We start from the raw sequence: 114,170 nt of genomic DNA on the forward strand, positions 1-114,170 counted from the left end.
GGCACTACTCCTTCGCTTCGGCGCCCCGCTCCGACGGCCTGCTGACGTTCCACGTGAAGGCCGTCCCCGCGGGCTGGGTCTCCAACGCCCTGGTGCACCGCGCCCGCCCCGGTGACATCATCCGGCTCGGCCCGCCCGCCGGTTCGATGACCGTGGACCACACCACCGACAGCGGTCTGCTGTGCGTGGGCGGCGGCACGGGCATCGCACCGATCAAGGCGATGGTCGAGGACGTCGCCGAGCACGGGGAGCGCCGGTCGGTCGAGGTCTTCTACGGTGCCCGCACCGACCACGACCTGTATGACATCGACACCATGCTCCGTCTCCAGCAGGCCCACCCGTGGCTCTCGGTGCGGGCCATCATCGACCAGCAGGCGCACCAGCAGCTCCCGGACGCCGTACGCGCCTTCGGCCCGTGGAGCGAATACGACGCCTACCTATCGGGCCCGCCAGGGATGATCCGCAGCGGGGTGGACGCGCTGCGGAGCGTCGGCATCCCGTCCGAGCGGATACGGCACGACTCGGTGGATGAACTGGTCGCGGCCTGGTCCTGATCCGTCGCCGGTGTCAACCCAGGTCCGGGGCGTGCATGGCGCGTACGCCCTCGATGTTGCCGTCCAGATAGTGCCGCAGTGACAGCGGAACGAGATGGACCGAGGCGATGCCCACCCGGGTGAAGGGTACGCGCACGATCTCGTACTCGCCGACGGGCTCGTCCACCTCGGGGCCATGGCGCAGAGAGGGGTCCATGGACTCCAGGCGGCAGACGAAGAAGTGCTGCACCTTCACACCGGTCGCGCCGCCGTCCTCGCCGATGTGCTCCATGGTGTCCACGAAGCAGGGCACCACATCGGTGATCTTCGCGCCGAGTTCCTCGTACACCTCCCGGTGCAGGGCGTCGACGACGGTCGAGTCGGTGGGCTCGACCCCACCGCCGGGGGTGAGCCAGTAGGGGTCGACGCCGGGCTTGGTGCGCTTGATCAGGATCAGGTCGTCACCGTCCAGCAGAACGGCGCGGGCGGTGCGCTTGACCACGGGTCGGACGGTCATGAGTGAAATGTGGCCCGGCTGGTTCCACGTGAAACATCGCGAAATGTCACCGGAGGAGCTCTCAGAGTGAGGTGCTGTCCTGCGGTGCAACCGGTACGGTCCGGCACCCGTGCCCGGGTACCTCAGCACCAGTCGGCCGATGCGAGCTGCAGCCACTCGTGAGCCCGTGCGATGTGAGGCATCGCGAGGGTCCCGGTCCGGACCACCAGGAAGTACGTCCGCAGCGGAGGCACCGCCGGATCGTGCAGGGCGACGACCTCTCCCCGCTCCAGAGCGGCAGCACACAGATAGCGCGGCAGCACCGCCATACCCGCACCCGCGACCGTACACGCAAGCACCGCGCGCAGGTCGGGGACGATGACCGTGCCCGGGGCGGCCGGACGCGAGTCGAAGACGGACGCCCAGTAGCGGGAGACGAAGGGCAGCGACTCGTGCACCTCCACCACGGGTACCTGCTCCAGGGCCGGCTCCGGCTTGAGGTCCGGCTGTCCGGCGTCGATCTGCTCGGCCCATCGAGGGGCGGCGACCAGGACGTGCTCCTCGTCGCAGAGCGCAGTCGCTGTGAGCAGCGGGCCACGCGGCCGGGCCGTGCAAATGGCCAGATCGTGATGCCCGGCGGAAAGCCCTTCCAGCGTTTCCTCGGCGGTGCCGAAAGAGGCGCGGAGGGCGAACCCCTGGCCGTCCTCACCGATCAGCTCGGTGAGCGCGGGCAGGGCCCGTTCAGCGGTGAACTCCGGAGGGCCGGCGAGGTGCAGCGTCCGTAAGGAGGAGTCGTCGTCGAGACCGGTCTCGGTGATCTCCACCAGGGCATCGAGATGTGGTGCGGCCTTGTGGGCGAGCTCGTCGCCGATGCTCGTCGGGGTCACGCCGCGGGCCTGCCGAAGGAACAGAGGGCGGCCCAGTTGCCGTTCCAGCGTCCTGATCTGCGAGGTGACGGCCGGCTGCGAGAGACCCAGCAGGGCGGCGGCACGCGTGAAGGAACCGGCCCGGTGCACGGTCACAAAGGTCCGTAGCAAGGCCAGATCCACCGCAGCACTCTCCCCTCTCAGCCCCGCTCCCCACCCCCCGACCGCGCCAACTATAAATAAGTCGATAGGTCTCTGTCGCTACTGTGATTGGACACTGACAGAGAGTCAACTAGCCTTGGTCGCGCGGTTCTTGCGCGCGGAACCGGAGGACGGTCCGAGCCACGAGGGGGGAGGCTCGGACCGTCCGGCAGGGGAACGGTCAAGCCGCCGACGTGTCCAGCGCACACAGCACGTCCGCCACCAGGTCCTCCGGGTCCTCGGCGCCGACCGACAGGCGGATGAAACCCTCCGGCACCGCGTCTCCACCCCAGCGCCCGCGCCGTTCTGCCGTGGACCGCACTCCGCCGAAGCTCGTCGCGTCGTCCACGATCCGCAGCGCGTCGAGGAATCGGTCGGCACGCGCACGCGTGGGCAGCGTGAACGACACCACGCACCCGAAGCGCCGCATCTGCTGCGAGGCGATCTTGTGGGAGGGGTCGTCGGGGAGTCCCGGATAGCGCAGCCCGGTCACCTCGGGCCGCTCGCGCAGCGCCTCGGCGACCGTCAGGGCGGTCGCGCACTGCCGGTCGACCCGCATCTGGAGCGTCGCGATCGAGCGGTGGGCGAGCCAGGCCTCCATGGGCCCGGGAATCGCACCGACGATCTTGCGCCAGCGGTGCACGGCGGCCATGGCCTCGGCGTCCCGTCCGACGACGTAGCCCAGCAGGATGTCGCCGTGACCGGTGAGCTGCTTGGTTCCACTGGCCACCGCGAAGTCGGCCCCGAGTTCCAGGGGACGCTGGCCGAGCGGTGTCGCGAGGGTGTTGTCGACGGCCACCAGGGCACCACGCGCGTGCGCCGCCTCGGCGAGCCGCCTGATGTCGCACACGTCGAGCCCCGGGTTCGACGGGGTCTCGAGCCACAGCAGCTTCGCGCCGTCGAGGACGTCGAGCTGGGCATCGCCGCCGGTCGGCGCGGTACGCACCTCGATGCCGTACGCCTCCAGCTGGGCGCGGACCAGAGGCAGTGCCTGGTACCCGTCGTCGGGCAGGACGCACACGTCCCCGGTGCGCAGCCGGGAGAAGAGCACGGCAGAGATCGCGGCCATGCCCGAGGCGAACACGAGCGTCTCGGCGGTGTCCTGGCCGGGTGCCTCCAGCTCCCCGACGGCGCGCTCCAGGAGCGTCCAGGTCGGGTTCTCGTCACGGCCGTAGGTGTAGGGGCCGGTGGGGTCTCCGGGCAGGTGGTAGTGGGCGGCGAACACGGGCCCGGGCAGGATGGGCTCGTGCCTGACCGGCTCGGGCAGCCCGGCCCGCACCGCGCGCGTGCCGTCACCGCCACCGACGCCGGAACCCGAGACCATCCCGTCCGCGACACGTGCCATCCGGCCCGTGTCGCTCGTCGCCGGGGCGGCACCGCCCGTCACCTGAGGCCCGTCGCCCGTCGCGGATCCGCTCATACCACGTTTCCCTCCACGTCCTCACGCACAGCGGCGAGCAGACCGCTGCTCGCCGCCTCCACCATCTCAAGACACTCCTCGAAGCCGTCCACATCCCCGTAGTAGGGGTCCGGTACGTCGAGGTCGTCGTCGGCAGAGGGGTCGTACGAACGAAGAAGCCGCACCTTCCGCGCGTCCTGTTCCGTGGGCGCGAGGCGGCGCAGCGCCCCGAGGTGACCGGCGTCGAGGGCCACGACCAGGTCCAGGCGGGAGAACCACGACGGCTGGAACTGCCGGGCCGTGTGGCTGACGGCGTAGCCGTTCTCCTCCAGGACGGCGACCGTGCGCGGGTCGGCGCCGTCGCCTTCGTGCCAGCCGCCCGTGCCGGCGCTGTCGACCTCGACCAGGCCCTCGAGTCCGGCCTCCGCCACCCGCGCGCGGAAGACGACCTCGGCCATCGGGGAGCGGCAGATGTTGCCCGTGCAGACGAAGCAGACGCGGTACGTCACGACCGGTCAGTCCCCGTCGGGCAGAACGACGTGCAGCGCCCAGGAGACGACCGAGATGATCAAGCCGCCCAGGACGGCCGTCCAGAAGCCGTCCACGTGGAAGCTCAGGTCGATCTGGTCGGCCAGCCACGAGGTGAGCAGCAGCATCAGCGCGTTGACGACCAGAGTGAACAGGCCGAGCGTCACTATCAGCAGCGGCAGGCTGAACAGCTTGACGACCGGCTTGACCAGGAAATTCACCAGACCGAAGATCAGCGCGACGACGACCAGGGTGCCGATCTTCTTGCCCGTGCTGTCACCGGTCAGGGTGATCTTGTCGAGCAGCCAAACGGCGACCGCCAGGGCACCCGCGTTGGCGATCGTCTTGACTACGAAATTCATCATGTGTCTGATCGTGGCAGACCTGATCGGGCACGGGCACAAGAGGCAGGGGGCGGACCAGGCCATGAAGGCATTCCGGCTGGACGAACTGGAGGCCGAACGCGCCGCCAACGAGGGCGCCTACCTGCAGTTTCTGCGCGAGCAGAACATGTCGGTCGGCCTGTACGCCCTCGACGCGGGCGACCAGGATCCACAGAAGCCGCACAATCAGGACGAGGTCTACTTCGTTGTGAGCGGCCGTGCCGCGATCACCGTCGGCCTGGAGACGACGCAGGTGGCGCGCGGCAGCGTGATCTACGTACCGGCGGGCGTGGCCCACAAGTTCCACCACATCACCGAGGACCTCAGGGTGCTGGTGGTCTTCTCTCCGCCCGAGAGCTGACGAACGGCCACCGGGTTCCCTAGGGGATCGGTCAGGGGAGGACAAGGGGTGCGAGGCCCCCGCCCGGCCCCCTCTCGGACCTAGCATCGAGTGCAGGACATCAGAACCGACAGGACCCGGCACCCGAACGGGCGGAGAGGTAAGGACGAGGGCGATGCGAGAGATCTTCGCGGGACTGCCGTGGTGGGTGAAGTGGGTCGCGGTGCCGGTCATCGCCCTGGTCGTGTTCGGCGGGCTGATAGCCAGCGTGGTCGGTTTCGTCATCGGACTGCTCTTCAAGGTGCTGGTCTTCGTGGCGCTGGTCAGTGGACTGATCTACGTCGTACGGAAGTTCACGTCGAGCTCCTCGTCGCGCAGCGACTGGTGAGACCGGTGCGAAACCGGTGGGGGTAGCGGACAACACCTGGAATCTCCGGTTCCCTCGGCCGGGGGAAGTTTCCCGGCGGCGCCGTCTCTGCGCGGTGACAGACGAATAGAGTCCGGAACTCGACGCGGGGACAGACCCCCGCGAGCGGCGTACCCCCACCCGTGTCTCGGCACGGGCCGCCCCCTCGCGCTTCGGAAGTGACCCTTGGCCCCGGCTGACACCGCACCAGTCCACCTGCACACAGTCCCCGCGCAACCCCGCTCGGCGGAACGGCCCGAGCAGCCTTCTTCCCCCGCATCACCGCCCCCGGCGACCCTGATCGGCTCCGTCCAGCGCGCGATGCGCCTGCTGGAGACCGTCGCCGGACACGAGTACGGCGCCCCTGCCAAGCAGTTGGCCCGGGAGACCGGGATCGCGCTGCCCACGACGTACCACCTGCTGCGCACCCTCGTGCACGAGGGCTATCTGCGCCGGGACAAGGGCCTGTTCTTCCTCGGGGAGGCTGCCGAGCGGCTGAGCAGCAGCGGGGCACGGCAGAAACGTCGCAGCACGATCGTCGACGCGCTCGCGCACTGGCGGGACGTGCTCGGCGTACCCGTGTACTACGCCCTGTACCGCGAGGGCGAGATCGAGCTCGTGTGCGTCTCGGACAGCCCGGCCAGTCCCGCGGTCGAGGAATGGGCCGACTTCCGGGAGACCGGGCACGCGCATGCCATCGGGCAGTGCCTGTTGTCCCAGCTGGACGAGGACGCCCGCCGGGATCACCTCGACCGCTACCCGGTGCAGCCGCTCACGCCGTACACGGTGCGGGACAACCACAGTCTGCTCCGGCGTCTGGAACGCGCGCGACGGATGGAACCGGTGACCGAACGTCAGGAGTACGCCCTGGGCACGGTCTGCGCGGCGATTCCGCTCACCCTGGGCACCACGGCCGCGACGATGGCCATCTCCCTGCCCGCCCACCAGACAGACCGGCTGCTCCCCGCGGCCCGGCGGTTGCAGGATGAGATCGGGCGGCGACTCGGCTCGCTGGCGCTCTCTATCAGTATGTGAAAACTCACTCCTTGTGATCTGCTGTGTACGTTCAGCAAGATTCCACCGAGTGTCAGAGGTTAGTTCCCGGCCAGTCCACGGCAAATGACGGGGTTAGCGATGCGCGAGTCCGTACAGGCAGAGGTCATGATGAGCTTTCTCGTGTCCGAGGAGCTCTCCTTCCGCATTCCGGTGGAGCTGCGCTATGAGACCAGTGATCCCTATGCCGTCCGGCTGACGTTCCACTTGCCCGGTGATGCCCCGGTGACCTGGGCTTTCGGGCGGGAGTTGCTGATCGACGGCGTCGGCCGGCCGTGCGGCGAGGGCGATGTGCGGGTCACCCCCGTCGACCCCGACTCGCTCGGCGAAGTGCTGATCCGGCTTCAGGTGGGCAGCGACCAGGCGCTCTTCCGGTCGTCGACGGCACCGCTCGTCGCCTTTCTGGACCGTACCGACAAGCTGGTGCCGCTGGGCCAGGAAGGCTCGCTCGCCGACTTCGACGCCCACCTCGACGAGGCCCTGGACCGCATCCTGGCGGAACAGGGCGCTGGGTGAGAGATCCGTCGGGCGGCCTGGTGGAGGAACGCTTCACCGGATGCCGCCGACCGCGCAGGAACGCTTCTCCGCACGAGGGGCGGATGACTCCCGCGTCAGCGAGGCCGGTGGGCTCAGACGACTCCGAGGCGCTTCGGCACAGCGGCGTCACCGGCCCTGAGGCGTCAGCGCTTACGCCGCCGCCCCCTCCCCCCGCGTGCCGGGACCGTGGCGGCCTCCGCGGCAGGCTCCGCTCCCGGACGGTCGGCCGAGACCACCAGCGCCGCCAGCAGCGTGGTGACCGGAACCGAAGCGACCAGACCGATCGAACCGATCAGCGTGCGCACGATCTCCTCCGCGACGATCTCACTGTTGGCGACCGTCCCCACCCCGCTCTGCGCGATGGAGAAGAGCAGCAGCAACGGCAGCGCGGCACCCGCGTAGGCGAGGACGAGCGTGTTGACGACCGAGGCGATGTGGTCGCGCCCGATCCGGATACCCGCGCGGTACAGCCCACGCCAGCCCGTCGACGGGTTGGCATCGTGCAGCTCCCAGACCGCCGACGTCTGCGTGACCGTCACGTCGTCGAGAACACCGAGCGAACCGATGATGACGCCGGCGAGCAGCAGACCGCTCATGTCGATCGTCGGGTAGAGGCCGTGGATCAAGCCGGTGTTGTCGTCGGTGTTGCCGGTGAGCGCCGCCCAGTCGATGAACACCGAGCCGAGAAGGCCGATCAGCAACAGCGAGACAAGGGTGCCCAGCACCGCCACGGACGTACGGGCGGACAGGCCGTGGCACAGGTACAGCGCGATGAGCATGATGGCGCTCGCACCCACCACCGCCACGAGCAGCGGGTTCGAGCCCTGCAGGATCGCGGGCAGGATGAAGAAGTTGAGCACCAGGAAGCTGATGGCCAGCGAGACGAGGGCCATGACACCCCGCAGCCGCCCGACGACCACGACGGCGAGTGCGAAGATGCCGGCGAGCAGCGCCAGCGGCAGACGACGGTTGACGTCGGTGACCGAGTACTGCAGGTCCCGCGGCGCGGAGGGCTCGTAGGCGACCACGACTTCCTGGCCCTCGCTCAACTGCCGGGACTGGTCCGGCTGGACGATCTCGGTGAACGTACGGCCCTTGTCCTTGCCGCTGTCGACCCGGATCGTCGCACGCTTGCAGGTGCCCTTCTCCTGCTGCACGGCGGAGGAACCCTCGGCGGTGGAGGTGTCGCCGGTCGGCGGGACTCCCTGGGTGCCCGCCTCCTTGCAGCTCACCTCGACCACCTTGGTGACGGTGGCCTGCTGGGTCTGCCGGTCGAAGCCGACGCCGGTGCGCTCGTGCGGCGGAGCACCACCCGGCCACAGCACGGCGAGACCGACCAGCACCGCCGCGGCGAACGGGATCAGCACCGCCGCGATGACCTTGCGCAGATGCATGGACACGGGCGTGGCCGGGCCGTGGTTGTGACTGTGCGAGTGGCCGTGTCCACCACCCGGCGCGGAGCCGGGCCCGTGACCATGCCCGTGTCCCCCACCGTCACCGTCGCCCCCGGCGTGCCCATGACCTCGGCCAGGACCGGTGCCCCCGTCGTGCCCATGGCCTCCGCCAGGACCGCTGCCCCCGCTGGATCCGTCGCGGCCGCGAGGAACGCGGGCACCGCCGGGACCGGAACCGTGCCGGTCCTCGGAGCCGGAACCAGTGTCGCCGGCGGCCCCGGTACCAGAACCCGCACCGCCCCAGGCTCCGAAGCCCGCACCTGGCCCGCTCCTGCCGCCGGGACCGTGCCCCTGCTGCTGTCCCCGGGCAGACTCCTGCCCGGCACCGGCGGTGAAATCGTGATCGCCTGCACGGCCGTCGCCGAATCCGGCGCCGGATCCGCGGGGCGGCTCGGGCGGTGGGTACGCGGGGCGCTGTGTCGAGGTCACCGACCGATCATCGCAAGAACGAAGGGGGCCCTCTGTTCACCGCGCCACAATTCCCGCTAGCGTGGAGGCGCCTTTTGTACACGCGGGAGCTCGGAGCACCGGGCTGAGAGGGCGCTGACCTCCGTCCCAGCGATGTTTCACATGAAACGTCACCGAAGTGTGAGTGATGTTTCACACGAAACGTCGGCGGACGGAAACCGCTGCGTCGACCGCCGAACCTGTTACCGGGTAATGCCGGCGTAGGGAGTAGGTCTCATGACCCACAAGGACGCGCGCACGCCTGCCTCCGTTCAGGACGAGAAGTCCCAGGAGGCCGGGAAGTCCATCGGCTGGCACAAGGCGTACGTCGAGGGCACCCGCCCCGACCTGCGGGTGCCGGTTCGCCAGGTGCATCTCACCAACGGTCAGTCGGTCACGCTGTACGACACGTCGGGCCCGTACACCGATCCACTCGTCGACACCGACGTCCGCAGGGGCCTTTCGCCGCTGCGCGAGAACTGGATCATCGCCCGCGGCGACACCGAGGAGTACGCGGGCCGCCCCGTCCGCCCAGAGGACGACGGCATCAAGCACACCTCGCCGCGCGGCGGCCTCCGCAACCTCGACGCTGTCTTCCCCGGTCGGCCGCGCCTGCCGCGTCGCAGCAGGGACGGCAAGGCGGTCACGCAGCTCGCGTACGCCCGGCGCGGCGAGATCACGCCGGAGATGGAGTACGTGGCCATCAGGGAGAACGTTTCGCCCGAAGTGGTCCGGGACGAGATCGCCGCGGGCCGTGCGGTGCTGCCGGCCAACGTCAACCACCCGGAGATCGAGCCGATGATCATCGGCAAGCGGTTCCTGGTGAAGGTCAACGCCAACATCGGCAACTCGGCGGTGACGTCCTCCATCGAGGAAGAGGTCGAGAAGATGACCTGGGCGACCCGCTGGGGCGCCGACACGGTCATGGACCTGTCCACCGGCCGCAACATCCACACCACACGCGAGTGGGTGCTGCGCAACTCCCCCGTGCCCATCGGCACCGTGCCGCTCTACCAGGCCCTGGAGAAGGTCGACGGCCGCGCCGAGGAACTGACCTGGGAGATCTACAAGGACACGGTCATCGAGCAGGCCGAGCAGGGCGTGGACTACATGACCGTCCACGCGGGCGTGCGCCTGGCGTACGTGCCGCTGACAGCGAACCGCAAGACCGGCATCGTCTCGCGCGGCGGCTCGATCATGGCTGCCTGGTGCCTCGCGCACCACAAGGAGTCGTTCCTCTACGAGAACTTCGAGGAACTCTGCGAGATCCTCGCCGCGTACGACGTCACGTACTCCCTCGGCGACGGCCTGCGGCCCGGCTCGATCGCGGACGCCAACGACGAGGCGCAGTTCGCGGAGCTGCGCACGCTCGGGGAACTCAACCGGATCGCGAAGCGTTTCCACGTACAGACCATGATCGAGGGCCCGGGCCACGTCCCGATGCACAAGATCAAGGAGAACATCGACCTGCAGCAGGAGATCTGCGACGAGGCTCCGTTCTATACGCTCGGCCCGCTGACCACGGACGTCGCGCCGGCGTACGACCACATCACCTCAGGCATCGGTGCGGCGATGATCGCCTGGTGGGGCACGGCCATGCTGTGTTACGTCACACCCAAGGAGCACTTGGGCCTGCCGAACCGCGACGACGTCAAGACCGGCGTCATCACCTACAAGATCGCCGCCCACGCGGCCGACCTCGCCAAGGGGCACCCAGGCGCCCAGGAGTGGGACGACGCGCTGTCCGACGCCCGCTTCGAGTTCCGGTGGGAGGACCAGTTCAACCTCGCCCTCGACCCGGACACCGCACGCGAGTTCCACGACGAGACCCTCCCGGCGGAGCCCGCCAAGACGGCTCACTTCTGCTCGATGTGCGGTCCGAAATTTTGCAGCATGAAGATTAGCCAAAGCATCACAGAGCGGTTCGGTGGTGCTGCAGCTGAGGGGGCCTCGCCCGAGGAGATCGCCGAGGGGATGCTCCAGAAGTCGAAGGAGTTCGCGGCGAGCGGGAACCGGGTTTATCTGCCGCTGGCTGATTAGTCGGAGCAGTGTGGGACGGCCCGCGGCTCGTGGAGTCGTGGGCCGTTCTGTCCGGCCTGTAGGGCACGGATCTGCCTGCGTGCTCAACGGCAGAGCGTCTGTTGAGGGGCTGGACGACGACGTCAGTTCGCTGGGCGTGGACCGGGTGCGATTCCCGTGAGACGGCTCCTGGTTCTCGACTCCATCTAGTCGCCGGCTCCCAGATAGAGCCTCGCCAGACGGGGCAGTCGCCGATACATCTCATTCGCGTCGTCGAAGTCGAAGTCTTCCCCCATGTCTGTTGCATCGGCGTCCTGATGAGCAACTGACCGGTACCCGGCCCAAGCCTCGTAGAAGGCATCCGGGTTTCCCGTAAGGCGTTCGAAGGCGGCGCCAGCGGCGTAGTTCATTTCCTCGTAGAACAGTGCCTCGTTGCGGTGGGCGCTCGCGGCTGCGATGACAGTGGGGTGCTCGGCGAGGTTGTCCGGATCAAGAGCCGTGCGCTCGTACCAGCCTCGTCCCAGCGCGATCACTCCTGCTCGGAAGTCCATGAAGCTGTCGTCGGAGCAGCCGCCGCCGATGAGGTACGCCGCAGCCCAGACGTCCCAGCGGTACAGAGCGTCGTGTACCTCATCGAACCGTTCGGCGTACTCAAGGATCTCCTGCGGAGCGCTACCGGCGAGCAGTTCCACCAGGGCCTCGTCGAGGGGCACGCCAGAGATGGCGGCCGACGAACGCGCGGACTCGATGATGTTCCAGAACCGGTCAGTGTTCATGGTGGTGCACTGTGCCATCCGCGTACGACAACGAGGCGGCGCGACTCCGGTCTGGACTTGTCCAGCATGAAGATCTCTCAGGACATCCGTCGTGAACACGGCGGCACCAAGACCGAGATCGAGGAGGGCATGGCCCAGAAGTCGAAGGAGTTCGCCGCGAGCGGCAACCGCGTGTACCTGCCGATCGCGGACTGACCCGGCCCGCGGCATTGATCGCGTAACGGAAACAGCACGGCGGCGCCTGCCCGGCCCAAGATCCCTACTGTCGTGGACATGGATGGGATCGATGTGCTCAACGGTGTCGTGGGCGCCGTATTCGGCATGGTGTTCGCCGTGCTGTTCCAGCAGCCGTTGCAGGACGCGTGGTACCGCCTGCGCAGACGTTCCACCAGTGCGGTCCGGGGCCTGAGGCGGCGTGAGGAGTCGACGCCCGCCTGGCGGGCGTTCTCCCTCGGACCGCTCCAGACGCCCGCCCTGATCGTCGAAGGCGACGGCGAGCTGCCCATATCACCCGAATCCGTCCATGTGCACGTACTCGACGAGGAGGTGACGCTGCCCCCGGACATGGCCGGCTGGCGGGACGAGATCGCCGAGGAGAGCGAGCGCCTGCAAGCCGAGGGACGCGCTTCGCTGTGGAACGGCCCGCGGTACGCGGTCGAATCCGTCGAGATCTCGCGTACGGCACTCGAGGAACGACCCGAAGTCCACCTGCGGCTGCGCCCGACCGACTACTACACCTTCCTCGCCGCCCAGCAGCTCGACCGTCGGCTCCCGGACGGCACCACGCCCAGGTCCCGCTACCTGGACCCGGACGAGCCGTTGAGGGCTCCGGCCTTCCTTCAGTGCAGCCTCGGGATCAACATCGCGGTGGTCACCGCGGACGACATGCTCGTGGTGACCCGGCGCAGCGACCGGGTCCGTATGGCCCCTGGCGTCTGGAACTCCTCGGTCAACGAGGGACTGTCACGCCACATCGACTCATCGGGAAGGAACGCACCCGACCTGCACGCGGTGGCCCGCCGCGGCATGCGGGAGGAACTGTCCCTGGAGGCCCACGAGTCCACACTCGAGCTCCTGGCCTTCGTACTGGACGTGGAGAGGAGGGGCTGGAGTGCGCACTTCTACGCCAGGCTGCACGAGCTGAAGAGCGCGGATCTGGAAGCACGGATGAGCAGGGGCGTCGCCGACCGCTGGGAGCACCAGACCATCGACTTCGTCCCCTTCCGGCCGACGACGGTGGTCAGGTACCTGCTGCGGGACGACCGCGTCCACCGCTGGGCGGCGACGGCACCGGCGCTGTACCACCTGGCCCTGGTACATGCCTTCAGCCGCCGCACAGTCGAACGGGTCGAGGCGCAGATCCTCCGTCGGCTGTGAGCAAGTCGGCTGCGCGGCGGGCACCGCACGGCGGCTCCTGGACAACACACCTAGACGTTACTCCGGCTGGTGTTCCGGTCCTCCGAAGTCCGGGCTGCTGTAGTCCGGGCTGCTGTAACTGGGCCGCGAGCCGCGCCGGCCGTCTTCGGGGCTGGTGAAGCCCGGGCGGTCGTAGCCGAGGTGCGGCATGCGGCTGACCGGTGCGGACGAGGAAGGGTGGCGCAGCGCGGCGGCCGCGCCCGGGTCGACGAGGGCCTCCCGCAGGAAGGGCAGGATGCCGCGCTCCAGCAGCGCCTCACGCCAGGCCGCCCTGGCCTTGTCCACTTCCCCCTGCAGCTCGGCGTACGGACCGACCTCCGCCGTCGGCTTGTTGCGCAGGGCGGTGAGCAGCAGACCCACGGCGGCGACGAGGATCGCGATGGCGGTCACGGCGCCGAACACCCAGCCCGTGGTGAGCATGGTCCGGGCGAAGGTCTGCTCCGGGTTGAGCATCTGCAGGATGTAGCCGACGAGCAGGAAGATCGCGGCGGCCGTGCCGGCCAGGAGGGGGGCGAGGACGGCGACAACGGCGATGGCGCCCGCGCCGGCGGTCTCGGCCACCTCTCCCATCGTGGCGGCGAGCCCCGCCGCGCCGGTGTCCGGCTCCGAGGAGCCGGAGTCGCCCACGGCCGGCCGGCCGGACTGCACCGGCTGGCGGAGCTCGTCGCGGATTTTGACGTAGTGCTGGTACTCGGTCGACGCGGCCGCCGTGATGATCGCGGTGGCGTTCAGCGCCATGGTGCGCAGCTGTTCGGGGTTGAGCCGCTGTCCGACAGCGGCGAGTTCCGGACGGTGTGGTGCGGAGCGCAGCGCCTCATCGAGGATCCGCTCGTATTCCTGGCGGTCCTCGCTCAGCAGGTGCTGCGGAACGCTGTTCATGTGCATCCCCCGATGCTCCGTAGGGCTTGTGGCTCGGCATGCTGACGAGCCGTCGGGCAGAAACGGAGGGGAGCCTGCTACGGATAAGCAGATGGTAGAGCCGTGGAGGTGGGCGGTGACAGGGGGTTTACCGAAATTGGCCCCTCGCCGGTCCGGTCATGTGAGGGGAAACGCCTGCCCGGTGAACGTTCACGTGCCCAGCGGCAGTTGCTGGACCAGCAGCTTTCCGGCCATGGTCACGCCGCCGTCCATCGCGATGGCGAGTCCGTCGGCGTAGACGTGCGGTCCCTCGATGACGGGGTCGCCGCTGTCCTCGTCGTCCTCGGAGCCGACCTCGCCCAGCAGGTACGGAATCGGGCTGTGGCCGTGAACGATGCGGGTGCCCCCGTACGTATCGAGCAGGGAGCGCACGGCGTCCGCGCCGCCCTCGTCGCGGAAGGAGAACCGCTTGGTGAACTTGCGGAACAGGTCCCAGACCTCGTCCGCGTCGTTGCGCGTGAGCGTCTCGCGGACGGTGTCGTTGACCTCTTCGATGGAGCGGCCGTAGTCGAGGTAGGCGGTGGTGTCGGAGTGTACGAGCAGGTGGCCGTCGACCTCCTCGACGGCGTCCAGGCGGGACATCCACTGCAGGTGGTGGTCCTGGAGGCGGTCCATGTCGGTCTTCTGGCCGCCGTTGAGCAGCCAGGCCGCCTGGAAGGTGGCGGTACCCGCGCCGGAGTTGACGGGGGTGTCGCCGAACCGCTTGGCGCCGAGCAGCAGCAGCTCGTGGTTGCCCATGAGCGCCTTGCAGTAGCCGCCGGCCGCGGCGGCCTCGGCGGACAGCCGCATCACCAGGTCGATGACGCCGATGCCGTCCGGCCCGCGGTCGGTGAAGTCGCCGAGGAACCACAGGCGGGCGGTGCCCGCGCACCAGTTGCCGGCGGCGTCGAGCAGGCCCTTCTCCTGCAGGGCGGCCACCAGCTCGTCGAGGTAGCCGTGCACGTCGCCCACGACGTACAGCGGGCCCTGTCCGGTGTTCGCCTGCGGGGCCGAGGCGGCTTCGGGATCGATGGTCACCTGGACAGTGTCCCCCCGGTTGACGACGGGAAGGTCACGCTGGGTCGGCGTGTATCCCTCGGGGTACGTCTCCTCGGGTGGTGGGGCGACCTCGGCGGGGTGGGCGCTGTGGACGTACGGACCGGCCTCGTGGACGTACGCGGGCACCCGGAAGTCGCGCAACGTCGCCGTCCGCTCCACCTCGGGTCCCTGACCGGCCCCCTGAGTCATCGACCCCTCCACCATCGCGCCGCATCTGCACCGCATCGGACTGCCTGGTCGTAGCGGCCCGTGGGTGTCGTGGGCCCATCATAGGAATGCGGATCGCGCCATGTGATGACCCAGGGGTGGTGAATCAGAGCAAGAGTCCAGTTCACCGTGGCTTTCGCCCCGATTGCGCCGGGCTTTGACCACCGTGTGACCGTCCTCGGACTTCTTCTCTTCGCGAGAACGATCCCTTCTCTCCTGGGGACCGGCCCGGTTTCTCCCCAGGAGTGTGTGACCTTCCCCCCTGCCCGGGGACCGGGCCTACGCCTGCTCGGGTGACCTCGGTGGGCTGACCGTGGTGCGCGGCGAGCGCCGCTGGGACGACGTCCGCACGATCAGTTCCGTCGGTATCACCTGCTCGACCGGCTGGTCCGCTTCCACTCCTTCGATGGCGTCGATCAGAAGCTGGACCACCGCCGTGCCGATGCGGCGGGGCTTCAGGGAGAGCGTGGTGATCGGCGGCTCGGTGTTGGCGTACACGGTGGACTCGCTGCAGCAGACGAGCAGCAGGTCGTCGGGGACGCGCAGGCCGTAGCGGCGGGCTGCGGCGAGCAGGTCGGTGCCGTTGGGGTCGAACAGTCCGTAGACCGCGTCGGGCCGGTCGGGGCGGGCGAGGAGCCGGTCGGCGGCGACGGCGCCCGCGCAGGGGTCGTGCGCCGGGTAGGCCTCGTACACCGGGTCCTGGCCCACGCGCTCGCACCAGCGCAGGTAGGCGGTGGTGGACAGGTGGGTGTACGTGTCCGTCGTGGTGCCGGTCAGCAGGCCGATGCGGCGGGCTCCGGCGGCGGCCAGGTGGTCGAGGATGCCGAGGACGGCGGCCTCGTGGTCGTTGTCGACCCAGGCCGTGACCGGCAGCGAGCCGGCCGGGCGGCCGTCGGAGACGACCGGCAGGCCCTGGCGGACGAGTTCGCTGACGACCGGGTCCTGGTCGGAGGGGTCGATGACGACCGTGCCGTCCAGGGCGACGTTCGACCACACGTCGTGGCGGGAGGTCGCGGGCAGGATGACCAGGGCGTAGCCGCGGGCCAGTGCGGCGGAGGTGGCGGCTCGCGCCATCTCGGCGAAGTACGCGAACTCGGTGAAGGTGAAAGGTTCATCCCCGTACGTGGTCACGGTCAGGCCGATGAGTCCCGACTTGCCGGTACGCAGTGTCCGGGCGGCGGCCGAGGGGCGATAGCCCAGCCGGTCGGCGACCTCGCGGACATGGCGCCGGGTGGCGTCCGGGAGCCGGCCCTTGCCGTTGAGGGCGTCGGAGACGGTCGTGATGGAGACTCCGGCGGCGGCGGCCACGTCCCTGATACCCGCTCGACCCGGCCGAGTGCCTCGCCGTGAGGTTTCCGCGCGGCTCACCTGGTGCTTCCCTGCTGCTGTCATGGCGAGCCGATAGTAGGGCTCATGGGGTGGGGTAGGGCGGACGCATATGCACACGTTGACAGGCACGTTTCTGCATGATCATTTAACTCCAATTGCTTTGGAAACCAAGGGGGTTGAACGCTCCCATGGCAGTACGTGACGTGGCGGCGCATGCAGGCCTGGCAGGTGGTCGAGGTTGCGAAGAGGTCTCAACTCACCTGCACGGGGGACGCGCGCCACGGAGTGCACCACCGGCGCGTAGATATATGTGCGGCGCGCCCCCGCATTCGTACGCCTTCGTACAGCGATGCCCTTGATGCCTGCGGGAGGCGGGAGGCCGGCGTTCGCCGCCCCGTCCCGGCTATACGCAGCGGCGCCGAATCCTCATAAGGTGAGGAGTATTGGATGTCGGCGGCGGTCATGGGCCGCCGGTCTTCGCGAGGAGGACTGCGGTGAGCGAGACGAGCCCGAAGCTGCGCGCCGAGCTGGAGGGTATCCCCACCTACAAGCCCGGCAGGCCCGCCGCGGCCGGTGGGCCGGTGGCCTACAAGCTGTCCTCCAACGAGAACCCCTATCCGCCGCTGCCGGGTGTGATGGAGACCGTGACGGCGGCGGCCTGCAACTTCAACCGCTACCCGGACATGGCGTGCACGGCGCTGATGAACGAGCTGTCCGAGCGGTTCGGCGTGCCCCTCACCCACCTGGCCACCGGCACCGGCTCGGTCGGTGTCGCCCAGCAGCTGATCCAGGCCACGTCCGGCCCCGGCGACGAGGTGATCTACGCCTGGCGGTCCTTCGAGGCGTACCCGATCATCACGCAGATCAGCGGCGCGACGTCGGTGCAAGTGCCGCTGACGTCAGGCGATGTGCACGACCTCGACGCGATGGCCGACGCGATCACCGACCGGACCCGGCTGATCTTCGTCTGCAACCCCAACAACCCGACCGGGACGGTCGTGCGGCGGGCGGAGCTGGAGCGTTTCCTCGACCGGGTGCCGAAGGACGTGCTGGTGGTGCTGGACGAGGCCTACCGCGAGTTCATCCGGGACGCCGAGGTGCCGGACGGTGTGGAGCTCTACCGTGACCGGCCCAACGTCTGCGTCCTGCGGACCTTCTCCAAGGCGTACGGCCTCGCCGGTCTGCGCGTGGGGTTCGCCATCGCCCACGAGCCGGTGGCCGCGGCGCTGCGCAAGACGGCCGTGCCGTTCGGGGTGAGCCAGCTCGCGCAGGAAGCGGCGATCGCCTCACTGCGCGCCGAGGACGAACTGCTCGGCCGGGTCGGCTCGCTGGTGTGTGAGCGCACGCGCGTGGTCGACGGGCTGCGCGCCCAGGGCTGGACGGTGCCCGAGACCCAGGCCAACTTCGTGTGGCTGCGACTGGGGGAGCGCACGGTCGCGTTCGCGGAGGCGTGCGAGCAGGCGGGCGTGGTGATCCGGCCCTTCCCGGGTGAGGGTGTGCGGGTGACGGTCGGGGAGACCGAGGCGAACGACATCCTGCTGAAGGTGGCGGAAGGGTTCCGCAAGGACCTGTAGGGGACCTGGGTCCGAAGTCCTGGGTCGCCGTCGAGGCTCCGTCGAGGCGGCCCAGGACGTGGTGCACGGGTCCGCGCGCAAGGGTGCTCTGACTCACAGGGCCCCCCTCGGTGGACTCGAAAGTGCGTGCTGCATAATGGCTTGTGAATGTGAACGCTTTCACAAGCGTATGTAAGGAGCGGCGACGTGGACCTGGCTTTGGCGCCGGAGACCCTGGCGCGATGGCAGTTCGGCATCACCACCGTCTATCACTTTCTGTTCGTCCCCCTGACGATCTCGCTGGCCGCGCTCACGGCCGGTCTGCAGACCGCCTGGGTGCGGACGGAGAAGGAGAAGTACCTCCGGGCCACCAAGTTCTGGGGCAAGCTCTTCCTGATCAACATCGCGATGGGCGTGGTCACCGGCATCGTGCAGGAGTTCCAGTTCGGCATGAACTGGTCCGACTACTCGCGCTTCGTCGGTGACGTCTTCGGTGCACCGCTCGCCTTCGAGGCCCTGATCGCCTTCTTCTTCGAGTCCACCTTCATCGGTCTGTGGATCTTCGGCTGGGACAAGCTGCCGAAGAAGATCCACCTGGCCTGCATATGGATGGTCTCGACCGGCACGATCCTGTCGGCCTACTTCATCCTCGCGGCCAACTCCTGGATGCAGCACCCGGTCGGCTACCGGATCAACGAGGCCAAGGGACGGGCCGAGCTCACCGACTTCTGGCTGGTGCTCACCCAGAACACCGCGCTCGCCCAGGTCTTCCACACGCTCACCGCTGCCTTCCTGACCGGCGGCGCCTTCATGGTCGGCATCGCCGCCTTCCACCTGGTCCGCAAGAAGCACGTCCCCGTGATGAAGACCTCGCTGCGGCTGGGCCTCGTCACGGTCGTGATCGGCGGTCTGCTCACCGCGATCAGCGGTGACGTCCTCGGCAAGATCATGTACGAGCAGCAGCCGATGAAGATGGCCGCGGCCGAGGCGCTGTGGGACGGCGAGAAGCCGGCGCCCTTCTCGGTCTTCGCGGTCGGCGACGTCGACAAGGGCCACAACAAGGTCGCCATCGAGATCCCGGGCCTGCTGTCCTTCCTCGCCAAGGACGACTTCACCTCGTACGTCCCCGGCATCAACGACGTCAACAAGGCCGAGCAGGAGAAGTACGGACCCGGCGACTACCGGCCCAACATCCCGGTCGCCTACTGGGGCTTCCGCTGGATGATCGGCTTCGGCATGACCTCGTTCGCCATCGGCCTGGCCGGACTGTGGCTCACCCGCAAGAAGTTCATGCTGCCCCAGCATCTGCGGGTGGGCGACGACGAGGTGCCGCACCTCGTGCTGCTGCCGAAGAAGGCACTCGGCCCGACCCTGACCAAGTGGTACTGGCGGATGGCGATCCTGACCCTGGGCTTCCCGCTGATTGCCAGCTCCTGGGGATGGATCTTCACCGAGATGGGCCGCCAGCCGTGGGTCGTCTACGGCCTGTTCCAGACGCGTGACGCGGTCTCCCCCGGTGTCTCCCAGGCCGAGGTGCTCACCTCGATGATCGTCTTCACCACGCTGTACGCGATCCTCGCGGTCGTCGAGGTCAAGTTGCTGGTCAAGTACGTCAAGGCGGGGCCGCCCGAACTCACCGAGGCCGACCTCAACCCGCCCACGAAGATCGGCGGCGACTCCCGTGACGCCGACAAGCCGATGGCCTTCTCGTACTAGGCCGAGGGAGCTGCAAGTCATGGAACTGCACGACGTCTGGTTCGTCCTGATCGCCGTCCTGTGGACCGGCTACTTCTTCCTGGAGGGCTTCGACTTCGGGGTCGGTGTGCTCACCAAGCTGCTGGCCCGCGACCGGCCCGAGAAGCGGGTGCTGATCAACACCATCGGTCCCGTCTGGGACGGCAACGAGGTGTGGCTGCTGTCGGCGGGCGGTGCCACCTTCGCCGCCTTCCCCGAGTGGTACGCCACGCTCTTCTCCGGCTTCTACCTGCCGCTCCTGCTCATCCTGGTCTGTCTGATCGTCCGCGGTGTGGCCTTCGAGTACCGCGCGAAGCGGCCCGAGGAGAACTGGCAGCGCAACTGGGAGACGGCGATCTTCTGGACCTCGCTGCTCCCCGCGTTCCTGTGGGGGGTGGCCTTCGGCAACATCGTGCGGGGCGTGAAGATCGACCAGGACTTCAACTACGCCGGTGGCGTCCTGGACCTGCTCAACCCGTACGCGCTGCTGGGCGGCCTGGTCACGCTGGCGCTGTTCACCTTCCACGGGACGGTGTTCGTCGGGCTCAAGACCGTCGGGGAGATCCGGGAGCGGGCGCGGAAGCTGGCGCTGCGCGTCGGAGCGGTGACCGCCCTGCTGGCCCTCGCCTTCCTGCTGTGGACGCAGTCCGACCGGGGCGACGGCGCGACCCTCGTCGCGCTGGTCGCGGCCGTGGCGTCGCTCGTCGTGGCCCTGTTCGCGGCCCGGGCGGGGCGTGAGGGCTGGGCGTTCGCCCTGTCGGGGCTCACCATCGTGGCCACGGTCGCGATGCTCTTCCTGACGCTGTTCCCGAATGTCATGCCGTCGACGCTCAACCCGGACTGGAGCCTGACGGTCACCAACGCCGCGTCCAGCCCGTACACGCTGAAGATCATGACGTGGTGTGCGGCGATCGCCGCTCCGATCGTGATGCTCTACCAGGGCTGGACCTACTGGGTGTTCCGCAAGCGGATCGGCACGCAGCACATCGCCGATCCCGTGCACTGAGGTGTGTTTCACGTGAAACCGATCGATCCGCGTCTGCTCCGGTACGCCCGTGCCACCCGGGGCTTCCTGGTGGCGGTCGTCGCCCTGGGTGCCGTCGGGGCGGGGTTGGTCGTCGCGCAGGCGATGCTCATCGCCGACGTGGTGGTCGGCGCGTTCCAGCACCGCATGCCGGTGGCCGGCCTCGGCACTCCCCTGCTGCTGCTGGCCGCCGTCGCGGTCGGCCGGGCGCTGGTCGGCTGGCTGACCGAGCTGGCGGCGCACCGGGCGAGCGCGGCGGTGAAGTCCGAGCTGCGGGGGCGGCTGCTGGAGCGCTCCGCTTCGCTGGGCCCGGGCTGGCTGAGCGGGCAGCACACCGGTTCGCTGGTCGCCCTGGCCACCCGGGGCGTCGACGCCCTCGACGACTACTTCTCGCGGTACCTGCCGCAGCTCGGTCTCGCGGTGGTCGTGCCGGTGGCGGTGCTGGCGCGGATCGTCACCGAGGACTGGGTCTCCGCCGCCATCATCGTCGGCACCCTGCCGCTCATCCCGGTCTTCATGGTGCTGATCGGCTGGGCCACCCAGTCCCGGATGGACCGGCAGTGGCGGCTGCTCTCCCGGCTCTCCGGTCATTTCCTGGATGTCGTCGCCGGGCTTCCGACACTCAAGGTCTTCGGGCGGGCCAAGGCGCAGGCCGAGTCGATCCGGCGGATCACCGGCGAGTACCGGCGAGCGACCATGCGGACGCTGCGGATCGCCTTCATCTCCTCCTTCGCGCTGGAGCTGCTCGCGACGATCTCGGTGGCGCTGGTCGCCGTGACGATCGGCATGCGGCTGGTGCACGGCGAGATGGACCTGTACACCGGCCTGGTCATTCTGATCCTGGCGCCGGAGGCGTACCTGCCGCTGCGGCAGGTCGGCGCGCAGTACCACGCGGCGGCGGAAGGCCTCGCCGCGGCCGAGGAGATCTTCGGTGTCCTGGAGACGCCCGTGCCGGCCTCCGGCACCGTGGCCGTGCCTGAGGGCGCGCTGGCTGTCGAGGGGGTGACCGTGCGGTACCCGGGGCGGTCGGCGGACGCCGTGGCGGACGTGTCCTTCACCGTCGAGCCAGGGGAGACGGTCGCGCTGGTCGGGCCCAGCGGCGCCGGCAAATCGACGTTGCTGCACGTCCTGCTCGGATTCGTGCGGCCGGCCGAGGGACGGGTACGGGTCGGGGGAGTCGACCTCGATGACGCCGACCTCGAGCAGTGGCGCTCCCGGGTCGCGTGGGTGCCGCAGCGGCCGCACCTGTACGCCGGGACGATCGCCGAGAACGTACGACTGGCACACCCCGGGGCCACCGATGACGCCGTACGGCGGGCGCTGCGGGACGCCGGGGCGCTGGAGTTCGTGGACGCGCTGCCCGAGGGCCCGGACACCGTGCTCGGCGAGAACGGGGCGGGGCTGTCCGCCGGGCAGCGACAGCGGCTGGCGCTGGCCCGGGCGTTCCTCGCGGACCGGCCGGTGCTGCTGCTCGACGAGCCGACGGCCGCGCTGGACGGAGCCACCGAGGCCGAGGTCGTGGCGGCGGTGCGGCGGCTGGCGGCCGGGCGGACGGTGCTGCTGGTCGTGCACCGGCCGGCGCTGCTGGGGGTGGCCGACCGGGTGGTGCGGCTGGCGGAGCCCGAGACCGCGGCCCTGGCTGCCGCGTCTGTCGAAACCCAGGTGTCCGGCACGCCTTCCGTCGGAGCCCCGGGGTCCGGAACGCGTTCCGTCGAGGCCGAGCTGCCCGGGCAGACCGGGCCGGAAGCAGTCGCGGCGTCCGCTTCGGGCGGTGTGCTCGCGCGGGTCCGCGCCATGTCCGGTGCCCGGCGCGGGCGGCTCGGGCTCGCGCTGCTCCTCGGGAGCCTCGCGCTCGGGAGCGCCGTCGGCCTCATGGCCACCTCAGGGTGGCTGATCTCACGGGCCTCGCAGCAGCCGCCCGTGCTGTATCTGATGATGGCCGTGACGGCGACGCGGGCGTTCGGGATCGGGCGGGCCGTGTTCCGGTACGCCGAGCGGCTTGTCTCGCACGACGCCGTGCTGCGGATGCTGGCGGACACCAGGGTCGCCGTGTTCCGCAGGCTGGAGCGGCTGGCCCCCGCCGGGCTGCGCCGCACCCGCCGGGGTGATCTGCTCTCCCGGCTGGTCGCCGACGTGGACGCGCTGCAGGACTACTGGCTGCGATGGCTCCTGCCGGCCGGTGCGGCGGTCCTCGTGTCCGCCGCTTCCGTCGGCTTCACGGCGTGGCTGCTGCCCGAGGCCGGGGCGGTGCTCGCGGCCGGGCTGCTGGCCGCGGGGGCGGGCGTGCCGATGGTCACGGGCGCCGTCGCCCGGCGTGCCGAGCACCGGCTGGCGCCCGCCCGTGGGGTGCTCGCGACGCGCGTGGCCGACCTGCTCACCGGCACCGCCGAGCTGACCGTCGCCGGTGCCCTGCCCGCGCGGACCGCCCAGGCCCGCGAGGCCGACGGGGTGCTCACCCGGATCGCCTCGCGCACCGCCACCGCGACGGCCCTCGGCGACGGGCTCACCGCGCTGATCTCCGGGCTGACCGTCACGGCCGCCGCCCTGGTCGGCGCGCAGGCGGTCGCCGCCGGGCGGCTGGACGGCGTGGCCATGGCCGTCGTGGTCCTCACCCCGCTGGCCGCCTTCGAGGCCGTGCTCGGGCTGCCGCTGGCCGTGCAGTACCGGCAGCGGGTGCGCCGGAGCGCCGAGCGGGTGTACGAGGTGCTGGACGCCCCGGAGCCCGTGCGGGAGCCGGAGCGGCCCCGGCAGGCGCCCGCGTCGCCGTTCCCGGTCGTCCTGAAGGGGGTGGCCGCACGGTACGCCGGCCAGGACCGGGACGCGCTCGCCGGGCTGGACCTGACCCTCGAGGAGGGTCGCCGGGTCGCCGTGGTCGGGCCCTCCGGTTCCGGCAAGACGACGCTGGCGCAGGTGCTGCTGCGCTTCCTCGACGCGGACAGGGGCTCGTACACGCTGGCCGGCGTGGACACGTACGCGCTGCAGGGCGACGACGTGCGGAGGCTCGTCGGGCTGTGCGCGCAGGACGCGCACCTCTTCGACAGCTCGTTGCGTGAGAACCTGCTGCTCGCCAGGAAGGACGCCACGGAGGACCGACTGCGCGCCGCGCTCGGCCGGGCCCGGCTGCTGGACTGGGCCGACAGCCTGCCCGACGGGCTCGACACGCTCGTCGGCGAGCACGGGGCGCGGCTGTCCGGAGGGCAGCGGCAGCGGCTGGCGCTGGCCCGGGCGCTGCTCGCCGACTTCCCCGTCCTGGTGCTCGACGAGCCCGCCGAGCACCTGGACCTGCCGACCGCCGACGCACTCACCGCCGACCTGCTGGCCGCGACCGAGGGCCGTACGACACTGCTCATCACGCACCGGCTGGCGGGCCTGGAGGCGGTGGACGAGGTGATCGTGCTGGAGCAGGGGCGTGTGGTGCAGCGCGGGACGTACGCTCAACTGGTGGCGATGGAAGGTCCGTTGCGGGAGATGGCGGCGCGGGAGGCGGCGGAGGAACCGGTGGGAGCTCGGTAGCGGCCCGAAGTCCCCGGGCCGGGTGGTGCCGCGCTGATCCATTCGGAGCAGCCTGTCCCCCAGCCGTACGACCTGAACAGGACCGGGCCGCCGTGGCCGGGCGACGATCACTGACATGCGCTCATATCGCCGCCATCGGCTGCTCGTTCCGGTCCTGCTGTGCGCACTGGCGGTTCTCGCGGCCCGGCCCACCGCGGCGGACAGGCGGCCCGGCAGCGGCACCGCCGGGGACTCGGGCCTCAGCTCCGAGGTGGTGCGGCTGTACGAGGAGGCAGCCGTCGCGACCCAGCAGTACGAGGCGGGGCGCAGGGAGGCCGAGGAGCAACGGGCCCGGGCCCGGCGAGCTGAGGAACTGGTGGATCGCCAGCGGCGGCACATCGCCGCCCTGCACGAGGACCTGGGCCGGATCGCCCGTGCCCAGTACCGCGGCAGCGGCGGCCTGCCGGTGGCGGCGCAGATGATCCTCGCCGACAGCCCCGACGACCTGATGCGGGGCCACCACGCCTTCTCCCAGGCTGACCTCGCCGTGAACAACGCGATCGCCGAGAGCCGCCGCGCCGAGGAACGGCTCGCCGCCGACGAGGCCGAGGCCGCGGCCCAGTGGCAGGCGCTGGAGCAGCGGAACACGCGGCTCGCCACGCTGAAGGCGAGCATCGAGCGGAAACTCGAAACGGCACGCTCGCGGCTTCAGGGGCAGGCGGACGCCTCGGCGGCCGCCGGGGCGTGCCGGGGCGCCGTCCGGCTCGACCAGCCGGAGACGGAGTTCACGAACGCCTGGGTCGCGCCGGTGGAGACGTACGAGCTGTCCGCGTCGTACGGCAGGGGCGGTTCGCGCTGGGCGAGCCGGCACACGGGGCAGGACTTCGCGGTGCCGATCGGCACGCCGGTGCGGGCCGTGGGGACGGGCCGGGTGGTGAGGGTGTCCTGCGGCGGTGCCTTCGGCATCGAGATCGTGCTCAAGCACGCGGGCGGCCACTACACGCAGTACGCCCATCTGGCGTCCGTCGCGGTCGACCAGGGGGAGCACGTCACCCCCGGCCAGTGGATCGGCCAGTCGGGCAACACCGGCAACTCCACCGGCCCTCACCTGCACTTCGAGGCCCGGATCACGCCGGAGACGGGCTCGGCGGTGGACCCGGTGGCGTGGCTGGAGGAACGAGGGGTGTCGCTCTGAGGCGGCGCGGGGGCTACGGCAGCTCGCCCAGCAGGTGCTCGATCACGACGGCCACGCCGTCCTCGTTGTTCGCGACCGTCCGTCCCGAGGCCGCGGCGATCACGTCCGGGTGGGCGTTGCCCATCGCGTACGACCGGCCCGCCCAGGTCAGCATCTCGACGTCGTTCGGCATGTCCCCGAAGGCGACGACCTCCTCGTGCGAGATGCCGCGCTCGGCACAGCACAGGGCGAGCGTGCTCGCCTTGGACACGCCTGGGCCGCTGATCTCCAGCAGGGCGCTGGGGCTGGAGCGGGTCACGCCGGCGCGGTCGCCGATGGCGAGCCGGGCCAGGGTCAGGAAGGCGTCGGGGTCCAGTTCGGGGTGGTAGGCCAGGATCTTCAGTACCGGCTCGGCGGCCGCCCGGTGGTCCGGCGACAGCAGTTCCTCGGCCGGAGCGAGGCTGTCGGGGATCTCCATGTGCAGCTTCGGATACGCCGGCTCCTGATAGAAGCCGTATGTCTGCTCCACCGCGTACACCGTGCCCGGCGCCGCCTCGCGCAGCAGTCGTACGGCGTCCAGCGCGTTCTCCCGCGCCAGCTCGCGCACCTTCACGAACTGGTGGGCGCCGGGGCCGCCGTGCAGGTCGACCACGGCGGCCCCGTTGCCGCAGATCGCCAGGCCGTGGCCGTGGACATGGTCGCTGACGACGTCCATCCAGCGGGCCGGGCGGCCGGTGACGAAGAAGACCTCGACGCCCGCCTCCTCGGCTGCGGCCAGCGCGGCGACCGTGCGTGGGGACACCGACTTGTCGTCCCGCAGCAGGGTGCCGTCGAGGTCGGTGGCGATCAGCCGTGGCGGGACGGTCTCGGCCGCGGTCTCGGGTTCTCGGGTCGCTGAGGTCACCGGGCCATTGTCCCGCATATGCCTGCACGGGCGTGCGGGAGTCCGCACAGGTGAGTGGATACCGCCCTCACCAGGGTGTACCGAGGGAGTGGTGAGGGCTTACCGAGGGAGTCGTGCGCAGAGGCCGCTTCAAAGGCCGCCCCTTCAAGAGCGGCCCACGACGCCTCAGCCCAGCTGTCCCGGCGCCTCCATGGCGATCCGCTCGAAGACCTTCTCGTCCGCCGCGAAGTTCGATTCGGGGATGGGCCAGTGGATCACGAGCTCCGTGAAGCCCAGTTCCAGGTGCCGGCCGGCGAAGTCCACGAAGGCGTCCAGGGACTGGAGCGGGCCGTTGCGGTCCGGAGTGAATCCGGTGAGCAGCACCTTGTCGAGGCCGGTCATGTCCCGGCCGATCTCGGCGCAGGTGTCGGCGAGCTTCTCCGCCTGTCCGCGAATGGCCTGAACCGACTGTTCAGGGGTGCCGTGCTCGAACAGCTTGGGGTCGCCGGTGGTCACCCACGCCTGCCCGTACCGGGCGGCCAGTCGCAGTCCGCGCGGCCCGGTCGCGGCCACCGCGAAGGGCAGCCTGGGGCGCTGCACACAGCCAGGGATGTTCCGCGCCTCGTGGGCCGAGTAGAAGTCGCCGTCGTACGACACGGTGTCCTCGCTGAGCAGCCGGTCGAGCAGCGGGACGAACTCGGCGAAGCGGTCGGCGCGCTCGCGCGGGGTCCACGGCTCCTGGCCGAGAGCGGTGGCGTCGAAGCCGGTGCCGCCCGCGCCGATGCCCAGGGTGACCCGCCCCCCGGAGATGTCGTCGAGGGAGATCAGCTCCTTGGCGAGGGTCACCGGGTGCCGGAAGTTCGGCGAGGTCACCAGCGTGCCCAGCCGCAGCCGGTCGGTGACGGTCGCGGCGGCGGTGAGTGTCGGTACGGCGCCGAACCACGGGCCGTCCCGGAAGGTGCGCCAGGAGAGATGGTCGTACGTGTACGCGGTGTGGAAACCGAGCTCCTCGGCACGCGTCCAGGCCGCGCGGCCGCCTTCGTGCCAGCGGCGGTAGGGGAGGATCACGGTGCTCAGGCGCAGACTCATGGCGTCGAGCCTAAAGGAGCCCCTCAGGGTGCCCGTGTTTCACGTGAAACGGTCACCGGAAGCAGCCGACCGCGCACAGCAGGTCAGCGCGGCCTCGACGCTGTGACACTGGTCGGCACGGATCCAAGAGCTCTCGACAGCGATGCATCCCACCACGGTGCGGCAGAGACGTGAATCACGCGATCGAGTCTTGTGCCGGAGGTTTGATCCACAGCGAAGTGCGGTTATCCACAGGGGAATTGGCGATCCTGTGGACAACTGGCCTTCCTCGCGGGCGTCTTGGGCACCCTCCAGCATCACCGCAACCACCGCCTCGTCGCGCACCACCGCCCGCAGGATCGCCGCACCGCCGCACCGCCGCACCGCCGCGCAGCGGCCGCAGCGCCGTCGACCGGCCGTGACCGCGGACGAAACTCGGCCACGCGCAGTTCGACTTCACCGGTCCGCCCCCGGCGCTCCCGGGCGCCCGTGAGCAACGTCATCCGGCGAATCCGGCAGTTGTTGGAGATGTCGTCGACAGGGCGTCCCCTCGCCGCCCCCGACCCTGATAATCCTCAAGCACCGGGGCCCCTAAGGGCCCGTAATACCTCAGGCTGACCCGAAGACAGCCCTGCGGAGTGACGACCGCCACGTGCACGGCCCCTACCGTCGAAGGGTGACTGTGATCGCGACCGAAAGCCTGAGCAAGCGGTTCCCCAGGGTGACCGCGCTTGACCGGCTCTCCGTGGACGTCGGGCCCGGTGTGACCGGACTCGTCGGAGCCAACGGAGCCGGCAAGTCCACACTGATCAAGATCCTGCTGGGTCTGTCCCCCGCCACCGAGGGCCGCGCCGAAGTGCTCGGTCTCGACGTCGCCACCAAGGGCGCCGCCATCCGCGAGCGGGTCGGCTACATGCCCGAGCACGACTGCCTGCCGCCGGACGTCTCGGCCACCGAGTTCGTCGTCCACATGGCGCGCATGTCCGGTCTGCCGCCCACCGCCGCCCGTGAGCGTACCGCCGACACCCTGCGCCACGTCGGCCTGTACGAGGAGCGCTACCGCCCCATCGGCGGCTACTCCACCGGCATGAAGCAGCGCGTGAAACTCGCGCAGGCCCTCGTCCACGACCCGCAGCTGGTCTTCCTCGACGAGCCGACCAACGGACTCGACCCCGTCGGCCGCGACGAGATGCTCGGCCTGATCCGCCGCATCCACACCGACTTCGGCATCTCGGTCCTGGTCACCTCCCACCTGCTGGGCGAACTCGAGCGCACCTGCGACCACGTCGTCGTCATCGACGGCGGCAAGCTCCTGCGCTCCAGCTCCACCACCGACTTCACCCAGACCACCACCACCCTCGCCATCGAGGTCACCGACACCGACGAGCACCCGGACGGCACCCGCGCGGTGCGCGACGCGCTGCACGCACGCGGGGTGAGCGCCGAGGACGGCAGCGGACTGCCCGGCGCCGGCCACATCCTGCTGCTCACCGCACAGGGCGAGGAGACCTACGACCTGATCCGGGACGTGATCGCCGACCTCGGACTCGGCCTGGTGCGCATGGAGCAGCGCCGGCACCACATCTCCGAGGTCTTCACGGCAGGCGACGAGCACGAGCAGCGGAAGGAGACGGTCGGCCATGGCGGTTGAGCACTCCACAGGGACACCCACCCCGGCCCAGGGCGACCAGACCCGCATCCACAACATCGGCTACCGCGGCTACGACGGCCCCCGCCTGGGCCGCGCCTACGCCCGCCGGTCCCTGTACTCGCAGTCCCTGCGCGGCTCCTACGGACTCGGCCGCTCGGTCAAGTCCAAGGTGCTGCCGATGCTGCTGTTCGTGGTGATGTGCGTGCCCGCGGCCATCATGGTCGCCGTCGCGGTCGCCACCAAGGCCAACGCCCTGCCCCTGGACTACACGCGCTACGCGATCGTCATGCAGGCGGTCATCAGCCTGTACGTCGCCTCGCAGGCACCCCAGTCCGTCTCGCGCGACCTGCGCTTCAAGACCGTACCGCTGTACTTCTCGCGGCCCATCGAGACCGCCGACTACGTCCGGGCCAAGTTCGCGGCCCTGGCCTCGGCGCTGTTCATCCTCACCGCCGCCCCCCTGCTCGTGCTCTACGTGGGCGCGCTGCTGGCCAAGCTCGACTTCACCGACCAGACCAAGGGATTCGCACAGGGACTCGTCTCCGTGGCACTGCTCTCACTGCTGTTCGCCGGCATCGGCCTGGTCATCGCGTCCTTCACCCCGCGCCGCGGCTTCGGCATCGCGGCCGTGATCGCCGTGCTGACCATCACCTACGGCGCCGTCTCCACCCTCCAGGCCATCGCCGACGCGCAGGGCAGCAGCGACGCCGTGCCGTGGATCGGGCTGTTCTCGCCGATCACCATCGTGGACGGTGTGCAGTCCGCGTTCCTGGGCGCGACCTCCGCCTTCCCCGGCGGGGTGGGCCCGAGCAGCGCCGAGGGCGTCGTCTTCGTCCTCCTCGCACTGGGCCTGATCGCCGCCAGCTACGGCCTCCTGATGCGCCGCTACAAGAAGGTGGGACTGTGACCACGCTCTCCATCGACCACGTCTCCCGCTGGTTCGGCAACGTGGTCGCCGTCAACGACATCACCATGACCATCGGCCCCGGCGTCACCGGCCTGCTCGGTCCCAACGGCGCCGGAAAGTCCACCCTCATCAACATGATGGGCGGCTTCCTGGCCCCCTCCACCGGCACGATCACCCTCGACGGCCGGCCGGTGTGGCGCAACGAGCAGATCTACAAGCACATCGGCGTCGTCCCCGAGCGTGAGGCGATGTACGACTTCCTCACCGGCAAGGAGTTCGTCCTCGCCAACGCCGAGCTGCACGGCCTCGGCGCCAAGGCGGCCCAGAAGGCGCTCGCCACGGTCGAGATGGAGTACGCGCAGGACCGCAAGATCCAGACGTACTCCAAGGGCATGCGCCAGCGCGTGAAGATGGCGAGCGCCCTCGTCCACGACCCCTCGCTGCTGCTGCTCGACGAGCCCTTCAACGGCATGGACCCGCGCCAGCGCATGCAGCTGATGGACCTGCTGCGGCGCATGGGCGACGAGGGCCGCACGGTGCTGTTCTCGTCCCACATCCTCGAAGAGGTCGAGCAACTCGCCTGGCACATCGAGGTCGTCGTCGCGGGACGGCACGCCGCCAGCGGCGACTTCCGCAAGATCCGCCGCCTGATGACCGACCGGCCGCACCGCTACCTGGTGCGCTCCAGCGACGACCGCGCCCTCGCGGCCGCACTGATCGCCGACCCGTCGACATCCGGCATCGAAGTCGACCTCGCCGAGGGCGCGCTGCGCGTCCAGGCCGTCGACTTCGGCCGCTTCACGGCCCTGCTGCCGCGCGTGGCCAGGGACCACGGCATCCGCCTGCTCACGGTCTCGCCGTCCGACGAGTCCCTCGAGTCCGTCTTCTCGTACCTGGTCGCGGCGTAGGAGGCCCTGATGTACGACCCCACAGTCGCCCGGCTCACCTACCGGGCCCTGCTCGGCCGCCGCCGGGCCCTCATCCTCGGAGCCCTGCCGCTCCTGCTCATCGTGATCGCCGTGGCGGTGCGGGGCCTCGCCGGGGCGGACGACCAGACGGCGTCGGACCTGCTGGGCGGCCTCGCCCTCGCCACCATGGTGCCGATCATCGGCGTCATCGCCGGCACCGGCGCCATCGGCCCGGAGATCGACGACGGCTCGGTGGTGTACCTGCTGTCCAAGCCGATCAAACGGCCGACGATCATCTTCACCAAACTGATCGTGGCCATCGCGGTGACCATGGTGTTCTCCGCGGTGCCCACGCTCATCGCCGGGTTCATCCTGAACGGCAACGGACAGCAGATAGCCGTCGCCTACACGGTGGCCGCGCTGGTCGCCTCCATCGCCTACGCGGCACTGTTCCTGCTGCTCGGCACGGTCTCCCGGCACGCGGTGGTGTTCGGGCTCGTCTACGCCCTGGTCTGGGAGGCCCTGTTCGGCTCCCTGGTGCCGGGTGCCCGCACCCTGAGCGTCCAGCAGTGGTCGCTGGCCGTGGCCCAGAAGGTGTCCGGCGGGGACCTGGTGACCTCCGACGTGGGGCTGACCACGGCGACGGTGCTGCTGGTCGCCGTCACCGTGCTGGCCACCTGGTACGCCGGCCAGAAGCTGCGCTCGCTGACGCTGGCCGGCGAGGAGTGACGTGCCCCGGCCTTGACGGCGGCTTCACCTCTGTCCGGGCACACTGGGCAAACCGCATGTAAGGGAATCGCACGGGAGTTGGACGGCTGGGAGGTACGGGGATGGCGGGCGAGAGGGCTCAGCACGACGGGCGGTCCGAAAGCGGGTCCGGCGACGACGCCTGGGACGACCTCGTCCTGGACGAGGACTTCATACGCTCCGCCGGCACCTCCGAGCCGTCCGCCCGCGCCCGGATGCTCGCCGCCCGCTGGCGCCGGGAGGAGCCGGAGCCGCAGCCCTGGCGCTCCGACGAGCCGCCGGCGGGCTGGTTCTTCAGCAAGGCCCGCCGACGCAGGTGGCGCAGGCGATAGCCGACCCGGTCCGGTCGCCGGTTTATTCAGTGGCGTCCCATTCGCCCACCCGGCAGAGTAGTGGTGTTCACCCCGCCGGGCACGACACGTCCGGTGCCACGTTCCGGGAGAGGAGCGGGACGATGTCCATGCACGGCAGTACGTCCAGCTCCCTTCAGGGCAGCCCGCGGCGGGTTCCGGAGTAGTCGCTACCTCTCCGTTGAGCCCGCCCCGCACGGGGAGCTGCCCGGGGCGGCCGCTTCGAGCACGCGAATCGCACATCGCGTGGGCCGCCCACCCGGAGGATTGGCCGAGTGGTAAGGCACTGGCTCGCGTCGCGTTCGATCACAAGCGAGTCATGGTCGGGCTGAAAGGCCCGCGCACGTTCGACCCGTGCATCCTCCGCCGAGTACCGCTGAGTACCACCGCGTACCACCGCACACCGAGCGGAAAACCCGACGTTCAGCCCAGCAACCGCTCCAGCACCACCGCGATCCCGTCCTCCTCGTTCGAGGACGTCACCTCGTCGGCCACCGCCTTCAGCTCCTCGTGGGCGTCGGCCATGGCGACACCGTACGAGGACCAGGCGAACATCGGGACGTCGTTGGGCATGTCGCCGAAGGCGATCGTGTCCGCCGCCTTCATCTTGAGCCGACGGGCCGCCAGGGACAGGCCCGTGGCCTTGGACAGGCCCAGGGGGAGGAGTTCGACGATGCCCTCGCCCGCCATGACGACGGTGACGAAACCGCCGGCGGTCCGGGTGGCCACCTCGCACAGCTCGTCGTCCGACAGCGTCGGGTGCTGGATGTAGAGCTTGTTCAGCGGCGCGCTCCACAGGTCCGACGCGTCCGTGAACGGGGTCGCGGGAAGCGCCCCGTGGACCGCGTAACCGGGCCCCACCAGCACCTCGCCGTCCAGGCCGTCGCGGCTCGCCGCCAGGTGCAGCGGGCCGACCTCCGCCTCGATCTTCGCCAGCGCCACCCCGGCCAGCTGCCGGTCCAGCGTCACCGACGTCAGCAGGCGGTGGCTGCCGGCGTCGTACACCTGCGCGCCCTGGCCGCAGACGGCCAGGCCCTGGTAGCCGAGCTCGTCGAGGATGTGCCGGGTCCAGGGGACCGCCCGGCCGGTGACGACGATGTGCGCGGCACCCGCCGCGGTGGCCGCGGCGAGTGCCTCACGGGTGCGGGGCGACACCGACTCGTCGGAACGCAGCAGCGTCCCGTCGAGGTCGGTCGCGATCAGCTTGTACGGGAAGCCCGAGGGAGCCGTGTCGCTCACTTGGCCACCGGCTCCAGGACCTCCCGGCCGCCCAGGTACGGGCGCAGCACCTCGGGCACGCGCACCGAGCCGTCGGCCTGCTGGTGGTTCTCAAGGATCGCCACGATCGTGCGCGGTACGGCGCACAGCGTGCCGTTGAGCGTGGCCAGCGGGCGGACCTGCTTGCCCTCACGGACACGGATCGACAGGCGGCGGGACTGGAACTCGGTGCAGTCCGAGGTCGAGGTCAGCTCGCGGTATTTGCCCTGGGTCGGGATCCAGGCCTCGCAGTCGAACTTGCGCGCGGCCGAGGAGCCGAGGTCGGCGGAGGCCACGTCGATGACCCGGAACGGCAGCTCCAGCGAGGTCAGCCACTGCTTCTCCCACTCCAGCAGCCGCTCGTGCTCGGCCTGCGAGTCCTCCGGCCTCACGTAGGAGAACATCTCGACCTTGTCGAACTGGTGCACGCGGAAGATGCCCCGGGTGTCCTTGCCGTGCGAGCCGGCCTCGCGGCGGAAGCAGGGCGAGAAGCCCGCGTAGCGCAGCGGGAGGCGGTCCGCGTCGAGGATCTCGTCCATGTGGTACGCCGCGAGCGCGACCTCGGAGGTGCCGACCAGGTAGAGGTCGTCATCGGCGAGGTGGTAGACGTCCTGGGCGGCCTGGCCGAGGAAGCCCGTGCCCGCCATGGACTGGGGGCGGACCAGGGCCGGGGTCAGCATCGGCGTGAAGCCGGCCGCCGTGGCCTGGGCCATCGCCGCGTTCACCAGGGCGAGCTCCAGCAGGGCGCCGACACCCGTGAGGAAGTAGAAGCGCGAGCCGGAGACCTTGGCGCCACGCTCGACGTCGATCGCGCCGAGGAGCTGGCCGAGTTCCAGATGGTCCTTGGGCTCGAAGCCCTCGACGCCGAAGTCGCGGATCGTGCCGTGCGTCTCCAGGGTGACGAAGTCCTCCTCGCCGCCCACGGGCACGTCCGGGTGGACGAGGTTGCCGAGCTTCTGGAGCAGCTCCTGGGTCTCGGCGGCGGCCGTGTCGCGTTCCGCGTCGGCGGCCTTGACGTCGGCGGCGAGCTGGCTCGCCTTCTTCAGCAGCTCGGCCTTCTCGTCCCCGGACGCCTTGGGGATCAGCTTGCCGAGAGCCTTCTGCTCGGCGCGCAGCTCGTCGAAGCGGACGCCGGACGACCTGCGCCGCTCGTCGGCGGAGAGGAGGGAGTCGACGAGCGCGACGTCCTCTCCACGGGCGCGCTGAGACGCGCGCACACGGTCGGGGTCCTCACGGAGCAGGCGAAGGTCAATCACGCGGTCAAGGCTACCGGTGTGGGATGACCGCCCACGACTCACTATTCGGGCCGCGCCTTACGTACCGTTATGGGGGAATTGCCCGCAGTGTCAATAACGGCAGCCCTCTCCCCCGGAATGAGGCATTCACGGGACGCGGCGTTGACTCGACTTCCTTGCGGGGAGCGGAACTTGAGGTCCAGTTGTCCACAGGGGTGCACACCCGCCGAAGAGTTATCCACAGGCTGTGTGGAAGATCTGTGGACTCTGGAATTGATCACTCCGGAAGGTCGGGCCACCCTTAAGAATTCCCAGCACAAACCCGTTCCATCCTCACTTTCGAGTGGAATTGGGTCCCCCTGAAGAGTTACGCAAGGGAAAACGGTGGACGAAGGGTGACCTGCCCGCCGATGGACGCATCAGGGCCCTACAGGGCGATTTGTCGACTGAATCATGCTGTGTTGTCGACTTGTCCCCAGGTCGAGAAGCTGACCTGTGGAAAACTTCTGTGGATAACTAAAATCAGCAGGTACGACCGCCCAGGAACCCCCGCCCCGCGCCCAGGAACCCCCGCCCCGCGCCCGGGAACCGCCTGTCCCGCGCTTAGAACCGCCCGTCCTGGCACCGCGCCACCCAGTCCGCCGCCGCCACGAACTCCTCGTCCGAGGTACCCGGCCGCGGCGGCAGGACATCCCCCGGCCGCATGTCCGCGCGCGGATAGGAGCCGAGGTAGCGCACCTGGAGGCAGATCCGCTTCAGACCCATCAGCGCCTCGGCCACCCGGCGGTCGGAGATGTGGCCCTCGGCGTCGATGCAGAAGCAGTAGTTGCCGATGCCCGCGCCGGTGGGGCGGGACTGGAGCAGCATCAGGTTGATACCGCGGGTGGCGAACTCGCCCAGCAGGTCGCGCAGGCCGCCGGGGTGGTCGTCGCGCTGCCACAGGACGATCGAGGTCTTGTCCGCGCCGGTCGGCGCCGCAGGCCGGGCGGGCCGGCCGACCAGCACGAACCGGGTCTGGGCGTTCTCCGCGTCGTGGATCCCGGTCTCCAGGGCCTCGAGGCCGTAGCGGGCAGCGGCGAACTCGCCGGCGAAGGCGGCGTCGTACTGGCCCTCCTGGACCAGGCGGGCGGCGTCCGCGTTCGAGGCGGCCGACTCCCAGTGCGCGTCGGGGAGGTGCTTCTTCAGCCAGTTGCGCACCTGTGGCTGGGCGGCCGGGTGGGCGGAGACCGTCTTGATGTCCGACAGCTGGGTGCCCGGGCGGACCAGCAGTGCGAAGGTGATCGACAGCAGCACTTCGCGGTAGATCATCAGCGGCGCGCCGGCGACCAGTTCGTCGAGGGTGGTGGTGATGCCGCCTTCGACGGAGTTCTCGATCGGCACGAACGCGGCCTCGGCCTCGCCGGCTCGTACCGCGTCGAGTGCGGACTGGACGGACACGTACGGGACGAGTTCCCGGGTGGCGGCCTCGGGGAGAGTGCGCAGGGCGACTTCGGTGAAGGTGCCCTCGGGGCCGAGATACGCATAGCTCGCTGGCATGACCTCACCCTAATGGGCCCGGGGAACCGGCATCCCCCACAAGCTCACAGGGGTGAACTTTCACCCCTCCAGCAACTTCTGGCCCACGTATTCACCCTCCGCTGCCCCGCCCGGTACCGCGAACAGTCCGCTCGATTCGTGTCGGATGAACTTCGACAGGGCGTCACCCCGGTCGAGCTTGCGCTGCACCGGAACGAAGCCGCGCAGCGGATCGGCCTGCCAGCAGATGAAGAGCAGGCCCGCGTCGGGCGTTCCGTCCGCGTCGATGCCGTCGTGGAAGGAGAACGGTCGGCGGAGCATCGCCGCGCCGCCGTTCTGGTCGGGCCGGGTGATCCGGGCGTGGGCATTGATCGGGACGAGCAGGTTGCCCTTGGCGTCCGTCTTGTCCAGGTCCATGGCGGTGGTCTCGGTTCCCCCGGACAGCGCGGCCCCGTCGGACTTCCGGCGCCCGATCACGTCCTCCTGCGCCTTGACGGAGAGCTTCTCCCAGTCGTCGAGGAGCATGCGGATCCGGCGTACGACGGCGTAGGAGCCGTTGGCCATCCAGGCCGGTTCGCCCTTCTCCGGCACGAAGATCCGCTGGTCGAAGTCGGCTTCGCTCGGTTTGGGGTTGCGGGTGCCGTCGATCTGGCCCATGAGGTTGCGGGCCGTCATGGGATGGGCGGTGGCACCGGGTGAGCGATTGAAGCCGTTCATCTGCCAGCGGACCCGGGCGGCGGATCCGGTGTCCTTCTGGATGGCGCGCAGGGCGTGGAAGGCGACGAGGGCGTCGTTGGCGCCTATCTGCACCCACAGGTCGCCGTTGCTGCGGTTCTTGTCGAGGTGGTCGGAGGAGAACTCGGGCAGCGGGTCGAGGGCGGCCGGGCGCTGTTTCTCCAGGCCTGTCCTGCTGAAGAAGCTGTGGCCGAAGCCGAAGGTGAGGGTCAGCGAGGAGGGCCCGGCGTCCCGGGCCACGTCGGTGTCGTCGTGAGGGCTCGGCTCTCCCGCCATCAGCCGCCGGGCCGTCTCCGACCAGCGGCGCAGCAGGGCGGCGGCTTCCTTGCGGCCGGTGCCCGCTGTCAGGTCGAAGGCGACGAGGTGGCCGCGGGCCTGGAGGCCGTCGGTGATACCGGGCTGATGTTTCCCGTGAAACATCGCCCGGCCGGTGCCGAGGGAGGTGAGGGGAGCGGCGGCCTCGGAGGGCGCGGTCGTGTATCCGACGGCCGCGCCCGCCGCGCCGAGGACGACGCCCGTGGCGCCGGCGGTGCCGAGCAGCCGCCGGCGTGAGATGCCCTTGTCGGCCGGGGCCGTTTCGGTCCGCGCGGGGGCGGTGCCGGGGGCGGGAGCTTCCGGAAGGGACTGGTCAGCCATGGGTGGTTCAGCCGATCTGCGCGTTCTTGGTAACGGTCACCTCGTCGATGTCGGAGGTCCGCACGGTCACGTCGACCTGCCAGTCGCCGGCCATGGGGATCTGCACTCCGTTCGCCGACCAGTGTCCGGTAGCGATGTGGTCGGGGGCGACGGGCAGGGGCCCGATGTTCTTGGCTTCCAGGGTGAACTCGACCTTCACCTCGGGGATGTCGAAGGCGCGGCCGTTGGGTCGCTCCACGTAGACGTGCATCTCGTTGTTGCCCACCCGCGCGGGGTCGAGGTCGATCGTGACGATGCCCTTGCCGTCCTCGCCGCCGGTGTCGAACGGCATGTTCAGGGTCAACGCCCCTGACGCGCCCGGGTCGGTGGAGGCGGACGCGGAGTTCGAGGTGGCCGCCCTGGCCTCCTGCTCGGTGCGCCCCGGCTCGGTCTGGGTCAGCACGGTGGTCACGGCGAGCAGAGCGACCGCGATGCCGGCCTCGGCCAGCACGGAGCGGCGCAGTCCGGAGCGGTTCGGGTCGGCGTCCCGCAGCCGCTTCTGCCGGGCGGCGTCCCGGGCGGCCCGCTGCCGGGCGAGTTGGGCGGCGCGTTCGGCGTCGGCGGGCTCGGACAGTGGAGGCATATCGGAGTCGGCGGGCTCGGACAGCGGAGGCACATCGGAGTCGGGGTCGGTGGCGGTGTCCGACTCGGTTCCGTCCGCGTCGGAGACCTGGGTGGCGATGTCCGTGCCGGTCGGGTCCCCGGAGATCTCGGCCCGGGCCGGGTCGGGGGCGGCCCCCGCACCGACTCGCGCCTTCTCCCGCTCCGCCGATGCCGGCACCGTCTCCGCGAGCCGCCCCGTCCACCGCCGTGAGATCCACGCGACGCCGACCAGTACGGTCACGAGGGCGATCTTGGCGAGGAGCAGCTGCCCGTACCGCGTGTCCGTGAAGGCCGACCAGGAGCCGAGCTGGCGCCAGGACTGGTACGTGCCGGTCGCGATGAGGGCAAGGACGCTGCCGAAGGCGACGGCGGAGAAGCGGCGTACGGCCGTTGCGTCGACGGGCGCGTCCGCGGGGGCCCGGTACAGAGCGGTCAGGAGTGCGCCCAGGCCGCCGAGCCATGCGGCGACGGCCAGCAGATGGACGATGTCGACGGGCATGGAGATGCCTGCCTGGAGCCCGACGGAGGCGTGCTCGGACATGGCCCAGCTCGCGGCGAGGCCGGCGGCCACGACGAGGCCGCCGATCGCCAGCCCGAAGGTGAGGTCCCGCTTCTCCTGGGCGTCCTCCCGTTTGTCGTAGGCGCCGAACAGCACGGCGATGAACAGGGCCGCCGCGGCGAGCAGCAGGAGCCGGGAGACCAGGGCCGCGCCGGTCTTGGTCTGGAGCACCTGTCCGAGCAGGGACAGGTCGAAGACGTCGGCGATCTTCCCGGAGCCGGTGAAGGAGCCGCGCAGGAGCAGCAGGGCGAGGGTCGAGGCGGTGAGCGCGAGCCACCCGGAGACGACGAACCGCTGCACGGGCCGGACCCCGGAGCCGCGTGGCCAGCAGGCGAGCACGAAGGCGGCGCCGCCGGCCATCACGATGAACCCGGCGTAGGACATGTACCGCCCGAAGCCGTACAGCCAGCCGACGACGCCGTCGTCGGTCGTCTGCCCGGAGACCGTCACGGATGTCTTGGAGGGGGCGCCGATGGAGAAGGTGTAGGCGCCGGTGACGGGGTGGCTGTCGGCCGACACGACCTGGTAGGCCACCGTGTACGTGCCGTCGGGCAGTCCTGAGTGGAGTCGGACGCCGTACGTCGTGCCGCCGGCGTTCGACGGTTTGCCCGTGTCGACGCGCTTGCCCTGGGGGTCGAGGACGCGCAGCGAGTCGTCGGACAGGGCGACCGGCTCGGAGAAGGTGAGCGAGATCCGGGCCGGGGCCTCCTGGACCACCGTCCCCTGTCCGGGGTCGCTGCCGGTCACCGCGGCGTGTGCGGAGGCCGGGCCGGCTCCGGTGAGGAGCGCGCAGGCCGCGGCCAGGAGCAGCAGCACCACGGTCCGGACGCGGGGGGCGATGGTCTGTGTCACAGTGGTCCCTCCCTCAGTGTCCGGTCTTGGGGGTGTAGGTCGCCGATTTCACCGGCATCCTGACCGTGACGGGGCCGGAGTGGGCGAAGCGCAGTTCGACGGAGACCGTCTGGCCTTCCTTCGGCTTGCGCTTGAGCTGCTCGAACATCAGGTGGTCGCCACCGCTCTTCAGCACCAGTTCGCCGTGCGCGGGGACCTTCAGGCTCTTGACCTCCTGCATGGCCTGGCCGACGGTCTCGTGCACGGTGACCTGCCCGGCGACGTCGCTGGTGACCGAGGTCAGCTCGTCGGCGGCACCGCCCTTGTTGGTGATGGTGAAGAAGCCGGCGGCCATCTCGTCGGAGACCGGCTGCGGCATGTACGCGGAGCTCACGGAGAGTTCCGCCTTGCCGCTGTCCGAACCGGAGCCGCTGGAAGCGGAGCCGGAGTCCGGGCCGCCGCAGCCCGCGAGGGCCAGACCCCCGGCTATGACGAGGGCCGCCGGGCCGAGCCGCCGCCTCACGGCTTCTCCCCCTTGACGATCTTGGGAAGGTCCTTGGTGTAGTCGTCGACGGTGGCGTCCTCGCCGTAGAGCACATAGCCGCCGTCGGTCTTCGGCGAGAAGGCGATGACCTGCGTGCCGTGCTCGGAGACGATCTTGCCGTTCTTGTCCTTGCGCGGCGGGTCGAAGGCGATGCCGAGGGTGCGGGCGCCGGCCTGGATGGTCGAGAAGTCTCCGGTGAGGCCGACGAACCGGGGGTCGATGCCCTTGAGCCACTTGCCGAGCTCGGCGGGGGTGTCACGGTCCGGGTCGGTGGTGACGAGTACGACGCGCAGCTTGTCCTGTTCGGCCTTGGGCAGCTGCTTCGCGGCCACGGCGATGTTGCTCATGGTGGACGGGCACACGTCGGGGCAGTGCGTGTAGCCGAAGTAGACGAGGGTCGGCTTGCCCTTGGTCTCCTTGCGGAGGTCGTACTTCTTGCCCTGGGTGTCGGTGAGGACCAGGTCCGGCTTCTCGAAGGGCTGGTCGAGGACGGTGGCGGCCTTGTCGCTGCCAGCCTCCTCGGACACCACGGCGACGGGCTTGTCGCTGTCGCCGCCGCTGCCGCAGGCGGTCAGGGTCAGGGAGGCGGCGGCGAGCAGGGCGGCCGCGGTGAAGGTCTTGGTGCGCATAGAAAAATGTCCCAGATGTCGGTGACCCGGCGCGCACCGGGGTGCCTCCGTCCCGGAGGCGGGGCCCCGGAGCGCGCCGTGCAACGGAATCAGCGTCAGGCGTCGGTGCGCCGGCGGCCGGCGAGGACGCCGTAGGCGACGCCCGCGGCGCCCACCACGATGCCGACGACGCCCAGGACGCGGGCGGTGGTGTCGGTGCCGTCGGAGGAGCCGGAGTCGGCGGCGGCGGTCTCGGCGGAGGCGTTCTCGGCCGACTTGGCGTCGGAGGTGTCGTCGCCCGAAGCGCCGTGGTGCCCGTCCTCGGAGGCGGCGGACAGCTCCAGCACGGGGGCCGGGTTGTCCGGTTCGTCCTGACCCTTCTGCGGCACCTCGATCCAGCGGACGACGTCCTTGTCGGAGTACGTCTGGAGGGCCTTGAAGACCAGCTGGTCGGTGTTTTCGGGCAGGGTGCCGATGGAGACCGGGAACTTCTGGAAGAAGCCGGTCTTGATGCCGTCACCCTCGGCGGTCCAGGTGACCTTGGTGACGGCCTCGGAGATCTTCTTGCCGTGCATCTCCAGCGGCTTGTCCAGCTTGGACTTGGTGACCTCGGTCTTCCAGCCCGGAACCGGCTCCGGCATGACGGAGGCCAGCGGGTGGTCCGTGGGGAAGGTGACCTCGAGCTTGGTGGTCGAGGCGTCGTCGCGCTCGTTGGGGACCTTGAAGTTCACGACCGCGTAGCCGCCCTTGGCGGCCGTGCCCTCGGGCTGCACGGTGACGTGCGCGAAGGCGGGGGCGGACAGGGCGAGCACGGTGAGGCCGGCGGCGGCACCGGCCGCGGCGATACGGGAAGCCTTCATGGAAGGGGCACTCCGCTGTGAGTCGGTTTTCGGTGGACGAGAAGGAAGAGGGATCCGCGCGCACGCGCGTGCCGCACGACGGCGGTCCCTCCGGCCGGTCCGTCCGAGGAGACTCGAGGAGACTCGACGGGATACGAAGAGATACGGAGTGGTGCTCGCGTCGTGTCAGGCGGCGAGGGCGAGTGCGGATACGGAGGACGCGGCGGTCGGCGGGCCGCGCCGGATCACCGTGTGCTGGATCGCGGTGGTGCCCGGCATCCCGGGCGCGGGGTGCACGGCGTGCGTCAGGCCCTCAGGTGCCTCGGGCGCGCCTGGAAGCCCGGCGCGCAGGGCGCGGACCAGCGCGAGCGCGGCCCGCAGGGAGCGCACGAGCGTCTTTTCGGCGACGCCCTGCGCCGACAGGTCGGTGAGCCGCAGCAGAGCCAGGTCACCGTTGCGGAGCAGCCAGCCGGCGGCGATCGCCGCGAGGACGTGGCCGAGCAGCATCGGCAGGGAGGGCCACAGCGAGGCCGGAGCCGCGGCGTCCGCCAGGTGGGTGTGCGCCTCCGTGGCCGGCTGGATCCGGGCGTCGCTGAGGATCTTCTGGGCCTGAGCCGGGCTGATCGCCGCCGCCGTGGTGCCGCACACCAGCCGGGCGGCCTGCTGGACCAGCGCCGTGTCACTCGCGCCCGTCGGCATCGAGGGCGTGGCGGTCGTACCGTGCTGGCCCAGTCCGAACAGCGCGTGCAGCACCGTCTGACCGGCCGCGAGCAGCGTCGCGATCCCCGGCAGTGAGCGCACGCGCCCGGCGAGCGGTGCCGCGACCGCGACCACTCCGAGGAACCCGGCGCCCAGTGTCCACGGCGGAACGCCGTCGCAGGAGGCGACCGCGTGACCTGCCCCGGCCAGCACGACACAGACCGCGGCGAACACCGCGGCCCGGAACATCCGGATCGAGTGCCCGGGGCGTGTCGTGGGCGTGTGGGGGGCAGTCATGGCGGGCTCATCATCGCACTGGCCCCGCGGACCTCGTGCGGCAGGTCCGCAAGATGCGGTACGGCCGGAATGTCACCGTCTGGCCCCGCCCACCCCTCCCCACACCCTGGCGACCGCCGCCCCCACATACACCGATCAGAACCGGTCCGCATCCGCCGTATGGGCGGCATCACGTCAACTTCACGCTTACATGCGGGGACTCGGGGCAATACGTATCGGTATGTCGAGCCGCAGCCAGGAGGCTGGAGCATGAGCATCTGGTGGTCACTCCATCTGCGGCGCGAGGCTGCGAGCGTGCCGCTCGCCAGGCGGCTGTTGATCGGCACGATGGAGACCGCGGGAGTCGACCCCGACATCTCTTACGACCTCTCCGTGGCTCTCAGCGAGGCCTGCGCGAACGCCGTGGAGCACGGGGGCGACCGGACATGCGGCGGTCCCGGTACGGAGGCGTACCGCGTCACCGCCTACCTCGACGGCGAGAAGTGCCGCATCGAGGTCGCCGACGCGGGCCCGGGTTTTCCCGGGGCTGCCGGCCGGCCCCGCCCGCCGATCCGCCCCGCACACACCGACGCGGAGCACGGCAGAGGGCTGTGTCTCATCCAGGAGCTGGCCGACCACGTGCACATCGGCAACAAGCCGGGCCGGGGCGGGGCCGTGGTGAGCTTCGACAAGGTCCTCAAGTGGCGTGAGGGCGCCGCGCCGATGATGGCGGTCTAACTCCTTCCGGCGTCCGTTCGGCCCGGAGTCGCTGTTTCACGTGAAACGGCCGCTCCTACGCCCCGTTTGCGGCCCGGCCGGGTTACAGCGCGCCCCAGTCCAGCGTCGTACGCGCCAGTCCCGCCACTTCCGTGAGCAGCGCCAGCCGCGCCGCACGGACCGCCGGTTCGGGGTCCATCACCAGCACCTCGTCGAAGAAGGCGCTGATCGCCTCGACCAGCGGGCCCGATACGTTGATCAGCGCGTCGAGGTCGTCCTCACGGCCGTGCAGCGCCTGGCGTACGGCCTCCGCGCTCTCCGCGAGGCGCAGTTCGGCGGGCGCGGTCAGCAGGGACGGATCCGCCGCCTCGACGCCGCCCTCGGGAAGGATGCGCACCACCCGCTGGAACGCGGCAGCGAGTGCTTCGAACGCCTCGGTGCCGATGTGCCGCTCCAGCGTGGCCAGCGTGCGGTCGCCGTGGGCCGGCCGGTCGGCCCACACCAGCACGGCCTGCACCAGCCGGTGCTCGTGTCCGGCGTCCGTGAGCTGCTGCTCGTATCGCCGGGTGATCAGTTCGGCGGCCTCGGCGACCCGCTCGGCGGGCACCTCGACGCCCTGCGCGGCGTACCGTACGGCCGCCGCGCGCAGCCCGTCGCGCACCCGGACGCCAGCCACGGCGGGCACGGTGCGCAACACGTTGAGCAGGCCGATCGCGGCCCGGCGCACCCCGTACGGGTCGGAGCTCCCGGTCGGTGCGGCACCGATCAGGAACATGCCTGTCACCAGGTCGAACCGGTCGGCGAGCGAGAGCACGGCACCCGCGTCCCCGGTCGGCAGGGCGCCGCCGGCGGAGCGCGGCAGCTCCATCTCGGCGAGGGCCCGGGCGACTTCGGCGGACTCACCGGCCCGCAGGGCGTACTCCTCGGCCATCACCCCGGCAAGGCCGGAGAACTCGATCACCATCTGCGAGGCCAGGTCGAACTTCGCCAGCGCACCGGCGCGCCGCACGACCTCCGCGGCCTCCTCGGAGAGTCCGGCCCGTCGGGCCAGGTCGTCGGCGAGGACGGCGAGGCGCTCGGCGCGTTGGGCGACCGTACCGAGGCGGTCCTCGAAGGTCAGCTTGTCCAGCCGCCGCCGGAACTCGGCCGGGGGCACCTTGAGGTCCGCCTGCCAGAAGAACACGGCGTCCTCGTAACGGGCCCGCAGCACGGCCTCGTTGCCCGCTCGCACCACATCGTCGTCGCACAGGGCGTTGGCGAAGGTGACGAAGTACGGCATGAGCCGCTCGCCGTCCAGCACCGGCAGATAGCGCTGGTGCTTGCGCATGACGGTGGTGAGGACGCTCGCGGGCAGCTCCAGGTATCGCTCGTCGAACGACCCCCGGACGGCATAGGGGAACTCGAGGATGTCGGTGATCTCGTCGATCAGACCGGCCTGGTCCTCCACATCGATCCGCCCGCCCACCTCGGCCGCCGCCTCCAGGGCTCCGCGCACCACCGCGCCGCGCCGGGCGTCCCGGTCGAGCAGGATGCCGTGCATGTGCAGGAAGTGCGGGTAGCCCTCGGCGGAGGTCACCCGGACTTCGGGGTAGGGGGCCTGGCGCTGCACGCGCGTCGTGTCGCTCGCGGCCAGCGAGGAGACCACCACCGGCAGGGGGGTACGGCCGAGCAGCGCCAGCAGCCACCGCACGGGACGCGCGAACGACAGACCCGGGTCGCTCCACCGCATGTTGCGGCCGGCGCGCAGCCCGGACACGACCTCGGCCAGCAGGTCGCTGAGCACCTCGACGGCCGGACGTCCCTCCTCGTGCCGGGTGACCGCCACGTACTCGGTACCGCCGGCGTCGACGACCCGCACGTCCGCCGGGTCGGCGCCCTGACTGCGGGCGAAGCCCAGCAGCGCGGGGGTGGGTGCGCCGTCCTTGTAGGCGGCGGCCACCTTGGGGCCGCGCACGGTGCGCATGGTGTCCCGCTCGCGCGGCTGCACGCCCTCCACGGTGATCACGATGCGGCGGGGTGTGGCCATGACGGTGATCGCGCCGTGCCTCAGTCGCGTCGCGGCCAGCTTGGCGGTGACGGACTCGCGGACCGCCTCGGTGGTGGCGGGGACGTCGGCGTACGGCAGTTCCTCGACACCGATCTCGAACAACAGCGTCTCGGTACCGGACACCTTCGGCAGTGCGGCCCGCTGTGCCGGGGCCGGCGTGGCCGCCACGCCCAGCGGATGCTCCAGCGCGGCCCGCCGCCGCTCCCACAGCTTGGCCGACTCGTGCGTCAGCCCGCGCATCAGCGAGAACGCCTTGGCCCGCTCGGTGGTGCTGATCGCGCCGCGCGCGTCGAGCACGTTGAAGGTGTGGCTGCACTTGAGCACGTAGGTGTACGCCGGAACCGGCAGCTCCAGGTCGAGCAGGCGACGGGCCTCGGCGGCGTACGCCTCGAACAGCCCGTGGTTGGTGTCGAGATCGGCGTCGTCGAGGTAGTAGCGGCTCATCTCGTACTCGTTCTGCCCGAACACCTCGCCGTACGTGATGCCCGGCGCGTACACGATGTCCTTGAAGTGGGACACGCCCTGAAGGTTCATCAGGATGCGTTCGAGGCCGTACGTGATCTCCACCGACACCGGGTCCAGGGCGACTCCGCCGACCTGCTGGAAGTAGGTGAACTGGGTGATCTCCATGCCGTCCAGCCAGACCTCCCAGCCCAGCCCCCAGGCGCCGAGCGCGGGGGAGGCCCAGTTGTCTTCGACGAACCGCACGTCGTGTGCGTTCAGGTCGACGCCGAGCGCCCGCAGACTGCCCAGGTACAGCTCCTGCGGGTTGCCCGGGTCGGGCTTGAGGATGACCTGGAACTGGGTGTGGGTCTGGAGCCGGTTGGGGTTCTCGCCGTAGCGCGAGTCGTCCGGCCGCACACTCGGCTCCACGTAGGCCACGCTCCACGGCTCGGGACCGAGCACCCGCAGCGCCGTGGCCGGGTTGGCCGTACCGGCTCCGACCTCGGTGTTCAACGGCTGCGTGATCATGCAGCCGTTGTCGCTCCAGTACTTCTGCAGGGTGAGGATGGCGTCCTGCATGGTCAGCGCCGTCTGCACGTTCTTCATGGTGATCGCTGCCTGTTCCCCGAGTCGGCCCGGCAAGGTGCGCCATGATCTCATACGTCAACAACCGCTGACCTGCGATAATTTGACCCTGGCCGAATGCGCCCGGTCGCTTCGCTGCCGGCTCTCAGCTCAGCCCGTGCGCCTGACGGACGGAATCCCGGCGGGGAGCCGCGCGAGCAGCCCCCCACACCCGCACCCGAGACTCAGCCCGTGACGGAAGCCATCCAGGCCTCGACCTCGTCCGAACGCCGGGGCAGCGCCGCACTCAGATTCCGGTTCCCGTCCTCCGTCACGAGGATGTCGTCCTCGATCCGCACCCCGATCCCCCGGTACTCCTCCGGCACGGTCAGGTCATCGGCCTGGAAGTACAACCCGGGCTCGACGGTCAGACACATCCCCGGCTCCAGCACACCGTCGACGTAGGTCTCGGTGCGCGCGGCAGCGCAGTCGTGCACGTCCATGCCGAGCATGTGCCCGGTCCCGTGCAGTGTCCAGCGCCGCTGGAGCCCCAGCTCCAGCACCCGCTCCACGGGCCCCTCGACCAGTCCCCACTCGACGAGCTTCTCGGCGAGCACGCGCTGCGCGGCGTCGTGGAAGTCCCGGTACTTCGCGCCCGGCTTCACCGCCGCGATCCCGGCCTCCTGGGCCTCGTACACCGCGTCGTAGATCTTCTTCTGGATCTCGCTGAACCGCCCGTTGACCGGCAGCGTGCGCGTGACGTCGGCGGTGTAGTAGGTGTGCGTCTCCACACCGGCGTCGAGCAGCAGCAGGTCACCCGACCGCACGGGGCCGTCGTTGCGCACCCAGTGCAGTGTGCAGGCGTGCGGCCCGGCCGCGGCGATCGTGCCGTAGCCGACGTCGTTGCCCTCGACGCGGGCGCGCAGGAAGAACGTGCCCTCGATGTACCGCTCGGAGGTCGCCCGGGCCTTGTCGAGGACCTTCACGACGTCCTCGAAGCCACGCACCGTCGAGTCGACCGCCTTCTGCAGCTCGCCGACTTCGAACTCGTCCTTGACCAGCCGCGCCTCGGAGAGGAAGACCCGCAGCTCCTCGTCCCGCTCGGCGGTGACCTTGTCGGTCAGCGCGGACTCGATGCCGGCGTCGTGACCGCGCACGACCCGCACCGGCCCGGTGGCCTCGCGCAGCGCGTCCGCCAGCTCGCGCACGTCGGACGCGGGGATGCCGTACAGCTTCTCCGCCTCGGTGAGGGAGTGGCGGCGGCCCACCCACAGCTCGCCCTGGCCGTCCAGCCAGAACTCGCCGTTCTCGCGGTCGGACCGCGGCAGGAGGTAGATCGTCGCCTCGTGGCCCCCGTCCTTCGGCTCCAGGACCAGGACGCCGTCCTCCGTCTGGTTGCCGGTGAGGTAGGCGTACTCGACGGAGGCGCGGAACGGGTACTCGGTGTCGTTGGAGCGGGTCTTCAGGTTGCCCGCGGGGATCACCAGCCGCTCGCCCGGGAAGCGCGCGGACAGCGCGGCCCGGCGGGCGGCCGTCTCGGCGGCCTGGGGGATGGGCTGGAGATCGCGCAGCTCGGTGTCGGCCCAGCCGCTCTTCATGTTCTCTGCCAGCTCGTCGGACACGCCGGGGTACAGTCCGTTCTTCCGCTGCTTGATGGGCTCCTCTTCGGCAGTCTCAGCGGTCTCCGAGAGCTCCTCCGCCACGGTCATCCTCCTCGATACGGCACTGGACCCCCTCCACTCTACGGCGGCGCGGAAGGGGCCCAGGGCGCTGACGAGGAGCGTTATTCGAACCGCACCGCCAGCAGAACCACATCCTCCGCGCCCTCGGCCACGTCCAGCCCGTCCGGCAGCACGTTCCGCAGGACGTGGTCGGCGATCGCGCCGGGGTCGCGCCGCAGTGGCCGGGGCACTCCGGCCGCCGCCGCGTGCAGCCGGGCGAAGGCGCGGTCGGTGGTCTCGCCCGTGCGGTGCAGCAGCCCGTCGGTGTACAGCAGAACCGTCTCTCCGGGTTCGGCGAGGATCTCCAGGCACGGCGCCTCCCAGCAGGCGAGCATGCCCAGCGGTGCGGAGACCGACGTCTCCACGAACTCGGTGCGGCGCTCCCCGATCAGCAGCGGCGGACTGTGCCCGGCACCGGCCAGCGTGATCTTGCGGGCGGCCGGTTCGCAGTAGCCGAACAGGGCGGTGGCCGAACGGGCCGGCTCGGTCAGCCGCAGCAGCAGTTCCAGGTCCGACAGGACGGCGACCGGGTCCTCCCCCTCCATGACGGCGTAGGCCCGCAGGGAGGCCCGCAGCCGCCCCATCGCGGCGACCGCGCTGGGGCCCGACCCCGTGACGGACCCGACGGCGAGGCCGAGGGCGGCGTCGGGCAGCGGCAGCGCGTCGTACCAGTCGCCGCCGCCGCGCGGTCCGGTGCGGTGCCGGGCGGCGAGCTGCACGCCGGCCACGCGCGGCAGCCGGGCGGGCAGCAGCTCGTCCGACATGGTGGCCATAGACGAGCGTGTGCGCTCCAGTTCCAGGAGGAGCGCGAGGTGCTCGGCGGCGTACCGGGTGTACAGGCCGGCGAGATGGCGCTGCCGCTCGCTCGGCTCCGCGGGTTCGTCGTAGAGCCAGACGGCGGCACCGAGGCGCCCGGCGGTCTCGGTGGACAGGGGGAGGGCGTAACTCGCGGCGTAGCCGAGGCGGGCCGCGACCTCGCGGTGGCGGGGGTCGAGCCCCTCTGCCGCGAACAGGTCGGGTTCGGCGATGCCGCGCTCGCCTCCGGGCCGTCCGTCGAGGATCCGGCCGTAGGACAGGGCGCTGCGCGGCACGGTCTCGATGTGGCCGAGATCGGCGCGGGCCAGGCCCAGACCGATGGTGGTGTCCGGGCCGAGTCCGTCGCCGGGTTCGAGGACGACGAGGCCGCGACGCGCGCCCACCAAGGCGGCGCCGGCCCGCAGCAGTTCCTGGAGGGTCTCGTCGAGCGCGGTCGTGCGGGCCAGGCGTTCGGTCAGTTCGTGGAGCGTGGTGAGGTCGGAGACCCAGCCGGCGAGGCGGTCCTGGAGCACCGCGCCGGGTGGCGCCGGGGGGGTCGGCGGGGCGGTGCTTGACGCGACGGGCGCGACAGTGTGGGCGGGCGAGGGAACCGTTGAATCGATTCCAGCCACTTTCGGAGGGTGCGGCGCGTTCATGGCATCCGGCTTTCCGACCGGTGCGTACTGCCCAAAAGCATCGCAAACCCCCATGTCATTCTGCGTCGCTAGCAGTGTCTCCACATGTACACGCACTCGTGAGGGGATGTCCAGCATTGTCCTGCTGGAATTCCTGGTGTCCGTGGGGCTCGAGGGAACAACTCCCCTCCCTCTTGCGGAAATGTAAAGTTGGCTTAAAACTGCCGCAGTGGACGGCTTATTGCGGTCGACTGGGCTTGCTCCACGGAGCGTCACAACGGTCGTGATGGGTACGTACTCGGTGAAGGCCAGGGGTGGTTGGGAACCACCCGGAACCTGGTGACGGACCCGGGCGTCTTAGCCACCGACGACTGTGCCCCATCCTCCCGTGGCGGCGGCGGAGAGAAATACGCGCGACGGCAAACGCCATACTTCGCCACCCCTACGCCATGCCCGTGCTTCTGATAGACGCAGTATGAGCGGGACAGCCACGGAGGCAGTCAAAAAGCTCGACCCATAGGGGCTCCCCGTGCTTCCGGCAGGGGTGTGATGCGCCAATAGGTACGCACAGTGAAGTGATCGACACATGATGTGATGTGGACCACGGTGTTGCCAGGCGTGCAACGGAAAGGAACGAGCGCTCATGCGCGAGATCCTCGGAAGGCGACGCAGGCTCCCCTCCCAGCGCAGTGACGGGAGGCCTGAGCTGATCGGCGCGGCCCTGACCTACGCGACGGAATGGCAGTGGCCCGTACTCCCGGGCGTGGCGGCGGACCCGCAGAACCAGGGCCGCTGCGCCTGCCCAGACCAGGAGTGCACGGTGCCCGGCGCGCACCCCTTCGACCCCGGCCTGCTCGCGGCCACCACCGACGAGCGCATGGTGCGCTGGTGGTGGCACAACCGGCCCACGGCGCCCATCGTCCTGGCCACCGGTGGCACGGCCCCCTGCGCGGTCTCGCTGCCCGCCCCGGCGGCGGCCCGCGCTCTCGACGCCCTCGACCGCGTGGGCATGCGGCTCGGCCCGGTCGTCGCCTCCCCCACCCGCTGGGCGATCCTGGTGAAGCCGTACTCCATGGAGCAGCTCGGCGAGCTGCTGTACGCCAAGGACTTCGTGCCCGGCTCCCTCCGCTTCCACAGCGAGGGCGGCTACCTCGCGCTGCCCCCGTCCGAGACGGGTCAGGGCGGGATCCTCTGGGAGCGGGCGCCGCTGCCGGGCTCCGCCTCGCCGTGGGTGCCCGATGTCGAGGCCGTGGTGGACGCCGTGGTCGAGGCCCTCACTCGTACGGGTGTGAGCGCGCCCGAGTTCTAGAGCTGTCGGGCGCGCCGGGCGCCGCGCTCGCCCCGGGGCGTTATGTTCCGGGGCCATGCCGCGTCATGCCCGGGGCCGCCCCCGGGACCTCCGAAAGACCCGACTGCTCGCCCTCGCGGGGGTCGTGGTGATGTGCGCGATCGCGCTGCCGCTGGCGGTGGCGTCGGGGTCCGTGAACGGGGGGAGCGCGGTGAACCGTCCGGGACCGGCCGACGAGGCCGGCGCGCCCGGCGGCCCCGCGTCCGGTTCCGAGCGCGACGGCGTACGTCCCACCCCGGCCTCCCGGCCGCCGTCCGCCGACGGCGGGCCGTCCTCCGTCCTCTCCGGTCTCCCGGCGCCCGGCCAGGGCCTGCCGACCGCCGTGCGCTGCGGTCCCGGGCTCTCCTCGCCCGGCGGCATCGAGGCGCAGACCTGCGTCGTGACGCAGGGCGCGGACACCTGGGCACGGACGTACTACCGCAACGCGACCGGTGAGGCGCTGGACGTCGTGCTGAGCCTGATGGGACCCGGGGCGCGGACCGTGCGGACGACGTGCGCGGCCGGGGCGGAGGACGAGCCGCGGACCTGTGAGACGCCCCGGGAGCCCGCGCGGGGCGGCCTGGCGGCGTACACGGCGGTCGCGGAGTTCGCCCGACGGGCGGGCCAAGGGCCGCTGCTGCTGCGCTCAGGGAGCAACTCACCTGCGGAAGCAGGCAGTTGAGGAGCGACTGCGTTCCCTCAACCGCTACACGCATGGAAAGACCCGGTTGCTGGCGACGGGGGATGCACCAGCAACCGGGCTACAGGAACGGTAACAAGAGATCGGCGGTTCGCAAATTCGATCTCGCCCTTTCCGGTCACCGACTGGCTTGTCTCCAGAGGGAGTTGTGCGAGTCAACCGTCCCGGGTGCGAGGGTCCGGCCGGGTGGCGGCCGGACCCGGTGACCGGCGTTCAGCTGAGCGTGACCTGCCGGTTGGTGAGGCCGCCGCGCGCACGGCGCTCGTCCGCCGTGAGCGGTGCGTCCGTCGCCAGGGCCGCGGCGAGGCGCTCGGCGAACTCCGCCGCCGGCTTCTCCACGTCGTCTGCCGTGACCTCGCTCGGCAGGTCCCAGACCGGCACGGTGAGCCCGTGGGCGCGGAAGGAGCCCACCAGGCGGGTGCCCTCGCCCAGGCTGGACCGGCCCGCCGCGTGCAGCCGCGCGAGAGCGTCCAGAAGCTGCTCCTCCGGGTGGGGCATGACCCACCGCAGGTGGTTCTTCTCCGGCGTCTCGCACCAGTACGCGGCGTCCACGCCCTGGAGCTTGACGGTCGGGATGGCCGCGGCGTTGGCCCGCTCCAGCGAGGCGGTCACGTCGGGGGTGGCGTTCTCCGGGTCCGGGACCCAGAACTCGAAGCCGCTGTGCACTTCTGGCTCGAAGCCGCCCTCCGGGTCGAGCAGGTCCTGAAGCCGCGGACCGTCGGCCGGGGCGCGGCGGCCCTGCACCGGTGTGCCGGGCTCCGCTTCCAGGGCACGCTGGAGGGTGTCCGCGAGGTCGCGGCTGATGTCGCCCGACGAGGTGTCGTTCTGCAGGCCGAGCAGGACCGAGCCGTCGTCGCGGCGCAGGGCGGGCCAGGCCATCGGCAGCACCGTGGCGAGCGTGACCGCCGGGACACCCTCGGGGAGGCCGCCCTTGAGGGTCAGGCCGACCGTGGCCGCCGGGACCAGTTCGCGCAGGGCCACCCAGTCGCACTCGCCGGGCAGACCCTCGAACGGGCGGTGCACCAGCTCGGTCACGGCGTGGGACGCGGCCCGGCCGTGGCAGGCCTTGTAGCGGCGGCCGCTGCCGCAGGGGCAGGGCTCGCGGGCACCGACGACCGGGACCTCACCGTCCGTGATCTGCGGGCGCTTGGCCTTCGTCTGGGGTCGCTTCTTGGCCATCGATGGGTCTCCCGGTTACGGCTCGTCTCGTACTTTCGCGAGCCTAGCCGGTCACGCCTCCGGCGACGGGAACCTGTGGACAACACTCAGTGGTTCGCGGCGCGCGGCGCCCGGAACCGCCGCGGCGGGCGGCACCCGGTCCGTTCACTCCATGTCGTCGAAGGCGTCCGCGAAGTCCAGCCCGGGTATCCGGGACACCGCCGGGGCGGCGACGCGCGTCGCGAAGTCGTCGCGGCGGTGGCCGGCGTCCGGGTCGTGCACGTCGTCGTGGACGACGACCCACACCGTGACCTCGCCGCGGATGTCGTCCCGGACACCCCAGTCGTCGGCCAGCGCCGTGATGATGTTCAGCCCGCGGCCGCCGTGCGCCGTGACCGACGGGGTCGCCGGGGCGGGGCGGGTCGGGCCGCCGCCGTCCGTGACCTCGACGATGAGCCGGCCGGACGGGTCCACACGCCATGCGGCGCGGACGTCCCCGTCGCCGGAGAGGGCGTCGCCCAGGGGCCTGCCGTGTTTGCACGCGTTGCTCAGCAGTTCGGTAAGGATCAGTACGGCGTCGTCGATGACCGTTTCCGCTACGCCACCTCTGCGCAACTGCGTACGCATGTGGTGTCGCGCCTCGCCCACGCCCGCCGGGCCATGGGGTACGGCCATGCTCGACGACGTGGGCACCTCCTGTGCCACCACCAACGCCACCCCCGAGACCTCCTTCGCCCCACGCCACGGTGTGGATGCCCCATTGGCCTGTACCGGAAACCGGCCAATCCATCTCCGCTGACGCACTCACCACGACCGGACACGGAACGAACGCGCCGGAGCACTCCCTGTCATCGCGTGGCCGGATTTAGTCGGTGTGGCCGAGACGTGAGGATCCCGCCCGTCAAGGTGTGGGTCAAGAGGTGTGCATGGGTCTGGTGTGACGTGTGGTGGCCGGCCGCGGGTGGCGGGTTCTCAGCGGCCGAGCCGGTCCAGAACCGCGCGGGGACGGTTGGTGATGATGGCGTCGACGCCCAGGTCCACGCAGAGGTCGACGTCCTCCGGCTCGTTCACCGTCCATACGTGCACCTGGTGGCCGGCCTGCTTCAGGCGCTCGATGTGGCCGGGGTGGCCGCGCACGATCCGGATGGAGGGGCCCGCGATCCGCACGCCCGGGGGCAGCCGCCCGTCCCGCAGCCGGGGCGAGGCGAACTGTGTCAGGTAGACCGTGGGCAGCGTGGGTGAGGCGGCGCGCACGCGGTGCAGCGAACGGGCCGAGAAGCTCATCACCCGCACCCGGGACTCCTCGGCGGAGGCCGGGGTGTCCAGGCCGAACCGCTTCAGCAGGGTCAGCAGCCGCTCCTCGACCTGCCCAGCCCAGCGCGTCGGGTGCTTGGTCTCGATGGCCAGCTCCACCGGCCGTCCGGCGTCGGCGACGAGTTCGAGCAGCCGTTCCAGGGTGAGGACGGACGTCGCCTCGCGGTCCTCCGGGCGGTGTTCCCAGTCGGGTTCCTCGTCGCGCGCCTTCCAGGCCTCGCCTGTCTTCCAGGAGCCGAAGTCCAGGGCGGCGAGGTCGGCGAGCTCCAGGGCGGAGACCGCGCCCCGGCCGTTGGACGTACGGTTGATCCGGCGGTCGTGCACGCACACCAGGTGGCCGTCGGCGGTCAGGCGCACATCGCACTCGAGGGCGTCCGCGCCGTCCTCGATCGCCTTGGTGTACGCGGCCAGGGTGTGCTCCGGGGCGTCCTCGGAGGCCCCGCGGTGGGCGACGACTTGAATGACATGCTGCCGTGCGTGGGTCACCGCGTCATGGTGCCACCGTCCGCGGGTACGCGTCCGGTCGGACGGACTCGACGGATGCACAGGTCCGGACGGAGGCATCGGGATTGCACCCCTTTCGCCGGTAATGACCTATATAAAGAATGGCCCCGGACCCACAGCCACCGCTTATGGTGCCCTGACGGCCCGTGGGCAAAGCTGACGGCATACAAAGGGACAAGCACAGCTGTATCGCGCCGGACCGTCGCCAGCGTGAAGAAGCGGACCGAGTGCGCCCCAGGTAACAGCCGTGGATCGAGGAGAGAAAGCTGTGAGCACCGAGAACGAGGGCACCGCGGTACCCCCCGCCCCGTCCGCACCTCCCGTGCCGGTGGACGCTCCCGCTGCTCAGGCACCCCAGGGGCCGTACGGGCAGGACGCGCAAGGACAGGGTCCGCACGGGCAGGGGGCTCCCGGTGACGCCGGTCATCCCGGGGTCACCTCCTCCGCCCCGGACCCCTCCTGGCCGCCGCCCCCGCCGCCGACCGCCCCCTACGGCGACGGCGGTTCCGGTTCCGGCGCGGGCGGCTGGGGCTCCTCGTACCAGCAGCCGGCGCCGAAGTCCGGCCGCGGTCGCGGTGGTCTGGTCGCCGCGCTCCTGGTGGCCGCGCTGGTCGCGGGCGGTCTGGGCGGTGGCCTCGGCTACACGCTGGCGAAGAACAACGACGAGAGCACCGGCTCGACGACGGTCTCCGCCTCCACCAGCGGCGGCGACGTCAAGCGCGACCCGGGCACGGTCGCGGGCGTGACGGCCAGGGCGCTGCCGAGCACGGTGACGATCGAGGCCGAGGGCAGCAGCGGCGAGGGCGGCACCGGCACGGGCTTCGTCTTCGACAAGCAGGGCCACATCGTCACCAACAACCACGTGGTGGCCGACGCGGTGGACGGCGGCAAGCTCAGCGCCACCTTCCCGAACGGCAAGAAGTACGACGCCGAGGTGATCGGCAACGCCCAGGGCTACGACGTGGCGGTCATCAAGCTCAAGAACGCCCCGAGCGACCTGAAGCCCCTCACCCTCGGCGACTCGGACAAGGTGGCCGTCGGCGACGCGACGATCGCGATCGGCGCCCCCTTCGGCCTGTCCGACACGGTGACGACGGGCATCATCAGCGCCAAGAACCGCCCGGTGGCCTCCAGCGACGGCAGCGGCAGCCAGGCCTCCTACATGAGCGCCCTGCAGACCGACGCCTCGATCAACCCGGGCAACTCCGGCGGCCCGCTGCTGGACGCGCAGGGCAACGTCATCGGCATCAACTCCGCGATCCAGTCCACCGGCAACGGCGGCTTCGGCACCGGCCAGTCCGGCTCCATCGGCCTCGGCTTCGCCATCCCGATCAACCAGGCCGAGTACGTCGCCCAGGAGCTGATCAAGACCGGCAAGCCGGTGTACGCGAAGATCGGCGCGTCCGTGTCCCTGGACGACAGCTCCGACGGCGCGCAGATCACCGACCAGGGCGCGGGCGGCGCGGCACCGGTCGAGCCGGGCGGCCCGGCCGCCGACGCGGGCCTCAAGCCCGGCGACGTCATCACCAAGCTCGACGACCGTGTGATCGACTCCGGGCCCACCCTGATCGGCGAGATCTGGACCCACAAGCCCGGCGACAAGGTCACGATCACCTACGAGCGCGGCGGCAAGCAGCACACGGTCGAGGTCACCCTGGGCTCCCGCGTCGGCGACAACTGATCCCCACCCGCCCGCACCGACCCGTTACCCTTGTCCCCGCGCCGCCCGCATCAGGGCCGGCGCGGGGAGGTGTGCCCGAGCGGCCGAAGGGAACGGTCTTGAAAACCGTCGTGGCAGCGATGTCACCGTGGGTTCAAATCCCACCGCCTCCGCGCGATGAGCAGTGAGAACGGCCCCCGTCCACGGTTGATGGAGGGGGGCCGTTCACTTGCCCGGGACTCCGGGACTTCCCGCCGTTCCCCGTAGTTCCCCGCGGCCAAATCGCTCTGGGCCTCGATAGGTCGGGTGTGAGCTTGTGCCAAGATCGCGGGATGCTGCGACTCACCGATTTCATTATCGACTGCCCGGACACGATGAAGCTGGCGGCTTTCTACTCCGAGGTGACGGGCCGTCCGATCAAGGAAGGCAGCTCCGAGAACTGGGCCGGCATCCAGTTCGGCGAGATCGAGCTGGCATTCATCCGGGTGGACGACTACCGCGCTCCGCAGTGGCCCGACATCGAGCACCCCAAGCAGTTCCACCTCGACTTCGAAGTGGACGAGATCGAGTCCGAGCAGCGCCGCGTCCTCGACCTCGGCGCGACGCTGAGGCAGGACTTCATCGGCCCCAACGGCTACGGCTGGCAGGTCTACACCGACCCGATCGGCCACCCCTTCTGCCTGTGCCGCAACAAGGGCGTCATCTGGACCGACCAGGGCCCGATCTGGCCCAAGCGCGACTGATCAGCCGCCTGTGGTTCATGGCGTCCAGGTGGAGCGTGCCACCCGCTCGTCGGCTCGCGGCCGTCTCTCCGCAGCTCAAGCGCAAGGGTGGGCGGGCTACCGAGTGCTAGCGGATGGGGTGGTGACGGGAGCGTTGGGACCAGCGGACGGCGATGAGGCCCAGCGCAGCGACAAGGACCACGATGCCGATGATCAACAAGTAGCCCAACCCTTCCGCGGCCACTCCGATGATTCCCAGCACGAGGCCGACCAGAACGAGAAGGAGCAAGAGGGCCATGGCGCGTACGCCTCCCTTGGGTGGCTGAGCGCGGGCGATCAGCGGCGCGCGAGTTGCCGCTCGCCACCTGCGCCCGTCTGGTAGGGCATGTCGTAGTGCTGGAAGATCGCTTCCTCCGACTCGGCGGGCAGGATGTCGTCCATGCCGACCGAGGGCGCCTTCTTCACCAGCGTCTTGGTGTAGGAGACCTTGACGTAGCCGGGCCCGAGGATCGCCTCGTCCAGGGGTACGAAGGCCAGGTGGTGGCGGGTGGGGAGTCCGGTGCGAACCGTGGCCATGGCCGGTTCGTCGGTGGTGGTGTCGACGTAGACCGCTTCGAGTACGCCGATCTTGTGGCCCTTGGGGTCGACGACGCTGCGGTTGCGCCACTCGCGGATATCGGCTGAATGGATCATGGCCTGCCTCCTGAGCCGTTGATCCGGGCCCGTAGGAGCAGCACCCCCGCAGGCAGTCACAGCCTGCTGAACCCTCGGTGGCCCTTCGTTCGTCCAGGCTATCCGGGAATCTCTGCGTCGCGCCCTCACGCGACAGGGGTTTCGAAGTGGTAGTCGACAGGCATGCCGATGAAGCCTTCCGGTCCGGCGGACCGCTCATCTTGGTTCGGACGACTGCACCGCGTGATCAGCCGTTCGCCGGCCGGGCGGGGATGGCGGCGGAGCAGGGATATCGAGCTGTGGTCGCGTTCGCTGGGCTTCGCGGCGCTGGGGCTGCTCACGCTGGTGCCGCTGCTGATCATCGTCTCCGCCGCCGACGCCGAGCACGGGCGGGGGTTCGCGCAGTGGCTCGGGGAAGGGCTGGGCGTCTCGACGGCCTCCAGGCGACAGGTCGAGCAACTGTTCATCCGGCCCGGTCAGGCCCTGCGGACCACCACCGCGTTCGGTATCGCCGCCCTTGCCGTGTTCGGCCTGACCTTCGGTGCGGCGGTGCAGACCGGCTATGAGAAGGTCTGGGACCTGCCGTCGGCCCGCTGGTGGGCCAGGTGGCGGCATGTGGTGTGGCTCGGCGTCCTCACGGGATACCTCTACCTCTCCGCCACCACCGCGTTGCGGCGCGAACCTCTGGCGGGCGGGGCCGTGGCCTCGCTGAGTGCCGTGCTGTTCCTGTGGTGGTCCCAGCGCCTGCTGCTCGGCGGGCGAATCCGCTGGCGTGCCCTGTTGCCCGGCGCCGTGGCCACCGTGATCGGGCTGGTCGGTCTGAGGGTCTTCTCCAGACTGGTCTTCTCGCCGTTGATCGCGTCCAACACCGTCACCTACGGACCCGTCGGAACCGTCCTCGTCATCCAGTCCTGGCTGGTCGGTGTGGGTGTCGTCGTCTTCGGCGGTGCCCTGGTCGGCCGCCTGCTGTACGAAGAACTCCCCCGCATCGCACACTCACTGAAACGGCATGAGTGAGGCGTATTTGCGCCAGGGAGACACCTGACTCATGGCAGCCCGTGGCCGCCGCTCCTTGTCTCAAGTGAGAACGGCTGCCAACACACGTTTCGCAGGATTCGAGATCGTGAAGCATCTTCGCCTCCGTGTCGGTCACGCTGGGGGATTGCGCTTTTTTGGTGGCGTTTCCCAGTCGCCCGTCCGGAGCAGAGAAGTGAGCGCCATCCGGCCCATTAAGCATTATTGAGAATTTCGTGATTGGTTGGCCAATTCCAGCGAAGGCCCTTGAGGCGACCATGGATCGATCGCTTCCTCGAATAATATGCCGCCGTCAGAACCGGCAATGTAGGCATCACCCCTCACAGGAATTGGCCCCTCGATGACACTGAATATCGCTGGTGCGTCACGATGGCGCTCCATGCCGCTTTGGATCACTGCGGTGGTAACCGCGCTGATCGCCGCTGCTGTGATCGCGATGTCGCCGACACGCGCTGAAGCCGTTGCCACGCCTGTGCCTCTGGGTACGGCAGGCGATTACGGAGTACTGGCGGGTTCGACAGTCACCAACACCGGCCCGACGACGGTCGAGCGTAACGTCGGGGTGAGTCCGGGTACGGCGATCGTGGGGTTCCCGCCCGGCGTAGTGCTGCCGCCCGGAACCATCCATGCCGCTGACGCCGAGGCTCTCCAGGCCCAGAGCGATCTGACCACGGCGTACAACCAGGCCGCCGGGCAGGCACCGGACGTCACGTACACCGGAGACCCCGTGGAGCTCGGTGGCCAGACGCTGGTTCCGGGCGTCTACAAGGTGCCCGTCAGCGCCCAGATCACCGGCACCCTCACCCTGAACGGCCAGGGCAACCCCAACGCGGTCTGGGTGTTCCAGGTCGGTTCGACGCTGACGACGGCGTCCGCAAGCTCGGTGAGTTTCATCAATGGCGCCAACCCGTGCAACGTGTACTGGCAGATCGGCAGCTCGGCCACTTTCGGTACCGGCACCAGTTTCGTGGGCAACGTCCTGGCCTTGACCTCGATCACTGCCAACACGAACACGACCATCAACGGCCGGCTGCTGGCCCGCAACGGTGCCGTGACGCTGGACTCCAACACGATCTTCCAGGGTGAGTGCGGGACCAGCCCCACCGGGACTCCGACGGGGACTCCCACCGGGACTCCGACGGGGACTCCGACGGGGACTCCGACGGGGACTCCGACGGGGACTCCGACGGGGACTCCGACGGGGACTCCGACGGGGACTCCCACCGGGACTCCGACGGGGACTCCGACGGGGACTCCCACCGGGACTCCGACGGGGACTCCGACGGGGACTCCGACGGGGACTCCCACCGGGACCCCGACGGGGACTCCGACGGGCACTCCCACGGACGGCGGCCGTCATGACGGGGGCAAAAAGCACGATGGGCACGGCCATCATGACGGGGGCAAAAAGCACGATGGCCACGGTCACCACGACGGGGGCAAGAAGCACGATGGGCACGGCAGTCACGGCTGGGCAGACTTCCCGTCATTGTCTGGGCACTAGCTGACCTGGCCATGTGCCTGGTAGGGATTGCCTGGCTTCTGGCGTAGAGAACGGCAAGCCAGTGGACCAAACGGCGCGCGGCGGATCACCATCGATTCGTCGCGCGCCTTATTCGTGCTGGGGGGCTTGGGCATTGCGAGAATGGAGCGTCAATCCCCGAAGACTTGTCCAGGGCAGCCGAGACTGACCGCTCATTCGGAATTGACGGCAATGGCGGCACGCAGACCCGCCAGGCTAGGCGGCCTGCTTCTTCGACCCTGTCGGCGTGCGGTCCCAGGCGGGCCAAGCAGGGGCCACTACTCCTCCTTTCTGCCGATGTGCTGCACGATTCAGCTCGGGTATTTCGGGTGCGTCCTGGCCTTCCAACGGGTGGCTGACTGCATGTCGCCGCAGTGGCCCGACTCGACCTGGCCTCAAGCTCCATCTGGACCTTGGTGTCGCGGACCTGGAGCGAGCCCGGGACCAGGTGCACCGTGGAACGGGCGTGCTCCCTGGCGTCCACGTGGAGCGCGCCACTGTACGAACGACCTGGACGCCAGGGGCCGTGTCTGCTCGGCTCTGCCCTGGGGCGATGGCAGACATTATGGGAGCTGCGGGCGGCCTCGGCACCCGTGACAATGGCGCGATGTGACGCTGGTCGGGAGGGGGCTGTGCACCCTGGTGCGCTGACAGCGGCTTTCAACCTGCGCATGCTGAGCCCCCGGTGGTTCCATTCCCGGCTCCAGGGCCATGGAGGTGATACGGCATCAGACCCTCACATCCCAGGGAGCACTGGCAGCTGGACCACGGCACCGGCGCGACGCGCGAGGCCGGTAGGTTGGAGCCGCCCCGCCCCGGGTGGACGCAGCGGAGGTGAGGGCCCGAGCGGCATGAGGGAACGGTTCTGAAGAGGCGAGAGAGGGGGGTGAGTGCCGGCGTGAGCCGACGCGTCGTCGTCGTCACCGCTGTGCACGGCCCGTCGGCCCGGTTCCTGCCGGAGGCCTACAAGTCCCTGCGGGAGCAGTGGCTGCCCGAGGGCTGGGAGTGGCACTGGGTCATCCAGGAGGACGGGGAGGGCAGGCACGTACGGCCGTATGTGCCCGACGACGAGCGGGTGACGTTCCGGCAGGGCAGGGCCGGTGGGCCCGGAGTGGCGCGGACCATCGCGCTGGCCCATGCGGAGGGGGCGTACGTGAAAGTCCTGGACGCCGACGACCAGTTGGCGCCGGGCGTCCTCGCGCGGGATCTGGCGGCGCTGGAGGGCGACCGCGGGCTCGGGTGGGCGACGTCCCGTGCGCTGGACCTCATGCCCGACGGGTCGACGGTCGGGTTTCCGGGCGACCCGGACCAGGGGCCGATCGAACGCGGCGCGGTGCTCGAGCACTGGAAGGCGAACGGCTTCCTCGCCCAGGTCCATCCGGCGTCGCTGTTCGTACGACGGGAGTTGCTGCTCGCCCTCGGCGGCTGGATGGCGCTGCCGGCGTCGGAGGACACGGGGCTGCTGCTCGCGCTGAACGCCGTGAGCCGGGGGTGGTTCTCGGGGGAGGTGGGGCTGCTGTACCGGAAGTGGGAGGGGCAGGTGACCGGGCAGGCGGCCCATGTGGACCGGGTCGAGCGGGACGCGCGGATGGCTGTCGTGGAGGCCAGGGCGCGGGCGTTGGCCGAGCTGCGGTGGCCGTTTCCGGCCGGTTGAGCGGGGCGCGGGCCTACGCCAGGAGTTCCGTCCGGGGCGGCGCCGTCGTCACCGGGTCATGGCGGATGTAGTACTCCGTGCCGAGCAGTCGCTCCCGCTCCGGCCCGGGGAGCGCGGCGATCAGACCCGGCGCGGCTCCGCGTGCCACCTCCGTGCGGTGCGCGAGCACGGCCGCCACCTTCCGCTCCAGCCAGGGGGTCACGTCCACGGTCGCGCTGATCAGCTCGTCCGGGACGGTGTGCATCGCTTTGCCCACCGGGGCCAGTTGTCCGGCCCACGCCCGGACGGCGGAGTGCGGATGCGTGGCCAGGTACAGGGCTTTCGGCCGCCAGGGCTCGCCGGCCTCCGGGTAGAGGCGTTCCAGTCCGGCGGCGTGGACGGCCAGCAGGGTCACGCGGTGGGTGTGCACATGGTCCTCGTGGCCCGTCAGTCCGCCGTAGGCGTCGTGCGTGACGACGATCTCCGGGCGGACGTCCCGGATCTGCGCGACCAGTGCGCCCACCGTCTCGTCGAGCGGGGCGTCGCAGAAGCGCGCTCTGCCCGGGGCCGACCGCGGTAGGCGGGAGTCGGCGTAGCCCAGCAGGCGCGGCTTGTCGGCGCCGAGGACGCGGAGTGCTTCGGCCAGTTCCGCGGCGCGTGGGCTGTCCGGCGCCCAGGTCGCCGTGACCACCGTGGTGCGCGCGCCCGCCGCCGCGTGCCGGGCGAGTACGCCGCCCGCCGACAGGGACTCGTCGTCGGGGTGGGCGAAGACGGCCAGCAGGCTCGGTGTGGACATGGGGGGAGGCTAGTCGGTGGCGCCCGCTAACGGCCCCCGGCCGTGGCGAGCCAGTCGGCGACCCGGCGTACGGCGGTCTCGTCGAGCCGTTCGACGAGCGCCTGAACCGTCGTCTCGTCCTCGGGGGAGAGGTCGTAGAGGCCCGCCTTGCCCAGCCCGGCCATGAGGACCTGGTGGCGGCGGCCGGTCATGCGGGCCGCCAGGACGGTCGGTGCGCCGGCAGGGGCCTGGGGGCTCGGCTGAGGTGAAGCGGCTTGCCTCGGCGGGGCGTCGTACAGGTGCCACGCGCCGTCCTTCGGACCCCACAGGGCGAAGGAGACGTCCTCTCCACGCGCGCGCAGGGTCTGGGTCATCTCGTCGAGGGCGTACAGCACGGGCGGCCGGTGCGGTGACTCCGCGGCTGCCCGCCAGGAGCCGTCGGCCGGCCGGTGGACCATCGCCACCCAGCGGGGCGCGCCCTGCGGTTGTGGACTCTCGGGACGTGTCTCCACTGCGCTCACCCCTGTACGTCGCTCGGGAAGCGGTAAGGCGGTCCGGGCCGAACCACGGGGAAGGCGACCGTAACTGACGGACCGTCAGATATCCAGGGTTGGAAGTCGCCGTCCGAAGGGGAGGATCACCACGTCGTCCGGTACCGGTCCCTCCCCTCGTGGGGACCGGTACCGAACGGTGGAGCCACCGTCGACCGACCCCGATGGAAGCCGACCGGATGGATGCGCTGCTGGTCCGGAATCCTGCCAGTTCCGGCACCCGACGAGGAGTTCCCGGTTCCGGGTGGGCGGTATCGTCGCAGGTCAGACGTATAAGGTGAGTTTTCCGGTCCGGACGTCCAGGCGTGGGAAGAGAAGGAGTGGAGCCTTGGGTTCCGACTCGGGGGCACGCACCGCCTTCGCGGAACGCCTCGCACTGCTGTACAAGGAAGCCGGTAACCCGCCCCTCAAGCGCGTGTCCGAATCGGTCGTACGCCTGCGGCGGGTCGACGAACGCGGGCGTCCCGTGCGGGTGTCCGCGCAGCGCATCAGCGACTGGCGGCGGGCGCGCAACGTCCCCGCTCAGTTCACCGCCCTCGCGGCCGTGCTGCACGTGCTGATACCCGAGGCGCGCCGCGCGCGGCCCACGCCGGTGTCCCCGGGCCTGTACGACCTCGGCCACTGGCAGCGGCTGTGGGAGAGCGCGGTGGCCGACCCCGTCGGCGAGCGCGGCGCGGCGTCCCCCGCGGAGGAGGGGCCTGCGGCCGACGCCCCGTCCGCGCCCGCCGGGGTGTGCCCGTACCGGGGGCTGGCCTCGTACCGCCTGGAGGACGCCAACTGGTTCTTCGGCCGGGAACGGTGCACGGACGCGCTCGTCGCCCAGCTCCGCGGCGTGGCGGACCGGGGCGGACTGGTCATGCTCGTGGGCGCGTCGGGAGCGGGGAAGTCCTCACTGCTGAACGCCGGCCTGGTGCCCGCGCTGAGGGCAGGCGCGCTGGGCCGCCATGACGGCATCGACGGCATCGACGGTGGCGACGGCGGCGACGGCGGCGACGGCGAGGAGAACGGCCGGGCGGGCACGGTGGTGCAGCTCGTGCCCGGGAGTGACCCCCTGGCGGAGCTGGCCCGGCGCATCCCCGACCTCGGGCCCGTCGTCTCGGCCGGGGAGAGAACCGGAACGGAGACGTCCGACGGCTCGGTCGCGTCGAGGGGGCCGCGGACGGAGAACTCCGACGGTTCCGCTGTGGGGCACTCGGACGCGGTCCGCTCCGTCCCCTCCCCGGACGCGGTCCGCTCCGTCCCCTCCCCGGACGCGGTCCGCGCCGCCGTCTCCGCCTGGGCGCGGCGTGTGGCGGCTCCCGGTACGCGGCCGGTCATCATCGTGGACCAGTTCGAGGAGACGTTCACCCTCTGCCCCGACGAGGCCGACCGGCGTGCCTTCGTCGAGGTCCTGCACGCCGCGTGCTTACCGGCCCGCCCCGGCGACCCGGCTCCGGCCGTCGTGGTGCTGGGCATCCGGGCCGACTTCTACGAGCAGTGCCTCAGGTATCCCGAACTGGCCGACGCGCTCCAGCACCGGCACATGGTGCTCGGACCGCTGACCACCGCTGAACTGCGCGAGGCCGTGACGGGACCGGCCAAGGCCGTCGGCCTGGAGCTGGAACCGGGCCTGGCGGAGCTGATCGTCCGGGAGGTCAGCGCCGACGGCCCGCGCGGGGCGCACGACGCGGGTGTGCTGCCGCTCCTCTCGCACGCCCTGCTCGCCACCTGGCAGCGCAGGAAGGCGGGCCGGCTGACGCTGGCCGGCTACCGCGCGGCCGGCGGCATCCAGGGCGCGGTCGCGGCGACCGCGGAGCGGGCCTGGTCCGGCCTCGACCCGGCGGCGCGCACCGCGGCCCGGCTGCTCCTGCTCCGGCTGGTCCGGCTGGGTGAGGACACCCAGGCCACGCGCAGGCGCGGGACCCGGCGCAAGCTGGCGGAGGAGTCGGCCGACCCCGGGAAGACCGAGGAGTCCCTGGAGGCGCTGGTCCGGGCCCGGCTGGTGACGCTCGACGCCGAGTCCGTGGAGATCACCCACGAGGCGCTGCTGCACGCCTGGCCGCGCTTGCGTGACTGGATCGACGACGACCGGCAGGGCAATCTGCTGCGTCAGCGCCTGGAGGAGGACGGCCGGGCCTGGGAGGAGTCGAACCGCGACACCTCCCTGCTCTACCGGGGCTCCCGTCTGGAACAGGCCCACGGGTGGGCGAAATCCGCGGGCGACACGTTCCTCACCCGCAGCGCGGTGGAGTTCCTGGCCGCGTCGGTCAGGCTGCGCAGGCGCATCATCTGGATCAGCCGGGGCGCCGTGGCGGCGCTGGTCGCACTGGCTGTCCTGGCCGTCGGGTCGGCGGTCGTCGCGTGGAAGCAGCGGGACGACGCCGTGTTCCAGCAGGTGCTCGCCCAGGCCGATCGCGTCCAGGACACGGATCCGTCGCTGTCCGCACAGCTCGACCTGGTGGCGCACCGGCTGCGGCCGGACGACGAGGGGGCGAACAGCCGCCTGATCTCCGTGGTGAACGCGCCGCTGGCCACGCCGTTGACCGGTCACACGGGCGCCGTCTACCTCACGACGTTCAGCCCGGACGGCCGCACCCTGGCCACGGCCAGCTACGACCGGACCGTACGCCTGTGGAACGTGGCCGATCCACGCCGCCCGAAGCCCCTGGGCAAGCCGCTCGGCGGCCACCGGAGCTGGGTGAGCAGCGCGGTGTTCAGCCCGGACGGCCGTACCCTCGCCAGCGCCTCCGACGACGGCACGATCCGGTTGTGGAACGCGACGGATCCCGGCCGCCCGCAGCCGCTCGGCGAACCGCTGACCGGCCATGACGGCACGATCTACCTGATCGCCTTCAGCCCGGACGGACGCACGCTGGCCTCCGCCGGCGACGATCACACCGTCCGGCTGTGGGATGTGGCCGACCCGAAGCGTCCGCGGCCCCTGGGCGAGCCGCTGACCGGTCACACGGCCGCCGTGCGCTCGGTGGCGCTCAGCCCGGACGGCCGGACACTGGCGGCCGGTGGCGACGACGGCACGGTCCGGCTCTGGGACGTGTCCGACCGCAGGCGTCCCACGCCGGTGGGTGAGCCGCTGACCGGTCACACCGCCACGGTGCACTCGGTGGCGTTCAGCCCCGACGGCCGTACGCTCGCCAGCGGCGGTTCGGACGACACCGTCCGGCTCTGGGACACGTCCGCCCCCCGCCGGGCGAAGCAGATCGGTACGCCGCTGACCGGCCACACCGGCCCCGTGTGGTCGGTGGCCTTCAGCCCGAGCGGCGAGAGGCTCGCCGCCGCCAGTGAGGACAGCACGGCGAGCCTGTGGAACGTCACCGATCCGGCGTACCCGTCACAGGTCGGCGGGCCCTTGGCGGGCAGCAGCGGCGAGATGTACGCGCTCGGCTTCAGCCCCGACGGGCGCACCCTCGCCACCGGCACGGGCGACAACAAGGTGCGCCTGTGGTCGCTGCCGACCTCGGACATGATCGGCCGGACCGGAGCGTTCCGGCCGGACGGCCGGGTGCTCGCGACGGCGGCGCGTGACGAACGGATCCGGCTGTGGGACGTGCGCAGGCCCGGCAGGCCGGTGCCGATCGGCGCACCGTTCCAACCGGACGGTGACGTGCACTCCATGGCGTTCTCCGCCGACGGCCGGACCCTCGCGGTGCGGATCGGCACCCGTGCGGTGCGGCTGTGGAACCTCACCGATCCGGCCCGTCCGGTCCCCTACGGGCCCGCTGTCGCCCTGCGCACCCGTTTCGCGGGCGCGTTGGCCTTCAGTCCCGACGGGCGCACCCTGGCCACCGCCTACGACGACCGCACCATCCAGCTGTGGGACGTCAGCGACCCGTCGCGGCTGCGGCGGCTCGGCGCACCGCTCACCGGGCACAAGGGCTACGTCAACTCCCTGGCCTTCAGCCCGGACGGCCGCACCCTCGCCAGCGGGAGCGCGGACGGCACCATCCGCCGGTGGAAGGTGTCCGACCCCCGCCGTGCCGAGCGGTTGGGCGCACCGCTCGAGGGCCACCTCGGCGCCGTCAACATCCTCGCCTACAGCCCCGACGGCCGTACGCTGGCCAGCGGCGGCGACGACAACTCGGTCCGCCTCTGGAACATCACCGACCCTGCCGGTCCCTCCGGTATCGCAAGCCTCACCGGCCACACCGAAGCGGTCGTGTCACTCACGTTCAGCCGGGACGGCCGCACCCTGGCCAGCGGCGGCAACGACAACAGTGTCCGCCTCTGGAACGCGTCCGAACCGTCCAGGGCCACCCCGATCGGTCAGTCGATGAGCCTCAACGCCAAGAGCGGCAGCTTCCTGTCGTTCAGCCCGAACAGCAACATGCTGGGGGTGTCGAGCGGCGCGGACACCGTCCGGCTCTGGGACCTCGACGTCGACCAGGCCGCACACCGCGTCTGCGAGACGACCCGGGGCGTTCTGACGCGCGATACCTGGGACGAGTACCTGTCCCGCCTCTCGTACGATCCGCCCTGCGACGGCTGACGGGACCGGCCCGCACAACAGTGCTGTCTCTCATGAGAGTTGAGTGATACGAGTCACAAGATGGCCTTTAGTGGCGGACGGTCGGCTTCCTCGCGTAAGCGCTTGTTACCCTTGGCCATAGCCCGACCGCTGGTGCATCCCCCGTCGCCAGCGGTCGGGTTTTCTCATCGCAGGGCGAGGCGCATCAGGATCCTGGGGTGGCCGGCCAGGACCGAGGTGGTCGCCGCCGCGTAGGTGAAGCCGGCGCGCTCGAAGTTCTTCCGCAGCCCGGCGTACGCCATCGTCAGGTCGACCCTGGCGTCACCGTTGTCGAGTGGGTAGGCCTCGACGGCCGGTGCTCCGTGAGCGCGGGCGAACTCGACCGCGCCCGCGATGAGGGCGTGCGAGATGCCCTGCTTCCGGTGACCGGGGCGTACCCGGACGCACCACAGCGACCAGACGGGCAGGTCGTCGACGTGCGGGATCTTGCGGTTGCGGGCGAAGGAGGTGTCCGAGCGCGGGGAGACGGCGGCCCAGCCGACCGGTTCGTCACCGTCGTAGGCGAGCACGCCCGGGGCCGGGTCCGCACGGCACAGCCCTGCGACGTACTCGCCACGGGCCGGTCCGTGCAGCTCCTTGTTGAGCTTGGACGGGATCCGGTAGCTCAGGCACCAGCAGACATTCGCGCCGGGCGACTTGGGCCCGAGTACCGCGCGCACGTCCGCGAAGTCCGAAGCCGGGCGAACGTCGATGGTCATGCCCCCACGATGACACGCCCCACCCGGCCCCGCCGCCCGGGTGTCCCCGGCCTCGCGTGGATCCGCCCCGGCGTGGATGCGTGTGCCGAGAGCCCGTACTGCCGACCTCGCCCCGGCTCGACCGCCGCCGCGAACCGCCTCCGCGAGCGGCTCGGCTCCGCTGCCCGCCGGTCCACGGTTCACCGCGGCACGCCGGTCCACGGTCCACCGCTACCCGCCGGACCGAGGCACCGACGCGGCTCGCAGCAGCCGCAGTTGGCCGATCTCGCTCACGTTCTTCATCAGCTCGGCGTTCACCCAGCCCGCCATGTGCGCGACGGTGTGCTGGGGGTCGTCCGGCCACGGGAACGGTGCCGTGGCGTCCAGGTCGGTGTCGGTGAGGCGGTCGAGGACCGTCAGCCACTCCGTGCGCAGGCCGCGCAGCCACTCGACGGTCGCGGCGCCCGCGCCGGGCCACCGGACGTCCGTGCGGTCGCGGGGCGGCCGGCCCTGCGCGTGGTCGAGGGTGACGCTCCACCACCAGCCGATGTGCCAGCTCACCCAGGCGAGGGTGGGCACCGGCACGGGGTCCGGTTCGGGCTCCGCCCAGTCCGGCACCCACGTGCCGTCGGGGCCCTCGTGCATCGTCCAGCAGTGCGGCGCCGGCTCCCAGAGGAAGTCCTCCGGCTCCAGCCGCTCCAGGTGGTACTCGAACAGCGACCAGGTCAACTCGAACTGCCAGCGCAGCAGTTGGGTTCGCGTAACGCTCATCGGACGAGCCTACGCAGGCACCGCGCGTGCGTCCCGGGCCAGACCCGCCCAGTCCAGGTTCCGCAGTGCGGGGTCCGCGTCCCAGCCCGACGGCAGGCGAGGCGTGGACTGGAACCAGACGACGGCCAGGCGCGAGCGGTACAGCACCGGGTCGTGGACGGGGTCGAGGGCCGTGGAGTGGAACGTGCCCAAACAGGCCACGGCGGGCAGCACCTCGACGGGACCGAGGCCGCCCGGGTACTGGTCGGGATACTCACGCGGCGGCGGCACGAGGTGGACCGGTGTGCCGGGGTGCGCCCGCCCGGCGGCGCGCAGCAGGCCGCGGATGCGCAGGTCGTTGACCGGCTTGCAGGGATAGCCCTCCAGCAGGTCGCCGTACGTGGACGAGAGCCGCAGCTCGGTGAGGTCCACCGAGCGGCCGGAGGCCAGGACGAGGCGTGCGAGCGCCATGGCCGGCACCTTGGGGCGGTGTTGCATCAGGGTCTTTCGATCGTCCTGGTTCCTTCAGGGGCGGGGCATGGTCTTCCTTCCGGGGCACGGGCGTCGCCCGGCCCCCGTCACGGCCGGTGCCCCGTCATCCGTGCCGCCGACGCGATCGTGGCCCGGGCCTCGCGTGCGGACAGTCCGGTGTCGACCGCGGCGTCGACCAGGGCGACCGCGAGCGCGGGGCCGATGCCGTCCTCGTAGGCCCGGCAGGCCGCCCAGAACAGCCGGGTGTTGCGCTGGCCCTCGTGCGCGGCGAGGACGAACTCGACCAGGCCCTGGCCGTGTCCGCCGGCCGACGCGGGCGCGGGGTGGTGGGCACGGGGCGGCGGGATCAGCAGGCGCAGAAGGGAGCGTGGGCAGGGGGCGGGAGCCAGGTGCGCGGTCCCCGGGGCCGCGGCGTACACGCCCTGGCCGGTGCGGGAGCCGGGGCCGACGAGGTAGCCGCCGGCGCCCCGGATGTCGATGCCGGGGGCGAGCCGCCCCGCCGAGTTGGGGACGACCAGCTCGGGCGGGCCGCTCAGCCACAGGTGCCGACCGCCGGACGGGGTCAATACGACCACCGTCGGCGGGATCGTGAACAGGTGCCGCAGGGCCAGCTCGCGCAGGGCGGCCGAGGCGTCCGTGCCGGTCTTCACGTCCAGGTCGAGGCCGATCAGATGGTGCGGGGGCAGTCCGCAGGCGATGCCGTAGCCGGTCGCCCAGGGCGCGGCGGCGAACAGCTCCCGGATGCGGGCGGGGTCGCTGGAGGCGTCGTACACCCCGTGGCCGAGGCGGCCGCACTCGCCGTGGCAGGGGGAGGGGGCGGGGTCGTCGCGGTGGGGGGAGCGGAGCGCCGGAAGCTTGGTGCGGGACAGGGGGATGACGGCCAGTCCGCGTTCGGCGGCTGACAGGGCGTGCGCGAGGGCCAGCGTCGTGGCCTGCCGGTCGGTGGTGGCCATGCCTCCATTTTCGTACACGCGTTCGAAAAAGGAAAGAGGGAGCGGTTGTGACGCGCGGGCGTTCTCGCGCCCCCGGGGTGCGACGCCTTGACGGCGCAGTCGATCTGACGGACAGTCAGAAACGTGAGTGGTGAGCCGGAGGTGCACGAGGAGTTCGAGGCGCGGCTGAAGGCCTACGAGGGCCGCCCCGCAGCCACCGGGGTCGGCCGGGACCCCGTCAACGAGCCGATGATCAGGCACTGGTGCGAGGCCATGGGCGACACCAACCCGGCGTACGCCGGACCGGACGCCATCGCTCCCCCCACCATGCTCCAGGCATGGACGATGGCCGGCCTCACCGGCCGCCCGGAACGCACCGCCGCCTACGACGAACTGCTGCGCCTGCTCGATGAGTCGGGTCATGGCGCGGTCGTCGCCACCGACTGCGAGCAGGAGTACGTCCGCCCCCTGCGCCCCGGGGACGAGATCACCTTCGACTCGGTGATCGAGTCGGTGTCGGAGCGCAAGACCACGAAGCTGGGAGCGGGCTACTTCGTCACGACCCGTACGGACATCAGGGCGGACGGCGAACTCGCCGGAACCCACCGCTTCCGCATCCTCAAGTACGCCCCCGCACGCCGGCCGCGGATCCCGGAGCAACGCCGCCCGGAGGAACGCCGACCAAAGGAGCGCCGCCCGGAGGAACGCCGCCCGGAGGAGCGCCGCCCCCGTCCCGTGATCAACCGGGACAACGCCGGCTTCTGGGAGGGCGTGGCCCGCCACGAGCTGCTGATCCAGCGCTGCACCGGCTGCGGCACCCTGCGTTTTCCCTGGCTGCCCGGCTGCAACAGCTGCGGCTGCGCGCAGTGGGACACCGTGGCGGCGAGCGGCGAGGGCACGGTCTACTCGTACGTCGTCATGCACCATCCGCCCTTCCCGGCCTTCGAGCCTCCGTACGCGGTCGGCCTGATCGAGCTCGCCGAGGGCGTGCGGATCGTCAGCAACGTGGTGGGGGTGCCGTACGACAAGGTGCGGATCGGCATGCCGGTGCGGCTCACCTTCCGGCGGTACGACGACGAACTGGTGCTGCCCGTCTTCCAGGGGGTGGCCCCGTGAACCCCGGCGACCGGCTCCCGCCCCTGGAGATCCCGGTCACCCGCACCCTGATCGTCGCCGGGGCGATCGCCTCCCGGGACTACCAGGACGTGCACCACGACCCGGAGCTCGCCCGGCGGAAGGGCTCCCCCGACATCTTCATGAACATCCTCACCACCAACGGCCTGGTCGGCCGCTACATCACCGACCATTTCGGACCCCGGGCCGTGCTGCGCCGGGTCGCCATCCGGCTCGGCGCTCCCAATCACCCGGGCGACACGATGGTGCTGACCGGCACCGTCGAGGCGGTCGACGGTGACACGGTGACGGTCCGGGTCGTCGGCGAGAACGGCATCGGCCGGCACGTCACCGGCACGGTGACGGTCTCGGTTCCGGAAACGGTGACGGTGCCGATCCCGGAAGGAGACCCGGCATGAGCCTGCGCCGGCGCGACACCCTCGGCGGGCGGGCCGCCATCGCCGGCATCGGCGCCACCGAGTTCTCCAAGGACTCCGGCCGCAGCGAGCTCCGCCTGGCCGTCGAGGCGGTGCGCGCGGCCCTGGACGACGCGGGCCTCGGTCCGGCCGACGTGGACGGCATGGTCACCTTCACCATGGACACCAGCCCCGAGATCGCCGTGGCCCAGGCGGCGGGCATCGGCGAGCTCTCCTTCTTCTCCCGGATCCACTACGGCGGCGGCGCGGCCTGTGCCACCGTCCAGCAGGCGGCCCTGGCGATCGCCGCGGGCGTGGCCGACGTGGTCGTCTGCTACCGGGCGTTCAACGAGCGCTCGGGCCGCCGCTTCGGCTCCGGGGTGCGGCGCCGGGAGCCGTCGGCGGAGGGTGCGGCGCTCGGCTGGCAGCTGCCGTTCGGCCTGCTCACCCCGGCCTCATGGGTGGCGATGGCGGCCCAGCGGTACCTGCACACGTACGGGCTGACGGCACAGGCCTTCGGGCACGTGGCCGTGGCCGGCCGCGCCTACGCGGCGACCAACCCGGCGGCCTACTTCCACGGCAGGCCCATCACCCTGGCCGACCACGCCGCGTCCCGCTGGATCGTGGAGCCGCTGCGGCTGCTGGACTGCTGCCAGGAGACGGACGGCGGGCAGGCGCTCGTGGTCACCTCCGTGGAGCGGGCCCGCGACCTGCCCCGTCCGCCCGCCGTCATCGCGGCGGCCGCCCAGGGGGCGGGACGCGCTCAGGAGCAGATGACCAGCTTCTACCGGGACGACCTGACCGGCCTGCCCGAGAGCGCGGTCGTGGCCCGGCAGCTCTGGCGGTCCTCAGGGCTCGCGCCGGCCGACATCGACGTGGCGATCCTCTACGACCACTTCACCCCGTTCGTGCTGATGCAGCTGGAGGAGTTCGGCTTCTGCGGCCCCGGCGAGGCGCCGGACTTCGTGGCCGAGGAGCGCCTGCCGCTCAACACCCACGGCGGGCAGCTCGGGGAGGCGTACCTGCACGGGATGAACGGCGTGGCGGAGGCCGTCCGGCAGATCAGGGGCACGGCGGTGAACCGGATACCGGGAGCGGAGCGGGTCCTGGTGACGGCGGGGACGGGCGTGCCAACGTCAGGGCTCGTACTGACCGCTGACCCTCAGGGGTGAACCCGCAGTACTCCGGGCCCTCCGCTCCACCTACAGGAGGTGCGGCGACCCCTACCCCTACAACCTGAGGGGGACCCCGCTTCGGCACCTGCGGCCGATCCGCCGGACGTGCCCCGCTCATAGCGTTGAGCCATGACCACACTCGTCTGCACCAGCGCGTCGAAGGCCGCTGCACCAGCGACGCAGACCCTGCCCTACCCGTCGTTCTCGTCGTACGTCAGGGCACGCCAGCCGGTGCTGCTGCGGACCGCCCGCTCCCTCACCGGCAACCCGAGCGACGCGGAGGACCTGCTGCAGACCGCGCTGGCCAAGACGTACGTCGCCTGGGAGCGCATCGAGGACCACCGTGCCGTCGACGGCTACGTGCGCCGGGCGCTGGTGAACACGCGGACCTCGCAGTGGCGCAAGCGGAAGGTCGACGAGTTCGCCTGCGACGAGCTGCCCGAGCCGGAGCCGGTGCCGGGCGGCGACGACCCGGCCGAGCGGCAGGCGCTGCGCGACGCGATGTGGCGGGCGATCATGCGACTGCCGGCCCGGCAGCGGGCGATGGTCGTCCTCAGGTACTACGAGGACCTCAGCGAGGCCCAGACGGCCGAAGTGCTCGGCGTCTCCGTGGGCACCGTGAAGTCGGCCGTCTCCCGCGCGCTGAGCAAGCTCCGCGACGACTCTGAGCTGGGATTTGTCCGCCAGTGAGCGAACATGTCGCTCGATCCTGAGCGATCACGTCGCACGTCGTGACCTGATCGATCGCCCGGTCCTAGTGACATACCGCGCGGTATGTGCGCAGAATCAGCGCAGCCCTTACCACCGCGTAGGCAATGTCGCCCCGGGAGGACGCCGTGCTGAGCACCATGCAGGACGTACCACTGTTGATCTCCAGGATCCTGACCCACGGGTCGACGATCCACGGGACGTCACAGGTGACCACCTGGACCGGTGAGGACGAGCCGCACCGCCGCTCCTTCGCCGAGATCGGCGCCCGCGCGGCCCAGCTGGCCCACGCGCTGCGGGACGACCTCGGCGTCACCGGCGACGAGCGCGTCGCGACGCTCGCCTGGAACAACGCGGAGCACGTCGAGGCCTACTTCGCGATCCCGTCCATGGGCGCGGTCCTGCACACCCTGAACCTCCGCCTCCCGCCCGAGCAGCTGGCCTGGATCGTCCACCACGCCGCCGACCGCGTGATCATCGCCAACGGTTCGCTGCTCCCCCTGCTCGCCCCGCTGCTGCCGCACCTGAAGACGGTCGAACACGTCGTCGTCACCGGCCCCGGGGACCGCTCCCTGCTCGCGGACGCGACCGCCCGCGTGCACGAGTACGAGGACCTGATCGCCGGCAAGCCGACCTCGTACGACTGGCCCGAGCTGGACGAACGCCAGGCCGCCGCCATGTGCTACACCTCCGGCACCACCGGCGACCCCAAGGGCGTGGTCTACAGCCACCGCTCCATCTACCTGCACTCCATGCAGGTCAACATGGCCCAGTCGATGGGCCTGACGGACCAGGACACCTCACTGGTCGTCGTCCCCCAGTTCCACGTGAACGCCTGGGGCCTGCCGCACGCCACCTTCATGACCGGCGTGAACATGCTGATGCCGGACCGCTTCCTGCAGCCGGCCCCGCTCGCCGCGATGATCGAGGCCGAGAAGCCCACCCACGCCGCCGCCGTCCCGACCATCTGGCAGGGCCTGCTCGCCGAGCTGACCGCGCACCCCCGCGACGTCTCCTCCCTCACCCAGGTGACCATCGGCGGCTCGGCCTGTCCGCCGTCCCTGATGGAGGCCTTCGACAAGCTGGGCATGCGGGTCTGCCACGCCTGGGGCATGACGGAGACCTCCCCGCTCGGCACCATCGCCCGTCCCCCGGCCGGTGTAGCCGGCACGGAGGAGGAGTTCGCCTACCGCCTCACCCAGGGCCGCTTCCCGGCCGGTGTCGAGGCCCGCCTGAGCGGCCCCGGCGGCGAACGCCTGCCCTGGGACGGCGAGTCGGCCGGCGAACTGGAGGTACGCGGCCCCTGGATCGCCGGCGCCTACTACAACGGCCCGGACGCCGAACCCCTCCGCCCCGCCGACAAGTTCAGCGACGACGGCTGGCTCAAGACCGGCGACGTCGGGACCATCTCCCCCGACGGCTACCTCACCCTCACCGACCGCGCCAAGGACGTCATCAAGTCCGGCGGCGAGTGGATCTCATCGGTGGAGCTGGAGAACGCGCTCATGGCCCACCCCGAGGTCGCCGAGGCGGCCGTCGTCGCCGTCCCCGACGAGAAGTGGGGCGAGCGCCCCCTGGCCACGGTCGTCCTCAAGGAGGGCTCCACCGCCACCTTCGAGACCCTGCGCGCCTTCCTCGCCGACGACGGCAAGATCGCCAAGTGGCAGCTCCCGGAACGCTGGACGGTCATCGAGGCGGTTCCGAAGACGAGCGTCGGCAAGTTCGACAAGAAGGTGCTGCGCAGGCTTTACGCGGAGGGAGAGCTGGACATCACCCGGCTCTGACCGGGACCGGGTACCGCCGTACGCCTTCGCCACCGGCGTACGGCGACCGTGCCGACACCCGCGCTGGGGCGGGCGTACGGCGGCCGAAGCCCACCGCGTCACCGGCGTACGGCGGTCACCCCCCACCCCAGCAGCAGCCACACCCCGGCCACCCCGCACACCCCGCCCCAGCCGAAGTGGCTGAAGGCGTAACCCGCGAGGGCCGACGCGCCGGCGCCGCCCGCGAAACCGGCGACCACGTAGGCGGTGTTGGCCGTGGCGGGCGTGGAGGTCGCCGTCAGGGCGAGGGTCTGGTTGGCGACATGGGACGCGACCAGCGCCGCGTGGACCGCGATGGCGGCGGCGAACAGCGCGATCAGCAGGTGCCCGCCCAGCCAGAACAGCGGCACCGAAACAGCGGCCAGCAGATACGCCGACCGCACGACCCGCGCCGCCCCGAACCGGTCCACGAGCCCGCCGGCCAGCGGCGCCACCGCACTCGCCGTCAGACCGAACAGCCCGAAGAGCCCGGCGGTCGCGGTGGACAGCCCGTACTCCGGCCCGGTCAGCAGCAGGGCGAGCGAGGTCCACAGCGCGCTCCACGCGCCGAACATCCCGGCCTGCCGCACGCAGGCCCGCCACAGGTCGGGCGAGTGGCGTAGCACCGAGGGCAGGGCGGCGAGACCGGCGAACAGGGGGCCTTCCCGCCGCCGCTGCGACGGCAGGACCAGGGCCGTCGCCAGTCCCAGCACGAGGGTGAGCACGGCCGCGCCCCCGAACACCCACCGCCAGCCGAAGGCCTGGCCGGCGAGACCGCCCAGCACCCGGGCCGCGACGATGCCGGCGAACAGGCCCGCGATGACGGCCGCGACATGCCGGGCCCGCCGATCGGCGGGGGCGCGTTCGGCGACCAGCGGGACGAGCAGCTGGGGGATGACGGTCGCGGCCGAGGCGACGAACATCGCGACCGCCAGGGCGGTGACACCCGGGGCGGTCGCGCTCGCGGCCAGCGCCACGGCGGTGACCATCGTCAGCCCCGCGACCAGCCGGCGCCGGTTCGCGCTGTCGCCGAGCGGGGCGAAGAACAGCAGGCCGACCGCGTAGCCGAGCTGGGCGACCGAGGCGATCCAGGCAACGGCCGAGGGGGTGGAGCCGAAGTCGCGGGCCATGAGCGAGAGCAGCGGCGCGGCGAGGTAGATGTTGGCGGCGGTGACCGCGCTGCACACGGCGATCAGGGTGAGGAAGAGACCCGGGGCGGGCGTACGGGACCGGCGCCCGGGAGTCGTGCCGGCCGGGCGGGCCGTGGTCTTGGTCGCTGACGGCATGGGAGGAGGACTCCTTGAAGTCGACTCGTTGGAGCCAGCTCTAACAACTAACTGGTTGGTTGGCTGAGGGGTGAACAGTCTGGGCTGCCCGGCCATTCCTGTCAACCAAACAGTTGGTTACCTCGGCGCGCTACCCTCTTCCCATGGGAGCAAGGGACCCCGAGGCCACCAAGGCACGGATCTTCGAGGCGGCGGTCGCCGAGTTCGCCCGGCACGGCATCGCCGGCGCCCGCATCGACCGCATCGCCGCCGAGGCGAAGGCCAACAAGCAGCTGATCTACGCCTACTTCGGCAACAAGGCGGAGCTGTTCGCGATCGTCCTCGAGAAGAAGATGCTCCACCTCGCCGAGGCCGTCCCCGTCGACCCGGACGACATCGAGAGCTGGATCGACCGCCTGATGGACTACCACGCGGCCCACCCGGAGCTGCTGCGCCTGCTCTTCTGGGAGGGCCTGGAGTACGGCAGCACCGAACTGCCCCACGAGTCCGACCGCCAGGAGCACTACGCCCGCAAGGTCGCCGCCCTCCAGGACGGCCAGAACCGGGGCGTCGTCACCGACGCCATCCCGGCGGCCGACCTGCTGTTCCTGCTGACCGCCCTGGCCAACTGGACCGCCGTCGTCCCGCAGATGCGGCGCATCCTGGTCGGCGACGGGGAGCCCGACCGGGACCGCCTGCGCACCTCGGTCAAGGAGGCGGCGTGCCGCCTGACGGCACGCTAGCGATCGGAGCGATCTAGTTGGTTCCGATCCGGCTGAGCAGCTCGACGATCCGGGACTGCACCTCGCTGCTGGTGGACCGCTCCGCGAGGAACAGCACCGTCTCCCCGGACGCCAGCCGTGGCAGATCGGCCGGGTCGACGGCGGCGGTGTAGACGACGAGCGGGGTGCGGTTCAGCTGCCCGTTCGCCCGCAGCCAGTCGATGATCCCGGCGTATCCGGCCCTCCGCTGCTGCACCTGCATCAGGTCCATCACGACCAGGTTCGGCCGGAAGTCGCTCGCCAGCGTCACCGCGTCGGCGTCGCTCGCGGCCCGCGCGACCTGCATCCCGCGCCGCTCCAGCGTCGCCGTCAGCGCGAGCGCGATCTCGGCGTGCTCCTCGATCAGCAGCACCCGCGGCGGGTGCTGCTCGGTGTCCCGCGGTGCCAGCGCCTTCAGCAGAATGGCGGGGTCGGCACCGTAGGCCGCGTCCCGCGAGGCCTGCCCGAGCCCTGCCGTGACCAGCACGGGCACCTCGGCGGCGACGGCGGCCTGCCGCAGCGACTGCAGCGCCGTGCGCGTGATCGGCCCGGTCAGCGGGTCGACGAACAGCGCGGCGGGGAAGGCCGCGATCTGCGCGTCGACCTCCTCGCGCGAGTTCACGATCACCGGCCGGTAGCCGCGGTCGCTCAGCGCCTGCTGCGTGCTGGCGTCCGGCGCCGGCCACACCAGCAGCCGCCGCGGGTTGTCCAGCGGCTCCGGCGGCAGTTCGTCGTCCATCGGCTGCGGCAGCGGCGGGTCGGCCACCTCGACCGCCCCGCCGGGCCCGTCCAGCGGCTCGGGCCCCTCGGCGGCGTTCTCGTCCGGCGCGCCTATGGCGTACGACCGCCCACCGCCCTCGGTCATCTGCGCCAGCCGCGACTGACCGGCCAGGGACGGCTGCGCGGGAACCGGCGCCGGAACCGGGGCGCCCCGCGGGGGCGTCGGCTCGGCCGCCGGATGCGGCCGCGCGGCCTGCTCCGGACGGGAGGCCTGCTCCTTGCGGGGCCCGTGTTCCTGGCGGGAGGCCTGCTCGGGCCGCGGGGCCTGTTCCGTACGCGCGGCCGGGTCGGGCGGCGTGCCGAGCTTGCGGCGCCGGCCCGATCCGCCCGGCTGGTGCGGCGGAGGCGTCACCGCGCCCTGGGGTGCTGGTGCGCCGCCCGGCACGCCCGACGGCTGCTGGACCTGGGCGGCCTGTCGGTTGAACGGCACGCCCTGCCCCAGCGTCCGCACGCTGAACGCCCGCCCCTGCGTCGAGTTCGGATCGACGGGCGCCGCGGCCTCCGCGGGCAACGGCTGAGCCGCCCGCTGAGCCCGAGCCGGGCCCTCCGGCGGCAGCGGGGTGCCCGGGGCCGGTGTGCTCGACTGCGGGGCCGCCGCCTGGGCCGGTGTGCCGTTCGGGGGGACGGAGGGGGCCGGGTGTGCGGTGCCGTTGGCGGGCGCCGCCGCTTGCGCAGCACCGCCGGTGGGCACGGCGAAACCGGCCCCCGTGCTGTCGTCGTCGGCGATGGGCCAGGGCTGCGGCGCGGGGACGGGAGCCCCTGCGGCCGGGGCTCCCGGGGTGGGTGTGCCCTGGGCCGGGGGCATGGGGGCCGGGGTTCCCGGAGCGGGTGTTCCCTGGGGCGGGGTGCCCTGCCCGGGGGCGGCCTCGGCGGGGAGTGGCTGCCCGGCGGGCTGCTGCGGCAGGGGCTGCGCGGCCTGGGGCAGCGGCTGCCCGGCCGGCGAGGCGACCGCGGGCTGAACGGGCTGACCGGGTACGACGGCCTGCACGCTGCCCCCGAGACCGCCCGGCGGGGGAACGGACACGCCCTGCGGGGGTACGGCGACGCCCTGCGGGGGTACGGCGACGCCTTGCGGAGGCACGGCGCCCGCGTGCGGCGGGACCGCGGTTCCCTGCGGAGGCATTGCGCCCTCGTGCGGCGGGACCGCGATTCCCTGCGGAGGCACGGCCGCACCCTGGGGCGGGACGGCAGCGCCCTGTGGCTGCCCGGCTTCCCCGTGCGCCGCCGGAACCGCCAGGTCCTGCGGCGGCATGGCCGTACCCGGTGCGACCTGGCCGGCGGCGACGCCGACCTGGACGGGCACACCGTGACCCGGGGCGCCTTGACCCGGGGCGGCGTGTCCCGCCGGGACCTGACCGGTGGCGTCGTGCTGCGCGGGGACACCTTGCCCCGGCCCCGCGGGTGCGGCACCGGTCGCCGCGGCCGGCACCGAGGCCTGCTGTCCGGCCCCCTGCGCTCCGGCCGCTTCGGCAGGCTGAGGAGCCGCGGCCCGCCGACGGCGCCCCGTCGGTGCGCTCGTGGGATGCGGCTGCGGCGGGGTGTGATCGGCGGACTGATCATGCGGAACGGCGTCGTGCCGCCCCTCCTCGACCACCGCGTCACCGACGGAAGCCGAGCCGGGAACCGCCACGGCTCCCTGCCCCTGTCCGGCCTGCACGCCCTGTCCGGGCTGCACACTCTGTCCGGGCTGCACGCTCTGGCCGGGCTGGGCCGGCCGGCCGGACTGGTCGGTCTCGACGCTCTGGCCGGGCCGGGGCGCCTGGTCGGCCTCGGCCGGCGGCAGCGCGAACACCGGACGCGGCCCAGCCGCCTCCTGCGCGGCCGCCCGCTCATTGGCGGCGGCCAGCGCCCGCCGTCGACGCCCCGTCGGCTGCGGCCCCTGCCCCTGCGCCGCACCGGACGAGCCGGCCGCGGCCTCGCCGGACGGCGCGGGAAGGGCCGGCGGCAGCGCGTGCTGTTCGCCGGGTTCACGCCGGGCCCGCCGCCCTGAGGACGCGGGTACGCCCTGCGGCGGCACGGTCCCACCCAGCCCCGTGTTCGAGGCGGCGGTCCCCGCCGCATGTTCGGCGGCCGTGACGACGGCCCCTTCGGCGACACCCTGGACGGCGCTCCCGACGGCACCCGCACCGGCGTCCTCGGCCGCCCGTCCGCGCCGCCGCCCGGTACCGCCCGACGCCGCCGCACCCTCACCCGAAGCCAGTGCCGGCAGCGCAGCGGGTTCCCCGGCGGCCCGACGCCGACGCCGCCCGGTGGGTGCGGCCCCCTCGGCCTCGGCACCGACGACACCGGCACCACCGGCATCCTCGGTGCCCTCACCCGGAACGTCAGCGTCCAGGAAGGCATTGGTGGAGGCCCGCCGGGCCCGGCGCCGCCCCCCACTCAAGGTCTGCCCACTGGGGGTCTGCTCACCGGGGGCCTGCTCACCGGAGGCGGCGGGATCCCCCTCGTCGGCCGCCTGGCCGACGGCATCCGCGGCAACAACACCGGCCCCACCGCCGATCGGCACCTCGAGGACGTACGCGTTACCGCTCATGCCCGGCACCTCGTGCGTCTGCAGCACGCCGCCGTGAGCCCGGACGATCCCGCGCACGATGGGCTCGTGCACCGTGTCGCCGCCGGCGTACGGCCCGCGCACCTCGATGCGGACGCCCTCGCCGCGCTGGGCCGCCGCCACCACGACGGTGTTGTCCAGGTAACCGCCCGCCGACACAGGCGTGTTGCCGGTCGCGTCGACGCCCGCCACGTCCGCGACCAGATGCGCGAGGGCTGTGGCGAGCAGCCGGGCGTCGACCTCGGCCTCGATCGGCGGAGCGTGCACGGCGAACTGCACCCGCCCGGGCCCGATCAGCTCGACGGCCCCGTCGACCCCGGCGGCGACGACGGCGTCCAGCATCACCTTCGTACGGGTGATGCCTCCGTCGCCCGCGTCGAGCCGCTGGTAGCCGAGGACGTTGTCGATCAGCGTCGTGATGCGCGAATAGCCCGCCGACAGATGGTGCAGCACCTGGTTGGCCTCGGGCCAGAGCTGCCCGGCGTCGTCCGCGGCCAGCGCGGCCAGCTCGCGGCGCAGCTCCTCCAGCGGCCCGCGCAGCGACCGCCCGAGCAGGGTCAGCAACTGCTCGTGCCGGGCGGCGAGCGCCTCGTAGCGGTCCTTCTCCCGCTCCCCGAGGGCGGCGTACCGGTCCTCGTTCGCGCCGAGTTCCTCGGCGTGCCGCTCCTGCAGCTCCTCCAGCTCGGTGACGTGCTGCTGACGCAGCGCGGTCAGCTCGGAGGCGTGCTCCTCGGCGATCCGCTCCAGCTCTTCCTCGTGGCGCTTCTGTGCCGCCTCCTTCTCCTCGACGACGGCGTCGTACGGCCGCCGGTCGGTGAAGGTCATCACGGCACCGACGAGCTGGTCGCCGTCGCGCACGGGCGCGGTCGTCAGATCGACCGGCACCTTGCCGCCGTCCTTGGCGTACAGCACCTGCCCGCGCACCCGGTGCTTGCGCCCGGAGCGCAGGGTGTCGGCGAGCGGCGACTCCTCGTACGGGAAGGGCGAGCCGTCGGCCCGCGAGTGCAGCACGAGATCATGCAGTTCGCGCCCGCCGAGATCGCTGGCCCGGAAACCCAGGATCTGGGCCGCGGCCGGATTGACCAGCACGATCCGCCCGTCGGTGTCCGTTCCGACGACACCCTCGGACGCCGCCCGCAGGATCATCTCGGTCTGCCGCTGCGACCGGGCCAGCTCGGCCTCGGTGTCCACGGTCCCGGAGAGGTCACGCACGACGAGCATGAGCAGCTCGTCGCCGGTGTAGCCGTAACCGTCGTAGGCCTGCTGCCCGTTCTCGAGATTCGCACTGGTGACCTCGACGGGGAACTCGGTCCCGTCCGTCCTGCGCGCGATCATCCGGGTCGGCTTGGTCCGGGCCTGCGGATCGAGGTGCTCCGGCCGCCGCATGGAGCCCGGGATGAGCTTGGAGTCGAACTGCGGCAGCAGATCGAGCAGCCCGCGCCCCACCAGAGCGGTGCCCGGAGTCTCGAAGGCCTCCAGGGCGATGGTGTTGGCGTTGACGACCGTCCCGTTGGCATTGACCAGCACCAACGCGTCGGGAAGGGCGTCCAGTATGGCTGCGAGGCGAGCAGCGCCTCGGGATGGCCTGCTGCTCACGAGTCGCTTCCTCCCTGTTACCGCACCTTGCCGACCGCTCGGGCCATCTTGCCAACCGGCCCGCGGCGTGTCACGCGAGGGAGTCTAAGGGCTGCGGTTGCGCTCGCGACGCCGGATGCGGGCGAGGTCCCACGAGCAAGTGACCCCGAACTGACGACCGAGTAGCCGCAAACGCCCGCCCTCCTGCAAGGACGTCGCGGGACCTTCGCGGGACCTTTACGAGGGCAGGGTTTCTGTACCTTTTCGCCCGGGTGGCCGGATGAGGGCGGGCTGTGGCCGAATCGGACTCAGCGGCGCTTCTCGGACCCCATGGCCGGCAGGAGCGGCACGAGCCGGTCCCAGCGGGCGATCTGGCAGCCGTCACTGCGGTCGTACGTGGCGTCGACCCACCGCCCGGCCCAGGTCCCGGTGACGTGCGCGGTGGCCGGCCCGCCGTACTGCATGGTGCAGATGCCGCCCTCCCGGGCGGGGGCGAAGGCGTCCTCCCCCCACCGCGTGTTCCGCTCCAGGGCGGCACAGGCACCGCGCGGGTCGGGATGGCTGCCCCCGTCGGGCCCGCAGTACAGCTCGAACGTCCCGTCGGCCCCACCGCCGGCGTTCCGCACGGTCACGGTGAGGTGGTCACGCTCCTGGCCCTGGCCCTGGCCCTGACCCTTCCCCTGGCCCTTCCCTTTGCCCTGGCTCACGCCGAGCCCGGCCGCGGACTGCCCGGCCTGGGCGTGCGCGACCGGGGACACCGCGGTCAGTGAACCGACGGCGGCGACGGAGGCGGCGGCCCCGACGACGAGGCGCCGCAGACCGGGACGAGATGTGATCCGTGGTGTGATCCGAGGCGTACCCCGGCGAATGGTGATCAGCATGCCCTGACTAACGCGGCGCGGCCCGGTACGTTGCGCGCCGGGACACGAGCGCCGTACGACCCCACGACGCGCCCCCGCGCCGACCGGACAAGGCCTTTGCCCTGCGCCCTTCCCGCCTAGTAACGTGGGGGTCGATTGGTGACAGCACGCTCGACTGTGTCATCATCGGCAGGCACCGAATCGCGCTCGCGCGGGAGGGTCGTGCACTGGAGGCGTCGCCTAGTCCGGTCTATGGCGCCGCACTGCTAATGCGGTTTGGGTCTTAAAGCCCATCGAGGGTTCAAATCCCTCCGCCTCCGCACCTGATCACGAAGCCCCGGTCACCCGACCGGGGCTTCGCTGCCGTTTGGGCTGTTTCCGCTGGTCACAAGGGGTGCGGCAAACGGATTTCACATGGCGGCGGCAGTCATGTAATGTTCTTCCTGTCGCCGCGAGCGAGCCGGAAGGCCCGAGAGCGGCGAAAAAACAGAACAAGCACTCGTAGCTTAACGGATAGAGCATCTGACTACGGATCAGAAGGTTGCAGGTTCGAATCCTGCCGAGTGCACACAGGTCAAAGGCCCCCTGGGATCATCCCGGGGGGCCTTTGACATCAACGGCTGACATCAACGCGGCCAGAAAGGCCGATCACTCCTCAGCGGCCTGCTCCTGCTCGCCGTCTGATTCCTCCTGCGACTCGTCCAGGCCGAGAGCATCGTCCATCCGATCGGCGGCGGCCTGGAGCGTCGTGCTCATCACGTGCGCGTAAGTATCGAGCGTCATCGTGATCGTGCTGTGGCCCAGCGTCTCCATGATCGTGCGAGCGTCCACACCCTGTGCGAGCAGCAGAGAGGCGCACGTGTGGCGAAGGTCGTGCACCCGTACTCGCCGTACGCCGGCGTCCCGGCACAGGATAGTGCCGTCGAGTTGGCACCGCCATCCGGACAGACCCACCCTGGAAGCACGACAACCCCGTTCCCGCTGGTGAGTTGCGGGAACGGGGCATATCTCGCTTTGACCAGGCTTGGGAGAGCCTGATCGAAAGGATGGGCTACCGCCGTGACAAAGATTGACGGGCCTCTGAACGTGGAGACTACCGAAGCCCGGCGCCGGAGGGTTGAACTTTGGTTCGCTGGCATCGGATCAGTGGCCGGCCTGCTGGGGGCGGTGGCAACTGTGATCACAGTTCTCAGGGGGTGATCCACACAGGCGTTAGAAGCTGTTGTCTTTCCGATCTTGAGCAGTGTCCGTCGAACGGGAGTCTCGATCGGGTGATCACGGTCGGTGCCGGGCATGCTCAGAGGGTGTCTATGCCAACGAGCGGTCCAGGAGGCCCTGTTGTCGCAGTTGTACGCGACCGCCAAGACGGAGTCCACCTCGGTCATCCTCGCGTGTGACTGCCTGGCTCACCGGTTCGGGAACGCCGCCGTTGCCGTGACAACGGACTGCGCAGCGTCAACGGGAGGGAACAACTCACGAGCTGTCGATTTGGAGCGTCATGTCCGGCGGGTCTCACCGGGACCTCGCACGGGTTGGCCCTCCCTGCAGGTCAGAGCGGTCCGCGTCCCGTTATCACCCACCTCCCGGAGCCTCCTGGAGCCGCGCTCTCCGCCCGGCCGATGCTCTCTCCGGCGCGGCGAGCGAAGCGGTCCATCCTCGCACCGCTCGCTGTGCCCCACTGCCGTACCCGCCGGACCCTGGAAGGTTTCAGGTTCCGCCTGGCTCACGGCACTCCGTACTGTTCCCGGACATGCCCATAGGTTATGGGCGGGAAGGAATCGAACATGATCATCAGGCATGTACGTTCCATCAGGCAACCGGTTCGTCGGCGATGGCTTCAGGCGCTCACCACCTGCGCGGCGGCCGGGGCAATCGCTGTGGGGCTGGCGGCACAGCCCGCCGCAGCAGCCAGCCAGTTGATCGTATGGCAGGCGCACGGGAGCGACAGCGGTGAGCTTCGGTACAGCGGCGATGCCACTTGGTACGGCACGGTCAAGGTCTGCGACAACGAGGCGGACGGCCGCGGGGTCTACGTCCAACTGATGTCTGAAGCCGGAGAATCGATGAGCTGGACTGACTCGGGCGGCTCTGACGGTGTCTGCGGTTACGACGATTCCTATTTCGCGGTCAACTTCATCGACTGGTTCAGGGTGTGCGAGCGGATCAACAACTTGCCAGACAGCTGCACATCCAAGGTGTCCATCACTAAGGGCGACTGAAGTCAGCCCAGGGTTTGACATCAACGGCTGACATCAACAGTTGCGCACATCGGCATACGGCAGTGATCCGACACCGCCCCCTCGCGGGGGTAGCCTCGGCGCTAAACGGCTGGTCGGCACCCTGCGCGTCTGGGGGTGACGCGCCTACGGATCAGAAGGTTGCAGGTTCGAATCCTGCCGAGTGCACAGCACGTCAGAGGCCCTGTGGATCACTCCACAGGGCCTCTGGCTTTTGTTTTGACGGCAGTGTTTGACGCAACCGCCTGCGCGAGCCGATCAGACGGCTACCGGGACACCGGCCGGGCCGTCGTCATTGTCCGGATCGTTGCCGTCACTCCTCTGGCTTTGTTCACGAGTTTCGACAGCAATCGTTCATGGCTTCGGGAGGCACTCTGGTAGCTCGGTGTTCGATGTTCACGAGAACGGGCAGCACCTACAGGGCCAGTGGCATGTCACCGTTCGGGCCCGCGGGCCCGGATACCGGGCTACTCCTGCCAGTCCGTTGTGGTGGCGGCGCGCTCCTGCCACAACCGGCCCGGTGCCGTTGGTGGGCCGGGTGGGTTGTGACCTCGCCCGAGAGGACCGCGCTCGCGTTTTAGCAGCGGCTGATCACCGCGCCCGAGCTGCATCTGTTCTTTGCGCCGAGCCGGGACGAGGTCGAGTGGCTCCGGCCGGCGCAGCCGTGCTACGCGGCCTTGGGGCCGCAGCGCATCCCGATGTACACACACCCCGTGCCGTCCAGCAGCTCGGAGAAGATCACGGGCATGTAGCCCTCACTGAACGCCGCGCCCACCCCCGTACCGGCGAAAACTGTCTCCGTCACCGGCACCAGATCGATCTCCAGGGCTTCGGAGAAGTCCTTCATGCCGTCGACGAACTCGTACACCATGTGCCCCGCACCGTCCCGCTCGGTCACGGTGATGACCACGCCCTCGCGCCGGTACGTGCCGACGAGCGGCGCGAAGTCGACCACGGGAGGCTTGGCCGGCGGGGCGAAGGTGTCCGGCATCGTCACCCCGGCCAGTTCGGCGAGGAGTTCCCGGTAGAGCGCAGCGTACAGCTCACGCGCACCGCCGCCGTTGGTGAGCAGCGCGACCGCGACGCCTGCCGACGGGACGACGCGCAGATAGCCGTACTGCCCGATGGAGGCGCCGTCATGGCCGTAGCCCTGGACGCCGTTCCAGTCGTACAGGGTCCAGCCCAAACCCCAACCGTCCGCGCTGACCGACCACTTGTCGGGGGAGTCGACGACCCGGCGCTGCATGAGCGCGACGGTCTCCTCGGAGAGCATCCGGGTACCGTCCTGTGCCACTCCGCCCGCGAGGTGCATCCGCGCGAGCCGCGCGAGGTCCCCGGCCGTGGCGATGACCCGGCCGTACGGGCCCGCCGAGCGCGGCATCAGGTCCCAGGACGGCGCCGGGTCCGGGTCCTGGCCCGGCTCGCCCAGGTGACCCATCGCTGCGCGGAACCGCAGAGCCTCCTCGGGCAGCGTCATCGTGTGGTCGAGGCCCAGCGGTGTGAGGAGCAGGTCCTTCAGTGCCTCGTCCCAGACCTTGCCGGTCAGCACCTCGATGATGCGGCCGAGCACGTTGTACCCGATGCTGCTGTACGAGAGCGCCTCGCCGGGCGGGCAGTCGAGTGCCACGCCCTTCGCGGCCTCGACGTACTTGGCGAGGCAATCGTCGCCGCGCCCGCTGTCATAGGTGAAGTCGCAGGTCAGGCCGCTCGTGTGGCTGAGCAGCTGGCGTGTGGTGATCGCCCTGGTCAACTCGGGGTCGGCGACCGAGAACTCCGGCAGTACGTCCACGACCGGTGCGTCCAGGTCCAGTTGGCCCGAATCTGCGAGCTGCATGATCAGGGTGGCGGTGTAAACCTTGGCGATCGAGCCCATCTGGAAGACCGAGTCGGTCGTCGCCTCCACGCCCGTTCCGCGGTGGAGCACACCGCTGGCCAGCTCGTGTACGGCCCCGTCGATGAGTATCGCCAGCGACGCAGCCGGGACGTGGTGCTTGGCGCGCAGCTCGTCGAGCCGGGCCTGCCAGTGGGCGAGGTCCAGCTTCCGGCCCGTCGATCCCCGGGTCCCCCACTGGCCCGTGGCGTTCCAGTTGCCCTGCTCGTCCCAGCTCACGTTCTTCGACATGCCTGCTCCCCACTTTGATGCGTACGGCGTTCCCTCGACGCGAACACTGTACGCACTCTGAAGCGCTGTACGCAATGTGCGTACGGTGTGCGCTACTACTGATCGAGCTGGTCGTGGACGACGTCTACGGAGAGCTGGAGGTACCGGCCGTCGTCGACCGCGCCGAGTGGCGCGCGGCCGTCACCCGCAGCGCGGCCGAGCTGCGGGCGATGACCCTTCGTTACCCCTGGATCGCCCCTGAGCTGGGTCAGGTGGGCCGGTCCACATCGGCCCGAAGGCCACGCGGATGTCGTCCGGGTTGCTCGCGCAGTTCGAGGTGGATCTCTGCAGACTACGGATCGGAAGGTCGCAGGTTCGAATCCTGCCGAGTGCGCCTCTGGCATTTGTCTTGACGGCAGTGTTTGACGGCAACCGCCCTGCCCAACGGCTCCCCGACCGTTAACTCCACCGCGACTCGAGCAAGTTCGCACTACGATCACGTTGCCGCTGCTGAGCAGGACATCGCGAGGGGACACGGACGTGGGGAGAACTGAGGGCCGCGGAGGCCGCCGGCGAGGCGGGGGCACGGCTGCGTTGGCTGTCGCCACGGTGCTGCTTCCGCTCGTCGCGGGGTGTGGCGGGGACCATGACGACGCCAAGGCCGGGGCCAAGGGCGCTCAGGCGACCGCCGGACAGCAGGGCGGGAGCAAGAACGCAGACCGGAGGAGCGGGGACTTCCCGGACAGGGGTGTCATCGTCACCGCCTCGTGTTCCGTGCCCGCGAGCAATCCGGCCAGCGTGACGGTCACGGGCTGGGATCCGACAACGTGGAAACGGACCGTCTCCCGGACCTTCACCGTCCCGGCCGAGGCCGTGGTCGCGGAGGCCGACGACGTCGGCTCCCCGCTCGTGGAGCTGTGCGCTGACAACTTCCCTGGTGTCAGCGCGTCCGAGGACGGGCCGCGGGCCGTCGCCGCCACCCAGCTGCGGCAACTCTTCGACAAGGACTTCTCCCGGATGGCCGTCGTCCTCATCGATCGAGAGACCGAGGCGACAGGGGTGGGCTACGTCGACACCAGCGGCAAGCTGACCAAGCTGTCCGGTGAACAGAGCGACGACTTCGGAGACACGCCCAAAGAGGAGAACGCCGTCTTCGCCCAGAACGGCAGTGCTGTCTGGTTCACCGAGACCGACTCCTCGGATCATGTGCGGATCGCCAGCCGTTCCGTCGCGGGAGATCACGCGGTGACCGAACGGGTGGGCGGTGATGGCGATTACATGGACGGGGCCAACCTCGCGCTCGCTGGTGACCCGGCGCGCGGACTCTTCGGCAAGGAAGTCCGGATCAGTCCCGACGGGCGCAAGGCGACGGCCTTCATCACCTGGCGGGGCTTCAACGTGGCCGACGTACCACAGCGCGGTGCGCTGCTCAAGGTCGGCGGTGTGAAGGCAACCAGCATGCCCTACGAGGCCGACTGCTACCCCTACGGCTGGGTCGACGACAGGACCGTGCTGTGCGGCCCCCGAAGCGGCGAGGCCGAAGACCCGAAGCGGAAGAACTCCTTCTGGACGCTGGACACGTCTCGGCTCGACGGCACGGCCGACCTCCCGAAGGGTGCCCTGGGTGATCCGATCATCCCGGCGACGGATCGGAAGAACACCGTGCGGGCCATTTCGCGGGACGGAAAGCAGCTGATCTTCGCCTCGCTCCAGGGCAGCCGGCTCGAGTTCTTCATCTCCGCCATCGCTCCCGGCGCGACCCCGAAGAAGATCGCTGCAGGGGACGCGGACAGGGCGCTGAGCGTGGGGCACGTCCTGGAGTGGCGGTAGAGGCCGACGCTTACGGCGGGAGCCCGCGTCCGCAAGGACAAGCTGCGCTTCGACACGGCCACCGTCTCGTCGTAAGTCCACACAACTCACGATGAGGCCGACGAGGCGGGAACCTCGCGGCCGTCTCGGCTGTTCGGGGGACGCGCGGGTCCTCACGGCGCCTTTCCCGCACCGCAGTGGCATCACTGACGGAACGAAAGGAGACGTGATGCCGCTCTACCTGTCGAGGTTCAGTTACACCCCGGAGACCTGGGCGAGGCTGACCGATCACCCTGAGGACCGTGCCCGAGCCGCTCAGTCGTACATCGAGTCCGTCGGCGGGAAGCTCCACGGGTTCTGGTATGCCTTCGGCACGCACGATGGCTACAACCTGTGGGAGGCCCCGGACAACGTGTCCATGGCCGCGGTTGCGCTGGCGATCAGCGGAGGCGGTGCGCTCAGCTCGTTCGAGACGACGGTTCTCCTGACCGTCGATGAAACGATGGAGGCTCTGCGGACAGCGGGGCAAGTCCAGTACCGGGCCCCTGGCGCCTAGTGGTCCAGATCGCCGCGGCAGCCGCACCGCAGTCATCCGGCTGCGGTGCGGCTGCAGGCGGGCTCCGCGGCTTTCGGTGATGCGTGAGCACAACGGCTGGCCGATCGGTGATCGGCTGGCACGGTCAAGCCAAAAGCTGCTGGTCAGATACGGTGACGGAATGACCGAGAGCCTGCCTGCCGAAGTAGCGGACGTGCTCGCGGCGGTCCTGAACGCGGACAATCCGGTCCATGCCGCGCTCCGAAGGCAGGTTCCGCACCTCAGCGTGCGAGCGCGCTGCGCATGCGGGTGCGGAACCGCCTACTTCGAACTCGACACCAGCGAGGCGGAGCCCGCACCCACTGGCCCCAGCACTGTCGTGGCGGCCGAAGCGCAGCTCGTCACCGAGGCCGGCGAATGCCCCGGTGAGGTCCTGGTCTTCACGCAAGGCGGCTACCTGTCGTGGCTGGAAGTCTGTTCATGGAGCGACAACGTCCAGGTGACCCTGGCCGCCGCGCGCCGCTGGCTGCAGACACCCACTTGATCTCGAACGGCCAGAGTCCAGCGGTCTGCACGCCGACCGTGGCGTCGCCTCGCAAGGCAAGCTCTGATCTTGCTCAAAGGCTCTGCACGCTTTGCTCACCAAGGTCATAAGTTCATTTCGACCACCGGGGCGTACAACGCCTCACACAAGTGAACATGAAACACGGGGAATTTCGCATGACCACCAGTACCAGGCCGCGCAGCGTATTCCAGCGCACCAGCGCCATGATCGTTGCTGCGGTGACTGCCGGTGCTCTCTTCGCCACCGCGACCGGTGCCCATGCTGCGGAGCCGATATCGCAGACCAGCGTCAGCACCACAATGGCCGCAGACGACTCGGGCTTCACGCCCGAGGAGCAGGAGCAGGCCGCTGTACTCGCGCAGAGCGTGGCTGAACTCGGCGTGACCGAGGAGCAGTTCGCCGCTGCGCTGGACATAGCCCTGACCCGCCCCGCCCCGGACGCAGAGGCCTTCCGTACGCGTCTGGCCGCACTGCCTGCCAAGCCGACGGCCGAACAATTGGTGCAGGCCGCGTACCCCGGCGATGCCGAGGCCCGGGCCGCGCTGCTGCCCGTCTTCGCCAACGCAGAAGTGCGCGAATCCGCCCTCGCCCAGCTCACCGGCGGCACGGGTAGCCAGAAGGCCACCACCTTCGGGTTGTGGGACAAGACGAAGTTCGTCGTCAAGTGCGGGGCCGCCGTCGCGGCAGTCCTGATCAGTTTCGCGCCGGCCGGCTCCAGCATCAAGGTCGTCCGCGCGGTCGCGCTGTTCAAGAAGTACGGCGCGAAGAAGACCGCCAACATCATCTGGCGCTTCGTGAACGGCAAGCACGTCGGCTCCAAGGAGCGCGAGGCGGTCAAGGCGTTCATCGGTATCTCCGCCATCTCCCAGGCATGCGGCAAGTGAGGTGATGTCATGACGATCGAGCACGTTGCGGTGATCGCCCTTGTCGTCGAGGTGGCGATCATGGTGCTGGCACGGTTCGGCACCGAGCGCCGTCACTGGGACCACCACAAGCGGCGCGGTCCCGCTCCGATGAAGAGGGATGACATCACGCTCGTGTCGGGGGTCCTGTACGCCCTCGCCGCCGCAGCGATGGTGGCCGGTGCACTGACAGCGCGAATCGAGTGGACCCTGTCCGCCGTCGGCACGTTCGCGCTGTTCGGCATCCTGCTGCCGGCGTTCGCCGCCAACTCCATCATGGTCATGGCGACGCGAGGTCGTCCCGAAGCGGTCACCTGGTGGCAGCGCGGGATCGCCTGTGCGGTCGCCGCAGGTGGTGGCCTGGCGTCGGTCGGCCTCGTCGGCTGACGGACTCCGGTCGAGTGCACACAGGTGAGAGGCCCCGGAGAGCCCGGGGCCTCTGGCGTAGCGTCATGACGAGCACCAAGGCACGTACCACCGCACTGATCATGCCCGTCGGCCAGGCGGCCCAGAACGAGGCAAAGGTGCTGGCTGCTGAAGGGCGCACCGCCAAAGCCATCCGTCGCCTGCGTAAGGATTCGGGCCTCGGGCTGGACGCGGCCCCCGTGGCGTTGGACCTGCTCGCGCAGGGGCACACCCTGCCCACCACGTACGGCCAAGCGTTGGATGCCCTACGGCACCTCGATGCCTCACTGGTCGCAGAGATGACCCACCTTCTCAGCAGCGGCGATCGCGACTCCGCGATCAGACTGCTCAGGGAGCGGACCGACATCGATCTTGCCGGGGGCTACCACGTCGTCACGGAGTTGAGCGGCCAACTCGATACGCGGTAACTGCGCGTGGCAGGCCCGCCGTCCGGCGGGACGACCTGCCGAGCCTCCATACCCTCGCCGTAGGCATCGACCGCGACCGCGACGCCGTCACCGCCGGCCTGACTCTGCCCCTTGGAGCTCAGGCGTCGTGGAAGGGCACGTCAACCGGATCAAGAAGCAAGAGTTCTGCAGCCGAGGCGGGGGATTGACCCGGGGTTCGCCCTCACCATCGGGATCGGTCAACTGCGAGGTGATCCGCTCACTCAACCCCGCATCACAGAACCTGAGCCAGAACCCGAGTTTGGACAGCGCCGGTCCCGCGTGTGACTTCGCTCGGGGCCCCCGAGCCAGTGCTGGTGGCGGAGCTCCGCGACCACCAGCACCGTCGCTGGGGATGGGCATGCACCTCGGGCCCTGACGACAGGTCAGCAGCGCCGGTTACCAGGTAGTGCCGGCGGGCTCCTCGATGGTGGTGTTGATGCGGTTGAAGAAGTTGGTGAAGCTGATCATCAGGATGATCGCGGAGAGCTGCCCCTCGTTGAAGTGGTCTGCGGCCTCGTTCCACACCTCGTCGGGGACGGCCTTGCCGGAGCGGTCGGCGATCCGGGTGGCGGCTTCGGTCAGGGCCAGGGCCGCGCGCTCCTCGTCGGTGAAGAACGGCGCCTCGCGCCAGGCGGCCACGGCGTGCAGGCGTTCGTCGCTCTCGCCGTGCTTCTTGGCGCCCGCCACGCCGGCGAACACGCAGGCGCTGCAGCCGTTGATCTGGCTGGCCCGCAGGTGGACCAGCTCCATGACCTGCGGGGAGACGCCGCCCTGGTACATGGCCTTGATGATGTTCTGGATGCCCTTCATAGCGTCCGGCAGGACCAGGGCGGGGTTCTTCATTCGGGCAGTGGGGGTGATCGCGGCGTTCATCTGATGCTCTCCTGGTGATCCGTTAGCGTCTGTCACTGGACCGACGGATCCGGACGCGGGGGTGTGACAGGTGAGCGAGAACATTCTTCTGGCCGACCGTTTCGAGGCGGAGCGGCCCGGGCTTCGGGCGGTGGCCTACCGGATGCTGGGGTCGCTCGCCGAGGCGGAGGACGCCGTCCAGGAGGCGTGGTTCAAGCTCAGCCGCACCGATGTGAGCGACGTGAAGAACCTGGGGGCCTGGCTCACCACGGTCGTGGGCCGGATATGCCTGGACATGCTGCGCTCGCGTACCTCGCGACGCGAGGATCCGCTGCCTGAGCAGGACTGGGCGATCCGGATGCCGGACCCGGTGGTCACCCAGCTTGCCCGCGTCGACCCCGAGCGGGAGATCCTGCTCGGGGATTCGGTGGGTATCGCACTCATGATCGTGCTGGAGACCCTCTCCCCTGCCGAGCGACTCGCCTTCGTCCTGCACGACATGTTCGACGTGCCCTTCGACGACATCGCCCCCATCCTCGGCCGGACGACGGTCTCCACCCGGCAGCTCGCCAGCCGCGCCCGCCGCCGGGTTCAGGGTGCCGCCCCGGCGGCCGACACGGACCTCGCCCGGAAGCGCGATGTCGTGGACGCGTTCCTGACTGCCTCCCGCGGCGGCGACTTCGAGGCGCTACTGGCCGTCCTGGACCCCGACGTGGTCGCGCGCTCCGACGGCGGCACGCTCGTCCCGAGCATCCTGCGGCGCGGCGCGGCCGACGTGGCATCCCAGGCCATCACCTTCGCCCGCTTCGCGGCGGACGCACGCCTCGTCCTGGTCAACGGCACACCCGGTGTTGTCTCGTTCGCCGAGGGCCGACCACTGTCCGTCATGTCGTTCACCATCCGGGACGGCCGCATCACCGGACTCGACATCCTCAGCGATCCTGACCGTCTGACCACGCTCCGCCTGACCGCCTGACCGATGCCAGCCACCCCCGGCAAGCGGCCGCTGCCCATGCATGCCGTCGAATGGTCGACAGGGCCTGCCATGGGTGATGAGGACTCTTGAAATCGGCCAGAGCCGCTCATCCTCCCCACTTGATCCGGTTCTGGACGGTCTGGAGAGGGGATTCGGGAACAGCGTGGAACGAGTCGGCGGTGTGGCGGGTGGCGTCATTCCAGCCACTGACACCCCGCGCCTCAGGCGGCTTCGGCCTGGAGCCGTCCGGACTGGATGGCGTCGACCAGGGCCTGGTGGTCCTTCTCGTTCTGGTCGGCGTACAGCTCGGCGAAGGTCTCCAGCGCACGGTCGAAGGGCTCGCCAGCGCCCAGGTAGGCGGCGATCGCGATGCGGTCTCCGGAGCGGGCGTGGGCGCGGGCCAGGGTGGCACCGCACAGCCGGCCGAACAGGGCCATCCGCTTCGGCGACATGTTCTCGGCCACGGCGATGCCCTTCCAGTCCCGCAACTGGCGTATGTAGAAGTCCCGTTGCCTGCCGTCGATGCCCGTGACGCGCTCCCAGCCCAGGAAGATGTCGCTGGTGGCCTGCATGAGCCGCTGGCCGGCGACGACCCGCTCGCCCTGTGTGCGGAAGGCGGTGTCGCCGGCAAAGGGCGCCAGAACCGACTCGTCGGCCTCCTTGGCCTGGAGGAACAGAGGATCCTCGTCGTCCTTGCCGAGCATCAGGATGATCCAGCAGCGCGTTCCCACACTGCCCACGCCGACCACTTTGCGGGCGACGTCCGCGAGGCGGTAGTGCTCCAGCAGGAACCGGCGGTCCGTCTGCAGGGTCCGGCCGTAGCGGCCGATCAGGCGGCTGATCTCCTTCTCCAGCCCGCCGCGTTCCCTGTCCGGCAGCAGGTCCTGGAGCCGGACCAGCAGCGGTGGATCGGGAGCGATCTGGCGCCTTCCGTCGATGACGTGCGTGAGCTTGTCGAAGACCTGCAGCGTGTCATGAGCACGGGCCCGCTCCCGGGTGCGTGTCAGGCGATCGCGCTGCCCGGAGCTCAGCATCGGGGCGAACTGCTGGTGCAGCTCGTCCATGTCGATGCGGCTGTACCAGACCTCGAGATTGCCCATTCCGGCGAAGGCCCGCATGCGCTCGCGGTAGGACCGTACGGTCGCCCGCACCACCGACGCGCGCTCCTTGGCACTGAAGCCGTTCGCCCGGCCCGCGATGACGAAGCTGGCCGCCAGCCGTTTCACGTCCCATTCCCACGGTCCGGGCAGCGTCTCGTCGAAGTCGTTGATGTCGAACATCAGGTGGCGTTCCGGCGAGGCCAGCAGCCGGAAGTTCAGCATGTGCGCGTCGCCGCAGCACTGGACCCGGAACCCGCTGCGCGGTGTCTCCGCGAGGTCGGCGGCCATGATGGCGGCGGCCCCGCGGTAGAAGCGGAACGGCGCCTCGCTCATCCTGCCGTAGCGGATCGGTACGAGTTCCGGAACCCGCGTCGCGGACTGCTTCTCGATGATCTCCACCGGGTCCGTGCGCTTCGGCGGGGGCGCGAACTCGGCGTGGCTGGACCGGGGTACGAGGGCGCGTGCGGCTTTGCCCCGGGCGGCCCGCTCCTTCGGAGTGAGGTCCCGGACGCCGGCGCCGGAAAGGCGGTTCTCGCTCATCGCAGATGCTCCACTATGGGTTGGCCGGCGCTGCGCGGGGCGCGGGTCAGTGGAGGACCTTCTCCTTGGCCCGGCGGTACTCCTCGTCGGTGATGTCGCCCCTGGCGCGGATCTCGGAGAGCTTGGCGAGTTCGTCCGCCTTGCTGGTGCCCGCGCCGCCCGCGGTCTCGCGGATGTACCGCTCCGCCTGCTCCTGCTGGGCTTGGGCGTGGCGTTGTTCGCGCTTGCCCATGTCCTTGCCCCGGGCGATGACGTAGACGAAGACGCCCAGGAAGGGGAGGACGATGGTGAAGACGAGCCATCCGGTCTTGGCCCATCCGCTCAGGTCGTCGTCACGGAAGATGTCCACGACGACGCGGAAGAGCAGAACGAACCACATGATCCACAGGAAGAACCACATGACCGCCCAGAACGCCCCCAGAACGGGAAAGTCGTAGGCCAGGTTCACGCTGCTGCTCATTGCTTCTCCTCTGGGTGCTGGCCGCCAGGAGCCCGGCGGCCCGCCCGCGAGTCCCACGTGAAGCCGAGCGCGGGCGCGGCGTGGGCGTGGTGTGGTGTTCCTTCCAGGAGAGCCGGGCCTGCCGCGTACCGCCTCACCCGGAGGGGGTGACCGGCCGGCCGGGGGCGGAGGTGGCTCGGAGGGCTGACCGCGTCTCGTCCGTACGGCCCACCCGGGTGTGCCGTCTCGCTGTTCGGCTGCGGAAATGGAGGCAGGCCGACCCCCAGGACCCCTGGAGCCTCTGTGACCAGCTCGCCCGAGCCGCCCGAGCCCGACGCAGCCAGGGCGGGGGACGCGCGTGACGCGGCGGGGAGTGGGCGCCGGTACGGCTCGGCGTCCGCGCGGATCGCCCGGAGCACCGCCTCGGCTGTGCTCATCGTGCTCACCTGCATCCTGGTGCCAGTCGCCCTGCTCACGGTCTGGGTGCACGGCATCGTCCTGGACACCGACCGGTATGTGTCGACGGTGTCGCCGCTCGCCTCGGACCCGGCGATCGAGGACGCGGCGGTCGAGCGCGTCACCCGTGCCGTCGGCGTTCGGGTGGACGGCAGCCAGGTCACGTCGGACATCGCCGCCTGGCTGCGGTCCCAGGGGCTGCCGCCACGCGCCGCGGACGCATTGAAAGGGCTGGGCCCGCAGCTCGACTCCGTGATCAATGACACGGTCGAGCAGGTGGCCACGCGCTTCGTGCGGAGCGACCGCTTCGAGCAGATCTGGACGAACGCCAACCGGACCGCCCACGCCGCGGTCGTGGACGCGCTCACCGGCGAGGGCAAAGGCGCCGTGGGCGTGAACGGCGGGACGGTCACCCTCGACCTCGGCGTAGCCGTCGACCAGGTCAGACAGACGCTCGTGGACGCCGGCCTGTCCCCGGCCGAGAAGATCCCCGATGTCGACGAGCAACTGGTGCTCTTCCAGTCCGACCAGCTGGAGAAGATCCGTACGGGCGCCCGTCTGCTGGACACGATCGGGAACTGGCTTCCTCTGATCGTCGTCGTGATCGGCGCGTGCGGGGTGCTGCTGGCCCACCGGCGCCGCCGGGCCCTCGCCCGTACGGCTCTCGGCGCGGCCTTCGCGTGCCTGGTCGTGGCCATCGTCCTGGTCGTCGCCCGCCGCTACTACCTGGACCACCTCCCGCCCCAGGTGCTGTCGGAGGCCGCCGCGGCAGCCGTCTTCGACACGCTCCTGCGATTTTTGAGGGTCAGCCTGCGCACGGCGATCGTGCTCGGTGTCGTCATCGCGCTCGGCGCCTACCTGACCGGCCCGGGAAGGCTGCCGCGAGCCGTCCGGGGCACATCCGAGCGCGCCGCGGACTCCGCGGCACAGTGGGCGTACGGCCACCACGTCCGCACCGGCCGGGTGGGCATCTGGGCCCAGGCCCACCGCCGGTGGATCACCGTGGCCGCCCTGCTGATCGTGGTCCTGGTCTTCGCGCTCTGGAACCACCCCACGGCTCTGACCATCCTGCTGCTGGTCCTCGTTCTGCTGGCCGTGCTCGCGCTGCTCGCCCTCCTCGCCGCCTCCGGCCGCGCCACCGCCGTCGACACCGAGAGGGTGGCACCACACCGCCCGGGGAGCGGCGAGTGACGTCCTTCAGCAGGTGCGCTCGCGGCGAGGTTCCCGGACCTGGCCGTCGGGTTCGCCGCGGGCCCGCCGACGGCCGGGGACGACCGCCGTCACTCACCTGTCCCGGGTGATGCGGAACCGCACCGGAGGGCCCCACAGTGGGGGGTCACCCTGCCGCAGCGGCAGTACCGCGGGCCTCCGCGCCGGGGGCGACGCCACTGCGGCCTGGTTCCGGATACCAGGAAGGTGGTAGCCCGATGTGCCGGTGGCTCGCCTACACAGGAACGCCCGTACTGCTCGACACCGTGCTCTACAAACCGGCCCACTCGCTGATCGACCAGAGCCTGCACTCCCGGATGGGCGTCGAGACGACCAACGGCGACGGGTTCGGCGTCGGCTGGTACACACCGGACGACGGCATCCCCGCGGTCTTCCGGGACATCGGCCCGGCATGGAGCAACCGCAATCTGCGGGAGATCGCCGACCACGTCCGCTCTCCGCTCTTCTTCGCTCACATCCGGGCCTCGACCGGTACCCCGGTGCAGCAGACCAACTGCCACCCGTTCCGCCACGGCCGCTGGATGTGGATGCACAACGGCGGGATCACCGACTTCCACCAGGTACGGCGTGATCTCGCCCTGGCGGTCGACCCGGAACTCTTCCCCGACATCGAGGGATCGACGGACTCCGAGATGATGTTCTACCTGGCACTCACCTTCGGTCTGGAGCAGGACCCGCCGGGTGCCGTCGCCCGCATGGTCGGCACGGTGGAACGGACCGGTCGTCAGCACGGGGTGGAGTTCCCGTTGCAGATGACGGTCGCCGTGACCGACGGGCAGCAGATGTGGGCCTTCCGCTACTCCAGTCAGGGGGCCTCCCGCTCGCTGTTCTACAGCACCCAGGTGGAGGCGCTGCGAGCACTCCACCCCGACCTGGCGTTCCTGCGGGAGGCGTCCGACGAGACCCGCCTCATCGTGTCCGAGCCGCTGGGCGATCTGCCCGGTGCCTGGAACGAGGTTCCCGAGAGCAGCTACGGCGTGGTGCGGCCCGGAGGCGACGACCTGCTTCCGTTCACCCCGCAACCCGTGTAGGGCGAGGACGGCCCGCTTCCGCCCTCATACGGCTACGACCCGGTCGAACCGGGCTGGGTCTTCGGGATCCGCGAGGTGAAGAACATCGCGAGGAGCGCGGCGAAGGCGAGGATGGCGACCGAGGCGCGCAGACCGTCGATCCGGGCATCGTTGTTCGCGTCGAGTGCCGCCTGAGCCACCTCCTCGCTGGTGCCCGCCTCGTCGAGCGCGGACTCGAGCTGGGCGTCCGACAGGAACGGCACGCCGCTTTCGAGTTCGACCGTCGCCTTGTTCTTGACCTCGGCCGGGATCGCCGGATTCTCCTCCACGCTGGTGAGGAAGGACGTCGTCATCGTGGCGATCAGGATCGACCCGGCGAGAGCCGTACCGATCGAGGCACCCAGGTTGGTGACGGAGTTCTGGACGCCGCCCACTTCCGCACTCTGTGTTTCCGGCACCGCGGACACGGTGACCGACCCGAGCTGGGAGGCCAGCGCGCCCATGCCCAGCCCGATCAGCAGCATGGGGATGGTGACGATCTCCGCACCGGCGTCCGCGTCGAGCGCGGCCATCAGCACCACCGCGCCCGCGAGCAGCGCGAGGATCCCGAGCCGCACCACCCGCCGGGGTGAGACGTCCGGGAGGTAACGGGGGATCAGGATGGCGGCCGCCAGCAGTGTCACGGAGAGCGGCAGGAGGCGAGCACCGGTCTTGAGGGCGGACAGGCCCAGGGCGACCGACAGATAGAGCGGTACGAGGAAGAACACGCCCATCTGCACGAGGTACTGGAAGAAGAACATCGTCAGTCCGCCGGTGAGCTGCCTGTTGTGCAGCATGGCCGGGTCGACGAGTGGCTCCCTGTGCCGCTCCACCATGCGGGCCTCCCAGTGGAGGAAGAGCCAGACCAGCGCGAGGCCGGCCATCATCAGCCACACGACCAGCGAGATCCCGAGCCACGAGGGCGCGTCGGGCTTCGGCCGGAACCAGCCCCATTCGTCCGAGCGGAGCACGCCGTAGACGAAGATCCCGAGACCGAGCGCGGACAGCACGGCGCCGACGAGGTCGATGCGAGGGCGTTCGCCGACCGGAGCGTCGGCGATACGGCGGGCGAGCACCAGGATGCCGAGCACCACCAGGACCTCTCCGGCGAAGACCCACCGCCAGGAGAAGTAGGTCGTCGCGATACCCCCGATGAGCGGCCCGACCGCGATCGCCACGGCCCCCGCGGCCGCGACCAGACCGTAGGCGGCGGGACGGCGTTCCGTGGCGAAGTTGCCGGCCACGAGCGCCACGATCGCGGGCATGATGAGTGCCGCCCCGATCCCCTCGAGGAACGACCAGCCGATCAGCAGCACGGCCAGGTTCGGTGCGAGCGCCGTGGTGAGGGAACCGCAGCCGTAGATGACGCACCCGATCATGAACGCGCGTTTGCGGCCGATCAGCGCCCCCGTCTTGCCGCCGGGGATCATGAACATCGCCATCACGAGGGTGTAGGCCGTGATGGCGCCCTGGACACCCGTCACCGTCGTGCCCACGTCCTCGGCCACCGTCGCGATCGAGACGTTCATGACCGAGCTGTCCAGCGCCATCAGAAACTGACCGGCCGCGAGCGTCAGCAGGACGATTCGCGCCTTTGGCGTACTCTTGGCGGCTTCCGTCCCAGGTGCCATGCGCGCATCGTCCCAGTTGCCCCGGAGTGTGGACTCCGACCCGCCCCGGAGATCGACCGGTTGGCGGAGCCCCGTGGGTGGGAGTCCTCGTCGCGAGCTCCACGGCGCAGAAGGCGCTCCTCCACCTCAAGGCGGAGGGCTCATCCGGGCTGAGGTCGGCCTCGGGTCGTTCGTGGCCGAGCAGTCGCCGAAGGCCGACGCGGCAGAGGACGCGTAGCAGGAGGGCGCCGAGACCGCCCGGTCGCCGGTCTCAGTCCGTGCGGCAGTGCTCCTCCAAGTAGTCCGCCGCCAGCGCGCTCGCCCGGGTGAACCAGTCCGCCAGGACCGCGATCTCGTCAGGGGAGTAGTCCGCGAAGAGCCCGGTGAGGCGGGCGTAGTACGGCTCGTAGACCTCTCGGACGCGGGCGACCGCGTCGGGCTGGGCGGCTACCCGGATGCGGCGGCGGTCGGCCGGGTCGGGGCGGCGGGTGATGTAGCCGGCGCGTTCCAGGCGGTTGAGGATGCCGGTGACCGCGCCCGTGGTGACGTGGACCCGGGCTGCCAGGTCGCCGGCCGTCGGGAGGTTCTCACCGGCCTGGATGACGTAGGCGAAGCAGGTGAGGTCGGTCACACTGAGGCCCACCTGTTGGGCGATCTCGTGCTGTCCGACCAGGTGGGTGGCGATGAGGTGGTCCATCGCCGACAGGGCCTGCTCGGGGGTGGCGGCCGGGCGGGGCTTGCCTTGCATTCCCGAATCCCTTAGTTCGTGAGATGTTTGGGCTGTAAATGTCTTAGTCGACGAGGGGTTCGGGACCAGTTTCCATGAGCCCTGGTGTCAGGGGGTAGCACGTGAGCGCACATCAGTATGACCACGGGCACACGGTCGCCGGGTGGGTCGGATGCGGGATCGCGAGCATCGGGGCCGCTCTGGTGGGGGCGGGGGTGTGTTTCGTCTCCGGTGTGCTGATCGGCGGCGGGCTCGCGATCGGGGTGGTCGCCCTGCTCGTCACCTGGGCGCTGCATCTGGCCGGTTGGGGGAAGGGGCCGGGGGTCCGGCCTCGGGACGAGTGGGGGTGGCGGGTGCGGGACTCGGGCGCGTCGGCGGGGCATGACGGGTGCCTCGGGTGCCGACTGGCCGGGCGCAGGCGGGCCGGGCGTGTGACGGAGGTGGCTCTGCCGGTCCGCGGGGACGCGGGAGGGGAGCCGGAGGTCGCCGCTGCCGTGGGTGCCGACTCCGTGCGCTGACCCATCGGGACGCCGTTGTCACTGACGCCGTCAGTGGCGCCGTTGTCAGTGGTGCCCTCTACTCTCGGCAGAGATGGCACAGGCATGGAAGTGCTCGGGGCTGCGGTGGGCGGCGGGCGGTCCCGAGCTGGTGTGGGACGGGGGGCGGCGCTCCGCGCTGACCTGGGGGAAACGCGTGGCCTTCGGGGTCGCGGAAGGGGGCGGGCGGACATGTGTGGGGGCCCGGGGGCATGGGTGTCCGGTGGGGGCGGCCGTGCCGGCGCGGAGTACGGGGGCGCGGTGCGAGGAGTGTGCGCGGCTGGACCGGGCGCACTCCGTGGCCGCCGACACGATCGCGGACGATCCACGGCCGTACCACGTATACCTGGCGTGGTTCGGGCCCGGCATGACCAAGGTCGGCATCACGGCCGAGGAGCGGGGGCCGGCCCGGCTGCTCGAGCAGGGGGCCGTGTGCTTCAGCTGGCTCGGTGTCGGGCCGCTCATGGCCGCGCGGCGCACGGAGGAGCTGTTGCGGGCAGCGCTGCGGGTGCCCGACCGGATTCCATACGCCGAGAAGCGGGCCGTGCGGGCCGTGTTGCCGGAGGCGGCGGCTGAGCGGGCCGGGGAGGTCGCCGAGTTGCACGCGCGGGCGGTGGCGCTCGGCGGATGGCCGGAGTCGCTCGTGCGGGAGCCCCTGCGGGTTGTCGATCACGTCGAGGTGTTCGGGCTGGCCGGGTTGCCCGTCGCCGTCGGGGAGGTGAGCGAGCTCGTCGCCGGTGGGGCCGTGAGTGGGGAACTGGTGGCCGCCGCGGGACCCGACCTGCATCTGGTGACCGGGGGAGGAGTCGTCGTGCTGGATACGCGGCTGATGACGGGGTGGGGGCTGGTGCCCGACGCGGGCGGTGAACTGACCGTTCCCGTGAGGGGGTTCAGGGAGGCGCTGGGCGTGCAGGACGGGCTGTTCTGACCTGCCCGCGAGGGCCCGTGGCCTTCCCCGGCCGTCCCTGGGAAACACCTGTGTGTTTCTCAGGAGAATCACAGGTTGTCGAAAGGACGCTCTCAGAGGTCCCCGACATCGTGTTCACCATGACCACGACCTCGCCCCAGGGGCGCACCGAACTGCTGAGGCCGGACGGGAGCCCCGTCCGAGTGCTTGTGGTGGACGACGAGCTGTCGATCACGGAGCTGCTGTCCATGGCCCTTCGCTACGAGGGGTGGCAGATCCGGAGTGCGGGGGACGGCCAGGGGGCCGTCCAGGCCGCGCGCGATTTCCGGCCCGACGCCGTCGTGCTGGACATGATGCTGCCCGACATGGACGGGCTGGCGGTGCTCGGGCGGCTGCGCCGTGAACTGCCGGACGTGCCGGTGCTCTTCCTCACCGCCAAGGACGCCGTCGAGGACCGGATCGCCGGGCTGACGGCGGGCGGGGACGACTACGTCACCAAGCCGTTCAGCCTGGAGGAGGTCGTCGCGCGGCTGCGCGGGCTGATACGGCGGTCCGGCGCGGCCGACCGCCGCTCCGAGTCCATGCTCGTCGTAGGCGACCTCACCCTCGACGAGGACAGTCACGAGGTCACCCGGGGCGGCGACAACATCCACCTCACCGCGACCGAGTTCGAGCTGCTGCGGTTCCTGATGCGCAATCCGCGGCGGGTGCTCAGCAAGGCGCAGATCCTCGACCGCGTGTGGTCGTACGACTTCGGCGGGCAGGCCAACGTCGTCGAGCTGTACATCTCGTACCTGCGGCGGAAGATCGACGCCGGGCGGGAGCCGATGATCCACACGCGGCGCGGTGCCGGTTACCTGATCAAGCCCGCGGCGTCATGAGCGGGCGGCGGCGGCCGCGTGCGCAGCGGGGAGCGGGCGGGCAGTCGCGAGCGGGGAAGCCGCGCACTCTGCGGGCGCGGCTCGTCGTCGCGTCCGTGGCGCTGATCGCCGTGGTGTGCGCGGTGATCGGGACGGTGACGACGCTGGCGCTGCGGTCGCATCTGTACGAGCAGTTGGACGGACAGGTCGAGGACAGCGGCAAGCGGCTGTCGGGACCCATGAGACCCGGCGGCTTGAACGACGCCGACGTGCCGGACAGGATCACGGGCTTCGTCAGCGGGCCGGCGCAGCCGGGAACGATTGCCGCCGAGGTCGACGTCGACGGCACGATCGCCACGGCGGCCTTCGCCAAGGACTCCAGGGAGAACGGCCCCTTTCGGAACTCCGCCGTCAGTCTCACCGACGAGCAGAAGGCCGCACTAGCCGACGTGCCGGCCACGGGGACGCACACCGTCGACATTCCGGGTCTCGGCGAGTACCGCGTGCAGTACGTCGACGGGGACGACGGAGGCCACTATTACGTCGCCCTGCCCACCGCGTCGGTCAACGCCACCATCAACACCCTCATCCTCGTCGAGGTGAGCGTCACCGGCGCCGGACTGGTCGCCGCCGCCATCGCCGGCTCCGCCCTCATCGGCGTCGCCACCCGCCCCCTCCGCCGGGTCGCCGCCACCGCCACCCGGGTCTCCGAACTGCCCCTGCACACCGGCGAGGTGAACCTCAGCGAGCGTGTCCCCGACTCCGAGACCGACCCGCACACCGAGGTCGGTCAGGTCGGTGCCGCGCTCAACCGGATGCTCGACCACGTCCACGGTGCCCTGCACGCACGGCAGCAGAGCGAGACGCGGGTCAGGCAGTTCGTCGCCGACGCCAGCCATGAGCTGCGCACCCCGCTCGCCTCCATCCGCGGGTACGCCGAGCTGACCAGACGCGGCAGAGAGGACGTCGGGCCCGACACCCGGCACGCCCTCGGGCGGATCGAGTCCGAGGCGGGGCGTATGACCCTGCTCGTCGAGGACCTGCTGCTGCTCGCCCGGCTGGACGCCGGACGGCCCCTGCAGTTCGAGCGGACCGACCTCGTACCGCTCGTCATCGACACCGTCAGTGATGCCCGAGCCGCGGGCCAGGACCACGTCTGGCGGCTCGACCTGCCCGACGAGCCGGCGCTCGTGCCGGCGGACGCGGCCCGGCTGCAACAGGTCCTCGTCAACCTGCTGGGCAACGCGCGCAGCCACACCCCGCCCGGCACGACCGTCACCGCCCGCGTCCAGCGACGCGGGACCTGGCTGTGCGTGGACGTCGAGGACAACGGGCAGGGCATTCCGGCCGAGTTGCTCCCGCACGTCTTCGAACGGTTCGCGCGCGGCGACTCCGCACGCACCCGCACCACCGGCTCGACCGGACTCGGTCTCGCCATCGTGCAGGCCGTGGCGACCGCGCACGGCGGCGCCGTGACCGTCGACAGCGTGCCTGGGCGGACCGTGTTCACCGTGCACCTGCCCGCGCTGCCGCTCCAGCCGCAGCCGGACATGAGCCGGCAGCAGCACTCACAGGCACGCCACAGCGTCACCACACGGGCGGGACAGGGCGCCTGACGAAAGTCGGTCCCATGCGAACCGACTCTTCTCCCGGCACCCTGCCGGCGCGGGAGCACCTCCCGGCCGCACCAGCCGGAACGCCTGTCCTGGACGTAGTGGTCCCCGTCTACAACGAGGAGAAGGACCTCCAGCCGTGCGTCCGAAGACTGCACGAGCACCTCGCCCGCACCTTCCCGTACGCGTTCCGCATCACGATCGCGGACAACGCCTCCACGGACAGCACCCCCGGGGTCGCGGCGAGGCTGGCGGCGGAGATCCCCGAGGTGGCCGTCTTCCGGCTGGAGCAGAAGGGCCGGGGCCGGGCGCTGCGGGCCGTCTGGTCGGCCTCGGACGCCCCCGTCCTCGCCTATATGGACGTGGACCTGTCCACCGACCTCAACGCCCTGCTCCCGCTGGTGGCGCCGCTGATCTCCGGCCACTCGGACCTGGCGATCGGCTCCCGGCTCGCCCGCAGCTCGCGCGTGGTGCGCGGCCCCAAGCGGGAGTTCATCAGCCGGGCCTACAACCTCATCCTGCGCGGCTCGCTCCAGGCCCGTTTCTCCGACGCCCAGTGCGGGTTCAAGGCGATCCGCCGTGACGTGGCGCGGGTGCTGCTGCCGCTGATCGAGGACACCGGCTGGTTCTTCGACACCGAGATGCTGGTGCTCGCCGAGCGTGCCGGGCTCCGGATCCACGAGGTGCCGGTCGACTGGGTCGACGACCCCGACTCGACGGTGCACATCGTGAAGACCGCGACCGACGACCTCAAGGGCGTGTGGCGGGTGGGCAGGGCCCTGGCCACGGGTTCGCTTCCGCTGGACCGGCTCACCCGGCCGTTCGGTGACGACCCGCGCGACCGTGAGATCGAGGACGTACCGCGGGGCCTGGCCCGGCAGTTGGTCGGCTTCTGTGTCGTCGGCGGCCTGTCCACCCTCTTCTACCTGCTGCTCTACAGCGGCTTCCGCGTGTTCACCGGCTCCCAGGTCGCCAACGCCCTCGCCCTGCTGGTCTCGGCGGTCGCCAACACCGCCGCGAACCGGCGGCTCACCTTCGGGGTGCGCGGGCGTGCCGGGGCCGTGCGGCACCAGGCGCAGGGCCTGGTCGTCTTCGGGATCGGGCTCGCCCTGACCAGCGGTTCGCTCGCCGCCCTCAGCGCCGCCACGTCCGAGCCCGCGCACTCCACCGAACTGGCGGTCCTCATCGCCGCCAACCTCGCGGCCACCGTGCTGCGCTTCCTGCTCTTCCGGGCGTGGGTGTTCCCGGACCGGCGCGAGGCCGCCGCCACGGCGGGCGCCACATACCCCACCACCCAGTTCCGCGCCGGTGACGTCGCGGACGGCTCCTGGCCGGACGCCACCGTGCAGTTGCTGCCGGTGCGCCCGCACGACACCGATGTGAGGGACTTCCGATGACCGTCCACTACGACCGGCAGCTCACCGACCCGGACACCGCTCCCGAGTCCTGGACCCGGCCGACGGAGCCCGCGCCGGGGCCGCATGCCGGTGACCCCGAGCGGCCCTTCCCGCAGCGGCTGTGGCGCGGCCGGCCCGAGGACCCCCGCTGGGCGCGCCCCGCCTTCCTCGGTCTGCTGCTCGCCACCCTCGTCCTCTACCTCTGCAACCTGAGCGCCTCCGGCTACGCCAACTCCTTCTACTCGGCGGCCGTACAGGCCGGCAGCCAGTCCTGGAAGGCCTTCTTCTTCGGCTCGCTGGACGCGGCGGGCGCCATCACCGTCGACAAGCCCCCGGCCGCGCTGTGGCCGATGGCCCTGTCGGTGCGGCTCTTCGGGCTCAGCTCCTGGGCGATCCTGGTCCCCGAGGTCCTCATGGGCGTCGGCACGGTCGCCGTCGTGTACGCGGCCGTACGCCGCCGGTTCAGCCCCGGGGCCGGTCTGATCGCGGGCGCGGTGCTCGCGCTCACCCCCGTCGCGGCGCTGATGTTCCGGTTCAACAACCCGGACGCGATGCTGGCGCTGCTCATGGCCGTGGCCTGCTACTTCGTCATCCGGGGTCTCGAGGACGGCCGGACGAAGTGGCTGGTGTGGGCCGGAGTCGCGATCGGCTTCGCCTTCCTCGCCAAGACGCTCCAGGCCTTCCTGATCCTGCCGCCGCTGGCGCTCGTGTACGGCGTCTGCGCGCCGGTCCCGGTGAAGAAGCGGGTCGCTCAACTGGCCGCCGGTCTCACCGCGATCGTCGTCTCCGGCGGCTGGTGGGTGGCGATCGTCGAGCTGTGGCCCGCGTCCTCCCGCCCGTACGTCGGCGGCTCGCAGAACAACAGCTTCCTTGAACTGACCTTCGGCTACAACGGCCTGGGCCGCCTCAACGGCGACGAGACCGGCAGCGTCGGAGGCGGCGGCAGGGGCGGCAACGGCGGCGGCAACTGGGGCGAGACCGGCTGGGACCGGCTGTTCGGCGCCGGCATCGGCGGCCAGATCTCCTGGCTGATCCCGGCCGCGCTGATCCTGCTGGTCGCGGCCTTGGTGGCCACCCGCAGGGCCCGGCGCGCGTCGGTGACCCGGGGCTCGTTCCTCGTCTGGGGCGGTGCCCTGATCACGACCATGCTGGTCTTCAGCTACATGCAGGGCATCTTCCACGAGTACTACACGGTGGCGCTCGCCCCCTACATCGCGCCGCTGATCGGCATGGGCTCGGCGCTGCTCTGGGAGAAGCGCGACAAGGTGTGGGCGTCGCTGACGCTCGCGGCGGCGATGACGGCCACCGCGGCCTGGGGGTACGTCCTGCTCAACCGTTCCTCCGACTATCTGCCGTGGCTGAAGTGGCTCGTCCTGGTCGGCGGCCTCACGGCGGCCCTCGGGCTGGTCTTCGCCGGCCGGCTGGGGCGTCGGGCGTCCTTGGGGGCGGCGGCGCTCGGCCTCGTCGCGGCGCTGGCCGGTCCGGTCGCCTACACCCTCACCACGGTGAACGAGGGACACACCGGCTCGATCGTCACGGCGGGTCCCGCGGTCGCCGGCGGGCGCGCTTTCCCGGGCGGCGGTGGCGGCCCCGGTGGCCCCGGCGACGGCGGCTTCCCGGGTGATGGCCAGAACCAGCAGAACGGCAACGGCACCACCCAGGGCCGGCCGGGCAACGGCTTCCCCGGCGGCGGTTTCCCGGGCGGCGGTCAGAACCAGCCGGGCCAGGCCCCGCCGGGGCTGCAGGGCGGGAGCCGGCCGAACGGCGAGGGTGGCCGCATGGGCGGCGGTGGCGGCATGGGCGGTCTGCTCAACGGCGCCGGCGTCACCTCCGAGGCCAAGAAGCTGCTGGAGACCGACGCCGACCGGTACACGTGGGTCGCGGCGGCCATCGGCGCCCAGAACGCCGCGAGTTACCAGCTGTCCACCGGCGAGCCCGTGATGGCGATCGGCGGCTTCAACGGCACGGACCCCTCCCCGACCCTGGCCCAGTTCAAGCAGTACGTGGCCGACGGGAAGATCCACTACTTCATCGCGTCCGGTATGGGCGGTGGCGGGATGGGCGGCAGCGGCGACGGCGCGTCCTCCCGGATCACCTCCTGGGTCGAGGCAACCTTCAAGAAGGTGACCGTCGGGTCCTCCACCTTCTACGACCTCACGCAGAAGGCGAGCAGCTGACACATCCCTGAGCGGGGAGGGACGGTGGCCGGGAAGCCACCGTCCCTCCCCCTTATTCGTTGTACAGCGTATGGGGACTGTTCTACGGTGTATGGCATGACGACGTCCCCACTGGAAGAGGCCCCGCCGCAGACGGCGCACGGCGGCCACCCCCAACGCTGGCTGATCCTCGGTGTCATCTGTCTCGCACAGCTCACCGTGCTGCTCGACAACACGATCCTGAACGTGGCGATCCCCTCGCTCACCCGCGAGTTGGACGCGACGACCGCCGACGTCCAGTGGATGATGAACGCCTACGCGCTGGTGCAGTCCGGCCTGCTCCTCACGGCGGGCAACGCCGCCGACCGCTACGGCCGCAAGCTGCTGCTGATGTCGGGCCTGGTGATCTTCGGTGTGGGCTCGCTGGCGGCCGGACTCTCCCAGAGCCCGGCACAGCTGATCGCGGCCCGTGCGGGCATGGGCGTCGGCGGCGCGCTGCTGATGACCACGATCCTGGCCGTCGTCGTGCAGATCTTCGACGACCAGGAGCGGGTGAAGGCCATCGCGCTGTGGTCCACGGTCAGTTCGCTCGGTTTCGCGGCCGGGCCGCTGATCGGCGGTGTGATGCTGAACCACTTCTGGTGGGGCGCGATCTTCCTGATCAACATCCCGGTCACCGTGCTCGGCCTGGTCGCGGTCGCCGCGCTGGTGCCGGAGTCCAGGCACCGGGCCGGTGACCGGCCCGACCTGGTCGGCGCCGTGCTGTCGACGATCGGCATGACGGCCGTGGTGTACGCGATCATCACCGGCCCCGAACACGGCTGGACGTCCGGGCAGGTGCTGGTCTCGGCCCTGACCGGGGTGCTCGTACTCGGCCTCTTCGTGACGTGGGAGCTGCGCACCGAGCACCCGATGCTCGACATGCACTTCTTCCGCAACCAGAAGTTCGTGGGCGCCGTCGCGGGCGCGATCCTCGTGGCGTTCGGCATGACGGGTTCGCTGTTCCTGCTCACCCAGCACCTGCAGTTCGTGCTCGGCTACGAACCGCTGGACGCCGGGCTGCGGACGGCGCCGCTGGCGCTGACCGTCGTCGTCCTCAACTTCACCGGGATCGGGGCGAAGCTGGTCCTCAAGGCCGGTACGCCCGCGGCCATCGCGCTCGGTATGACCCTGGTGTCGGCCGGGCTGGCGGCGATCGCGCTGCTCGGCGGACACGGGTACGGGGGGACGCTGCTCGGGCTGGTGGTGATGGGTGCGGGTGTGGCGCTGTCCATGCCGGCCATGGCCAACGCGATCATGAGCGCGATCCCGCCGGAGAAGGCGGGGGTGGGAGCGGGGATCAACGGGACGCTCGCGGAGTTCGGCAACGGGCTCGGCGTCGCCGTCCTGGGCGCTGTCCTGAACTCCCGTTTCGCGTCCCTCGTCGCCGTGTCCGCGGCGTCGTTGCCGGCGGCGCTGGCGGCGGCGGAATCGGCCGAGGAGAGGGCTCGGATCTCCGACGCGTTCGCCTCCGGGTTGGAGACCAGTCAGTTGGTGGGGGCGGTTGCCGTTCTGGCTGGTGGACTGGTCGCCGCCGGGTTGTTGCGGCGGGCTGAGCGGGCAGAATCCGCCTAGGAGCTCGGGGCGTGCGGTCGTCGTGGGGGTGCGGGTGAGCTGTGGTCGATCGCGCCCACGCGGCGGAGCCGCACATCGACACAGCCCCGCGCCCCTGAGGGGGCGCCTAGCATGATCGGCGTCGGCAAGTCGAGGAAGGTGCGCCATGGCGAGAGCGGCCCGGGAGCGTCCGCCGCGGACCAGTGTCTGGCTGGAGGGCAAGGCGCACCGGCGGCGCGGCGGTGGCGGGCAGCCGTCGGGGCTGGACCGGGACCGGATCACCGAGGTGACGGTCCGGCTGCTGGACGCCGAGGGGCTGGCGAAGTTCTCGATGCGGCGGCTGGCCGCCGAGCTGAACGTGACGGCCATGTCCGTCTACTGGTACGTCGACACCAAGGACGACCTGCTCGAACTCGCCCTGGACGCGGTCATGGGAGAGATGGTCCTGCCCGATCCGGACGCGCCCGACGCGGACTGGCGCGACCAGGTGCGGGCCCTCGCCGGGGCGTACCGGGCCCTGCTGGTGCGTCACCCCTGGGTGTCCGCGCTGGTCGGCACCTTCCTCAACATCGGCCCCAACAACCTGGCCTACTCGAGGGTCGTGCAGCGCGTCATGCGCAGGACGGGCCTGCCCGCGAAGCGGCTGACGAGTGCGATCTCGGCCGTCTTCCAGTTCGTGTACGGCTACGGCACGCTCGAGGGTCATCTCTCCACCCGGGCCGCGGCCACCGGCATGACCATGGACGAGTACTTCCAGGACGCCCTGAGCACCGTGGGCGAGGCCCCGCAGGCCGCCGACGTCATGCGGGAGTCGCGGGAGATCATGGAGGCGCGCGGCGGGGAGACGGTGGCCGAGATGCTGGAGCGGGACTTCGACTTCGCGCTGGAACTGCTGATCGCCGGCATCGAGACGATGGCCGCCCGGGAGTGAGCCGACCGCCGGGCTACTCCCCCTCGACCAGCCGCGCCGGAAACCCGCCCGTCGCCACGGGGCCCCACCGCTCCGGCGTGATCCGGATGATCGACTTGCCCTGTTTGAGCATGGCCGCGCGGTACTCGTCCCAGTCGGGGTGCTCTCCGGCGATGTTCCGGTAGTACTCCACGAGCGGTTCGACGGAGTCGGGTGTGTCCACGACCTCCGCCGTGCCGTCGATCTGGACCCACGGGCCGTTCCAGTCGTCACTGAGGACGATCAGGCTCACGCGCGGGTCCCGCTTGGCGTTGCGGGTCTTGGCGCGCTCCGGGTAGGTGGAGACGACGATCCGGCCTGAGTTGTCGATCCCGCAGGTCAGGGGAGAGCCCTGGGGGCCGCCGTCGGCGCGTCGGGTCAGCAGGATGGCGTGGTGCCGGGGGCGCACGAAGTCGAGCAACTCGTCCAGGGAGACGCGGGTGTTCGTCGCGATGTTCGGTGCCATGCGCGCCAGCCTACGACGCCAGGGCCTCCCCGAGATCGTCGTACACGGGGACGTCGCGGCGCAGACCGGTCAGTTCCAGGACGCGGCTCGTGACGCCCTCCGGCCGGGCCACCAGGCGCATCGTGGCCCCGGGGCGCAGCCGGTGGCGTATGTCGTTGATGAGGCGGACGCCCTGGGAGTCCATGAAGGACGTCGCCGTGAGGTCGAGGACGAGGACCTCCAGCCGGTCACCACGGTCCCGGACCTCGGACAGCACCAGCGGAAGCAGCTCCGCCGCGTTGCAGAAGTCGATCTCCGCGGGCATGGGGAGACGCACGCGGCCCGGCAGGCCCGGCGGTTCGGTGGGATTCGGGAGGAAGGTCACAGCGCTCACCTGGCAGACGTTCGTCCGGATTCCGGTAAGGCCGCTTCCTGACCTTCGGGCTATTCCATCACGCCGAGGGGGCGCGGCGGAAGCGCCCGGCCCGGCCGTCGGCCGGTCGTCACTTCGAGGCAACCGAGCAGTTAGAGTGCTGTCCGTCCTGTGCTCGCAGTCGGGAATGTGCTGCGGAGCTCTCCTGCGCACGGTCATGGCCGTGCATGCCGAAGAGGTTCGTGGTGGCTGCGTCCGACTTTACTGATTTGCCCCGTTTTCCGGTCGGCTTCGAGCTGGCCGAAGCCCTGACGGTGGCCTCTCAGCAGCTGCACGAGAAGCCCACCAGGCACAACACGCTGCGTACGGCCGTGCGGTTGGCCGTGCACATCATGCCCGGAGCCGAGCACGCGGGCATCTCCGAGATCGAGCGCGGCAACAAGCTGCGCACGCTCGCCTGGACCGACGAGGTGGTGCGCGCCGCCGAGGCCCGGCACACCGGCCGCGAACCGCACGGGCACTGGGAGCGGTTGTGGCACGACCCGGTGGCACGGATAACGGACAGTGAGGCCGACGAAGGCTGGGACGTGCTGTCGGCCCTGGGGCTGCGCTCGGCGCTGTCCCTGCGGCTGCGTGCCGACCGCCGCCGGCTGACCGTGCTCACGGCCTACGCCCGCAAGCCGGGCGTCTTCGACGAGGCCGCGACGCACATCGGCCGGCTGTTCACCGCGCACGTCAGCGTCGCCCTGGACTCCGCGACCGTGCGCGAGCAGCTCACCGAGGCCATGCACACCCGGGACCTGATCGGCCAGGCCACCGGCATCCTCATGGAGCGCCAGGGCATCGACGCGACCGCCGCCTTCGAGAGCCTGGTGCGGGCCTCCCAGCGGGAGAACGTGAAACTGCGGGACATCGCCCGCCGGATCGTAGGCACCCACAACGGCACGTGAGTGGGGGTCGGTCAGGCCGTAGGCGTGTTCAAGGCATGACGGGATACCCGTACGGCCATGAGTTCCGAGACGTCCGACACGCTGGACGAGGCGATGGTGCGCAGCAGTGGTCTCGACACCCTGCTGCGCGACCTGACCGACCGCGCGGTGCAGGAGGTGCCCGGGGCCGCCGCGTGCAGCATCACGGTGCGCCGGGCCGGCCGGCTGCTCACCCTGGCCGGCAGCGACGGCCTGCCCAGCGGCCTCGACCAGCGCCAGTACGAGAACGGCTCGGGGCCCTGCGTGGACGCCGCCGAAACCGGCGAGGAACAGTACGCCCCCGACCTGGCGGCGGAGACCCGCTGGCCCTCGTACGCGCGGTACGCGCTCTCCACGGGCGTCCGGTGCGCGCTGGCGGTGCCGCTCGCCCTCGAGGGCGTGACCGGTGCGGCGGTCAACTTCTACGGCGAGCGGGCCGACGCACTGGGCACGAGCCGGGACGCGGCCCGCACCTTCACGGCGCGGGCGGCGAACGCGATCGACGTGGCGCTGCGCATCGAGCGCCATCACCAGTCGGCGGCGGACGTGCGCCTGGCCCTGCTCTCCCGCAGCGTCATCGACCAGGCGGTCGGCATGGTCATGGCCCGGGAGCGGATCGACGCGCGCACGGCGATGGATCGGCTGCGCCGCGCCTCACAGAAGAGGAACGTCAAACTCCGCGACCTGTGCGGCCAGTTGGTGGCGCAGGTCGCCGCCGCGGACTCACACGGCCGGAAGTGACTCGCCCTGCACGGCCTGGATGTCCAGCTCCACCTTGAGGGTCGTGCCGACGGCGGCGATGCCCGCCTGGAGAACCTGGTTGTAGTTCATCGCGAAGTCCTCGCGGCGCAGTTCGGTCGTGGCGCGGAACGCCGCACGGGTGCCGCCCCACGGGTCCGGACCCGTGCCGAGGTAGGCCAGGTCCAGGTCGACCGGCCGTACGACGCCGTGCATGCCCAGCTCGCCGTGCACGGTCCACCGGTCGGACCCGGTCGCCGTCAGCCCCGTGGACCGGTAGGTGATCTCCGGGAACCGCTCGACGTCGAGGAAGTCCGGCGACTTCAGGTGCCCGTCGCGCATGCCGTTGCCGGTGTCGACGGACGCGGCCCTGATCACCGCCTCCACCCGTGACTTGGTGACGTCGTCAGGGGCGATCTCGATCGCGCCGGAGAACTCCGTGAACCGGCCGTGCACGCTGGAGATGCCGAGGTGCTGGGCCACGGCGGCCACACTGGAATGCACCGGGTCGACGGTCCACGGCCCCGGCGGCGGCAGCTCGGCACCGCCCTGCCGCGCCAGTGTC

General features: G+C 70.8%; 101 protein-coding genes, 4 tRNA genes, 3 pseudogenes and 1 riboswitch (2 of these 109 cut by a window edge). Of the genes and pseudogenes, 59 read left to right on the forward strand and 49 right to left on the reverse strand.

All coding sequences use genetic code 11. The features are described 5' to 3' along the window. A protein-coding gene (locus tag IE97_RS0113370) for a globin domain-containing protein (protein WP_234331810.1) crosses the window boundary here: on the forward strand, positions 1-554 show its 3' end. 811 nt of this gene lie to the left of the window's left edge; 554 of the gene's 1,365 nt are visible here — the last part of the coding sequence; its start codon lies beyond the left edge, outside the window; it ends in the stop codon at positions 552-554. Between the two features lie 13 nt (positions 555-567). Here IE97_RS0113370 and IE97_RS0113375 read toward each other — a convergent pair whose 3' ends face one another. The 5 genes from IE97_RS0113375 to IE97_RS0113395 all read right to left on the reverse strand — a co-directional run bounded on the left by IE97_RS0113375 (position 568) and on the right by IE97_RS0113395 (position 4,388). Beyond that, entirely contained in the window at positions 568-1,050 is a 483-nt protein-coding gene (locus tag IE97_RS0113375; protein WP_030237498.1) for an NUDIX domain-containing protein, read from the reverse strand. Between the two features lie 122 nt (positions 1,051-1,172). Then, a complete protein-coding gene (locus IE97_RS0113380) occupies positions 1,173-2,078 on the reverse strand; it encodes a LysR family transcriptional regulator (RefSeq protein ID WP_030237500.1) in 906 nt (301 codons plus the stop codon). A gap of 199 nt (positions 2,079-2,277) precedes the next feature. Continuing rightward, entirely contained in the window at positions 2,278-3,516 is a 1,239-nt protein-coding gene (locus IE97_RS0113385) for a cystathionine gamma-lyase (protein ID WP_030237504.1), read from the reverse strand. Continuing rightward, positions 3,513-4,004, reverse strand: a complete 492-nt coding sequence (locus IE97_RS0113390) for a low molecular weight protein-tyrosine-phosphatase (RefSeq protein WP_030237507.1) — start codon at positions 4,002-4,004, stop codon at positions 3,513-3,515. Before IE97_RS0113390 ends, IE97_RS0113385 begins: the two co-directional genes overlap by 4 nt. A gap of 6 nt (positions 4,005-4,010) precedes the next feature. After that, positions 4,011-4,388: a phage holin family protein gene (locus IE97_RS0113395; protein ID WP_030237510.1), complete on the reverse strand. Its 378-nt coding sequence runs from the start codon at positions 4,386-4,388 to the stop codon at positions 4,011-4,013. A gap of 61 nt (positions 4,389-4,449) precedes the next feature. Here IE97_RS0113395 and IE97_RS0113400 point away from each other — a divergent pair, with 61 nt between their 5' ends. From IE97_RS0113400 to IE97_RS0113415, 4 genes are all read left to right on the forward strand, one after another. Then, complete coding sequence (locus tag IE97_RS0113400) at positions 4,450-4,767, forward strand: cupin domain-containing protein (RefSeq protein WP_010032823.1); 318 nt, start codon at positions 4,450-4,452, stop codon at positions 4,765-4,767. A 154-nt stretch (positions 4,768-4,921) separates the two neighbouring features. Then, on the forward strand, positions 4,922-5,134 hold the full coding sequence (locus IE97_RS0113405; RefSeq protein ID WP_030237513.1) for a DUF5326 family protein: 213 nt from the start codon (positions 4,922-4,924) through the stop codon (positions 5,132-5,134). 339 nt (positions 5,135-5,473) lie between these two features. Then, on the forward strand, positions 5,474-6,187 hold the full coding sequence (locus tag IE97_RS0113410) for an IclR family transcriptional regulator domain-containing protein (RefSeq protein WP_030237517.1): 714 nt from the start codon (positions 5,474-5,476) through the stop codon (positions 6,185-6,187). A gap of 99 nt (positions 6,188-6,286) precedes the next feature. Further along, positions 6,287-6,721: an SsgA family sporulation/cell division regulator gene (locus tag IE97_RS0113415; protein WP_010032831.1), complete on the forward strand. Its 435-nt coding sequence runs from the start codon at positions 6,287-6,289 to the stop codon at positions 6,719-6,721. A 164-nt stretch (positions 6,722-6,885) separates the two neighbouring features. Here the strand turns inward: IE97_RS0113415 and IE97_RS0113420 are convergent, their stop codons facing one another. Beyond that, positions 6,886-8,625: a YibE/F family protein gene (locus IE97_RS0113420; RefSeq protein WP_078603213.1), complete on the reverse strand. Its 1,740-nt coding sequence runs from the start codon at positions 8,623-8,625 to the stop codon at positions 6,886-6,888. 72 nt (positions 8,626-8,697) lie between these two features. Beyond that, positions 8,698-8,888, forward strand: a riboswitch (TPP riboswitch). Between IE97_RS0113420 and thiC the strand changes: the two genes are divergently transcribed. Further along, positions 8,881-10,683 (forward strand): phosphomethylpyrimidine synthase ThiC, encoded by a 1,803-nt coding sequence (gene thiC, locus IE97_RS0113425; RefSeq protein WP_030237527.1) that lies wholly within the window; start codon positions 8,881-8,883, stop codon positions 10,681-10,683. It overlaps the preceding riboswitch by 8 nt. A gap of 185 nt (positions 10,684-10,868) precedes the next feature. Here thiC and IE97_RS0113430 read toward each other — a convergent pair whose 3' ends face one another. Next, complete coding sequence (locus tag IE97_RS0113430) at positions 10,869-11,438, reverse strand: DUF4240 domain-containing protein (RefSeq protein ID WP_030237531.1); 570 nt, start codon at positions 11,436-11,438, stop codon at positions 10,869-10,871. A 48-nt stretch (positions 11,439-11,486) separates the two neighbouring features. Between IE97_RS0113430 and IE97_RS0113435 the strand changes: the two are divergent. After that, positions 11,487-11,633: pseudogene (locus IE97_RS0113435) on the forward strand (thiamine biosynthesis protein ThiC); the annotation flags it as partial. Between the two features lie 78 nt (positions 11,634-11,711). Further along, positions 11,712-12,815: a hypothetical protein gene (locus IE97_RS0113440; protein ID WP_037844297.1), complete on the forward strand. Its 1,104-nt coding sequence runs from the start codon at positions 11,712-11,714 to the stop codon at positions 12,813-12,815. Between the two features lie 57 nt (positions 12,816-12,872). Here IE97_RS0113440 and IE97_RS0113445 read toward each other — a convergent pair whose 3' ends face one another. From IE97_RS0113445 to IE97_RS0113455, 3 genes are all read right to left on the reverse strand, one after another. Continuing rightward, positions 12,873-13,739, reverse strand: coding sequence for a hypothetical protein (locus IE97_RS0113445; protein ID WP_030237544.1), 867 nt, complete (start codon positions 13,737-13,739; stop codon positions 12,873-12,875). 183 nt (positions 13,740-13,922) lie between these two features. Next, positions 13,923-15,014: a metallophosphoesterase family protein gene (locus IE97_RS0113450; protein ID WP_106975338.1), complete on the reverse strand. Its 1,092-nt coding sequence runs from the start codon at positions 15,012-15,014 to the stop codon at positions 13,923-13,925. A 282-nt stretch (positions 15,015-15,296) separates the two neighbouring features. Continuing rightward, complete coding sequence (locus tag IE97_RS0113455) at positions 15,297-16,409, reverse strand: LacI family DNA-binding transcriptional regulator (RefSeq protein WP_078603214.1); 1,113 nt, start codon at positions 16,407-16,409, stop codon at positions 15,297-15,299. A 431-nt stretch (positions 16,410-16,840) separates the two neighbouring features. On the opposite strand from IE97_RS0113455, the gene hisC reads away from it, so the two are divergent. From hisC to IE97_RS0113480, 5 genes are all read left to right on the forward strand, one after another. Next, on the forward strand, positions 16,841-17,920 hold the full coding sequence (gene hisC, locus IE97_RS0113460) for a histidinol-phosphate transaminase (protein WP_030237555.1): 1,080 nt from the start codon (positions 16,841-16,843) through the stop codon (positions 17,918-17,920). A 186-nt stretch (positions 17,921-18,106) separates the two neighbouring features. After that, the gene (locus IE97_RS0113465; protein ID WP_030237557.1) at positions 18,107-19,615 is read left to right on the forward strand and encodes a cytochrome ubiquinol oxidase subunit I; all 1,509 of its coding nucleotides are present in this window, start codon (positions 18,107-18,109) and stop codon (positions 19,613-19,615) included. A 19-nt stretch (positions 19,616-19,634) separates the two neighbouring features. Then, a complete protein-coding gene (cydB, locus tag IE97_RS0113470; RefSeq protein ID WP_030237558.1) occupies positions 19,635-20,639 on the forward strand; it encodes a cytochrome d ubiquinol oxidase subunit II in 1,005 nt (334 codons plus the stop codon). Between the two features lie 12 nt (positions 20,640-20,651). Beyond that, on the forward strand, positions 20,652-24,170 hold the full coding sequence (cydD, locus tag IE97_RS0113475) for a thiol reductant ABC exporter subunit CydD (RefSeq protein WP_037844289.1): 3,519 nt from the start codon (positions 20,652-20,654) through the stop codon (positions 24,168-24,170). Positions 24,171-24,285: 115 nt separating this feature from the next. Next, a complete protein-coding gene (locus IE97_RS0113480) occupies positions 24,286-25,344 on the forward strand; it encodes a M23 family metallopeptidase (RefSeq protein WP_030237564.1) in 1,059 nt (352 codons plus the stop codon). Positions 25,345-25,357: 13 nt separating this feature from the next. Here IE97_RS0113480 and IE97_RS0113485 read toward each other — a convergent pair whose 3' ends face one another. Together IE97_RS0113485 and IE97_RS0113490 are read right to left on the reverse strand one after the other, a co-directional pair. Next, positions 25,358-26,245 (reverse strand): Cof-type HAD-IIB family hydrolase, encoded by an 888-nt coding sequence (locus tag IE97_RS0113485; RefSeq protein ID WP_078603215.1) that lies wholly within the window; start codon positions 26,243-26,245, stop codon positions 25,358-25,360. A gap of 147 nt (positions 26,246-26,392) precedes the next feature. Further along, positions 26,393-27,295 (reverse strand): LLM class flavin-dependent oxidoreductase, encoded by a 903-nt coding sequence (locus tag IE97_RS0113490; RefSeq protein ID WP_030237570.1) that lies wholly within the window; start codon positions 27,293-27,295, stop codon positions 26,393-26,395. 661 nt (positions 27,296-27,956) lie between these two features. On the opposite strand from IE97_RS0113490, the gene IE97_RS0113495 reads away from it, so the two are divergent. From IE97_RS0113495 to IE97_RS42065, 6 genes are all read left to right on the forward strand, one after another. After that, the gene (locus tag IE97_RS0113495) at positions 27,957-28,925 is read left to right on the forward strand and encodes an ABC transporter ATP-binding protein (protein WP_030237572.1); all 969 of its coding nucleotides are present in this window, start codon (positions 27,957-27,959) and stop codon (positions 28,923-28,925) included. Further along, positions 28,915-29,832: a membrane protein gene (locus tag IE97_RS0113500; protein WP_030237576.1), complete on the forward strand. Its 918-nt coding sequence runs from the start codon at positions 28,915-28,917 to the stop codon at positions 29,830-29,832. The genes IE97_RS0113495 and IE97_RS0113500 overlap by 11 nt, the downstream gene beginning before the upstream one ends. Then, complete coding sequence (locus IE97_RS0113505) at positions 29,829-30,740, forward strand: ABC transporter ATP-binding protein (protein WP_030237577.1); 912 nt, start codon at positions 29,829-29,831, stop codon at positions 30,738-30,740. The genes IE97_RS0113500 and IE97_RS0113505 overlap by 4 nt, the downstream gene beginning before the upstream one ends. Positions 30,741-30,749: 9 nt before the next feature. Continuing rightward, complete coding sequence (locus IE97_RS0113510; protein WP_030237582.1) at positions 30,750-31,469, forward strand: ABC transporter permease subunit; 720 nt, start codon at positions 30,750-30,752, stop codon at positions 31,467-31,469. Between the two features lie 101 nt (positions 31,470-31,570). Then, the gene (locus tag IE97_RS0113515) at positions 31,571-31,819 is read left to right on the forward strand and encodes a hypothetical protein (protein ID WP_030237585.1); all 249 of its coding nucleotides are present in this window, start codon (positions 31,571-31,573) and stop codon (positions 31,817-31,819) included. A 279-nt stretch (positions 31,820-32,098) separates the two neighbouring features. After that, positions 32,099-32,203, forward strand: a tRNA-OTHER gene (locus tag IE97_RS42065). A 57-nt stretch (positions 32,204-32,260) separates the two neighbouring features. Here IE97_RS42065 and IE97_RS0113520 read toward each other — a convergent pair. The 9 genes from IE97_RS0113520 to IE97_RS0113560 form a co-directional block, all read right to left on the reverse strand. Next, a complete protein-coding gene (locus IE97_RS0113520) occupies positions 32,261-33,076 on the reverse strand; it encodes an HAD family hydrolase (RefSeq protein ID WP_030237587.1) in 816 nt (271 codons plus the stop codon). Then, positions 33,073-34,350: a serine--tRNA ligase gene (serS, locus tag IE97_RS0113525; RefSeq protein WP_037844291.1), complete on the reverse strand. Its 1,278-nt coding sequence runs from the start codon at positions 34,348-34,350 to the stop codon at positions 33,073-33,075. Before serS ends, IE97_RS0113520 begins: the two co-directional genes overlap by 4 nt. A gap of 582 nt (positions 34,351-34,932) precedes the next feature. After that, positions 34,933-35,865 (reverse strand): prephenate dehydratase, encoded by a 933-nt coding sequence (gene pheA / locus IE97_RS0113530; RefSeq protein WP_030237595.1) that lies wholly within the window; start codon positions 35,863-35,865, stop codon positions 34,933-34,935. Between the two features lie 60 nt (positions 35,866-35,925). Further along, a complete protein-coding gene (gene efeB, locus IE97_RS0113535; RefSeq protein WP_030237599.1) occupies positions 35,926-37,215 on the reverse strand; it encodes an iron uptake transporter deferrochelatase/peroxidase subunit in 1,290 nt (429 codons plus the stop codon). Positions 37,216-37,222: 7 nt separating this feature from the next. After that, on the reverse strand, positions 37,223-39,268 hold the full coding sequence (locus IE97_RS0113540; RefSeq protein ID WP_030237602.1) for a copper resistance CopC/CopD family protein: 2,046 nt from the start codon (positions 39,266-39,268) through the stop codon (positions 37,223-37,225). 13 nt (positions 39,269-39,281) lie between these two features. Continuing rightward, positions 39,282-39,770, reverse strand: coding sequence for a copper chaperone PCu(A)C (locus tag IE97_RS0113545; protein WP_030237608.1), 489 nt, complete (start codon positions 39,768-39,770; stop codon positions 39,282-39,284). After that, positions 39,767-40,420 carry an SCO family protein gene (locus IE97_RS0113550; protein ID WP_030237611.1) on the reverse strand — a complete coding sequence of 218 codons (654 nt, stop codon included), beginning with the start codon at positions 40,418-40,420 and terminating at the stop codon, positions 39,767-39,769. Before IE97_RS0113550 ends, IE97_RS0113545 begins: the two co-directional genes overlap by 4 nt. A gap of 95 nt (positions 40,421-40,515) precedes the next feature. Beyond that, positions 40,516-41,259: a YcnI family protein gene (locus IE97_RS0113555; protein WP_030237615.1), complete on the reverse strand. Its 744-nt coding sequence runs from the start codon at positions 41,257-41,259 to the stop codon at positions 40,516-40,518. A 165-nt stretch (positions 41,260-41,424) separates the two neighbouring features. Further along, complete coding sequence (locus tag IE97_RS0113560; protein WP_030237617.1) at positions 41,425-42,234, reverse strand: hypothetical protein; 810 nt, start codon at positions 42,232-42,234, stop codon at positions 41,425-41,427. Positions 42,235-42,483: 249 nt separating this feature from the next. On the opposite strand from IE97_RS0113560, the gene IE97_RS0113565 reads away from it, so the two are divergent. Then, positions 42,484-42,951 (forward strand): ATP-binding protein, encoded by a 468-nt coding sequence (locus IE97_RS0113565; RefSeq protein ID WP_030237630.1) that lies wholly within the window; start codon positions 42,484-42,486, stop codon positions 42,949-42,951. Positions 42,952-43,033: 82 nt separating this feature from the next. Here IE97_RS0113565 and IE97_RS0113570 read toward each other — a convergent pair whose 3' ends face one another. From IE97_RS0113570 to IE97_RS0113580, 3 genes are all read right to left on the reverse strand, one after another. Continuing rightward, on the reverse strand, positions 43,034-46,027 hold the full coding sequence (locus IE97_RS0113570; protein ID WP_030237634.1) for a glycine--tRNA ligase: 2,994 nt from the start codon (positions 46,025-46,027) through the stop codon (positions 43,034-43,036). Positions 46,028-46,230: 203 nt separating this feature from the next. Continuing rightward, positions 46,231-47,694 (reverse strand): aminopeptidase P family protein, encoded by a 1,464-nt coding sequence (locus IE97_RS0113575; RefSeq protein ID WP_030237639.1) that lies wholly within the window; start codon positions 47,692-47,694, stop codon positions 46,231-46,233. 74 nt (positions 47,695-47,768) lie between these two features. After that, complete coding sequence (locus tag IE97_RS0113580) at positions 47,769-49,274, reverse strand: PP2C family protein-serine/threonine phosphatase (RefSeq protein WP_078603216.1); 1,506 nt, start codon at positions 49,272-49,274, stop codon at positions 47,769-47,771. A 505-nt stretch (positions 49,275-49,779) separates the two neighbouring features. Between IE97_RS0113580 and IE97_RS0113585 the strand changes: the two genes are divergently transcribed. Continuing rightward, positions 49,780-50,445, forward strand: coding sequence for a bifunctional DNA primase/polymerase (locus IE97_RS0113585; protein WP_030237648.1), 666 nt, complete (start codon positions 49,780-49,782; stop codon positions 50,443-50,445). A gap of 55 nt (positions 50,446-50,500) precedes the next feature. Beyond that, positions 50,501-51,145: a hypothetical protein gene (locus IE97_RS0113590; RefSeq protein ID WP_030237652.1), complete on the forward strand. Its 645-nt coding sequence runs from the start codon at positions 50,501-50,503 to the stop codon at positions 51,143-51,145. A gap of 231 nt (positions 51,146-51,376) precedes the next feature. On the opposite strand, the gene IE97_RS0113595 is transcribed toward IE97_RS0113590, so the two are convergent. From IE97_RS0113595 to IE97_RS0113605, 3 genes are all read right to left on the reverse strand, one after another. After that, positions 51,377-52,342 (reverse strand): DUF5926 family protein, encoded by a 966-nt coding sequence (locus IE97_RS0113595; RefSeq protein WP_030237657.1) that lies wholly within the window; start codon positions 52,340-52,342, stop codon positions 51,377-51,379. Positions 52,343-52,486: 144 nt separating this feature from the next. Further along, positions 52,487-53,038: an ATP-binding protein gene (locus IE97_RS0113600; protein WP_234310711.1), complete on the reverse strand. Its 552-nt coding sequence runs from the start codon at positions 53,036-53,038 to the stop codon at positions 52,487-52,489. Between the two features lie 255 nt (positions 53,039-53,293). Continuing rightward, a complete protein-coding gene (locus IE97_RS0113605; RefSeq protein WP_030237662.1) occupies positions 53,294-54,121 on the reverse strand; it encodes a glycerophosphodiester phosphodiesterase in 828 nt (275 codons plus the stop codon). Positions 54,122-54,407: 286 nt separating this feature from the next. Here IE97_RS0113605 and IE97_RS0113610 point away from each other — a divergent pair, with 286 nt between their 5' ends. The 3 genes from IE97_RS0113610 (at position 54,408) to IE97_RS0113620 (ending at position 56,542) form a co-directional block, all read left to right on the forward strand. Then, complete coding sequence (locus tag IE97_RS0113610; protein WP_030237664.1) at positions 54,408-55,820, forward strand: S1C family serine protease; 1,413 nt, start codon at positions 54,408-54,410, stop codon at positions 55,818-55,820. Positions 55,821-55,885: 65 nt separating this feature from the next. After that, positions 55,886-55,972, forward strand: a tRNA-Ser gene (locus IE97_RS0113615). A 159-nt stretch (positions 55,973-56,131) separates the two neighbouring features. Beyond that, positions 56,132-56,542: a VOC family protein gene (locus tag IE97_RS0113620; protein WP_030237667.1), complete on the forward strand. Its 411-nt coding sequence runs from the start codon at positions 56,132-56,134 to the stop codon at positions 56,540-56,542. 106 nt (positions 56,543-56,648) lie between these two features. Here the strand turns inward: IE97_RS0113620 and IE97_RS42480 are convergent, their stop codons facing one another. Further along, positions 56,649-56,819, reverse strand: a complete 171-nt coding sequence (locus IE97_RS42480) for a hypothetical protein (protein WP_199807060.1) — start codon at positions 56,817-56,819, stop codon at positions 56,649-56,651. A gap of 38 nt (positions 56,820-56,857) precedes the next feature. Beyond that, positions 56,858-57,214 carry a PRC-barrel domain-containing protein gene (locus IE97_RS0113630; RefSeq protein ID WP_030237670.1) on the reverse strand — a complete coding sequence of 119 codons (357 nt, stop codon included), beginning with the start codon at positions 57,212-57,214 and terminating at the stop codon, positions 56,858-56,860. A 162-nt stretch (positions 57,215-57,376) separates the two neighbouring features. Here IE97_RS0113630 and IE97_RS0113635 point away from each other — a divergent pair, with 162 nt between their 5' ends. Continuing rightward, positions 57,377-58,210, forward strand: a complete 834-nt coding sequence (locus IE97_RS0113635) for a hypothetical protein (RefSeq protein WP_030237673.1) — start codon at positions 57,377-57,379, stop codon at positions 58,208-58,210. 219 nt (positions 58,211-58,429) lie between these two features. Here IE97_RS0113635 and IE97_RS42910 read toward each other — a convergent pair whose 3' ends face one another. Further along, the gene (locus IE97_RS42910) at positions 58,430-58,696 is read right to left on the reverse strand and encodes a hypothetical protein (protein WP_234331812.1); all 267 of its coding nucleotides are present in this window, start codon (positions 58,694-58,696) and stop codon (positions 58,430-58,432) included. Here IE97_RS42910 and IE97_RS42915 point away from each other — a divergent pair. From IE97_RS42915 to IE97_RS0113650, 3 genes and pseudogenes are all read left to right on the forward strand, one after another. Beyond that, positions 58,665-59,243: pseudogene (locus IE97_RS42915) on the forward strand (ice-binding family protein); the annotation flags it as partial. The gene IE97_RS42910 and the pseudogene IE97_RS42915 sit on opposite strands and share 32 nt — an antisense overlap. Positions 59,244-59,314: 71 nt before the next feature. Continuing rightward, a complete protein-coding gene (locus IE97_RS42920; RefSeq protein ID WP_030237680.1) occupies positions 59,315-59,590 on the forward strand; it encodes a hypothetical protein in 276 nt (91 codons plus the stop codon). Positions 59,591-60,648: 1,058 nt separating this feature from the next. Continuing rightward, on the forward strand, positions 60,649-61,404 hold the full coding sequence (locus IE97_RS0113650; RefSeq protein ID WP_051704953.1) for a glycosyltransferase family 2 protein: 756 nt from the start codon (positions 60,649-60,651) through the stop codon (positions 61,402-61,404). Between the two features lie 13 nt (positions 61,405-61,417). On the opposite strand, the gene IE97_RS0113655 is transcribed toward IE97_RS0113650, so the two are convergent. After that, on the reverse strand, positions 61,418-62,179 hold the full coding sequence (locus IE97_RS0113655; RefSeq protein WP_030237685.1) for a PIG-L deacetylase family protein: 762 nt from the start codon (positions 62,177-62,179) through the stop codon (positions 61,418-61,420). 26 nt (positions 62,180-62,205) lie between these two features. Further along, on the reverse strand, positions 62,206-62,670 hold the full coding sequence (locus tag IE97_RS0113660) for a hypothetical protein (RefSeq protein ID WP_037837159.1): 465 nt from the start codon (positions 62,668-62,670) through the stop codon (positions 62,206-62,208). A 367-nt stretch (positions 62,671-63,037) separates the two neighbouring features. Between IE97_RS0113660 and IE97_RS0113665 the strand changes: the two genes are divergently transcribed. Continuing rightward, positions 63,038-67,192, forward strand: coding sequence for a WD40 repeat domain-containing protein (locus tag IE97_RS0113665; RefSeq protein WP_030237691.1), 4,155 nt, complete (start codon positions 63,038-63,040; stop codon positions 67,190-67,192). A 164-nt stretch (positions 67,193-67,356) separates the two neighbouring features. On the opposite strand, the gene IE97_RS0113670 is transcribed toward IE97_RS0113665, so the two are convergent. The 4 genes from IE97_RS0113670 to IE97_RS0113685 form a co-directional block, all read right to left on the reverse strand. Further along, the gene (locus IE97_RS0113670) at positions 67,357-67,929 is read right to left on the reverse strand and encodes a GNAT family N-acetyltransferase (RefSeq protein ID WP_030237696.1); all 573 of its coding nucleotides are present in this window, start codon (positions 67,927-67,929) and stop codon (positions 67,357-67,359) included. A 210-nt stretch (positions 67,930-68,139) separates the two neighbouring features. Then, positions 68,140-68,679 carry a DinB family protein gene (locus IE97_RS0113675; protein WP_030237698.1) on the reverse strand — a complete coding sequence of 180 codons (540 nt, stop codon included), beginning with the start codon at positions 68,677-68,679 and terminating at the stop codon, positions 68,140-68,142. Positions 68,680-68,688: 9 nt separating this feature from the next. Beyond that, positions 68,689-69,129 (reverse strand): hypothetical protein, encoded by a 441-nt coding sequence (locus tag IE97_RS0113680; protein ID WP_037844301.1) that lies wholly within the window; start codon positions 69,127-69,129, stop codon positions 68,689-68,691. Between the two features lie 107 nt (positions 69,130-69,236). Next, positions 69,237-70,103 carry a bifunctional DNA primase/polymerase gene (locus tag IE97_RS0113685; RefSeq protein WP_030237703.1) on the reverse strand — a complete coding sequence of 289 codons (867 nt, stop codon included), beginning with the start codon at positions 70,101-70,103 and terminating at the stop codon, positions 69,237-69,239. Positions 70,104-70,226: 123 nt separating this feature from the next. Between IE97_RS0113685 and IE97_RS0113690 the strand changes: the two genes are divergently transcribed. The 5 genes from IE97_RS0113690 to IE97_RS0113710 all read left to right on the forward strand — a co-directional run bounded on the left by IE97_RS0113690 (position 70,227) and on the right by IE97_RS0113710 (position 75,278). Beyond that, positions 70,227-71,198, forward strand: a complete 972-nt coding sequence (locus IE97_RS0113690; RefSeq protein WP_030237706.1) for a bifunctional MaoC family dehydratase N-terminal/OB-fold nucleic acid binding domain-containing protein — start codon at positions 70,227-70,229, stop codon at positions 71,196-71,198. Beyond that, complete coding sequence (locus IE97_RS0113695) at positions 71,195-71,614, forward strand: MaoC family dehydratase (protein ID WP_030237709.1); 420 nt, start codon at positions 71,195-71,197, stop codon at positions 71,612-71,614. The genes IE97_RS0113690 and IE97_RS0113695 overlap by 4 nt, the downstream gene beginning before the upstream one ends. Then, on the forward strand, positions 71,611-72,783 hold the full coding sequence (locus IE97_RS0113700; protein WP_030237713.1) for a lipid-transfer protein: 1,173 nt from the start codon (positions 71,611-71,613) through the stop codon (positions 72,781-72,783). The genes IE97_RS0113695 and IE97_RS0113700 overlap by 4 nt, the downstream gene beginning before the upstream one ends. Before the next feature lie 132 nt (positions 72,784-72,915). After that, on the forward strand, positions 72,916-73,476 hold the full coding sequence (locus tag IE97_RS0113705; protein WP_030237717.1) for a SigE family RNA polymerase sigma factor: 561 nt from the start codon (positions 72,916-72,918) through the stop codon (positions 73,474-73,476). A gap of 125 nt (positions 73,477-73,601) precedes the next feature. After that, positions 73,602-75,278: a long-chain fatty acid--CoA ligase gene (locus tag IE97_RS0113710; protein WP_030237720.1), complete on the forward strand. Its 1,677-nt coding sequence runs from the start codon at positions 73,602-73,604 to the stop codon at positions 75,276-75,278. Positions 75,279-75,376: 98 nt separating this feature from the next. On the opposite strand, the gene IE97_RS0113715 is transcribed toward IE97_RS0113710, so the two are convergent. Beyond that, a complete protein-coding gene (locus tag IE97_RS0113715; protein WP_030237723.1) occupies positions 75,377-76,582 on the reverse strand; it encodes an MFS transporter in 1,206 nt (401 codons plus the stop codon). 143 nt (positions 76,583-76,725) lie between these two features. Here IE97_RS0113715 and IE97_RS0113720 point away from each other — a divergent pair, with 143 nt between their 5' ends. After that, positions 76,726-77,304, forward strand: a complete 579-nt coding sequence (locus tag IE97_RS0113720) for a TetR family transcriptional regulator (protein WP_030237726.1) — start codon at positions 76,726-76,728, stop codon at positions 77,302-77,304. A 13-nt stretch (positions 77,305-77,317) separates the two neighbouring features. Here IE97_RS0113720 and IE97_RS0113725 read toward each other — a convergent pair whose 3' ends face one another. Together IE97_RS0113725 and IE97_RS0113730 are read right to left on the reverse strand one after the other, a co-directional pair. Next, the gene (locus IE97_RS0113725) at positions 77,318-82,249 is read right to left on the reverse strand and encodes a PAS domain-containing protein (protein ID WP_078603219.1); all 4,932 of its coding nucleotides are present in this window, start codon (positions 82,247-82,249) and stop codon (positions 77,318-77,320) included. Positions 82,250-82,536: 287 nt separating this feature from the next. Beyond that, a complete protein-coding gene (locus IE97_RS0113730; RefSeq protein ID WP_051704949.1) occupies positions 82,537-83,109 on the reverse strand; it encodes an SSI family serine proteinase inhibitor in 573 nt (190 codons plus the stop codon). 208 nt (positions 83,110-83,317) lie between these two features. On the opposite strand from IE97_RS0113730, the gene IE97_RS0113735 reads away from it, so the two are divergent. Continuing rightward, positions 83,318-83,408 (forward strand) — tRNA-Ser (locus tag IE97_RS0113735). Between the two features lie 175 nt (positions 83,409-83,583). Beyond that, positions 83,584-83,656: transfer RNA gene (locus IE97_RS0113740), tRNA-Arg, on the forward strand. A gap of 80 nt (positions 83,657-83,736) precedes the next feature. On the opposite strand, the gene IE97_RS0113745 is transcribed toward IE97_RS0113740, so the two are convergent. Beyond that, entirely contained in the window at positions 83,737-84,042 is a 306-nt protein-coding gene (locus IE97_RS0113745; protein ID WP_420706083.1) for a tyrosine-type recombinase/integrase, read from the reverse strand. Between the two features lie 830 nt (positions 84,043-84,872). Between IE97_RS0113745 and IE97_RS0113750 the strand changes: the two genes are divergently transcribed. Beyond that, positions 84,873-85,307 (forward strand): hypothetical protein, encoded by a 435-nt coding sequence (locus IE97_RS0113750; protein ID WP_030237738.1) that lies wholly within the window; start codon positions 84,873-84,875, stop codon positions 85,305-85,307. Positions 85,308-85,992: 685 nt separating this feature from the next. Here IE97_RS0113750 and IE97_RS0113755 read toward each other — a convergent pair. Further along, positions 85,993-87,447 (reverse strand): serine hydrolase domain-containing protein, encoded by a 1,455-nt coding sequence (locus IE97_RS0113755; protein WP_030237741.1) that lies wholly within the window; start codon positions 87,445-87,447, stop codon positions 85,993-85,995. A gap of 573 nt (positions 87,448-88,020) precedes the next feature. Between IE97_RS0113755 and IE97_RS0113760 the strand changes: the two genes are divergently transcribed. From IE97_RS0113760 to IE97_RS43745, 7 genes and pseudogenes are all read left to right on the forward strand, one after another. Then, positions 88,021-89,256, forward strand: coding sequence for a hypothetical protein (locus IE97_RS0113760; protein ID WP_030237744.1), 1,236 nt, complete (start codon positions 88,021-88,023; stop codon positions 89,254-89,256). A 208-nt stretch (positions 89,257-89,464) separates the two neighbouring features. Next, positions 89,465-89,791: a GYD domain-containing protein gene (locus IE97_RS0113765; RefSeq protein ID WP_030237747.1), complete on the forward strand. Its 327-nt coding sequence runs from the start codon at positions 89,465-89,467 to the stop codon at positions 89,789-89,791. A 160-nt stretch (positions 89,792-89,951) separates the two neighbouring features. Then, positions 89,952-90,314, forward strand: a complete 363-nt coding sequence (locus IE97_RS0113770) for a hypothetical protein (RefSeq protein WP_030237749.1) — start codon at positions 89,952-89,954, stop codon at positions 90,312-90,314. Between the two features lie 176 nt (positions 90,315-90,490). Further along, positions 90,491-91,219 (forward strand): hypothetical protein, encoded by a 729-nt coding sequence (locus IE97_RS0113775; protein ID WP_030237751.1) that lies wholly within the window; start codon positions 90,491-90,493, stop codon positions 91,217-91,219. A 9-nt stretch (positions 91,220-91,228) separates the two neighbouring features. Beyond that, entirely contained in the window at positions 91,229-91,624 is a 396-nt protein-coding gene (locus IE97_RS0113780; RefSeq protein WP_030237753.1) for a hypothetical protein, read from the forward strand. A 65-nt stretch (positions 91,625-91,689) separates the two neighbouring features. Beyond that, complete coding sequence (locus IE97_RS0113785) at positions 91,690-92,070, forward strand: hypothetical protein (protein WP_030237755.1); 381 nt, start codon at positions 91,690-91,692, stop codon at positions 92,068-92,070. A 17-nt stretch (positions 92,071-92,087) separates the two neighbouring features. After that, positions 92,088-92,251: pseudogene (locus IE97_RS43745) on the forward strand (ISL3 family transposase); the annotation flags it as partial. A 236-nt stretch (positions 92,252-92,487) separates the two neighbouring features. Here IE97_RS43745 and IE97_RS0113790 read toward each other — a convergent pair. Beyond that, a complete protein-coding gene (locus tag IE97_RS0113790) occupies positions 92,488-92,964 on the reverse strand; it encodes a carboxymuconolactone decarboxylase family protein (protein ID WP_030237757.1) in 477 nt (158 codons plus the stop codon). 70 nt (positions 92,965-93,034) lie between these two features. Between IE97_RS0113790 and IE97_RS0113795 the strand changes: the two genes are divergently transcribed. Beyond that, entirely contained in the window at positions 93,035-93,919 is an 885-nt protein-coding gene (locus IE97_RS0113795) for a sigma-70 family RNA polymerase sigma factor (RefSeq protein WP_030237759.1), read from the forward strand. 221 nt (positions 93,920-94,140) lie between these two features. On the opposite strand, the gene IE97_RS0113800 is transcribed toward IE97_RS0113795, so the two are convergent. Beyond that, entirely contained in the window at positions 94,141-95,559 is a 1,419-nt protein-coding gene (locus IE97_RS0113800; protein ID WP_030237762.1) for a DUF2252 domain-containing protein, read from the reverse strand. A 46-nt stretch (positions 95,560-95,605) separates the two neighbouring features. After that, a complete protein-coding gene (locus IE97_RS0113805; RefSeq protein ID WP_030237765.1) occupies positions 95,606-96,019 on the reverse strand; it encodes an SHOCT domain-containing protein in 414 nt (137 codons plus the stop codon). A gap of 282 nt (positions 96,020-96,301) precedes the next feature. Between IE97_RS0113805 and IE97_RS0113810 the strand changes: the two genes are divergently transcribed. Then, positions 96,302-97,645 carry a hypothetical protein gene (locus tag IE97_RS0113810; RefSeq protein ID WP_030237768.1) on the forward strand — a complete coding sequence of 448 codons (1,344 nt, stop codon included), beginning with the start codon at positions 96,302-96,304 and terminating at the stop codon, positions 97,643-97,645. Between the two features lie 236 nt (positions 97,646-97,881). After that, positions 97,882-98,715: a class II glutamine amidotransferase gene (locus tag IE97_RS0113815; protein WP_030237770.1), complete on the forward strand. Its 834-nt coding sequence runs from the start codon at positions 97,882-97,884 to the stop codon at positions 98,713-98,715. A 32-nt stretch (positions 98,716-98,747) separates the two neighbouring features. On the opposite strand, the gene IE97_RS0113820 is transcribed toward IE97_RS0113815, so the two are convergent. Together IE97_RS0113820 and IE97_RS0113825 are read right to left on the reverse strand one after the other, a co-directional pair. Further along, on the reverse strand, positions 98,748-100,364 hold the full coding sequence (locus IE97_RS0113820) for an MFS transporter (RefSeq protein ID WP_030237772.1): 1,617 nt from the start codon (positions 100,362-100,364) through the stop codon (positions 98,748-98,750). A 250-nt stretch (positions 100,365-100,614) separates the two neighbouring features. Further along, positions 100,615-101,091 carry a MarR family winged helix-turn-helix transcriptional regulator gene (locus IE97_RS0113825; RefSeq protein WP_030237775.1) on the reverse strand — a complete coding sequence of 159 codons (477 nt, stop codon included), beginning with the start codon at positions 101,089-101,091 and terminating at the stop codon, positions 100,615-100,617. A gap of 101 nt (positions 101,092-101,192) precedes the next feature. Here IE97_RS0113825 and IE97_RS0113830 point away from each other — a divergent pair, with 101 nt between their 5' ends. The 8 genes from IE97_RS0113830 (at position 101,193) to IE97_RS0113865 (ending at position 111,063) form a co-directional block, all read left to right on the forward strand. Then, positions 101,193-101,588 (forward strand): HGxxPAAW family protein, encoded by a 396-nt coding sequence (locus tag IE97_RS0113830; protein ID WP_030237778.1) that lies wholly within the window; start codon positions 101,193-101,195, stop codon positions 101,586-101,588. Between the two features lie 73 nt (positions 101,589-101,661). After that, positions 101,662-102,534, forward strand: coding sequence for a DUF2797 domain-containing protein (locus IE97_RS0113835; RefSeq protein ID WP_030237781.1), 873 nt, complete (start codon positions 101,662-101,664; stop codon positions 102,532-102,534). 119 nt (positions 102,535-102,653) lie between these two features. Beyond that, complete coding sequence (locus IE97_RS0113840; RefSeq protein ID WP_030237783.1) at positions 102,654-103,394, forward strand: response regulator transcription factor; 741 nt, start codon at positions 102,654-102,656, stop codon at positions 103,392-103,394. Continuing rightward, positions 103,391-104,989 (forward strand): sensor histidine kinase, encoded by a 1,599-nt coding sequence (locus IE97_RS0113845; RefSeq protein ID WP_030237787.1) that lies wholly within the window; start codon positions 103,391-103,393, stop codon positions 104,987-104,989. The genes IE97_RS0113840 and IE97_RS0113845 overlap by 4 nt, the downstream gene beginning before the upstream one ends. A gap of 14 nt (positions 104,990-105,003) precedes the next feature. Beyond that, a complete protein-coding gene (locus IE97_RS0113850) occupies positions 105,004-106,383 on the forward strand; it encodes a bifunctional glycosyltransferase family 2/GtrA family protein (RefSeq protein WP_030237791.1) in 1,380 nt (459 codons plus the stop codon). Next, entirely contained in the window at positions 106,380-108,560 is a 2,181-nt protein-coding gene (locus IE97_RS0113855; RefSeq protein ID WP_030237793.1) for an ArnT family glycosyltransferase, read from the forward strand. Before IE97_RS0113850 ends, IE97_RS0113855 begins: the two co-directional genes overlap by 4 nt. 96 nt (positions 108,561-108,656) lie before the next feature. After that, a complete protein-coding gene (locus IE97_RS0113860; RefSeq protein WP_030237795.1) occupies positions 108,657-110,153 on the forward strand; it encodes an MFS transporter in 1,497 nt (498 codons plus the stop codon). 145 nt (positions 110,154-110,298) lie between these two features. Beyond that, positions 110,299-111,063 (forward strand): TetR/AcrR family transcriptional regulator, encoded by a 765-nt coding sequence (locus IE97_RS0113865; RefSeq protein ID WP_030237797.1) that lies wholly within the window; start codon positions 110,299-110,301, stop codon positions 111,061-111,063. 13 nt (positions 111,064-111,076) lie between these two features. Here IE97_RS0113865 and IE97_RS0113870 read toward each other — a convergent pair whose 3' ends face one another. Together IE97_RS0113870 and IE97_RS0113875 are read right to left on the reverse strand one after the other, a co-directional pair. Beyond that, on the reverse strand, positions 111,077-111,547 hold the full coding sequence (locus IE97_RS0113870) for a PPOX class F420-dependent oxidoreductase (protein ID WP_030237799.1): 471 nt from the start codon (positions 111,545-111,547) through the stop codon (positions 111,077-111,079). A 10-nt stretch (positions 111,548-111,557) separates the two neighbouring features. Next, positions 111,558-111,920: an STAS domain-containing protein gene (locus IE97_RS0113875; protein WP_106975342.1), complete on the reverse strand. Its 363-nt coding sequence runs from the start codon at positions 111,918-111,920 to the stop codon at positions 111,558-111,560. Between the two features lie 206 nt (positions 111,921-112,126). On the opposite strand from IE97_RS0113875, the gene IE97_RS0113880 reads away from it, so the two are divergent. Beyond that, positions 112,127-112,849: an ANTAR domain-containing protein gene (locus tag IE97_RS0113880; protein ID WP_051704950.1), complete on the forward strand. Its 723-nt coding sequence runs from the start codon at positions 112,127-112,129 to the stop codon at positions 112,847-112,849. A gap of 57 nt (positions 112,850-112,906) precedes the next feature. Beyond that, entirely contained in the window at positions 112,907-113,608 is a 702-nt protein-coding gene (locus IE97_RS0113885; protein ID WP_030237807.1) for a GAF and ANTAR domain-containing protein, read from the forward strand. On the opposite strand, the gene IE97_RS0113890 is transcribed toward IE97_RS0113885, so the two are convergent. After that, positions 113,591-114,170: the 3' portion of a YceI family protein gene (locus IE97_RS0113890; protein WP_030237810.1), read on the reverse strand. The gene runs 242 nt beyond the window's last position; only the last 580 of its 822 coding nucleotides appear in the window; its start codon lies off the right edge, out of view; its stop codon occupies positions 113,591-113,593. The genes IE97_RS0113885 and IE97_RS0113890 overlap by 18 nt on opposite strands.

This window comes from Streptomyces sp. NRRL S-455, from assembly GCF_000717875.1.
In the GTDB taxonomy this organism is placed as follows: domain Bacteria; phylum Actinomycetota; class Actinomycetes; order Streptomycetales; family Streptomycetaceae; genus Streptomyces.

Coding starts and splice junctions, on each gene's coding strand:
- IE97_RS0113375 (WP_030237498.1), bottom strand. CDS start 1,050: ATGACCGTCCGACCCGTGGTCAAGCGCACCGCCCGCGCCGTTCTGCTG.
- IE97_RS0113385 (WP_030237504.1), bottom strand. CDS start 3,516: ATGAGCGGATCCGCGACGGGCGACGGGCCTCAGGTGACGGGCGGTGCC.
- IE97_RS0113395 (WP_030237510.1), bottom strand. CDS start 4,388: ATGATGAATTTCGTAGTCAAGACGATCGCCAACGCGGGTGCCCTGGCG.
- IE97_RS0113400 (WP_010032823.1), top strand. CDS start 4,450: ATGAAGGCATTCCGGCTGGACGAACTGGAGGCCGAACGCGCCGCCAAC.
- IE97_RS0113405 (WP_030237513.1), top strand. CDS start 4,922: ATGCGAGAGATCTTCGCGGGACTGCCGTGGTGGGTGAAGTGGGTCGCG.
- IE97_RS0113410 (WP_030237517.1), top strand. CDS start 5,474: ATGCGCCTGCTGGAGACCGTCGCCGGACACGAGTACGGCGCCCCTGCC.
- IE97_RS0113415 (WP_010032831.1), top strand. CDS start 6,287: ATGCGCGAGTCCGTACAGGCAGAGGTCATGATGAGCTTTCTCGTGTCC.
- thiC (WP_030237527.1), top strand. CDS start 8,881: ATGACCCACAAGGACGCGCGCACGCCTGCCTCCGTTCAGGACGAGAAG.
- IE97_RS0113430 (WP_030237531.1), bottom strand. CDS start 11,438: ATGAACACTGACCGGTTCTGGAACATCATCGAGTCCGCGCGTTCGTCG.
- IE97_RS0113440 (WP_037844297.1), top strand. CDS start 11,712: ATGGATGGGATCGATGTGCTCAACGGTGTCGTGGGCGCCGTATTCGGC.
- IE97_RS0113445 (WP_030237544.1), bottom strand. CDS start 13,739: ATGCACATGAACAGCGTTCCGCAGCACCTGCTGAGCGAGGACCGCCAG.
- IE97_RS0113450 (WP_106975338.1), bottom strand. CDS start 15,014: ATGGTGGAGGGGTCGATGACTCAGGGGGCCGGTCAGGGACCCGAGGTG.
- IE97_RS0113455 (WP_078603214.1), bottom strand. CDS start 16,409: ATGACAGCAGCAGGGAAGCACCAGGTGAGCCGCGCGGAAACCTCACGG.
- cydB (WP_030237558.1), top strand. CDS start 19,635: ATGGAACTGCACGACGTCTGGTTCGTCCTGATCGCCGTCCTGTGGACC.
- IE97_RS0113480 (WP_030237564.1), top strand. CDS start 24,286: ATGCGCTCATATCGCCGCCATCGGCTGCTCGTTCCGGTCCTGCTGTGC.
- IE97_RS0113485 (WP_078603215.1), bottom strand. CDS start 26,245: ATGCGGGACAATGGCCCGGTGACCTCAGCGACCCGAGAACCCGAGACC.
- IE97_RS0113490 (WP_030237570.1), bottom strand. CDS start 27,295: ATGAGTCTGCGCCTGAGCACCGTGATCCTCCCCTACCGCCGCTGGCAC.
- IE97_RS0113500 (WP_030237576.1), top strand. CDS start 28,915: ATGGCGGTTGAGCACTCCACAGGGACACCCACCCCGGCCCAGGGCGAC.
- IE97_RS0113510 (WP_030237582.1), top strand. CDS start 30,750: ATGTACGACCCCACAGTCGCCCGGCTCACCTACCGGGCCCTGCTCGGC.
- IE97_RS0113515 (WP_030237585.1), top strand. CDS start 31,571: ATGGCGGGCGAGAGGGCTCAGCACGACGGGCGGTCCGAAAGCGGGTCC.
- pheA (WP_030237595.1), bottom strand. CDS start 35,865: ATGCCAGCGAGCTATGCGTATCTCGGCCCCGAGGGCACCTTCACCGAA.
- efeB (WP_030237599.1), bottom strand. CDS start 37,215: ATGGCTGACCAGTCCCTTCCGGAAGCTCCCGCCCCCGGCACCGCCCCC.
- IE97_RS0113550 (WP_030237611.1), bottom strand. CDS start 40,420: ATGCGCACCAAGACCTTCACCGCGGCCGCCCTGCTCGCCGCCGCCTCC.
- IE97_RS0113555 (WP_030237615.1), bottom strand. CDS start 41,259: ATGAAGGCTTCCCGTATCGCCGCGGCCGGTGCCGCCGCCGGCCTCACC.
- IE97_RS0113560 (WP_030237617.1), bottom strand. CDS start 42,234: ATGACTGCCCCCCACACGCCCACGACACGCCCCGGGCACTCGATCCGG.
- IE97_RS0113565 (WP_030237630.1), top strand. CDS start 42,484: ATGAGCATCTGGTGGTCACTCCATCTGCGGCGCGAGGCTGCGAGCGTG.
- IE97_RS0113570 (WP_030237634.1), bottom strand. CDS start 46,027: ATGAAGAACGTGCAGACGGCGCTGACCATGCAGGACGCCATCCTCACC.
- IE97_RS0113575 (WP_030237639.1), bottom strand. CDS start 47,694: ATGACCGTGGCGGAGGAGCTCTCGGAGACCGCTGAGACTGCCGAAGAG.
- IE97_RS0113580 (WP_078603216.1), bottom strand. CDS start 49,274: ATGCTGGACATCCCCTCACGAGTGCGTGTACATGTGGAGACACTGCTA.
- IE97_RS0113585 (WP_030237648.1), top strand. CDS start 49,780: ATGCGCGAGATCCTCGGAAGGCGACGCAGGCTCCCCTCCCAGCGCAGT.
- IE97_RS0113590 (WP_030237652.1), top strand. CDS start 50,501: ATGCCGCGTCATGCCCGGGGCCGCCCCCGGGACCTCCGAAAGACCCGA.
- IE97_RS0113595 (WP_030237657.1), bottom strand. CDS start 52,342: ATGGCCAAGAAGCGACCCCAGACGAAGGCCAAGCGCCCGCAGATCACG.
- IE97_RS0113620 (WP_030237667.1), top strand. CDS start 56,132: ATGCTGCGACTCACCGATTTCATTATCGACTGCCCGGACACGATGAAG.
- IE97_RS42480 (WP_199807060.1), bottom strand. CDS start 56,819: ATGGCCCTCTTGCTCCTTCTCGTTCTGGTCGGCCTCGTGCTGGGAATC.
- IE97_RS0113630 (WP_030237670.1), bottom strand. CDS start 57,214: ATGATCCATTCAGCCGATATCCGCGAGTGGCGCAACCGCAGCGTCGTC.
- IE97_RS0113635 (WP_030237673.1), top strand. CDS start 57,377: ATGCCGATGAAGCCTTCCGGTCCGGCGGACCGCTCATCTTGGTTCGGA.
- IE97_RS0113655 (WP_030237685.1), bottom strand. CDS start 62,179: ATGTCCACACCGAGCCTGCTGGCCGTCTTCGCCCACCCCGACGACGAG.
- IE97_RS0113670 (WP_030237696.1), bottom strand. CDS start 67,929: ATGACCATCGACGTTCGCCCGGCTTCGGACTTCGCGGACGTGCGCGCG.
- IE97_RS0113675 (WP_030237698.1), bottom strand. CDS start 68,679: ATGAGCGTTACGCGAACCCAACTGCTGCGCTGGCAGTTCGAGTTGACC.
- IE97_RS0113680 (WP_037844301.1), bottom strand. CDS start 69,129: ATGGCGCTCGCACGCCTCGTCCTGGCCTCCGGCCGCTCGGTGGACCTC.
- IE97_RS0113685 (WP_030237703.1), bottom strand. CDS start 70,103: ATGGCCACCACCGACCGGCAGGCCACGACGCTGGCCCTCGCGCACGCC.
- IE97_RS0113700 (WP_030237713.1), top strand. CDS start 71,611: ATGAGCCTGCGCCGGCGCGACACCCTCGGCGGGCGGGCCGCCATCGCC.
- IE97_RS0113705 (WP_030237717.1), top strand. CDS start 72,916: ATGACCACACTCGTCTGCACCAGCGCGTCGAAGGCCGCTGCACCAGCG.
- IE97_RS0113710 (WP_030237720.1), top strand. CDS start 73,602: ATGTCGCCCCGGGAGGACGCCGTGCTGAGCACCATGCAGGACGTACCA.
- IE97_RS0113715 (WP_030237723.1), bottom strand. CDS start 76,582: ATGCCGTCAGCGACCAAGACCACGGCCCGCCCGGCCGGCACGACTCCC.
- IE97_RS0113720 (WP_030237726.1), top strand. CDS start 76,726: ATGGGAGCAAGGGACCCCGAGGCCACCAAGGCACGGATCTTCGAGGCG.
- IE97_RS0113730 (WP_051704949.1), bottom strand. CDS start 83,109: ATGCTGATCACCATTCGCCGGGGTACGCCTCGGATCACACCACGGATC.
- IE97_RS0113750 (WP_030237738.1), top strand. CDS start 84,873: ATGATCATCAGGCATGTACGTTCCATCAGGCAACCGGTTCGTCGGCGA.
- IE97_RS0113755 (WP_030237741.1), bottom strand. CDS start 87,447: ATGTCGAAGAACGTGAGCTGGGACGAGCAGGGCAACTGGAACGCCACG.
- IE97_RS0113765 (WP_030237747.1), top strand. CDS start 89,465: ATGCCGCTCTACCTGTCGAGGTTCAGTTACACCCCGGAGACCTGGGCG.
- IE97_RS0113770 (WP_030237749.1), top strand. CDS start 89,952: ATGACCGAGAGCCTGCCTGCCGAAGTAGCGGACGTGCTCGCGGCGGTC.
- IE97_RS0113775 (WP_030237751.1), top strand. CDS start 90,491: ATGACCACCAGTACCAGGCCGCGCAGCGTATTCCAGCGCACCAGCGCC.
- IE97_RS0113780 (WP_030237753.1), top strand. CDS start 91,229: ATGACGATCGAGCACGTTGCGGTGATCGCCCTTGTCGTCGAGGTGGCG.
- IE97_RS0113785 (WP_030237755.1), top strand. CDS start 91,690: ATGACGAGCACCAAGGCACGTACCACCGCACTGATCATGCCCGTCGGC.
- IE97_RS0113790 (WP_030237757.1), bottom strand. CDS start 92,964: ATGAACGCCGCGATCACCCCCACTGCCCGAATGAAGAACCCCGCCCTG.
- IE97_RS0113800 (WP_030237762.1), bottom strand. CDS start 95,559: ATGAGCGAGAACCGCCTTTCCGGCGCCGGCGTCCGGGACCTCACTCCG.
- IE97_RS0113805 (WP_030237765.1), bottom strand. CDS start 96,019: ATGAGCAGCAGCGTGAACCTGGCCTACGACTTTCCCGTTCTGGGGGCG.
- IE97_RS0113815 (WP_030237770.1), top strand. CDS start 97,882: ATGTGCCGGTGGCTCGCCTACACAGGAACGCCCGTACTGCTCGACACC.
- IE97_RS0113820 (WP_030237772.1), bottom strand. CDS start 100,364: ATGGCACCTGGGACGGAAGCCGCCAAGAGTACGCCAAAGGCGCGAATC.
- IE97_RS0113825 (WP_030237775.1), bottom strand. CDS start 101,091: ATGCAAGGCAAGCCCCGCCCGGCCGCCACCCCCGAGCAGGCCCTGTCG.
- IE97_RS0113835 (WP_030237781.1), top strand. CDS start 101,662: ATGGCACAGGCATGGAAGTGCTCGGGGCTGCGGTGGGCGGCGGGCGGT.
- IE97_RS0113840 (WP_030237783.1), top strand. CDS start 102,654: ATGACCACGACCTCGCCCCAGGGGCGCACCGAACTGCTGAGGCCGGAC.
- IE97_RS0113845 (WP_030237787.1), top strand. CDS start 103,391: ATGAGCGGGCGGCGGCGGCCGCGTGCGCAGCGGGGAGCGGGCGGGCAG.
- IE97_RS0113850 (WP_030237791.1), top strand. CDS start 105,004: ATGCGAACCGACTCTTCTCCCGGCACCCTGCCGGCGCGGGAGCACCTC.
- IE97_RS0113855 (WP_030237793.1), top strand. CDS start 106,380: ATGACCGTCCACTACGACCGGCAGCTCACCGACCCGGACACCGCTCCC.
- IE97_RS0113860 (WP_030237795.1), top strand. CDS start 108,657: ATGACGACGTCCCCACTGGAAGAGGCCCCGCCGCAGACGGCGCACGGC.
- IE97_RS0113865 (WP_030237797.1), top strand. CDS start 110,299: ATGGCGAGAGCGGCCCGGGAGCGTCCGCCGCGGACCAGTGTCTGGCTG.
- IE97_RS0113870 (WP_030237799.1), bottom strand. CDS start 111,547: ATGGCACCGAACATCGCGACGAACACCCGCGTCTCCCTGGACGAGTTG.
- IE97_RS0113880 (WP_051704950.1), top strand. CDS start 112,127: ATGCCGAAGAGGTTCGTGGTGGCTGCGTCCGACTTTACTGATTTGCCC.
- IE97_RS0113885 (WP_030237807.1), top strand. CDS start 112,907: ATGAGTTCCGAGACGTCCGACACGCTGGACGAGGCGATGGTGCGCAGC.